The 112,299-nt window shown below is 74.6% G+C and carries 105 protein-coding genes and 1 tRNA gene (1 of these 106 cut by a window edge); 45 read left to right on the top strand and 61 right to left on the bottom strand.

Annotated features, from left to right (window positions below):
- Positions 1-485 precede the first annotated feature (485 nt).
- Both FJQ57_RS11310 and FJQ57_RS11305 read left to right on the top strand, forming a co-directional pair.
- Positions 486-1,445, top strand: a complete 960-nt coding sequence (locus FJQ57_RS11310; RefSeq protein ID WP_139980216.1) for a hypothetical protein — start codon at positions 486-488, stop codon at positions 1,443-1,445.
- Positions 1,442-2,938 carry a hypothetical protein gene (locus tag FJQ57_RS11305; protein ID WP_139980214.1) on the top strand — a complete coding sequence of 499 codons (1,497 nt, stop codon included), beginning with the start codon at positions 1,442-1,444 and terminating at the stop codon, positions 2,936-2,938. The genes FJQ57_RS11310 and FJQ57_RS11305 overlap by 4 nt, the downstream gene beginning before the upstream one ends.
- Before the next feature lie 147 nt (positions 2,939-3,085).
- Here the strand turns inward: FJQ57_RS11305 and FJQ57_RS11300 are convergent.
- Positions 3,086-3,161: transfer RNA gene (locus tag FJQ57_RS11300), tRNA-Thr, on the bottom strand.
- Positions 3,162-3,337: 176 nt separating this feature from the next.
- On the opposite strand from FJQ57_RS11300, the gene FJQ57_RS11295 reads away from it, so the two are divergent.
- Together FJQ57_RS11295 and FJQ57_RS11290 are read left to right on the top strand one after the other, a co-directional pair.
- A complete protein-coding gene (locus FJQ57_RS11295) occupies positions 3,338-5,194 on the top strand; it encodes a DUF1800 domain-containing protein (RefSeq protein ID WP_139980212.1) in 1,857 nt (618 codons plus the stop codon).
- Positions 5,195-5,205: 11 nt separating this feature from the next.
- Positions 5,206-6,486, top strand: a complete 1,281-nt coding sequence (locus FJQ57_RS11290; RefSeq protein WP_139980210.1) for a DUF1501 domain-containing protein — start codon at positions 5,206-5,208, stop codon at positions 6,484-6,486.
- 112 nt (positions 6,487-6,598) lie between these two features.
- On the opposite strand, the gene FJQ57_RS11285 is transcribed toward FJQ57_RS11290, so the two are convergent.
- A complete protein-coding gene (locus FJQ57_RS11285; protein ID WP_139980208.1) occupies positions 6,599-6,787 on the bottom strand; it encodes a hypothetical protein in 189 nt (62 codons plus the stop codon).
- An 81-nt stretch (positions 6,788-6,868) separates the two neighbouring features.
- Between FJQ57_RS11285 and FJQ57_RS11280 the strand changes: the two genes are divergently transcribed.
- From FJQ57_RS11280 to FJQ57_RS11260, 5 genes are all read left to right on the top strand, one after another.
- Positions 6,869-7,789: a LysR family transcriptional regulator gene (locus FJQ57_RS11280; protein WP_139980206.1), complete on the top strand. Its 921-nt coding sequence runs from the start codon at positions 6,869-6,871 to the stop codon at positions 7,787-7,789.
- A gap of 107 nt (positions 7,790-7,896) precedes the next feature.
- A complete protein-coding gene (locus FJQ57_RS11275; RefSeq protein ID WP_246081748.1) occupies positions 7,897-8,757 on the top strand; it encodes a glycosyltransferase in 861 nt (286 codons plus the stop codon).
- A 13-nt stretch (positions 8,758-8,770) separates the two neighbouring features.
- On the top strand, positions 8,771-9,808 hold the full coding sequence (locus FJQ57_RS11270) for an AAA family ATPase (RefSeq protein WP_139980204.1): 1,038 nt from the start codon (positions 8,771-8,773) through the stop codon (positions 9,806-9,808).
- Positions 9,809-9,824: 16 nt separating this feature from the next.
- Positions 9,825-10,793, top strand: coding sequence for a DUF58 domain-containing protein (locus tag FJQ57_RS11265; RefSeq protein WP_139980202.1), 969 nt, complete (start codon positions 9,825-9,827; stop codon positions 10,791-10,793).
- Entirely contained in the window at positions 10,790-11,797 is a 1,008-nt protein-coding gene (locus FJQ57_RS11260) for a VWA domain-containing protein (RefSeq protein ID WP_139980200.1), read from the top strand. The genes FJQ57_RS11265 and FJQ57_RS11260 overlap by 4 nt, the downstream gene beginning before the upstream one ends.
- 148 nt (positions 11,798-11,945) lie before the next feature.
- Here FJQ57_RS11260 and FJQ57_RS11255 read toward each other — a convergent pair whose 3' ends face one another.
- From FJQ57_RS11255 to tmk, 3 genes are read right to left on the bottom strand one after another with little or no spacing between them, the layout of a single operon-like run.
- Complete coding sequence (locus tag FJQ57_RS11255) at positions 11,946-13,541, bottom strand: alpha/beta hydrolase (protein ID WP_139980198.1); 1,596 nt, start codon at positions 13,539-13,541, stop codon at positions 11,946-11,948.
- Positions 13,538-14,701, bottom strand: a complete 1,164-nt coding sequence (locus FJQ57_RS11250) for a DNA polymerase III subunit delta' (protein ID WP_246081747.1) — start codon at positions 14,699-14,701, stop codon at positions 13,538-13,540. Before FJQ57_RS11250 ends, FJQ57_RS11255 begins: the two co-directional genes overlap by 4 nt.
- A complete protein-coding gene (gene tmk, locus FJQ57_RS11245; protein WP_139980196.1) occupies positions 14,698-15,360 on the bottom strand; it encodes a dTMP kinase in 663 nt (220 codons plus the stop codon). Before tmk ends, FJQ57_RS11250 begins: the two co-directional genes overlap by 4 nt.
- Positions 15,361-15,483: 123 nt before the next feature.
- Here tmk and FJQ57_RS11240 point away from each other — a divergent pair, with 123 nt between their 5' ends.
- Complete coding sequence (locus tag FJQ57_RS11240; protein WP_139980194.1) at positions 15,484-16,116, top strand: DUF805 domain-containing protein; 633 nt, start codon at positions 15,484-15,486, stop codon at positions 16,114-16,116.
- Positions 16,117-16,149: 33 nt separating this feature from the next.
- Here the strand turns inward: FJQ57_RS11240 and topA are convergent, their stop codons facing one another.
- From topA to FJQ57_RS11220, 4 genes are all read right to left on the bottom strand, one after another.
- Positions 16,150-18,861, bottom strand: coding sequence for a type I DNA topoisomerase (topA, locus tag FJQ57_RS11235; protein ID WP_139980192.1), 2,712 nt, complete (start codon positions 18,859-18,861; stop codon positions 16,150-16,152).
- A 119-nt stretch (positions 18,862-18,980) separates the two neighbouring features.
- Positions 18,981-19,421 carry a DUF2510 domain-containing protein gene (locus tag FJQ57_RS11230; RefSeq protein ID WP_139980190.1) on the bottom strand — a complete coding sequence of 147 codons (441 nt, stop codon included), beginning with the start codon at positions 19,419-19,421 and terminating at the stop codon, positions 18,981-18,983.
- 135 nt (positions 19,422-19,556) lie between these two features.
- Positions 19,557-20,306: a cyclase family protein gene (locus tag FJQ57_RS11225; protein WP_139980188.1), complete on the bottom strand. Its 750-nt coding sequence runs from the start codon at positions 20,304-20,306 to the stop codon at positions 19,557-19,559.
- A gap of 116 nt (positions 20,307-20,422) precedes the next feature.
- Entirely contained in the window at positions 20,423-21,889 is a 1,467-nt protein-coding gene (locus FJQ57_RS11220) for a N5-glutamine methyltransferase family protein (protein ID WP_139980185.1), read from the bottom strand.
- A gap of 57 nt (positions 21,890-21,946) precedes the next feature.
- Here FJQ57_RS11220 and FJQ57_RS11215 point away from each other — a divergent pair, with 57 nt between their 5' ends.
- Positions 21,947-22,957 carry an Ig-like domain repeat protein gene (locus FJQ57_RS11215; protein WP_139980182.1) on the top strand — a complete coding sequence of 337 codons (1,011 nt, stop codon included), beginning with the start codon at positions 21,947-21,949 and terminating at the stop codon, positions 22,955-22,957.
- Positions 22,958-23,027: 70 nt separating this feature from the next.
- Here FJQ57_RS11215 and FJQ57_RS11210 read toward each other — a convergent pair whose 3' ends face one another.
- Positions 23,028-25,343, bottom strand: coding sequence for a sodium-translocating pyrophosphatase (locus FJQ57_RS11210; RefSeq protein WP_139980180.1), 2,316 nt, complete (start codon positions 25,341-25,343; stop codon positions 23,028-23,030).
- Positions 25,344-25,549: 206 nt separating this feature from the next.
- Positions 25,550-25,888, bottom strand: a complete 339-nt coding sequence (locus tag FJQ57_RS11205; RefSeq protein ID WP_139980178.1) for an anti-sigma factor antagonist — start codon at positions 25,886-25,888, stop codon at positions 25,550-25,552.
- Positions 25,889-26,069: 181 nt separating this feature from the next.
- Between FJQ57_RS11205 and FJQ57_RS11200 the strand changes: the two genes are divergently transcribed.
- On the top strand, positions 26,070-28,565 hold the full coding sequence (locus FJQ57_RS11200) for a DEAD/DEAH box helicase (protein WP_139980176.1): 2,496 nt from the start codon (positions 26,070-26,072) through the stop codon (positions 28,563-28,565).
- A 2-nt stretch (positions 28,566-28,567) separates the two neighbouring features.
- Here the strand turns inward: FJQ57_RS11200 and FJQ57_RS11195 are convergent, their stop codons facing one another.
- Positions 28,568-29,296: a TetR/AcrR family transcriptional regulator gene (locus tag FJQ57_RS11195; RefSeq protein WP_211348854.1), complete on the bottom strand. Its 729-nt coding sequence runs from the start codon at positions 29,294-29,296 to the stop codon at positions 28,568-28,570.
- 82 nt (positions 29,297-29,378) lie between these two features.
- Between FJQ57_RS11195 and FJQ57_RS11190 the strand changes: the two genes are divergently transcribed.
- Positions 29,379-30,221, top strand: coding sequence for an NmrA family NAD(P)-binding protein (locus FJQ57_RS11190; protein ID WP_139980172.1), 843 nt, complete (start codon positions 29,379-29,381; stop codon positions 30,219-30,221).
- Positions 30,222-30,236: 15 nt separating this feature from the next.
- Here FJQ57_RS11190 and FJQ57_RS11185 read toward each other — a convergent pair whose 3' ends face one another.
- From FJQ57_RS11185 to ssd, 7 genes are all read right to left on the bottom strand, one after another.
- Entirely contained in the window at positions 30,237-30,596 is a 360-nt protein-coding gene (locus FJQ57_RS11185; protein ID WP_246081746.1) for an Rv3654c family TadE-like protein, read from the bottom strand.
- Positions 30,593-30,982, bottom strand: a complete 390-nt coding sequence (locus FJQ57_RS11180; RefSeq protein WP_139980170.1) for a TadE family type IV pilus minor pilin — start codon at positions 30,980-30,982, stop codon at positions 30,593-30,595. The genes FJQ57_RS11185 and FJQ57_RS11180 overlap by 4 nt, the downstream gene beginning before the upstream one ends.
- Positions 30,979-31,170: a DUF4244 domain-containing protein gene (locus FJQ57_RS11175; RefSeq protein WP_139980168.1), complete on the bottom strand. Its 192-nt coding sequence runs from the start codon at positions 31,168-31,170 to the stop codon at positions 30,979-30,981. The genes FJQ57_RS11180 and FJQ57_RS11175 overlap by 4 nt, the downstream gene beginning before the upstream one ends.
- A 141-nt stretch (positions 31,171-31,311) precedes the next feature.
- Positions 31,312-32,043 (bottom strand): type II secretion system F family protein, encoded by a 732-nt coding sequence (locus tag FJQ57_RS11170; RefSeq protein ID WP_246081745.1) that lies wholly within the window; start codon positions 32,041-32,043, stop codon positions 31,312-31,314.
- Entirely contained in the window at positions 32,043-32,819 is a 777-nt protein-coding gene (locus FJQ57_RS11165; RefSeq protein ID WP_139980164.1) for a type II secretion system F family protein, read from the bottom strand. The genes FJQ57_RS11170 and FJQ57_RS11165 overlap by 1 nt, the downstream gene beginning before the upstream one ends.
- A gap of 8 nt (positions 32,820-32,827) precedes the next feature.
- A complete protein-coding gene (locus tag FJQ57_RS11160) occupies positions 32,828-34,000 on the bottom strand; it encodes a TadA family conjugal transfer-associated ATPase (protein WP_211348853.1) in 1,173 nt (390 codons plus the stop codon).
- Positions 33,997-35,139 carry a septum site-determining protein Ssd gene (gene ssd / locus FJQ57_RS11155; protein ID WP_139980160.1) on the bottom strand — a complete coding sequence of 381 codons (1,143 nt, stop codon included), beginning with the start codon at positions 35,137-35,139 and terminating at the stop codon, positions 33,997-33,999. Before ssd ends, FJQ57_RS11160 begins: the two co-directional genes overlap by 4 nt.
- Positions 35,140-35,337: 198 nt before the next feature.
- Here ssd and FJQ57_RS11150 point away from each other — a divergent pair, with 198 nt between their 5' ends.
- Positions 35,338-36,129, top strand: a complete 792-nt coding sequence (locus FJQ57_RS11150) for an HAD family hydrolase (protein ID WP_139980158.1) — start codon at positions 35,338-35,340, stop codon at positions 36,127-36,129.
- Between the two features lie 18 nt (positions 36,130-36,147).
- On the opposite strand, the gene FJQ57_RS11145 is transcribed toward FJQ57_RS11150, so the two are convergent.
- On the bottom strand, positions 36,148-36,780 hold the full coding sequence (locus FJQ57_RS11145) for a hypothetical protein (protein WP_139980156.1): 633 nt from the start codon (positions 36,778-36,780) through the stop codon (positions 36,148-36,150).
- 75 nt (positions 36,781-36,855) lie between these two features.
- On the opposite strand from FJQ57_RS11145, the gene FJQ57_RS11140 reads away from it, so the two are divergent.
- Both FJQ57_RS11140 and FJQ57_RS11135 read left to right on the top strand, forming a co-directional pair.
- The gene (locus tag FJQ57_RS11140; protein WP_139980154.1) at positions 36,856-37,389 is read left to right on the top strand and encodes a hypothetical protein; all 534 of its coding nucleotides are present in this window, start codon (positions 36,856-36,858) and stop codon (positions 37,387-37,389) included.
- Positions 37,386-38,789 (top strand): PGAP1-like alpha/beta domain-containing protein, encoded by a 1,404-nt coding sequence (locus FJQ57_RS11135; RefSeq protein ID WP_139980152.1) that lies wholly within the window; start codon positions 37,386-37,388, stop codon positions 38,787-38,789. Before FJQ57_RS11140 ends, FJQ57_RS11135 begins: the two co-directional genes overlap by 4 nt.
- A gap of 269 nt (positions 38,790-39,058) precedes the next feature.
- Here FJQ57_RS11135 and FJQ57_RS11130 read toward each other — a convergent pair whose 3' ends face one another.
- Positions 39,059-39,820 (bottom strand): Fic family protein, encoded by a 762-nt coding sequence (locus FJQ57_RS11130; protein WP_246081744.1) that lies wholly within the window; start codon positions 39,818-39,820, stop codon positions 39,059-39,061.
- Between the two features lie 66 nt (positions 39,821-39,886).
- Here FJQ57_RS11130 and FJQ57_RS11125 point away from each other — a divergent pair, with 66 nt between their 5' ends.
- Genes FJQ57_RS11125 through FJQ57_RS11100 form a run of 6 tightly spaced genes read left to right on the top strand, consistent with a single transcriptional unit; the run spans position 39,887 to position 45,205 of the window.
- Positions 39,887-40,819 (top strand): class I SAM-dependent methyltransferase, encoded by a 933-nt coding sequence (locus FJQ57_RS11125; RefSeq protein WP_139980150.1) that lies wholly within the window; start codon positions 39,887-39,889, stop codon positions 40,817-40,819.
- A 10-nt stretch (positions 40,820-40,829) separates the two neighbouring features.
- On the top strand, positions 40,830-41,957 hold the full coding sequence (locus FJQ57_RS11120) for a sensor histidine kinase (RefSeq protein WP_139980148.1): 1,128 nt from the start codon (positions 40,830-40,832) through the stop codon (positions 41,955-41,957).
- Positions 41,954-42,697 carry a LytR/AlgR family response regulator transcription factor gene (locus tag FJQ57_RS11115; protein ID WP_246081743.1) on the top strand — a complete coding sequence of 248 codons (744 nt, stop codon included), beginning with the start codon at positions 41,954-41,956 and terminating at the stop codon, positions 42,695-42,697. The genes FJQ57_RS11120 and FJQ57_RS11115 overlap by 4 nt, the downstream gene beginning before the upstream one ends.
- Before the next feature lie 31 nt (positions 42,698-42,728).
- A complete protein-coding gene (locus FJQ57_RS23315) occupies positions 42,729-43,295 on the top strand; it encodes a type II toxin-antitoxin system PemK/MazF family toxin (RefSeq protein WP_139980147.1) in 567 nt (188 codons plus the stop codon).
- A gap of 28 nt (positions 43,296-43,323) precedes the next feature.
- Positions 43,324-43,710 carry a hypothetical protein gene (locus tag FJQ57_RS11105; RefSeq protein ID WP_139980145.1) on the top strand — a complete coding sequence of 129 codons (387 nt, stop codon included), beginning with the start codon at positions 43,324-43,326 and terminating at the stop codon, positions 43,708-43,710.
- 4 nt (positions 43,711-43,714) lie between these two features.
- On the top strand, positions 43,715-45,205 hold the full coding sequence (locus tag FJQ57_RS11100; RefSeq protein ID WP_139980143.1) for a sodium/solute symporter: 1,491 nt from the start codon (positions 43,715-43,717) through the stop codon (positions 45,203-45,205).
- Here the strand turns inward: FJQ57_RS11100 and FJQ57_RS11095 are convergent.
- The 3 genes from FJQ57_RS11095 to FJQ57_RS11085 form a co-directional block, all read right to left on the bottom strand.
- A complete protein-coding gene (locus tag FJQ57_RS11095; protein ID WP_170219385.1) occupies positions 45,202-45,894 on the bottom strand; it encodes a sirohydrochlorin chelatase in 693 nt (230 codons plus the stop codon). The genes FJQ57_RS11100 and FJQ57_RS11095 overlap by 4 nt on opposite strands.
- Complete coding sequence (locus FJQ57_RS11090) at positions 45,891-46,745, bottom strand: uroporphyrinogen-III synthase (protein ID WP_281284256.1); 855 nt, start codon at positions 46,743-46,745, stop codon at positions 45,891-45,893. The genes FJQ57_RS11095 and FJQ57_RS11090 overlap by 4 nt, the downstream gene beginning before the upstream one ends.
- Positions 46,746-46,851: 106 nt before the next feature.
- Positions 46,852-47,739 (bottom strand): PDDEXK family nuclease, encoded by an 888-nt coding sequence (locus FJQ57_RS11085; RefSeq protein WP_139980137.1) that lies wholly within the window; start codon positions 47,737-47,739, stop codon positions 46,852-46,854.
- A 109-nt stretch (positions 47,740-47,848) separates the two neighbouring features.
- Here FJQ57_RS11085 and FJQ57_RS11080 point away from each other — a divergent pair, with 109 nt between their 5' ends.
- Positions 47,849-48,823 carry a Rossmann-fold NAD(P)-binding domain-containing protein gene (locus tag FJQ57_RS11080; protein WP_139980135.1) on the top strand — a complete coding sequence of 325 codons (975 nt, stop codon included), beginning with the start codon at positions 47,849-47,851 and terminating at the stop codon, positions 48,821-48,823.
- Positions 48,824-48,825: 2 nt separating this feature from the next.
- Here FJQ57_RS11080 and FJQ57_RS11075 read toward each other — a convergent pair whose 3' ends face one another.
- Positions 48,826-49,296, bottom strand: coding sequence for an OsmC family protein (locus FJQ57_RS11075; RefSeq protein WP_211348852.1), 471 nt, complete (start codon positions 49,294-49,296; stop codon positions 48,826-48,828).
- Between the two features lie 102 nt (positions 49,297-49,398).
- Here FJQ57_RS11075 and FJQ57_RS11070 point away from each other — a divergent pair, with 102 nt between their 5' ends.
- Both FJQ57_RS11070 and FJQ57_RS11065 read left to right on the top strand, forming a co-directional pair.
- Complete coding sequence (locus FJQ57_RS11070) at positions 49,399-49,782, top strand: hypothetical protein (RefSeq protein ID WP_139980132.1); 384 nt, start codon at positions 49,399-49,401, stop codon at positions 49,780-49,782.
- Positions 49,783-49,811: 29 nt separating this feature from the next.
- Complete coding sequence (locus FJQ57_RS11065) at positions 49,812-51,284, top strand: carboxyl transferase domain-containing protein (RefSeq protein WP_139980130.1); 1,473 nt, start codon at positions 49,812-49,814, stop codon at positions 51,282-51,284.
- A 46-nt stretch (positions 51,285-51,330) separates the two neighbouring features.
- Here FJQ57_RS11065 and FJQ57_RS11060 read toward each other — a convergent pair whose 3' ends face one another.
- From FJQ57_RS11060 to pdhA, 4 genes are all read right to left on the bottom strand, one after another.
- Positions 51,331-52,893: a serine/threonine-protein kinase gene (locus tag FJQ57_RS11060; RefSeq protein ID WP_139980128.1), complete on the bottom strand. Its 1,563-nt coding sequence runs from the start codon at positions 52,891-52,893 to the stop codon at positions 51,331-51,333.
- Between the two features lie 126 nt (positions 52,894-53,019).
- Complete coding sequence (locus tag FJQ57_RS11055; protein WP_139980126.1) at positions 53,020-54,486, bottom strand: dihydrolipoamide acetyltransferase family protein; 1,467 nt, start codon at positions 54,484-54,486, stop codon at positions 53,020-53,022.
- Positions 54,487-54,498: 12 nt separating this feature from the next.
- Positions 54,499-55,512 carry an alpha-ketoacid dehydrogenase subunit beta gene (locus FJQ57_RS11050; RefSeq protein WP_139980124.1) on the bottom strand — a complete coding sequence of 338 codons (1,014 nt, stop codon included), beginning with the start codon at positions 55,510-55,512 and terminating at the stop codon, positions 54,499-54,501.
- A complete protein-coding gene (gene pdhA / locus FJQ57_RS11045) occupies positions 55,512-56,684 on the bottom strand; it encodes a pyruvate dehydrogenase (acetyl-transferring) E1 component subunit alpha (RefSeq protein WP_139980123.1) in 1,173 nt (390 codons plus the stop codon). Before pdhA ends, FJQ57_RS11050 begins: the two co-directional genes overlap by 1 nt.
- A gap of 176 nt (positions 56,685-56,860) precedes the next feature.
- On the opposite strand from pdhA, the gene FJQ57_RS11040 reads away from it, so the two are divergent.
- A complete protein-coding gene (locus tag FJQ57_RS11040) occupies positions 56,861-57,322 on the top strand; it encodes an SRPBCC family protein (protein WP_139980121.1) in 462 nt (153 codons plus the stop codon).
- Between the two features lie 186 nt (positions 57,323-57,508).
- Here the strand turns inward: FJQ57_RS11040 and FJQ57_RS11035 are convergent, their stop codons facing one another.
- The 12 genes from FJQ57_RS11035 to FJQ57_RS10980 all read right to left on the bottom strand — a co-directional run bounded on the left by FJQ57_RS11035 (position 57,509) and on the right by FJQ57_RS10980 (position 69,904).
- Complete coding sequence (locus FJQ57_RS11035; RefSeq protein ID WP_139980119.1) at positions 57,509-58,429, bottom strand: cation diffusion facilitator family transporter; 921 nt, start codon at positions 58,427-58,429, stop codon at positions 57,509-57,511.
- A 23-nt stretch (positions 58,430-58,452) separates the two neighbouring features.
- Positions 58,453-59,406 (bottom strand): glutathione S-transferase C-terminal domain-containing protein, encoded by a 954-nt coding sequence (locus FJQ57_RS11030; protein ID WP_139980117.1) that lies wholly within the window; start codon positions 59,404-59,406, stop codon positions 58,453-58,455.
- A gap of 35 nt (positions 59,407-59,441) precedes the next feature.
- Positions 59,442-60,425 carry an Rv0361 family membrane protein gene (locus FJQ57_RS11025; RefSeq protein ID WP_170219384.1) on the bottom strand — a complete coding sequence of 328 codons (984 nt, stop codon included), beginning with the start codon at positions 60,423-60,425 and terminating at the stop codon, positions 59,442-59,444.
- Positions 60,426-60,510: 85 nt separating this feature from the next.
- Positions 60,511-61,503 (bottom strand): zinc-binding metallopeptidase family protein, encoded by a 993-nt coding sequence (locus FJQ57_RS11020; protein ID WP_139980114.1) that lies wholly within the window; start codon positions 61,501-61,503, stop codon positions 60,511-60,513.
- A complete protein-coding gene (locus FJQ57_RS11015) occupies positions 61,504-62,529 on the bottom strand; it encodes an Rv0361 family membrane protein (protein WP_139980112.1) in 1,026 nt (341 codons plus the stop codon).
- Between the two features lie 88 nt (positions 62,530-62,617).
- Positions 62,618-63,211, bottom strand: a complete 594-nt coding sequence (locus tag FJQ57_RS11010) for a hypothetical protein (protein ID WP_139980110.1) — start codon at positions 63,209-63,211, stop codon at positions 62,618-62,620.
- Positions 63,212-63,219: 8 nt separating this feature from the next.
- The gene (locus FJQ57_RS11005) at positions 63,220-64,113 is read right to left on the bottom strand and encodes a transglutaminase family protein (protein ID WP_139980109.1); all 894 of its coding nucleotides are present in this window, start codon (positions 64,111-64,113) and stop codon (positions 63,220-63,222) included.
- Positions 64,110-66,617, bottom strand: a complete 2,508-nt coding sequence (locus FJQ57_RS11000) for a circularly permuted type 2 ATP-grasp protein (RefSeq protein ID WP_139980107.1) — start codon at positions 66,615-66,617, stop codon at positions 64,110-64,112. The genes FJQ57_RS11005 and FJQ57_RS11000 overlap by 4 nt, the downstream gene beginning before the upstream one ends.
- Before the next feature lie 118 nt (positions 66,618-66,735).
- Entirely contained in the window at positions 66,736-67,815 is a 1,080-nt protein-coding gene (gene hisC, locus FJQ57_RS10995; RefSeq protein WP_139980105.1) for a histidinol-phosphate transaminase, read from the bottom strand.
- Between the two features lie 10 nt (positions 67,816-67,825).
- Positions 67,826-68,386, bottom strand: coding sequence for a dihydrofolate reductase family protein (locus tag FJQ57_RS10990; RefSeq protein WP_139980103.1), 561 nt, complete (start codon positions 68,384-68,386; stop codon positions 67,826-67,828).
- The gene (locus FJQ57_RS10985) at positions 68,383-68,916 is read right to left on the bottom strand and encodes a VanZ family protein (RefSeq protein WP_139980101.1); all 534 of its coding nucleotides are present in this window, start codon (positions 68,914-68,916) and stop codon (positions 68,383-68,385) included. The genes FJQ57_RS10990 and FJQ57_RS10985 overlap by 4 nt, the downstream gene beginning before the upstream one ends.
- 94 nt (positions 68,917-69,010) lie before the next feature.
- Entirely contained in the window at positions 69,011-69,904 is an 894-nt protein-coding gene (locus FJQ57_RS10980; RefSeq protein ID WP_246081741.1) for a dimethylarginine dimethylaminohydrolase family protein, read from the bottom strand.
- Positions 69,905-70,042: 138 nt separating this feature from the next.
- Here FJQ57_RS10980 and FJQ57_RS10975 point away from each other — a divergent pair, with 138 nt between their 5' ends.
- The 7 genes from FJQ57_RS10975 (at position 70,043) to FJQ57_RS10945 (ending at position 75,482) form a co-directional block, all read left to right on the top strand.
- Entirely contained in the window at positions 70,043-70,741 is a 699-nt protein-coding gene (locus FJQ57_RS10975; RefSeq protein ID WP_170219383.1) for a GntR family transcriptional regulator, read from the top strand.
- 168 nt (positions 70,742-70,909) lie between these two features.
- Positions 70,910-71,311 carry a phage holin family protein gene (locus FJQ57_RS10970; protein ID WP_139980097.1) on the top strand — a complete coding sequence of 134 codons (402 nt, stop codon included), beginning with the start codon at positions 70,910-70,912 and terminating at the stop codon, positions 71,309-71,311.
- Positions 71,308-71,817, top strand: a complete 510-nt coding sequence (locus FJQ57_RS10965) for a low molecular weight protein-tyrosine-phosphatase (protein WP_139980095.1) — start codon at positions 71,308-71,310, stop codon at positions 71,815-71,817. The genes FJQ57_RS10970 and FJQ57_RS10965 overlap by 4 nt, the downstream gene beginning before the upstream one ends.
- A gap of 3 nt (positions 71,818-71,820) precedes the next feature.
- Positions 71,821-72,708, top strand: a complete 888-nt coding sequence (locus FJQ57_RS10960) for a fructosamine kinase family protein (protein WP_139980093.1) — start codon at positions 71,821-71,823, stop codon at positions 72,706-72,708.
- Positions 72,709-72,767: 59 nt separating this feature from the next.
- Positions 72,768-73,466 carry a response regulator transcription factor gene (locus FJQ57_RS10955; protein ID WP_170219382.1) on the top strand — a complete coding sequence of 233 codons (699 nt, stop codon included), beginning with the start codon at positions 72,768-72,770 and terminating at the stop codon, positions 73,464-73,466.
- Positions 73,463-74,872, top strand: coding sequence for a HAMP domain-containing sensor histidine kinase (locus FJQ57_RS10950; protein ID WP_139980092.1), 1,410 nt, complete (start codon positions 73,463-73,465; stop codon positions 74,870-74,872). Before FJQ57_RS10955 ends, FJQ57_RS10950 begins: the two co-directional genes overlap by 4 nt.
- Entirely contained in the window at positions 74,865-75,482 is a 618-nt protein-coding gene (locus FJQ57_RS10945) for a hypothetical protein (protein ID WP_139980090.1), read from the top strand. Before FJQ57_RS10950 ends, FJQ57_RS10945 begins: the two co-directional genes overlap by 8 nt.
- A gap of 11 nt (positions 75,483-75,493) precedes the next feature.
- On the opposite strand, the gene pabB is transcribed toward FJQ57_RS10945, so the two are convergent.
- From pabB to FJQ57_RS10930, 3 genes are read right to left on the bottom strand one after another with little or no spacing between them, the layout of a single operon-like run.
- A complete protein-coding gene (pabB, locus tag FJQ57_RS10940; RefSeq protein WP_139980088.1) occupies positions 75,494-76,765 on the bottom strand; it encodes an aminodeoxychorismate synthase component I in 1,272 nt (423 codons plus the stop codon).
- On the bottom strand, positions 76,762-77,340 hold the full coding sequence (locus tag FJQ57_RS10935; protein ID WP_139980086.1) for an anthranilate synthase component II: 579 nt from the start codon (positions 77,338-77,340) through the stop codon (positions 76,762-76,764). Before FJQ57_RS10935 ends, pabB begins: the two co-directional genes overlap by 4 nt.
- Positions 77,337-79,277: an anthranilate synthase family protein gene (locus tag FJQ57_RS10930; RefSeq protein WP_139980084.1), complete on the bottom strand. Its 1,941-nt coding sequence runs from the start codon at positions 79,275-79,277 to the stop codon at positions 77,337-77,339. The genes FJQ57_RS10935 and FJQ57_RS10930 overlap by 4 nt, the downstream gene beginning before the upstream one ends.
- 160 nt (positions 79,278-79,437) lie before the next feature.
- Between FJQ57_RS10930 and FJQ57_RS10925 the strand changes: the two genes are divergently transcribed.
- Together FJQ57_RS10925 and FJQ57_RS10920 are read left to right on the top strand one after the other, a co-directional pair.
- Complete coding sequence (locus tag FJQ57_RS10925) at positions 79,438-79,938, top strand: hypothetical protein (protein ID WP_139980082.1); 501 nt, start codon at positions 79,438-79,440, stop codon at positions 79,936-79,938.
- 66 nt (positions 79,939-80,004) lie between these two features.
- The gene (locus tag FJQ57_RS10920; RefSeq protein ID WP_139980080.1) at positions 80,005-81,504 is read left to right on the top strand and encodes a flotillin family protein; all 1,500 of its coding nucleotides are present in this window, start codon (positions 80,005-80,007) and stop codon (positions 81,502-81,504) included.
- A 14-nt stretch (positions 81,505-81,518) separates the two neighbouring features.
- Here FJQ57_RS10920 and FJQ57_RS10915 read toward each other — a convergent pair whose 3' ends face one another.
- From FJQ57_RS10915 to FJQ57_RS10905, 3 genes are all read right to left on the bottom strand, one after another.
- The gene (locus FJQ57_RS10915; RefSeq protein ID WP_139980078.1) at positions 81,519-82,181 is read right to left on the bottom strand and encodes a PepSY domain-containing protein; all 663 of its coding nucleotides are present in this window, start codon (positions 82,179-82,181) and stop codon (positions 81,519-81,521) included.
- Between the two features lie 164 nt (positions 82,182-82,345).
- On the bottom strand, positions 82,346-84,553 hold the full coding sequence (locus FJQ57_RS10910; RefSeq protein ID WP_139980077.1) for a HelD family protein: 2,208 nt from the start codon (positions 84,551-84,553) through the stop codon (positions 82,346-82,348).
- A gap of 127 nt (positions 84,554-84,680) precedes the next feature.
- Positions 84,681-85,484, bottom strand: coding sequence for an enoyl-CoA hydratase family protein (locus FJQ57_RS10905; protein WP_139980075.1), 804 nt, complete (start codon positions 85,482-85,484; stop codon positions 84,681-84,683).
- A 54-nt stretch (positions 85,485-85,538) separates the two neighbouring features.
- On the opposite strand from FJQ57_RS10905, the gene FJQ57_RS10900 reads away from it, so the two are divergent.
- The 9 genes from FJQ57_RS10900 to FJQ57_RS10860 all read left to right on the top strand — a co-directional run bounded on the left by FJQ57_RS10900 (position 85,539) and on the right by FJQ57_RS10860 (position 95,527).
- Positions 85,539-87,236 carry a molybdopterin-dependent oxidoreductase gene (locus tag FJQ57_RS10900; RefSeq protein WP_139980073.1) on the top strand — a complete coding sequence of 566 codons (1,698 nt, stop codon included), beginning with the start codon at positions 85,539-85,541 and terminating at the stop codon, positions 87,234-87,236.
- A 94-nt stretch (positions 87,237-87,330) separates the two neighbouring features.
- On the top strand, positions 87,331-88,035 hold the full coding sequence (locus FJQ57_RS10895; RefSeq protein WP_139980071.1) for a fasciclin domain-containing protein: 705 nt from the start codon (positions 87,331-87,333) through the stop codon (positions 88,033-88,035).
- Between the two features lie 40 nt (positions 88,036-88,075).
- Positions 88,076-88,681 carry an ECF RNA polymerase sigma factor SigK gene (sigK, locus tag FJQ57_RS10890; protein WP_139980069.1) on the top strand — a complete coding sequence of 202 codons (606 nt, stop codon included), beginning with the start codon at positions 88,076-88,078 and terminating at the stop codon, positions 88,679-88,681.
- Entirely contained in the window at positions 88,678-89,391 is a 714-nt protein-coding gene (locus FJQ57_RS10885; protein ID WP_139980067.1) for an anti-sigma factor, read from the top strand. Before sigK ends, FJQ57_RS10885 begins: the two co-directional genes overlap by 4 nt.
- Positions 89,391-91,397 (top strand): FAD-dependent oxidoreductase, encoded by a 2,007-nt coding sequence (locus FJQ57_RS10880; protein ID WP_139980065.1) that lies wholly within the window; start codon positions 89,391-89,393, stop codon positions 91,395-91,397. The genes FJQ57_RS10885 and FJQ57_RS10880 overlap by 1 nt, the downstream gene beginning before the upstream one ends.
- A complete protein-coding gene (locus FJQ57_RS10875; RefSeq protein WP_139980063.1) occupies positions 91,394-92,656 on the top strand; it encodes an SAM-dependent methyltransferase in 1,263 nt (420 codons plus the stop codon). Before FJQ57_RS10880 ends, FJQ57_RS10875 begins: the two co-directional genes overlap by 4 nt.
- Positions 92,653-93,963, top strand: coding sequence for an SAM-dependent methyltransferase (locus FJQ57_RS10870; RefSeq protein WP_139980061.1), 1,311 nt, complete (start codon positions 92,653-92,655; stop codon positions 93,961-93,963). The genes FJQ57_RS10875 and FJQ57_RS10870 overlap by 4 nt, the downstream gene beginning before the upstream one ends.
- Before the next feature lie 39 nt (positions 93,964-94,002).
- The gene (locus tag FJQ57_RS10865) at positions 94,003-94,818 is read left to right on the top strand and encodes a DUF1295 domain-containing protein (RefSeq protein ID WP_139980059.1); all 816 of its coding nucleotides are present in this window, start codon (positions 94,003-94,005) and stop codon (positions 94,816-94,818) included.
- Complete coding sequence (locus FJQ57_RS10860; RefSeq protein WP_170219381.1) at positions 94,811-95,527, top strand: serine hydrolase; 717 nt, start codon at positions 94,811-94,813, stop codon at positions 95,525-95,527. The genes FJQ57_RS10865 and FJQ57_RS10860 overlap by 8 nt, the downstream gene beginning before the upstream one ends.
- Positions 95,528-95,745: 218 nt before the next feature.
- Here the strand turns inward: FJQ57_RS10860 and FJQ57_RS10855 are convergent, their stop codons facing one another.
- The 13 genes from FJQ57_RS10855 to FJQ57_RS10795 form a co-directional block, all read right to left on the bottom strand.
- Positions 95,746-96,789 (bottom strand): YihY/virulence factor BrkB family protein, encoded by a 1,044-nt coding sequence (locus FJQ57_RS10855; RefSeq protein ID WP_139980056.1) that lies wholly within the window; start codon positions 96,787-96,789, stop codon positions 95,746-95,748.
- Positions 96,790-96,986: 197 nt separating this feature from the next.
- Positions 96,987-98,150 carry an acyl-CoA dehydrogenase family protein gene (locus FJQ57_RS10850; protein WP_139980054.1) on the bottom strand — a complete coding sequence of 388 codons (1,164 nt, stop codon included), beginning with the start codon at positions 98,148-98,150 and terminating at the stop codon, positions 96,987-96,989.
- The gene (locus FJQ57_RS10845; protein WP_139980052.1) at positions 98,147-100,057 is read right to left on the bottom strand and encodes an ATP-binding protein; all 1,911 of its coding nucleotides are present in this window, start codon (positions 100,055-100,057) and stop codon (positions 98,147-98,149) included. Before FJQ57_RS10845 ends, FJQ57_RS10850 begins: the two co-directional genes overlap by 4 nt.
- On the bottom strand, positions 100,054-101,655 hold the full coding sequence (locus FJQ57_RS10840) for an acyl-CoA carboxylase subunit beta (protein WP_139980050.1): 1,602 nt from the start codon (positions 101,653-101,655) through the stop codon (positions 100,054-100,056). The genes FJQ57_RS10845 and FJQ57_RS10840 overlap by 4 nt, the downstream gene beginning before the upstream one ends.
- On the bottom strand, positions 101,652-102,125 hold the full coding sequence (locus tag FJQ57_RS10835; protein ID WP_139980048.1) for an SRPBCC family protein: 474 nt from the start codon (positions 102,123-102,125) through the stop codon (positions 101,652-101,654). Before FJQ57_RS10835 ends, FJQ57_RS10840 begins: the two co-directional genes overlap by 4 nt.
- A gap of 142 nt (positions 102,126-102,267) precedes the next feature.
- Positions 102,268-103,404 carry an acyl-CoA dehydrogenase family protein gene (locus FJQ57_RS10830; RefSeq protein WP_139980046.1) on the bottom strand — a complete coding sequence of 379 codons (1,137 nt, stop codon included), beginning with the start codon at positions 103,402-103,404 and terminating at the stop codon, positions 102,268-102,270.
- Positions 103,401-105,122, bottom strand: coding sequence for an acyclic terpene utilization AtuA family protein (locus FJQ57_RS10825; protein WP_211348850.1), 1,722 nt, complete (start codon positions 105,120-105,122; stop codon positions 103,401-103,403). Before FJQ57_RS10825 ends, FJQ57_RS10830 begins: the two co-directional genes overlap by 4 nt.
- Entirely contained in the window at positions 105,119-105,925 is an 807-nt protein-coding gene (locus tag FJQ57_RS10820) for a TIGR03084 family metal-binding protein (protein ID WP_139980044.1), read from the bottom strand. The genes FJQ57_RS10825 and FJQ57_RS10820 overlap by 4 nt, the downstream gene beginning before the upstream one ends.
- Positions 105,922-106,551: a TetR/AcrR family transcriptional regulator gene (locus FJQ57_RS10815; RefSeq protein WP_342775385.1), complete on the bottom strand. Its 630-nt coding sequence runs from the start codon at positions 106,549-106,551 to the stop codon at positions 105,922-105,924. Before FJQ57_RS10815 ends, FJQ57_RS10820 begins: the two co-directional genes overlap by 4 nt.
- Positions 106,552-106,643: 92 nt before the next feature.
- Positions 106,644-106,883 carry a hypothetical protein gene (locus tag FJQ57_RS10810; RefSeq protein ID WP_139980042.1) on the bottom strand — a complete coding sequence of 80 codons (240 nt, stop codon included), beginning with the start codon at positions 106,881-106,883 and terminating at the stop codon, positions 106,644-106,646.
- Positions 106,884-107,088: 205 nt separating this feature from the next.
- Positions 107,089-107,763: a histidine phosphatase family protein gene (locus FJQ57_RS10805; RefSeq protein ID WP_139980040.1), complete on the bottom strand. Its 675-nt coding sequence runs from the start codon at positions 107,761-107,763 to the stop codon at positions 107,089-107,091.
- Complete coding sequence (locus FJQ57_RS10800; RefSeq protein ID WP_139980038.1) at positions 107,763-108,827, bottom strand: phosphotransferase family protein; 1,065 nt, start codon at positions 108,825-108,827, stop codon at positions 107,763-107,765. Before FJQ57_RS10800 ends, FJQ57_RS10805 begins: the two co-directional genes overlap by 1 nt.
- A complete protein-coding gene (locus FJQ57_RS10795) occupies positions 108,824-110,068 on the bottom strand; it encodes an acyl-CoA dehydrogenase family protein (RefSeq protein ID WP_139980036.1) in 1,245 nt (414 codons plus the stop codon). Before FJQ57_RS10795 ends, FJQ57_RS10800 begins: the two co-directional genes overlap by 4 nt.
- Before the next feature lie 36 nt (positions 110,069-110,104).
- On the opposite strand from FJQ57_RS10795, the gene FJQ57_RS10790 reads away from it, so the two are divergent.
- Positions 110,105-110,653, top strand: coding sequence for a hypothetical protein (locus tag FJQ57_RS10790; protein ID WP_139980034.1), 549 nt, complete (start codon positions 110,105-110,107; stop codon positions 110,651-110,653).
- A gap of 149 nt (positions 110,654-110,802) precedes the next feature.
- On the opposite strand, the gene FJQ57_RS10785 is transcribed toward FJQ57_RS10790, so the two are convergent.
- Positions 110,803-112,299, bottom strand: the 3' portion of a protein-coding gene (locus FJQ57_RS10785; RefSeq protein WP_139980033.1) for a 3-hydroxyacyl-CoA dehydrogenase NAD-binding domain-containing protein. 708 nt of this gene lie beyond the right edge of the window; 1,497 of the gene's 2,205 nt are visible here — the last part of the coding sequence; its start codon lies beyond the right edge, outside the window; its stop codon occupies positions 110,803-110,805.

Raw genomic sequence — 112,299 nt, 5'->3', positions numbered from 1 at the left:
CAGTTACGAGACGCGTGGCGGGCTCGGAGCTTGTCAACCCGCTCGAAGATCGCCGTCAGCGCGTCGCTTTAGAGCACCTCGGCGGCTGCTCTCGCGACTTCCTCAGGGGGCAGGAGATCTCTCGAAAGGCGCTCACGGACCGCGGCAGCGGCGTCGGGTCGACGAAGTCCGCTGTCCTGGAGCTCTGCCTGGAGCCGACTCGAAGCGAGTGAAGGGGCAGGGCGATAAGTTGGACAGCTGGCCTGCCGGCAACCTGGATGCTCGACCCGTGTTTGGTGTTCGTCGCCCTGCGGACCGCGGCTGCCGTCTGTGATCGGGCCCGGACGCGTCGCTGCAAGCGCCGCACTATCGACGTGCGTCATTCCACCGCAAATGGGACCGCGGCCGACCCCCTCCCCCGGTTTGCTCGAACGGTCCTCAACCCTCGGCCGTCCTCCTTACCCTCATTCGACGGGATGCCCCGGGCGAGGGCGAGGAGGCAGGTCATGGAGTGGCGGACGACAGCTCGGGAATCAACCAACCGCGCTTTGCCGCTGGTCGAGGCCCGTCAGCTAGCCAGGCGGAACGAGTCGAATCATCAGCAACTGGAGCGCAACCGGGTCAAGGCGCAGGGCTTGTTTCAATCGGCTCGGGACGATCTTGACCAGTCGTTCGGGAGCGCCTTCGACGACTTCCTCGCACCGTTTGCATCGCAGTTCGCGAAGCTGAAGAACGTTGACCTGGGAGAGCTCCGAGTGTTGGAGGAGGTCCCGGAGCTGGCCGAGCTGGACGTCGCGATGCGGCAGGTCGCCGTCAGCGCGGTGCGGGGGCTGACGAGCCTGGCCGGCGGGACGGCAGCCGGGGCGTCGGCGGGCGCGCTGACCTTCTCAGCGGTGGGTGCGTTCGCCGCCGCGTCGACCGGCACGGCAATCAGCTCACTAAGCGGCGCCGCGGCGACCAGCGCCACCCTGGCGTGGCTGGGCGGCGGATCGTTGGCCGCCGGCGGCGGAGGCGTGGCGGTTGGGACGACGGTGCTGGCCGGCGTGGTGGCCGCGCCGGTCCTGCTGGCCGCGGGCGGGTTCTTGTACTGGCAGGGGCGCAAGTCGCTGCAGGCTCAGCGCGAGCTGGCGCTCGAGCTCGAGCGGGCGGAAGCGCAGTTGACGGTGGACTGCATGCGGGTGCGGCTGGCGTCGACGCGATACGTGGACGCGGCGCGGGTCCTGCGTGAGCTGGTCCGGGTCGGGTCTTCCCGGTTGCCCGCCCTCGGCGCGCTGGTCGACCGCAGCACCGACTTCGCCACCTACTCGCGCGACGAGCGTGCCGCGGTCGCTGAGCTGGCCGGGCTGGCGCAGGCGGCCGCCGCCGTCGTCGCCTGTCCTCTGGTCGACGAGCACGGCACAGTGACCGAGGTCGGGCACACCACGCTCGCGGCGGCCGAAGCCGCCGCTGTCGCTCAAGCACGATGACGACCGAGCGCGACGAGCGGCCAGGCGCGGGTGCCGCCGAGGCCGTCGGGTGGGCGGCGGGGCGTGCTGCGGCCAGGTCCGGACGCGACCAGGTCGCCTACCTCCTCGACCAACGGGACACTCTCGCCAAGCTGCAGCAGCGCTTCGGCAACCTCGGGCCGGGCCAGCGCCAGGGTCACTGGTTCGAATGGATGCACGAGCTGAGCTTCAACCTCGACGCCATCCGTCAGCGCAACGACCAGCGGCTGCTCGTCACCACGTGGCTGGGGCGCCCGCACGACCCGGCTGACCTCGAGCTGCGCGACGCAGCCGGTGACCTGCTGCGGGGTGTCCAGGCGAAGGTCGTCACTGGCGGCGCCGCACGGTTGTCGCAGCGTGACGGCCTCGCCGCACCGAAGTACGACGGTCTCGACCTGCTGGTCCCCAGCGACCACCTCGACCCGACCGGCTCGCTACTCGACCGTCGTCTCGCGATGCCCGACGGGCCGCTGCACGAGCGGTACGCCGACGTACGGGCACGGCTCCGCGACCACATCGAGGCCGACGGGGTCACATCCACCGCCGTCACCACCGACCAGCTCCGACAGATCGACGTCGACCCGGACGGGTTCCTCGACGGGCTCGTGCGCGACAAGACCCTCTCCGCGGCCGCACACGCCGCGATCAGCGCCGGCGGCGCTGCCGCCGTCACGTCGCTGGCCGGATCGGTCGCCGCCGACGTCATCCGCCACCGCGGCCTCGGCCAGGTCGCCTGGACCGACGCAGCCGTCCAAGCGGCCCGTGTCGGCGCGACCGCGACGGCCGTGGCTGCCGCCTCGACGTACGCCACCCTCACCGCGCAGGCCGCCGTAGCAGCCGGGTCGACCGGTGCGCTGGCCAACGCGCTGGGTGGCGCGGCGGGTGCGGACCTCGCCACCGTGATGGCACGCAGCGTGCTGACGGTTGCCGGAGCCGCCCACGGGGTGGCCACCGGGCTTCTCACCGCGACCGAGGCCGCGGCCGTCACCGCCGAGGGAGTCGGCCGCACCGCGGCCGTCTGGGCGTGCAGCGCTGTCGGCCAGGCCGTCATCCCGGTGCCGGCCGTCGGTGCGCTCATCGGCGGAGTGGTCGGCCAGTACGGCGCCGCCATGGTCGTCCAGGGGATCCAGCTGGCGATCCTGGCTCGCGACACCTCGTCGGCCTGGGACCGGGCCTACGACGAGCTCCTGGCCCAGACCGACCTCGTGGTCGCTCGGTGCGAGGCCGAGAGGGAGCATCTCGACCGCCTCGCCGCCGAGTACGACACCGGCTTCACCCGCCACGTCGTCCCTGCGCTCGACCGCGTCAGCGAGCAGTTCTGGACCGGCGACCCGGACAGCGTGCTCGCCAACCTGGCGGGCCTCGTCCGACGGTTCGACGGCACGCCTCAGTTCGCCTCGCTGGCCGAGTTCGAGACCTTCATGAACGACCCGCTCGCCGTCCTCGTCCTCGACCTCGGCGGCTCCGTCCGGTAGCTCGCCGAGGCCCCGGACGCGACCGGAGATGACCGGCCACGACCGGTCACGGCTGGGAGTTTCACCGGACTTTCACCGGACTTCGGCCCATGTGGGCCCCCGACGGCGAAGCCCCCAACCGCGTTTCCGCAGGTCAGGGGCTTGTGGTGGAGCCGCCTGTCGGAATCGAACCGACGACCTATTCATTACGAGTGAATCGCTCTACCGACTGAGCTAAGGCGGCCTGTCGCCCGCAGGCGACCGCACGAGTGTAGGGGGTAGTCAGTCCGGGCGGGCAATCGGTGTCCGAGGGGACGAGGGTCGCCCTCAACCCCGGGGGTACGACGACCGAAGAAGGGATCAGCAGCACCGTTCCCTCTCTCCCCCCACTCCCCCCACACTCCCCCCACAGGAGCCGACGTGACCCTCACGCCTGCCCCGCGCCTCGCGGACGACACCGGGGCGCTCACTCGTCGACGACTGGGACGCGGCCTGCTCGGCGGGCTCGCGGTCACCGCCGTCGCGCCCGCGCTCGCGGCCCCGGAGGCCGAGGCCGCGAGCCGGGCGCACCGTCGTACCTGCCGGCACTTCCACCGCTGCCCGCGGCACCCGCAGCACACCTGCCGTCGCCTGCACCGGTGCAAGCACCGCTTCCACCGCGCCCGGCCCGGCCAGGGCGGCCAGGGCGGCCAGGGCGGCGGTTCCACCGGCCCGGCCCCCGAGCAGCCGGCCCCCACCGAGCCGACGCCGACCGGCCCCACCCCGGAGCAGCCGACCCCGACCGAGCCGACCACGCCGAGCGAGCCCCCGGCCCCGCCCGCGCCCGACCCCGACTTCGTCTCCTCCGCGCTGCCCACGGCGGCCTCGCTGCACCTGGCCAGCCGCTTCACCTACGGCTTCACGCCGGCCCTGCACGAGCAGATGAAGGCGGCGGGCAGCCCGGCGGCGTGGTTCGAGCAGCAGCTCGACCCGGCCCAGGTGCCCGACTCGTTCGCCGACGGGCTCGCGAGCTGGTGGACCTCGATGGGCCTGGGGCCGGCGCAGATCTGGCAGCGCCAGCAGGACGGGACCGAGGGCGGGTGGGTCGCCATGGCCAACTACGCCCGCTGGTGCCTGCTGCGACGCATCTACTCCGAGCGCCAGGTATTGGAGGTGATGGCCGAGTTCTGGGAGAACCACCTGCACATCCCGCTCGACGACGACGGCGTCTACACCTACCGCGCCGACTACGGCCGCGCGCTGCGCGCCCACACCCTCGGCCGGTACGACGACCTGCTGGTCACCGCGATCACCCACCCGGCGATGCTCATCTCGCTCGACCAGGCCCGCTCGACCAAGCGCGCCCCCAACGAGAACCTCGGCCGCGAGCTCCTCGAGCTGCACACGGTCGGCAAGGGCAACCACACCGAGGACGACGTCAAGACCTCCGCCCGGCTCCTCACCGGCTACCGCGTCGACACCTGGAGCGCGACCTGGCGCGCCTGGTACGACCCGGCCAGCCACTGGACCGGCACCGTCGACTTCCTCGACTTCAAGCACGACAACGCCGACCCCGACGGCCGAGCCGCGACCGAGGCCTACCTGCGCCACCTCGCCCACCACCCGCGCACCGCCGAGCGCATCGCCCGCAAGCTGTGCCTGCGCTTCGTCTCCGACACCCCCTCGGCGGCGCTGGTGGCCCAGCTGGCGCAGGTCTTCCTCGACAGCAAGACCGCGATCAAGCCGGTGCTGCGGGCCCTGGTCGCCTCGGCGGAGTTCCAGGCCGCCGCCGGCCTGAAGGTCCGCACCCCCACCGACGACGTCGTCGCCTGCCACCGGGCGCTGCGCACCCGGATCGCCCGTCCCACCAACAACGACTCCTCGGCCGCCAACTCGATCCTGTGGCAGTGCACGGGCATCGGCCACGCGCCGTTCGGCTGGCCCCGCCCCGACGGCCCGCCCCAGGACAACGCGTCCTGGTCGTCGGTCTCGCGGCTGCTGGCGTCGTTCGAGATCCACCAGGGCATGGCCGGTCGCTGGTGGCCCAAGGTCGACATGACGTACCGCGAGCCGCAGGAGTGGATGCCGGCGACGAGCATGGTGTTCAGCGACCTCGTCGAGCACCTGAGCCGCCAGCTCCTCGGCAAGACCGCCTCGGCCCGCCTGCAACAGGCCTGCCGCGAGGTCGTCGGCGTGCGCGCCGACACGGTCATCAACGCCAACCACCCGGTGGTGCGCTGGCAGTTCTACCTCGTGCTGCTCACCATCCTCGACAGCCCCGACCACCTCCACCGGTGAGGACCGACGCCATGAGCCCGACCCAGACCCGCCAGCCGTCGTCCTGCTGCGACGACTACGCCCGTACGTCGCGCCGCGGCTTCCTGCGCGGCGCCGCCGTCGTCGGGGGCGCCGCCGCGGTGACCGCCGTGCACGGCACCGCCTTCACCGAGACGTCGTACGCCGCCGACGGCTCGGCCCCCCAGGTGCTCGTCGTGGTGTCGCTGCGCGGTGCCTGCGACGGCCTGAGCCTCGTCGTGCCGCACGCCGACCCCGTCTACTACCAGGCCCGGCCGCGCATCGCCGTCCCCCGCGACCAGCTGCTGGCGCGGGACGCGATGTTCGGCCTGCACCCGGCCCTCGCGCCCCTCAAGCCGCTGTGGGACGCGGGCAAGATGGCCGCCGTCCACGCCACCGGCCTGCCCTCGCCCAACCGCTCGCACTTCTCGGCCATGGAGGAGCTCGAGGACGCCGACCCGGGCTCCCCCGCCCGCGTCGGCTGGCTCAACCGGCTCGTCGGCCGCGACGGCGGAGCGGGCTCGCCCGTCGAGGCCATCCAGTACGGCGGCACGCCGGCCACCTCGATGTCCGGCCCGCAGCCGGTGCTGGTGGCCCCGGGGATCGACGGGGTGCGGCTGGCCGGTCCCGACGACGCGACCGGGTCGGCCAACCGACGCCGCTCGCTGCAGACCCTGTGGGCCGGCAGCGGGAGCACCCTGGGCACCGGGTTCGCCTCGACGCTCGAGGTCGTCGACGAGTTCGCGCCGGTGCGGGCAGCGGCGCAGGGCCCCGCCAACGGCGCGGTCTACCCCGACAGCGACCTCGCGCGGGCCCTGAAGGACACCGCGCGCACGATCCGGGCCGACGTGGGCGCGGAGATCATCACCGTCGACCACGGCTCGTGGGACCACCACACCTGGATCGGCACCACCGCCGACGGCAACCTGAAACGCCGCGCCGACGAGCTCGCGGGCTCGCTCGCCGCCTTCTTCACCGACCTCGGGCCGCTGGCCTCGAAGGTCACCCTCGTCACGGTCAGCGAGTTCGGCCGGCGGGTCGCGGAGAACGCCGAGCAGGGTCTCGACCACGGCTACGGCAACGTGATGTTCCTGATCGGTGCAGGCGTGAAGGGCGGCAGGTACTACGGCCGCTGGCCCGGCCTGACCGGCACCTCCGACGCCGACCTGCTGGTCACCACCGACTACCGCAGCGTGCTGTCGGAGGTCGTGACCAAGCGGTTCGGGGCGTCCTCGGCGCAGGTCTTCCCGGGCTTCCAGCCCGACACCTCGCTCAACGCGATCGCCGCCGTCTGAGGCACACGGTGGTCGAGGGAGGCGCCCTGGCGCCTGTCTCGAGACCCACCTGAGGTGAGTGGTCTCGGGACAGGACTCCGTCCTCGCTCGACCACCGTGGGTCGAGCGCAGCTCAGGCGGCGTGGGCGGCCGCGGCCTCGCGGCGGGCGCCGGCGCGCTTGCCGGTGACGAGGACCTGCTCGGCGTCGCACCAGCAGGTGAAGGCGACCACGATGCCGTCGTCGGTGTTGGTCATCGAGGTGATCTGGCTGGGGAAGACCAGCTTCCGCTGGCGGCAGGAGGTGCAGGTGTGCGCGAACATGTCTCCATCATCCGAGGACGCCAGCCGCAGGGGTAGCCTTGCTTTCCGTCAGCAGCCCCAGGCGAGTCCTATGGTGTGACGGTGCTCTCCCTCCATCAGCTCCGTTGCTTCCTCGCCACCTACGAGCACGGCTCGCTGACCGCGGCCGCCGACGAGCTCGGCTACGCCCAGCCGTCGGTCTCCGAGCAGGTCCGGGCCCTGGAGAAGACCCTCGGCGTGCAGCTGTTCCGCCGGGTCGGGCGCGGCGTCGTGCCGACGACGGTGGCCGACACGCTGCGCCCGCACGCCGAGAAGGTGCTGGCCGCCGTCGACGAGGCCCGGGAGGCGGTGGCGAGCGTCAAGGCGTTCGAGACCGGCACCATCCGGTTCGGCATGTTCGGCGTCGCGCGGCTCTACGCCAGCGCCGGCCTCATCGCCGACGTGCTCGAGCGCTACCCCGGCGTCCGGGTCGAGCTGGTCGGGCAGAACTCCACCGAGGTCGCCGAGGACCTCCGCCGCGGCCGCCTCGAGGCCGCGATGCTCGCCGTCGCGGGCGTGCAGAGCGAGGGCATCGACATCACGCCGGTGGCCCGCGAGGAGCTCGTCTACGTCAGCGCCGACCCCGAGCGCGTCGCCACGCCCGTCACCGCCCACCGGCTCGCGCAGGCCTCGCTCGTCATGCCCGAGACCACCTGGCGCGCCGAGGACTCCACCCGCCAGCTGCTGCGCCAGCTGCTGCACGAGACCGGCCGCAACCCGCAGACCCGCATCGAGGTCGAGGACGTCGAGACCGCGGTCGAGCTCGTCGGCCTCGGCCTGGCCGACACCGTCATCCCCCGGGGCGCCGCCGAGCAGCTCATCCCGCGCCTGGCGCCACGGGCCGGGTTCGTCTCGCTGCGGCCCAAGGTCTGGGACACCTTCGCCATCGTGCACCGCACCGGCGCCGTCCTCTCCCCCGCCGCCCGGCTGATGATCGACCTGGCCACCGCGCGCATCCGGGAGATCGCGGAACCGTTGGGCTGAGTCCACCGCGCGCCTCCCGCGCGTTCACGCCCGTCCCGCAGCCTGGGCCGGATGCAGGGCACGCGGATGGCCCAGGTCGCCAACGTCGTGGCGCCGCCTCCCGTGGCATGCGGGTCGCCGTCGAGGCCCTCGGTCGCGGGTACGTCGCCGCGGGGGCCCGCCGGCTGCTCGTCGTCCCCGGGGCGACCGATGCCGTGCACGAGACCGAGCACGGCGAGGTCGTCGAGGTGCGGGCGCCCCGAGTCGGGAGTGCCGGCTACCGGCTCATCGTCGAGCCGTGGCGGGTGACCGAGGCCCTGGAGCGGTTCGCCCCGACCGCCCTCGAGCTCAGCGACAAGACGACCCTGCTGCCGGTCGCGCTCTGGGCGCGACGCCGCGCGGTCACGACCACGCTGCTCTCCCACGAGCGCATGGACGACATGCTCGCGATGCGCACCGGCCACGACTCCGCCTCCCGGGTCTCCATCGGGCTGCTCAACCGGCTCGCCGTGCGCAGCGTCGACCGGGTCGTCGTGACGTCGCGGTACGCCGCCGCCGAGCTCGACCGGGTCCCGGCGGGCGCGGGCCGCGAGGTGGTGCGGGTGCCGCTGGGCGTCGACCTCGCCACCTTCCGCCCCGGCCCGTGGCGGACCTCCTCGACCCTGCGCCTGGTGCTGGTCAGCCGGCTCTCGCGGGAGAAGTCGCCCCACCTCGCGGTGGCCACCGCGATCGCGCTGCACCGCCGCGGGGTCCCGGTCCGGCTCGACGTGCACGGCGACGGCCCCCACCGCAGCGAGCTCGAGGACCTCGCCGGCGACTGCACTCCACCGCGCCGCTGCGTGCGGCCTCCCGACCCCGGTCCCCGGGCGAGCACCCGCCGGACACCGGGCCGCCCCGGCGACCGCCGTACGACGACGACCTGGCCGCCCGGCGAACGCCTGCCCGGGTCGCGTGCGGCGGACGCACAGCCCGCTCCTAGGACCGTCTGAGAACCTGGGACGCATGTCGGTGGAACAGGAGCGCGAGGTCGCCGAGGCCTCGCACACGCTCGAGCGGGCCCTCATCGAGGTCAAGAAGGTCGTCGTCGGCCAGGACGCCATGGTCGAGCGGATGATGATCGGCCTGCTCGCCCGCGGGCACCTGCTGCTCGAGGGCGTGCCGGGCGTGGCCAAGACCTTGGCCGTGCGCACGCTGGCCGACGTGGTCGGCGGCAGCTTCGCGCGGCTGCAATTCACCCCCGACCTGATGCCCGGCGACATCACCGGCACCCGCGTGTGGCGGGCCAGCGCGGAGCGGTTCGACGTCGAGCGCGGCCCGATCTTCGCCAACCTCGTCCTCGCCGACGAGATCAACCGCGCCCCGGCCAAGGTGCAGAGCGCGCTGCTGGAGGCCATGGCCGAGAAGCAGGTCTCGATCGCCGGCACCAGCCACCGGCTGCCCGACCCGTTCCTCGTGCTCGCCACCCAGAACCCGGTCGAGTCCGAGGGCGTCTACCGCCTGCCCGAGGCCCAGCGCGACCGGTTCCTGCTCAAGGTCGACGTCCCCTACCCGACCGGGCAGGAGGAGTTCACCATCGTGCACCGGATGTCGGTCGACCCGCCCACCGCCGAGCAGGTGCTCACCCCCGACGACCTCGTGCGTCTCCAGCGCACGGCCGACGGCCTGTTCGTGCACCACTCCGTGGCGTCGTACCTCGTCAACCTGACCGTGGCCACCCGCTCCCCGGAGCGGTACGGCCTGGGCCACCTGCAGGAGGTCATCGAGCTCGGTGTCAGCCCGCGCGCCTCCCTCGGCATGCTCGCCGCGGGCCGGGCGCTGGCCCTGCTGCGCGGTCGCTCCTACGTGCTGCCGGCCGACATCGCCGAGGTCGCCTCCGACGTGATGAGCCACCGGCTGCTGCTGTCGTTCGACGCGGTCGCCGACGGCGCCGACCCGCGGGCCATCGTGCGCGAGGTCGTCGCCGCCGTCCCGCAGCCCAGCGTCGCCACCCGCGAGGACCCCGACGGCAGCCTGCACACCCAGCCGCTGCCGGTCTCCTGACCTGCCGACGACTGCGATGACCCAGCACCCCGACCACCTGCCGCCGCTCGGCGGCACGACCTCGCCCGAGGCCGCCTTCGCCTCCCTCGAGCTCGCCGTGCGCCGGCGGCTGCCCGGCCGCCTCCACGGCGACAAGCGCGGCCTGCGCCTCGGGTCGGGCTCGGAGCCGGAGGAGGTCGTGCGCTACCGCCCCGGCGAGGACGACGTGCGCCGCATCGACTGGAACGTCACCGCGCGCTCCGCCGGCGAGCCCTACGTCTGGCGCCCGCTGGCCGAGCACGAGCTCGAGAGCTGGGTGCTGGTCGACGACTCCCCGAGCATGGCCTTCGGCACCGTCGAGCTGGAGAAGCGGCAGGTCGCCGCCGGCGTCGTCGCCGCGATCGCACTGCTCACCCAGGGCCCCGGCAACCGCCTCGGCACGGCCCACCTCACCGGCGACGGCCTCGCCTGGTCGGCCCCGGTGCCGTCGCGCGCGGCCGCTCACCGGGCCCTGCGCCGCCCGCCGAGCGCCGCCCGCACCGGCACCGGCACAGGCACCGGCACCGGCACCGACCTGGCCACGGCCCTGCGCGCCTTCGCCCGCCGGCACCCCCGGCCCGGCGTGCGCGTCGTGGTCACCGACCTCGTCGAGCCCGACGGCCGCGCCGAGCGGCCCTTCGCCTGGGAGCAGCCGCTGCGCCGCCTCGCCGCCACCCACGAGACCCTGCTCGTCGAGGTCGTCGACCCCCGCGAGCTCGCGCTGCCCGACGTCGGCACCGTGACCTTCGAGGACCCCGAGACCGGGCGCCGCCAGGAGGTGTGGACCGGCGACCGCCGGCTGCGCGAGCGGTACGCCGACCTCACCGCCGCCCACCGCGCCGCCACCGCCGAGGCCGTCCGGTCGTGCCGGGCCGGCCACGTCGTGCTCCGCACCGACCGCGACTGGGTGCGCGACCTCGCCCGCCACGTGCACGGCGCCCCGATGCGACGGGTGGTGCCCGCATGAGCGCCCCGCTGCCCCTCCCGCTGGCAGTCCCGCTGGCCGGGCTGGCCTCGCCGGCCTGGCTGTGGCTGCTCGTCCCGGTGGCCGCGCTCGTCGTGCTCTACCTCCTCGCGCAGCGCCGCCGATCGGCGTACGCCGTCCGCTTCGCGACCCTGCCCATGCTCGAGCGCCTCGCGCCCAAGCGACCCGCGTGGCGCCGGCACGTGCCGGCCGCGCTGCTGCTGGCCGCGTTCGTGGTGCTCTGCTTCGCCGCCGCACGGCCCGAGGTCGACCGCGAGGTGCCCCGGGAGCGGGCCACGGTCATCGTGACCGTCGACGTCTCGCTGTCGATGCAGGCCACCGACGTCGCGCCCGACCGGCTGACCGCGGCCCGCGAGGCGGCCGCGACCTTCATCGCGGGCCTGCCCGACGGGTTCAACGTCGGCGTGGTCCAGTTCGCCGGGTCCGCCTCGGTGCTCGCCGAGCCCAGCCCCGACAAGGCCGAGGCCGTCGCCGCGCTCGACCGGCTCGAGCTGGCCGAGGGCACCGCGATCGGCGACGGCGTGCTCACCTCGCTCGCCCAGGTCGAGGCGCTCGGCGACCAGTCGACCACCGACCCCGACGGCGGCGAGAGCGAGCCCGTCCCCGCGACGATCGTGCTGCTCTCCGACGGCACCAACACCGTCGGCAGCAGCGTCGACCAGGCAGCGGCCGCGGCCACCGAGGCCGACGTCCCGGTCTCGACCATCGCCTACGGCACCCCCACCGGCACCGTCGAGGTCGACGGCCAGATCGTGCCCGTCCCGGTCGACCAGCCCTCCCTCGACGCCCTCGCCGAGGCCACCGGCGGCAACGGCTACTCCGCCGAGACCGCCGAGCAGCTCGACCAGGTCTACGACGACATCCAGTCCTCGATCGGCTACCGCACCGAGCCGCAGGACGTCACGCCGTACGTCGTCGCGCTGGCCCTGCTCCTCGGCCTCGTCGCCGCCGGGTTCAGCCTGCGCTGGTTCTCGCGCCTGCCCTGACATCGCTGTGGACCAGGACCGGGCCCCACGGTGGTCGAGGAAGGCGCGCTAGCGCCTGTCTCGAGACCCCCCACCGGCTGCGGTCGGGTGGTCTCGAGACGGTTCCTAGCGGAACCTCTTCGACCACCGTGGGGCCTCTTCCCGACCGTCAGCAGCGCTGGCCGTCGGAGGGGACGGTGCCGTCGACGAGGTAGCCCTCGACGGCCTCGTCGATGCACGAGTTGCCCTTGTTGTAGGCGGTGTGGCCGTCACCGTCACGGGTCAACAGCACACCGCTGGCCAGCTGCTCGGCGAGCGCGACGGCCTCCTCATAGGGCGTGGCGGGGTCGCGGGTGGTGCCGATGACCACGATCGGGGCCGCGCCCTCGGCGCGGATCTCGGGGGCGGGCTCGGCGGCCTCGACCTGGATGCCGTGGCAGCCGACGAGCCCCCAGGCGAAGACCCGGCCGAAGGTCGGCGAGGCGGCCTCGAACGCCGGGAACTCCGCCGGCACCTCATCGGGTTCGATGAAGGAGGGGTCGTCGAGGCAGTTGATGGCCAGGATGGCCTCAAGGCTGTTGTCGGTGTAGGTGCCGCCCTCGCGGGAGCCGTACAGGTCGGAGAGCAGGAGCAGGGTGCTGCCGTCGCCGTCGAGGGCCTGCTGCAACGCCTCGTCGAGGAAGGACCAGTTGTCGCGGCTGTAGAGCGGTGTGATCAGGCCGTAGAAGGCGTTGCCGATCTGCAGGTCGCGGGTGGAGTCGTCGGTCGGCAGCGGCGACGCCTCGATGGAGTCGAGCAGCGAGGTGATGGTCGCCAGCCCGGCCTCGCGGTCGGCGCCGAGGAAGCAGTCGCCGCCGGCCACGCAGTCGTCGACGTAGGAGTTGAGCGCGGTCTGGAACCCGGCCGCCTGGCTCAGGGCGTTCTCGCGGAAGTCGAGCGTGGGGTCGGTCGCACCGTCGAGGACGAAGCGGCCGACGTTGGCCGGGAAGAGCGAGGCGTACGTCGAGCCGAGCGTGGTGCCGTAGGAGAAGCCGAGGTAGCTCAGCTGCTCCTCGCCGAGCGCGGCCCGCAGCACGTCCATGTCGCGGGCGGCCTCGACGGTCGAGACGTGGCCGACGAGGTCGTCGGAGCTGGCGACGCACCCGGCGAAGAAGGCGTCCTGCTCCTCGGTCAGCGCCTCGCCCTCGGCGGCGTCGTCGGGAGCGGGATCCTGGGCGACGAACGCGTCGAGGTCGGCGTCGGAGAGGCAGTCGACCGGGTCGGAGGCGCCGGTGCCGCGGGGGTCGAAGGCGACGATGTCGACGCGCTCGAGCAGCTGGGGGCGGAAGTAGCCGCTGGAGTTCTCGGCCATCGTCGTGCCCGGCGCACCGGGGCCACCGGGGTTGACCACGACGGAGCCGACGCGGCCGGCCTGGTCGGCGGCGGGCACGCGCTGCAGCTTGAGCTTGAGGGGGTCGCCGTCGCCGGGGGCCTCGTAGTCGACGGGCACCGTGAGCGTCGCGCACTCGGTGCCGCCGCCGCAGTCGCTCCAGTCGAGCTGCTGGCCGTAGTACTCCTCGAGCCCCTCGGGCACCGGTCCGGCGACCGAGGGGTCACCCGACGGGTCGGGCTCGGGGTCCTGCGTGTCGGTCTCGTCACCGTCGGTGGGCGCCGAGGTGGTGGGCTCGTCACCGTCGTCGGCGACGAGCGCCGCCGTGAGGCCGCCGCCGACGCCGAGCACCAGCACGGTCACCACGGCCACGACCCACAGGACCGTCTTGTTCATCGATGAGCCCCTTCCGGCACCTTGAGCGCCACCATCATCGCCTCCAGGGCCAAGGCCACCGGCACGTTGAACTCCACCATCTGCTCGCGCGCCTCGAAGACCCAGTCGATGCGGCGCAGGTTGAGCTCGGGGGTGGAGGCGCGCACCAGCTCGGCGACGTCGTCACGCATCTCGGTGTTGACCAGCTCGCCCGGCGCCCCCAGGGCCACCGCGATGGCGTCGCGGTAGACCGAGACGAGGTCCATCAGGCCGCGGTCCACGACGTCGATGACCCGGCGCCGGGCCCGGCGCTTCTGGTCGTCGGTGAGCGCCTTGAGCTCGGCGGCGTACTCGCGGGGGCGCCGGCCGCGCTCCTCCACGCCGTAGGCCGCGTCGAGGGCCGCCTTCTCCCGCGCGTCGAGCTCGCCGGTGATCGCCTCGGCCTCGGCCTTGGCGCCCTCGGCCAGCTCGGTGGCGGCCCGCATGCAGGCGCCCAGGGTGGTCAGCCGGGTCGGCCAGGCCACCACGGCGTTGCGCCGGCTGCGGGTGGCCTCGTCGGTGGCCAGCGCCCGGGCGCGACCGATGTGGCCCTGGCTCGCCCGCGCGGCGTACGCCGCCACGGACGGCTCGACGCCGGCGGTGCGCTCGAGGAACGCGGCCACCTCGGCCGGCGGGGGCGTGACGAGGTTGACCTGGCGGCAGCGCGAGCGGATCGTCGGCAGCACGTCCTCGAGGGTGGGCGCGCACAGCAGCCAGGTGGTGCGGGGGTGCGGCTCCTCGATGGCCTTGAGCATCGCGTTGCCCGAGCTGTCGTTGAAGCGGTCGGCGTCCTCGACGACCAGCACCTGGCGGTGTCCGACCGGTGAGAGCGCGGCCTTCTTGATCAGGGCCTTGGCCTCGCGGATCGGCAGCTGGACGCTGTCGGTGCGGTGGATGGTGACGTCGGCGTGGGAGCCTGCCAGCACCGTGCGGCAGTCGTGGCACTGCCCGCACCCGCCGCGGGGGCACTGCAGCGCGGCCGCGAAGGCGACGGCCGCGTTGGAGCGGCCCGACCCGGGCGGTCCGGTGAACAGCCAGGCGTGGGTCATGCCGTCGCCGGCGACCGCCCGCCGCAGCGCGGTGACCGCGGTGCGCTGGCCGACCAGGTCGTCCCAGACGGTGCGCTCGCCCTCCTCGATCACCGGGCCGCCCCCGTCCGGTCGAGGAGCGGCTCGACGGCCGCGCGCACGGATCGCTCGATCGCGTCGACGTCGTCGCGGGCGTCGAGCACGAGGTAGTGGTCGGGGTCGGCGCCCGCCATCGCGACGAACGCCTGCCGCACCCGCTGGTGGAACTCCAGCGACTCGCCCTCGATGCGGTCGCGCCCGGCGAACCGACCCAGGCCTGCCTCCGGCTCGAGGTCGAGGACCACCGTCAGGTGCGGTCGGAGCCCACCCGTGGCCCAGCGGGCCACCGCCTCGACCTCGCCGACGTCGAGGGTGCGCCCGGCCCCCTGGTAGGCCAGCGTGGAGTCGACGTAGCGGTCGGTGACGACCACCGCGCCCCGCGCCAGCGCGGGCTGGACGACGGTCTCGACGTGCTCGGCCTTGTCGGCGGCGTACAGCAGGGCCTCGGTGCGGTCGGCCAGGGCGCCCGTCTCGGGGCTGAGCAGGATGCGGCGGACCTGCTGGCCGACCGGGGTGTCGCCCGGCTCGTGGGTCAGCACGACGTCGTGGCCGCGCTCCTCCAACCAGGCGCGCAGCCGTCCGGACTGGGTCGACTTGCCCGACCCCTCGCCACCCTCGAAGCACACGAAGACGCCGCGCTCGGCGTACGTCGGGGGCGGGGGCGTCGGGGGCACAGGGAGAACCTACGAGGTCGCACCGACAACCCTCGCCCGCACCCGGCGCCGGCCCGACCGAGGTGGTCCAGCCCAGGTGGAGGCCAGGTGTAGGAGCACGGCCGACGGGGCACGACGGGCCGCATGACGTTCAAGGACTCCATCCGCACCGTGCTCGGCAAGTACGTCGACTTCTCGGGGCGGGCGCGCCGCTCGGAGTACTGGTGGTGGGCACTCGCCGTGGCGATCGTCTACGTGCCGCTCTACATCCTCAGCATCGCGCTGACCGCGAGCGGCTCCGACGTCGCCGGCGGCGCCGTCGGCGTGGTCTTCCTGCTGGTCGCCCTCGGCCTGTTCCTGCCGACGCTGGCCGCGGCCGTGCGCCGCCTGCACGACACCGGGCGCAGCGGGTGGTGGTACCTGATCTCGTTCGTCCCGTGCGTCGGCGGCTTCATCCTGCTGTACTTCCTGGTCCTCGACAGCACCCCCGACAACCAGTGGGGCCCCAACCCCAAGGGCTCCACGGGCGGGTGGGGCGGCGGCTACGGCCAGCCCGGCCAGCCCTACGGCCAGCCCGGCCAGCCCTACGGCCAGCCCCAGCAGTACGGCCAGCAGTACGGCCAGCCCCAGCAGCACGGCGGCCAGTACGGCCAGCAGGGCGGGTCGCCCTACGGCCAGCCGCCGCAGCAGGGCTACGGCCAGCCGGGCTACGGCCAGCAGCCCCCGCAGCAGCCGCCCTACGGCCAGCAGCCCCCGCCGCCGCCGTACGGCCAGTAGTCCCCGCAGTCCCCGGCACGGCGACCGGGGCGGTCAGGACTTCTTGGCCGCCTTGGTCGCCGTCTTCTTGGCGGCGGTCTTCTTCGCCGGCGCCTTCTTGGCCGCGGTCTTCTTGGCCGGGGCCTTCTTGGTGGTCTTCTTGGCCGCCTTCTTCGCCGGGCCGCGCTCGCGGCGGTCAGCGAGCAGCTCGGCGGCGCGCTCGGTGGTGATCGACTCGACCGAGTCGTCCTTGCGCAGGGTGGCGTTGTACTCACCGTCGGTGACGTACTCGCCGAAGCGGCCCGACTTGACCACGATGGGGTTGCCGGAGACCGGGTCGTTGCCGAGCTCCTTGAGCGGCGGCGCGGCCGCGGCGCGACCACGCTGCTTGGGCTGGCTGTAGATCTTCAGCGCCTCGTCGAGGTCGACGGTGAACAGCTGCTCCTCCGAGGTCAGCGACCGGGAGTCGGTGCCCTTCTTCAGGTAGGGCCCGTAGCGACCGTTCTGGGCCGTGATCTCCTCGCCCGACTCGGGGTCGGCGCCGACCACGCGGGGCAGCGAGAGCAGCTTGACGGCGTCGTCGAGGGTGACGGTGTCGAGCGACATCGACTTGAAGAGCGAGCCGGTGCGCGGCTTGTCCTTCTTCGGAGCGTCCTCGGGCAGGAGCTCGGTGACGTAGGGGCCGTAGCGGCCGTTCTTGGCCACGACCTCCAGGCCGGTCTCGGGGTGGCGACCGAGCTGGATCTCCTCGCCGGCGGGATTGGCGAAGAGCTCCTTGGCCTTCTCCAGCGTCAGCTCGTCGGGGGGCAGGTCGTCGGGCACGTTGGCCCGCTTGCCGGTCGGGTTGCCCTCGTCGTCGGGCCCCTCGAGGTAGGGCCCGTAGCGACCCACGCGCAGGTGGATGCCGGAGTCGGGCCCGCCGACGGGGAAGGTCGCCAGCTCGCGGGCGTCGATGTCGCCGAGCCCGGTGACCAGGTCGCGCAGCCCCTGCACGGAGTCGGAGCCGTAGTAGAACTCGGTGAGCTCGCTGACCCGGTCCTTGCGGCCGCCGGCGATCTCGTCGAGCACGTCCTCCATCGCGGCGGTGAACTCGTAGGACACGTGCCGCGGGAAGTGCTCCTCCATCAGCCGGATCACCGAGAAGGCCAGCCACGCCGGCACCAGCGCGGTGCCCTTCTTGTAGACGTAGCCGCGGTTGAGGATGGTCCCGATGATTGAGGCGTACGTCGAGGGCCGACCGATCTCGCGGTCCTCGAGCTCCTTGATCAAGGTGGCCTCGGTGTAGCGGGCCGGGGGCTTGGTCTCGTGGCCGTTGGCCGAGAGCGAGGCCGCGGAGACCGCGTCGCCCTGCTCGAGCGCCGGCAGCCGGGTCTCCTGGTCGTCCTTGGCGCCGCCGTCGTCGGTGCCCTCGACGTAGGCCTTGAGGAAGCCGTGGAAGGTGATGACGCGGCCCGAGGCGGAGAACACGACGTCCTCGCCGGTCGTGGCCGGACCGCCGAGGCGGATCGAGACGCTCTGCCCGGTCGCGTCCTTCATCTGCGAGGCGACGGTGCGCATCCAGATCAGCTCGTAGAGCCGGAACTGGTCACCGGTCAGCCCGGTCTGGGCCGGGGTGCGGAACGACTCGCCGGCGGGCCGGATGGCCTCGTGCGCCTCCTGGGCGTTCTTGACCTTGCTCGTGTAGGTGCGCGGCTTGTCCGGGACGTACTCGGCGCCGTACAGGTCGCGGGCCTGGGTGCGGGCCGCGTTGATCGCCCCGTCCGACAACGTGGTCGAGTCGGTGCGCATGTAGGTGATGTAGCCGTTCTCGTACAGCCGCTGCGCCACCGACATCGTCACCGACGCGCTCATCCCGAGCTTGCGCCCGGCCTCCTGCTGCAGGGTCGTGGTGCGGAACGGGGCGTACGGCGAGCGCCGGTAGGGCTTGGACTCCACCGACCGCACGTCGTACGACGTGTCGGCCAGCGCCGAGACCAGCGACTCGGCCCGGGTGCGGTCGAGGTGCACGACGTCGGCGCCGGCCTTGAGCTGCCCGTCGGGGCCGAAGCTGCCGCCGGAGGCGACCCGCTTGCCGTCGAGGGAGTGGAGCTTGGCCGGGAACATCCGCTGGTCGTGCTTGCTGCCGGCGTCGAAGGTGCCCTCGAGGTCCCAGTAGGAGGCGACTCTGAACGCGATGCGCTGCCGCTCGCGGTCGACGACCAGCCGGGTCGCGACCGACTGCACGCGGCCCGCGGACAGGCCCGACATGACCTTCTTCCACAGCACCGGGCTGACCTCGTAGCCGTAGAGGCGGTCGAGGATGCGGCGGGTCTCCTGGGCCTCGACGAGGTCCATGGCCAGGTCGCGCGGGTTGGCCGCGGCGTCGAGGATCGCCTGCTTGGTGATCTCGTGGAACACCATCCGCTTGACGGTGACGTCCTTCTTCGGCTTCAGCTCGTCGAGCAGGTGCCACGCGATGGCCTCGCCCTCGCGGTCCTCGTCGGTGGCGAGGTAGAGCTCGTCGGCGTCCTTGAGCAGGCTCTTGAGCTTGGAGATGTGCGACTTCTTGTCGCGCGGCACGACGTAGTAGGGCGTGAACTCGTTGTCCACGTCGACCGCGAGGCGGCCCCACGGCTTGTCCTTGATCTTGGCCGGGGTGTCGGCGGCGTTGTTGGGCAGGTCGCGGATGTGCCCGATCGACGACTCGACGACGTAGTCCTTGCCGAGGTACCCACCGATGGTGCGGGCCTTGGCCGGGGACTCGACGATCACCAGCTTGTGTGCCACTGCTTGTTCTTGCTCCTCTGCGGCGCCCGCTGCCGGGTCCCGCGTGGTTGCGTCCCCGCTCCGGGGCTCGTCGGGGCTGACGGTAGCGCGTGGTGTCCAGCGGCCCGCCCGCCGACGGGTCAGCCGAGCGCGGCGCGGGCGAGGAGGAAGGTGACCAGCCCGACGACGAGCGAGGCAGCCAGGACCGCGCCGACGACCGCGCCCGCCCGGGCCGGGGTGAGCGTCACGGTGCCCGGCCGCGCGCTCGTCCCGGGGTGCCGGCCGGGCTGGACGCCGGACGGCGGGGGCGGCGGAGGCGGACCCGCGGGGCGGTGGCCGGGCGCGGGCTGCGCGGGCGACCACAGCGGCGCCGGCTCACCCGCGGCGGTCCGGGGCTGCGAACCCGGGGCCACGGTGGCGTCGTCGAGCCCCGAGCCACCCGGGTCACCGGGCCGCGCCGAGCCCGCCGGCGGGGCGGCGTACGGCGTGGGCGAGGTGGCCTCGCTCCAGGTGCCGCCGTCCCAGTACCGGTAGGAACCGGGGGTGCCTGCGGGGTCGGGGTACCAGCCGGGCGTCGCCACGGGGCGACTGTAGTGAGGGGCCGTCGTACGGGGACAGGCGAACCGTGGCCGGACCCGAGGCGGCACCGGCGTGTCGCCGGCGTGTCGCGGTCCCCGGCCGCCGATGTGCCCGTCGCCGCACGGCGGCGGGGCCGGTCAGCGCGGGTGGATGGCGAAGGCGCGCGCCGGGAACCCGGAGCCGCCCTGCGGCTTGGGCCACGACGCCACCAGCAGGGCGCCGGCCTCGGGCACCTCGTCGAGGTGGGCCATCAGCTCGAGCTGCCACCGGTCGTGCTCGAGCACGAGCAGCTCGAGGCCGTACTCGCCGCGGGAGGTCGAGGAGCCCGGGTCGGTGTCGGTCTGCTCGTGCCCGACGCCGACGACCCCGACCTCGGTGAGCAGGTGCTCGAGCACCTCGCGCGACCAGCCGGGGTAGTGCGCGTCGCCGGCCTCGTCCTTGTTCTCCATGGCGGCCCGGTCGGGCCAGCGCTTCCACCAGTCGGTGCGCAGGGCCACGAAGCACCCCTGCGGCATCGGGCCGTGCCGCTCCTCCCACGCCCGCACGTCGTCGAGGGTCGGCGTGGCGTCGGGGTCGGCGGCGACCCGGTCGGAGATGTCGAGCACGACGAGCGGGAGCACCATCTGGTCGACGGGGATCTGGTCGACCGTGCGCGCCCCGAGCACGAAGTGCGACGGCGGGTCGACGTGGGTGCCCCACTGCCCGACGATCGAGTAGCGGTGGACCTCGAACCCCGCCCCCTGCTCCATGTCGAAGACCTGCGCGCGCTCCTCGTCGGGGAAGGCCGGGAAGTGCGGCTGCCCGGGGAAGAACGCGTGGGTCAGGTCGGTGTAGACGTGCTCGGCCCGCAGCCGGCGCTGGAGGTCCCACAGGGGGTGGTCGGTCATGCCGCCCACCCTGCCACGCCGCCGACCGGGGTAGTCCCTGACGAAATGGTCGTCGATCGTGCGGTTCGACGACGATTTCGTCAGGGACTACCCCCCGTCCGGGGTCGGACCGGGGGTCAGGAGGGCGACAAGAAGCCCTCCGCGACGAGGTCGCGCGCGACCGGGAGGTACGTCGCCCGCGTCTGCTCCGGGTCGGCGTCGAGGAGCTGGGCGACGGCGTCCAGGATCGCCCCGAGGGGCAGGTCGCCGTCGCAGGCGCCGACCAGCGCCGCCTCGACCGTGTCGGCGGTGCGGGCGCGGCGGAACCCCCGCTGCTGGCGCAGCACGATCGTCTCCGGGTCGGCGACCCCCACCGGCCCGTGCGTCTCCTGGACCACGTCGGGCCGCACGACGAGGTGGTCGCCGGGCCCGACCCCGTCGGCCACCCGCGCCGCCCGCCCCCACTGGCCGACGGCCTCGGCGATCGGTTGCTCGACGTCGTACGGCCAGGAGAGGAGGTCGTGCCGCACGGCGGCCTCGCCGGTGTGGTGGAGGTTGACCCAGCCGAACCCCACGGCCTCGATGCCCTGGTCGTCGAACCACGACAGCCAGGTGTCGTAGCGCTCGAGGTAGTCGGGGGCGCCGTGGCGGCCCGCGTCCTTGAGCCACAGCTCGACGTACGCCGCGGGGTCGAGCACCTCGCGCTGGACGACGAGCGCGTCGTGCTCGGCGGGCAGCCACCCGGCCAGCCGGTCGTCCCAGGAGCGCCCACGCTCGACGACCCAGTTGGCCAGCACCTGGCACCAGCCGCCGGGGGCGAGGTGGTCGGGCGCCCGGCGCACGACGTGCTCGACGACCTCGTCGCCGGGCAGCCCGGAGTCGCGGTAGACCAGCCGCTCGTCGCGGCCGAACCGGCCCGGCGAGATGACGAACGGCGGGTTGGTCGCGACGAGGTCGAACCGCTCACCGCGCACCGGGGCGAAGAACGACCCGTCGCGTACGTCGACCTCGACCTCGTTGAGAGCGGCGTTGAAGCGGGCCACGGCGAGGGCGCGGGCGTTGACGTCGGTGGCCACGACCCGGCCCGCGTGCCGGGCCAGGTGGAGGGCCTGCACGCCGCAGCCCGTGCCGAGGTCGAGGGCCGAGCCGACCTCCTCGCGCAGGGTCAGCTGGGCCAGCGACGTCGAGGCGGGGCTGATGCCGAGCACGTGGTCGGGCCCGACCCGCTGGGGACCGCCGTCGAGACCCGGGGTGAGGTCGCTGACGACCCAGAGGTCCTCCTCCTCGGTGGCGTAGGGCCGGCAGTCGAGGCGGGCCACGACCTCGCCGACCGACTGGTCCAGCAGGCCCGCGACCGCGAGCCGGTCGACCAGACCCGGCAGCGCGCGCTCGGCGTCGGCCAGCGGGACTGAGGTCTGCAGGAGGAACAGCCGCACCAGCACCTCCACCGGGCTGCCGCCGCGGGTGCGGGCGAGGCCGGGGGCCGTCTCGTTGCGCAGCAGCGCGTCGTGGGCCCGGGGGCCGAGCACCTCGGCGACGCCGTCGACGGTGAAGCCGGCCGCCACGAGGGCGGCGCGCAGGGAGGGAGCCAGGGCTGCGTCCATGGAGGCATCCTGCTCGATCGCCTGCCGCCCGGGGTCGCGCGGTCCTACCCTCCCCCCATGCCTCCCTCCCCCCGCTCCCCCCGCCTGCGGCCGGCCCTGGTCGCCGGCGCGCTCGTCTCCGGGCTCCTCGTGGCCCCCGTGACCGTGGCGGCGCCCGCCTCCGCGGCCCCCTGCCTCGACGTCCTCGGGGTCCCGGTCTGCCTCCTGCCACCTGAGCCCACCGCCCAGAGCGCCCTCACCATCGGCGGCGACAAGCGCATCGGCGGCACCGTCTCCGCCGACGGCCTGACCTGGGACCAGCCCAACGTGGACACCACCTACCAGTGGTACGTCGACGACCAGGTGATCGCGGGCGCCACCGGGCGCACCTTCACCCTCACCTCCGCCCAGTTCGACGAGGGCGTGGTCACCGTGCGCGCCCAGGGCCAGGGCCGGGGGACCCCGGGCACCGCGGCGTGGCCAGGGTTCGAGCCCGCCCGGGGCGCGCCGATCCGCGCCACGGCCCCGCCCACCGTGGAGGGCACGCCCAGGGTGGGCTCGGAGCTGCGGGTCGACCCGGGCACCTGGAGCCAGCCGTCGCCCGACTTCACCTACCAGTGGTACCGCCTCCGGACCGACGGCACGCCGGAGGGCATCGCCGGAGCCGGGTCGGCGACGTACACCGTCCGACCGGCCGACGCCGGCCGCCGGCTGGTGGCCGGCGTGGCCGCCGACGCGGTCGGGTTCGAGAAGGGCCTGGCCTCGACGCCGATCCTCCAGGTCGGCCGGGCCGCGAGCCTGACCCGGCTCTCCCTGCCGCGGGTGCGCGTGAAGCGCACGCAGGTCCCCAAGATGACCGTCGTGCTCTCGAGCCTGGTGCAGGGCCTGCCCACCGGCGTCATCACCGTCTTCGACGGCGGTCGGCGCGTGCGGTCGCTGCAGGTCGGGGCCGGCGCCCGTGGCCTCGTGAGGTTCTCGATCCCCCGCCAGAAGGTGGGCCGACACCCGTTGTCGGTGCGCTACAGCGGCGACACCACCCACCTCCCCAGCACCTCCTCGACGGTGGTGCTCACGGTGACCCGCCGCTGATCCCGCCGCCCCCCTGACGCGACTGACCCGCCGCCCCTGGGGGCGGCGGGTCAGTGCGTTCGTCGGGCTCTCAGGCGGTCGCGCCGGGCGGGGCCTGCGCCGGCACGTCGTCACCGATGGCGCTGTCGCGCTGCTTGGAGATGTAGACGACCACGACGATGATCGCGGCCGCGACCAGGGCGATGAGGATGCGCACCGTGTCGTTGGAGTCCTCCCCGACGCTGAGCGAGACGACCGCGCTGGCGATGAGCAGCGAGACCAGGTTCATCACCTTGATGAGCGGGTTGATGGCCGGGCCGGCGGTGTCCTTGAACGGGTCGCCGACGGTGTCGCCGATGACGGTGGCCGCGTGGGCCTCGGAGCCCTTGCCGCCGTGGTGACCGTCCTCGACCAGCTTCTTGGCGTTGTCCCACGCACCACCGGCGTTGGCCAGGAAGACCGCCATCAGGGTGCCGGTGCCGATGGCGCCGGCCAGGAAGCCGGCCAGCGCGGTGAACCCGAGGCCGAACCCGACCGCGATCGGGGCCATCACCGCGAGCACGCCGGGCGTGATCAGCTCGCGCAGGGAGTCGCGGGTGACGATGTCGACGACCTTGCCGTACTCCGGGCGTCCGGTGCCCTCCATGATGCCGGGGATCTCGCGGAACTGGCGGCGGACCTCGTAGACCACCGCGCCCGCCGCGCGGGCCACCGCGTTGATGGCCAGGCCGGAGAAGAGGAACACCACGGCCGAGCCGAGCAGCACGCCGACCAGGACCGAGGGGTCGAAGACGAACAGGCTGAACAGCTCGCTGCCGTCGGCGTTGGCCGCGGCCAGCTCGTCGAGGACCGTGGTGGCGTAGGAGCCGAACAGCGCCGTCGCCGCGAGGACCGCGGTGGCGATGGCGATGCCCTTGGTGATGGCCTTGGTGGTGTTGCCGACGGCGTCGAGGTCGGTGAGGATCTGCGCGCCCTCCTCGCTCACGTCGCCGGACATCTCGGCCACGCCCTGGGCGTTGTCGGAGACCGGCCCGAAGGTGTCCATGGCCACGATCGAGCCGACCGTGGTGAGCAGTCCGCAGCCTGCGAGGGCCACGGCGAACAGGGAGATGGCCAGCGACCCGGTGCCGAGCAGGAACGCCCCGAACACCGCCGCCCCGAGGACGATCGTGGTGTAGACGGCCGACTCGAAGCCGACCGACAGGCCGGAGAGGATGACCGTCGCGGCGCCGGTGAGCGAGGTCCGGCCGACGTCCTTGACCGGCTTGTACTCGGTGCCGGTGAAGTAGCCGGTCAGGGCCAGGATCGCCGCGGCCAGCACGATGCCGATGACGACGGCGAGGGAGGCGATCAGGGCCGGGTTTCCGTCGGGGGCGTCCTTGGAGATGCTGTCGAGCACGGTGCCGGCGAGCTCGAAGTCGTCAAAGCTGGTCGGCAGGTAGACGAAGGAGAGCACGACGCTGGCCACGGCGCCGATGGCGGCGGAGATGTAGAAGCCGCGGTTGATCGTGGACAGGCCGTTGACGCCCGCCTTGGGCGTGGTGATGTAGACGCCGAGCACGGCGGTCAGCGCACCGATGGCGGGGATGAGCAGCGGGAAGACCAGCCCCTTGTCGCCGAAGGCCTGCGCGCCGAGGATGAGCGCGGCGACCAGCGTGACGGCGTAGGACTCGAAGAGGTCGGCGGCCATGCCGGCGCAGTCGCCCACGTTGTCGCCCACGTTGTCGGCGATGGTGGCGGCGTTGCGCGGGTCGTCCTCGGGGATGTTGTTCTCGACCTTGCCGACGAGGTCGGCACCCACGTCGGCGGCCTTGGTGAAGATGCCGCCCCCGACCCGCATGAACATGGCGAGCAGCGCGGCCCCGAAGCCGAAGCCCTCGAGCACGTCGGGCGCCTCGTCCTGGAAGAACAGCACGACGAGGCTCGCCCCGAGCAGGCCGAGCCCGACGGTGAGCATGCCGACCGTGGCGCCGGTGCGCAGGCCGATGGTCATGGCGGGCTCGCGGCCGACGGTGTTGGCCGCGGCCGCGACGCGGAGGTTGGCCCGGACGGCCAGGCTCATGCCGAAGTAGCCCACCGCGGCCGAGAAGCCGGCCCCGACCAGGAAGAACACCGACCGGAAGATGCGGACGACCGTGTCGTCGGCCGGCAGCGCCAGCAGGGCGAAGAAGGCGATCGCGGCGAAGATCGCAAGGGTGCGGAACTGCCGCTGGAGGTAGGCGTCGGCGCCCTCCTGGACCGCTTGCGCGATCGCCTTCATGTTGTCGGTGCCTTCACCGGCGGCGAGCACTTCCTGGCGGAACACGTACGCCATCGCCAACGCGCCGAGCGCGATGACGGCGACGACGATGACCAGGACGAGGTTGCCGCCGGAGACTTCCACAGCTGCGGGGACGAACCCGGCCATGTTTCCTCCTGCATGGGGTCACGGCTGGGCCGGTGTGACCCAGGTCTCGTGGGAGACGGGTCGGATCCTACGCACGCCGGGACGCACGTCGGCACCAGGGTGTGACCCGCGCCACGTCGCGTGTCGCACGACTGCGGACGCACACGACCGCCCGACCGCAGGGCGGACGGGCAGTGGTCAGGCGGTGGTGGTCAGGCGGGCGGGCCTCAGGCCTGGGCGAGCGCCGACTCGGCGGACTCGTGGATCACGAACACCTTGGCCAGGCCCGTGATGCGGAAGATCTTGAGCAGCCGGTCCTGGTTGCAGACCAGGCTCAGCGAGCCGTCGTGGGCACGGACCTTCTTCAGGCCACCGACCAGCACGCCCAGGCCGGTCGAGTCGAGGAACTCCACCGCCTCCATGTCGATCACGAGGTGGTAGGTGCCGGCCGCGACGAGCTCGGTGATCTTGTCCCTCAGCTTGGGGGCCGTGTAGACGTCGATCTCGCCGCCGACGGCGACGATGGTGCGTCCGTCGACGTCGCGCGTCTCAAGACTCAGGTCCACGTGATCTCCCGGGAGGGCGGTTGAGAGGGTGCGGCACACGCAGCGCCGCGCCATATCAAACCACGCGCGGTGGGGCGGGCCTAAGCAAAGGACCTTACCGGCTGGTCACCTCGGCGCGACCGGCTCCGGCCGGGCGTCCGCCGGGCGAGGGCTGTCCCCGCCCTGTGCCACCATCGCCGGCATGGCCGTCCCCCCTCCGCCGCCCCTCGCGGCGGCTCCCGCTGCGGGTGGCGCGGCCGGTGGCGCGGCGGGCGGCGCGGCGGGCGGACGGCGGCCCGACCGGCTCCCGCGACAGGAGGTGGCCCAGCTCGTCGCACGCCTGGCCGCGGCGCCCGGCCGCGGCGACCGCCTGACCCACCTCGAGGTGCGGCCCCGGCGCGCCGCCGAGCCGGTCGACTGGCCCACGTGGGCCGACACCGCCCTCGTCGCCGCGCTGCGCGCCCGCGGCATCGAGCGGCCCTGGTCGCACCAGGTCGCCACCGCCGAGGCGGCCTGGCGCGGCGAGCACGTGGTGCTGGCCACCGGCACCGCGTCGGGCAAGTCGCTGGGCTACCAGCTGCCGGCCCTGTCCGCCGCCGCGGCCCGGCGCGGCGCGCGGGGCCAGCGTGGCGCCGGCACCCTCTACCTCGCGCCGACCAAGGCCCTGGCCCACGACCAGCTGACCTCGCTGCTCGACCTGCGGCTGCCGGCCCGCATCGCCACCTGCGACGGCGACAGCTCCCGCGACGAGCGTGACTGGGCCCGCGCGCACGCCGAGTACCTGTTGACCAACCCCGACATGCTGCACCGCTCGATCCTGCCGGGGCACGAGCGGTGGTCGTCGTTCCTCGGGTCCCTGCAGCTCGTCGTCGTCGACGAGTGCCACCACTACCGTGGCGTGTTCGGTGCCCACGTCGCCCACGTCCTGCGCCGGCTGCGCCGCGTGTGCGCGTCGTACGGCGCGGAGCCGACGTTCGTGCTGGCCTCGGCCACCACGGCCGAGCCGGCCGCCACGGCCGGGGCGCTCACCGGCCTCGACGTGCGCGCGGTGACGCGCGACGGGTCACCGCGGGGCGAGGTCACCTTGGCCCTGTGGGAGCCGCCGCTGACCACGCACACCGGCGAGAACGGCGCGCCCGTGCGCCGCGCCGCCACCTCCGAGACCGCCGACCTGCTGGCCGACCTGGTCGCCGAGGACGTGCAGACCCTGGCCTTCGTGCGCTCCCGGCCCGGGGTGGAGCAGGTCGCGCTGACCGCCTCGTCGCTGCTCGAGGAGGTCGAGCCGGGCCTGGGCGCCCGGGTCGCGGCCTACCGCGGCGGCTACCTGCCGGAGGAACGCCGGACCATCGAGTCCGCCCTGCGGTCCGGCGAGCTCACCGGCCTGGCCGCCACCAACGCCCTCGAGCTCGGCATCGACGTCAGCGGGCTCGACGCCGTGCTGGTCGCCGGCTTCCCCGGCACCCGGGCCGCGCTGTGGCAGCAGGTCGGGCGGGCGGGCCGCGGCGCCCAGGACGCACTCGGCGTGCTGGTCGCCCGCGACGACCCGCTGGACACCTACCTCGTGCACCACCCCGAGGTCCTGCTCGACCAGCCCGTGGAGGCGCAGGTCTTCGACCCCGGCAACCCGCACGTGCTAGGCCCGCACCTGTGCGCCGCCGCGCAGGAGCGCCCCCTGGTCGAGGACGACCTCGCGTGGTTCGGGCCCGGTGCCCGAGCGGTGCTCGACCAGCTCGAGGCCGCAGGGGTGCTGCGCCGGCGCCCGCGCGGGTGGTTCTGGACCGACCGGCGCCGCGCAGCCGACCTCACCGACATCCGCAGCGCGGGCGGCTCGCCGGTGGCGCTCGTGGAGGCCGGCACCGGCCGGGTCGTCGGCACCGTCGACGGCGGCCGGGCGCACGGCACGGCCCACGACGGCGCGGTCTACCTCCACCGCGGCGACGTCTGGGTGGTCGAGCACCTCGACCTGGAGGAGCGGGTGGCCACCCTCGAGCGGCGCGACCCCGGCTGGACCACCAGCGCCCGCGAGGTCACCGACATCACCGTGCGCGGCGAGCGCGAGCACCGCACGTGGGGCCGGTGCCGCCTGAGCCTGGGTGACGTCGAGGTCTCCCAGCAGGTCGTCTCCTACCTCAAGCGGCTGCGCCCCTCCGGCGAGGTCGTCGGCGAGGTGCCGCTCGACCTGCCCGCGACGACCCTGGCCACGACCGCGGTCTGGTGGACCGTCCCCGACGACGTGCTCGCCGAGGCCGGGCTCGGCCGCGACGCCCCGGGCGTCGACCTGCCCGGCGCCGCCCACGCCGCCGAGCACTGCTCCATCGGCCTGCTGCCCCTGGTCGCCACCTGCGACCGCTGGGACATCGGCGGGGTCTCGACGGCCCGTCACGCCGACACGGGCGTGCTGACGGTGTTCGTGCACGACGGCCAGCCGGGCGGGGGCGGCTTCGCCGAGCGCGGCTACCGCTCGGCCCGCCGCTGGTTGAGCGCCACCCGCGAGACCATCGCCGACTGCGAGTGCGAGCACGGCTGCCCCTCGTGCGTGCAGTCCCCCAAGTGCGGCAACCAGAACAACCCGCTCGACAAGGCCGGCGCGCTGCGGCTCCTCGACGTCCTGCTCGACGACGCCGACGACGATCAAGACGCCGGTCCGGACGCCGGTCCCGGCTCGGGACCCAGCGCCGGCCCCGCGGTGGCGGGCTGAGGTCAGGCCCGGTCGCGAACGACGCGGTCGAGCCACTCCGCGAGCAGCCCTCGCTCCGCCGCCGACAGGGCGTCGAGGTCGTCGAGCCCGGCCCGCAGCGCGATGGCGGCGGCGACGGGCCCGCCGGCGCTGTCGGGGTCGGGCTCCGGCGGGTCGAGGAGGATGCGGCCCAGGGCGGCCTCGAGCACGACCTCGGCCAGCGCGGGGTCGCGGTCCTCCGGGGCCGTGGCGAGCAGGAGCTGCACGACGCCGACGCCGGCCGCGCGGATGACCCCGACGGCGACGTCCTCGGAGACCCGCAGCCGGCGGGCGGCAGCCACGCGGCGCACGCGCGCCGCGAGCACGTCGAGCCCGGCCCGCGTGGCCGGGGAGGCCTGGAGGCGGTCGGGCTCGTTGAGCAGCCGGAAGACCCAGGGGTTGGCCAGGCCGAACTCGATCTGACGACGCCAGCTCTGCCGGACCGCCTCGACCGGGTCGTCGCCGGCCGCGGCGGAGGCCGCGGCCGCCTCGGACTTGGCCGAGACGTAGGTGGCCATGACGTGCTCGACCACGGCCTCGAGCAGGCCGTCCTTGTCGCCCAGGAGCCGGTAGATCGTGGGCACCTGCACCCCGGCGCGCTCGGCGACGCCCCGGGTGGTGACCGCGGCCGGTCCGCCCTCGCCCAGGAGCTCGGCCGCAGCCGTGACGATCGCGGTCCGGACGTCGGCCCTGCTGTCGACGGTCTCCGGCACGGACCAACGATAACGCCCCCTTGTCATCGCCGCTAACGCGGCCTACGGTGGCGTTACCAACGATCACAAGAAAGCGATACCAATGATCACCATCACGGGCGCCACCGGCGCCCTCAACGGCGCGACCGTCGACCACCTGCTCGAGCACCACGACCCGGCCGGCCTCGTCGTCGTCGCCCGCGACCCCGCGCGTGCTGCCCGGTTCGCCGACCTCGGCGTCGAGGTCCGGCACGGTGACTACGCCGAGCCCGCCTCGCTGCCGGCGGCCTTCGAGGGGGCCGACCAGCTGCTGCTCGTCTCGTCCAGCGACCCCGCAGCCGACGCCGTCGCGCTGCACCGGGCGGCCATCGACGCCGCGGCGGTCGTGGGTGTGGGGCGCGTGCTCTACACCAGCCACCAGGGAGCGTCGCCGACCAACCCCTTCGGCCCGTGCGCCGACCACGCCGCGACCGAGCGGCTCCTCGAGGAGTCCGGCCTGCTCTGGACGTCGCTGCGCAACGGGTTCTACGCCCACAGCCTGGCCTTCATGGCCGGGCCGTGGCGCGAGACCGGCGTCATCTCCGTCCCGGGCGACGGACCGGTGTCGTGGACCGCGCGGGCGGACGCGGCAGAGGCGGCGGCCGTCGTGCTCACCTCCGGCGCGACGTACGACGGCCCGGTCACCCTGACCGCGACCGCTGCCCCGACCTTCGCCGAGCTGGCGGCGCCGGCGTCGAGGGTGGTCGGTCGCGAGATCGGGTTCGAGGTGGTCGAGGAGGAGGACTGGACGGCCGCGCAGCTCGCGGCCGGACGGCCCGAGCCCATGGTCGGGTTCCTCCTGGGCTTCTTCCGGGCGGCTCGGGAGGGCTACTTCGCCGGGACCGACCCGCTGCTGGGCGAGCTGCTGGGGCGGGAGCCGAGGCGGGCCGAGGACGTGCTGGCCTGACCTCACCCCCCCCGGTCATCGGGCGGGTCCGGCACGCGCCTCGGCGTCGAGGTCGGCCCGCAGCCCGAGCCACCGGGGACCGGTGACGCGCACCGTCACCCGGACGTCGCGACCGTCGGTCGTGCAGCCGGTGAGCGTCGCCCCGTTGGCCCGGGCCAGCCCCGCCGCGGCCGCGCAGGCGTCGTCCCCGTCGGCCACCGAACGGGCGCCGGCCACGGCCGCGAGGTCGGCCGCGGCCTGGGCCTGCCGGTGGGCGGCCAGCACGGCCCCGACCACCCCCAGGGCGGCCCCGACGAGGAGCAGCACCCCGGCCATGGCCAGGGTCAGCAGCGCCGCGGCACCGCGCTCGGACCGGACCGGTCGCCGTCGGGTCACGGGGCCCCCTCGGCGAGGGCGACGGCCTGGGCCCGGACGGTGACGCCGGGCAGGAACCCGAACATCCCGCCCGGGCCGTCGACCCGCGCCGACGCCGTGGCCACCACCCGGTCGCCCTCGTGGCGGACGGTGACCGACCCGCCCGCGGGGGCCACGCGCTCCCCCGCCGCGACCGCCGCACCCTGGTCGTCGCCGCGGGCCAGGGCCCGCGCCGTCTCGCGGGCGGCGTCGACGGCCCGCACCTGGGCCGCACCGACGGCGAGCAGCCAGACCAGGCCGACGGTCACCGCCAGCAGCAGCGGCAGCGCCATCGCCAGCTCGGCCGTGACCGCGCCCCGCTCGCCCGGACGCCGGGGCCGGGAGCGGGCCCGGGTCCACGGCCTCACCCGATGCCGAGGAGGCCGAGGACGTGTTCGAAGAGGGTCTTGAGCATCGTGTTGCCGAAGCCGCCGGTGAGCAGCTGGTAGAGCAGCCCGGCCAGGCCGGCGCCGGCGGCCGTGCCCACGGCGTACTCGGCGGTCGTGATGCCGCGCTCGTCACGGGAGCGGCGGGTCGGGCGGGTGGGGAGGGGCATGGCGTCTCCTGTCGTCGCGGGCCGCCCGGTGCGGCCCGTCGCAGGGAGCCTGCGCGAGACCGGGGACGGTCGGCGACCGGCCGGTGCGCGCCTGTGGAGAGGGACCGGCGGACGGGATCCGGTGGACGACTCCTGGACTGCTCACCCGGTCACGGTGGCCAGCAGGCCGGCCACGACGGGCACCACGCCGACCAGCACGAAGGCCGGCAGCAGGCAGAGCCCGAGCGGCACGGCCGCCTTGACGCCGACCTGCCGTGCGCGGTCCTCGGCGTGCCCGCGGGCCCGGCCGGCGAGCTCGTCGGCCAGTCGCGCCACCGCCTCGACGACGGGCGCTCCGGTCTCGTGGGCCCGGGCGAGGGTCCGCCCGAGCGGGGCCAGCTCGGGATCGGTGGCGAGGTCGGCCCAGACCTGGGCCGGGGACACGCCGAGGGCGAGCCGGGCCCCCACCGCGACGAGCCGGTCGGCGGCCGCTCCCGGCAGGGCGTGGGCGACCAGGCCCACGCCGTCGGCCGGACCCGATCCGGACCGGAGCGCGGCACCCAGCAGCGCCACCACCGCCGGCAGGTCGCGCCGCACCTCGGCCCGGCGACGGCGCTCCGCCGGCGGCTCCGAGCGCCCCACCACCACCCAGACCATCCCCGCCGCCCCGGCTCCAGCGACCACCCCGGCGGTCCCGTGCACGAAGGTCGCCCCGGCGACGCCCGCGAGGGCGGTCCACAGCAGCCGGTGGCGGCGCAGCCAGCCGTCGTCGGGACCGGCCGCGGCGGGGCCGGGGTCCGGCCGGCGAGGGGGAGCGCGGTGCGGCAGCAGCAGGGAGGCGGCGGCCGCGGCCGCCGCGGCGGCGAGGCAGGCCAGCCAGGCGGGCCCGGTCATCACCGGTCGACCTCACGTGCGAGGGCCTCGATCCACGCCAGTCCGGCCAGGCCGAGACCGAGACCGGCGGCCAGGCAGGCCAGGCCGACGGGGTGACCGAGGAGGAAGCCCCACGGGTCACCGCCGGCCCCGTTGCCCATGGTGAGCGCGAGCAGCGGCAGTGCGGCCACGAGCCGGGCCGTGGCGCGGGCGCTGGCGAGCTCCCCACTGACGACGCGCCGAGTGGCGGCGTCGGCGCGGAGGCCGTCGGCGACCCGGCGCAGGGTGTCGGCCAGCCCCTCGCCGGTGCGGTGGGCCACCTGCCAGGCGGCGCCGACCACCCGCAGGTCACCCGCCCCGGGCGTGGTGGCCAGCGCGCGCCAGGCGGCCGGCACGTCGGCGCCCACCCGGTGGGCCTCGGCCACCGGGGCCAGCGCCGGCCAGTCGGCCGTCACCCGGTCGAGGGCGGCGCCGGCCGACCGTCCGGACCCGAGCTCGGCGGCGAGGGCCGCACAGGTCTCGAGCACCCGGTCGGCCGTCGCCGCGGCGGTCCGGCGTGCCCGGGCCGCGCGCCACAGCCGCCGGCCGCCGAGCGCCGTGACGGCGAGCACGGCGGCGAGGGCCATGACCGTCGGCGTACGGGAGACCCAGCCGGTGACGAGGACGGCCGCCCCCGCGACGAGCCCCACCCGCAGCGCCGGAGCAGATCCGGTCCGAGCGTCGGCCATACGTCCGGACGACGCCGGGAGCAGGGCGGCGCAGCCGGCCGCGGCGAGCACGGCGACTGCCACGCCCACGGCGGTCGTCACTCGTCCGTCCCGGCGAGGTCGAGCCGGTCGAGGAGCCGGTCGAGGCCCGGGCCCTCGCGCAGCCCGGTGGCGGGTGTCGACGCGACGGCCACCTCCATCGACACCAGTCCGTCGGGGCGCTGCACCGGGACGGCGACCTGCGCCACGTGGCGCCGCCCGGAACGGTCGCGGGCGAGGTGGACGACCGCGTCGACGGCCGAGGCGAGCTGGCTGTGCGCGGCCTCGCGGCCCAGGCCGGCCGCCAGGGCGAGGGCCTCGACCCGGGCGGGGACGTCGCGGGCAGAGTTGGCGTGCAGGGTGCCGCAGCCGCCCTCGTGCCCGGTGTTGAGCGCGGCGAGCAGGTCGACGACCTCGGCGCCGCGGACCTCCCCCACCACCAGCCGGTCGGGCCGCATGCGCAGGGCCTGCCGCACGAGCGTGCGCAGGTCGACGGCTCCGGCCCCCTCGGCGTTGGCCGGGCGGGCCTCCAGCCCGACGACGTGGGGGTGGTCGGGGCGCAGCTCGGAGGCGTCCTCGACCACCACGAGCCGCTGGTCGGTGGGCAGGCGCGCGAGGAGGGCGGCCAGGAGCGTCGTCTTGCCGGTGCCCGTGCCGCCGCTGACCAGGAACGCCAGGCGGGCGGCGAGGACCCGGTCGAGCAGCTGCGCCACGGCGGGGTCGAGGGCCCCGGCGGCCACGAGCGCGTCGAGGTCGAACCCGCCGCGCCGCGGCACCCGCAGCGAGATCGCCGTGCCGGGCCGGGCCAGCGGGGCGAGCACGGCGTGGAACCGGGTGCCGTCGGAGAGCCGGAGGTCGACGTAGGGCGAGGCGTCGTCGAGCCGTCGGCCGCCGAGGGAGGCCAGCCGCTGCGCCAGGCGGCGTACGGCGGCGTCGTCGGCGAACCGGACGTCGCTGCGCTCCAGGCCGCGACCGCGGTCGAGGTGGACCTGGTCGGGACCGTTGACGACGACGTCGGTGACGCCCGGCAGCGCGAGCAACGGCTCGAGCGGGCCTGCGCCGACCACGTCGCGCCGCAGGACCTCGTGCACGGCGAGCACCGTGGCGTCGCCGACCGGCCGGCCCGTGTCGCGCAGCGCCCGCGCCACCCGGTGCGGGGTGAGGTCGCCGGGCTCGCGGGCGAGGTGCTCGCGCACCTGCTCGACGAGACCGAGCGGCAGGTCGGCGCTCACGCCGCCCGGCCCGGGTCGCCGGCAGGCTGGCTGACCGGGAGGGCCGGCACGACCGCCGGGTCGCGCAGCCGCTCGAGCAGCTCGGCGCACCACCGCGACAGCGGGCTGCGCGGCGAGCGCACCGGACCGAGCCCGAGGTCGACGGCCTCGCCCAACCCCCGCTGGTGGGGCACCACGGCCAGCACGGGCGCCCCGGCCGAGGCCGCCACCTCGCGGGGGTCGACCGCGCGGCCGTGCAGGACGAGGGTGACCGGCGCCCGGCCGCGGTGGCGGGCGCAGACCCGCGCCGCCGCGGCGACCCCCGCCACCGTGGGCACGGCCACGACCAGCACGACGTCGCAGCGCGCGACCACCTCGGCGACCACCGGGTCGTCGGTGCGGGGCAGGTCGACGAGGACGGTGTCGTGGCCGCGCCGGCAGGCCGAGAGCGCCTCGCGGACCGCGAAGGGCTGCAGCGAGGCCGGGGTGCCGGCGTACCAGCTGAGCACGCCGACGCCCCGACGGCGCGGCAGGGCCTCGCGCAGCGCCCGGGCGCTCAGCCGGCCGGTCGTCTGGCACAACGCGTCCCAGCGGAAGCCCGCCGTGCGGTCGAGCCCGAGCACCCGGTCGACCCCGGGGCCGAGCGGGTCGCAGTCGACGACCACGGCGTCGCCCGTGCGACCGGCCACCTGGCCGAGCGCACAGGCCAGCGTGGTGGCGCCCGCGCCACCGGAGCCGCCCACGACGCCGACGACCAGGCCGCGCGGCCGGCCGGCCTCGCCGATGTCGGTGAGGGCCTCCACGACCCAGCCCTCCGAGCGGGGCAGCTCGGAGACGTCCTCGGCGCCGAGCGCGACGGCGGCGCGGAACAGCTCGTGGTCGGCCGTGCCCCACGCCAGCACGTGGACACCGTCGCGCCGCTCGGGGGCGAGGTCGGCCAGCGGGGCGGCGAGGTCGCCGCCGACCAGCACGAGGGCGGCGCGGGTCCAGGAGCGCAGGGCGGTCAGCGGGTCGGCGGCGACCTGGGGCGTGACGCCGGCGGCGGCCGCCAGGCGCTGCAGCTCCTCGCGCAGCGCCGGGTCGGCGGTGACGAGGAGCGGGGGCCGCGGGGCGCGGCGGTCGGTGGGGTGGGCACGGGTCGGGGTCCTGTCGAGGGTCATGGGCAACCGGCTGCCCGGACGCTACGGACGACCACCCCCGCTCCCCGGCGGCCTGTGGACGACCGCGTCGGCGGGGTGGCCTGTGGACGACTCCTGGACGACTTCTGGACGTCTCGGGACCGCTCCTCCCCACGCCCCGCTGCACGCCCCACCCCTCGGGGCACCCCCACCGCCCCACCGCGACCTACGATGACCGGCATGGCGCGCGCCGCGGCCTTCTTCGACCTCGACAAGACGATCATCGCCAAGTCGAGCACCCTGGCCTTCTCGAAGCCGTTCCAGGCCGGCGGCCTGATCTCGCGGCGCGCCGTGCTGCGCTCGGCGTACGCCCAGTTCGTCTACCTCGTGGGTGGCGCCGACCACGACCAGATGGAGAAGCTGCGCCAGTTCATGTCGTCGCTGGTCGGCGGCTGGGACGTCGCCACCGTGCGCGAGATCGTGGCCGAGACCCTGCGTGAGGTCGTCGACCCGATCGTGTACGACGAGGCCGTCGGCCTGATCGCCGAGCACAGCCTGGCGGGCCGCGACGTCGTGATCGTCTCGGCCTCCGGCACCGAGGTCGTCGAGCCGATCGGCGACCTGCTGGGCGCCGACCACGTGGTGGCCTCCCGGCTCGAGGTGGTCGACGGCAAGTACACCGGCGAGATCGACTACTACGCCTACGGCAAGGAGAAGGCCCGCGCGATCGAGCGGCTGGCCGCCGAGCGGGGCTACGACCTCGCCCGGTGCTACGCCTACAGCGACTCGGTGACCGACGTGCCGATGCTCGCGGCGGTCGGGTTCCCGCACGCGGTCAACCCCGACCGCGACCTGCGCAAGGAGGCCGCCTCGCGCGGCTGGCCCGTGCTGGTCTTCACCAAGCCGGTCGCGCTGCGCACCCGCGTGCCGCTCCCCCCGGCCGGGCCGACGCTGGCCGCGCTCGCCGTCGGCGGCGTCGTGGCCGTGGGTGGCGTGCTGTGGGCCGGCGCCCGGAGGAAGCGCGACGCCTGAGCCACCGCCCAGCGGTGGTCAGGAGGTGAGGTCGCCGACGAGCTCCTGCGCGACCTCCTCGAGGTCGCCGTCGTCGAGGCCGTCGACGGCGTCCCCGAAGACCAGCAGGGCCGCGTCACCGTCACCGTCGTCGGTCGGCACGTCGGCCAGCACGACGCCGTCGGGGAGCACGACCACCGCCCCCTCCTCGTCGACGTCGTCGGCGGTGCGCTGGGCGCCCTCGGTGTCGCCGCCGCTCTCCTTGATCGTCTGCGGCAGCATCGCGAGCGCGGCCGAGGCCTCCGGACCGCGCGAGACGAAGACGTCCACCTCGAGCTCGCCGTCGCCGCCCACCTCGAACGTGCACTGCAGGTAGGCGCCGGCCGTCACGTCGAGGACCGTGGCGCCGTCCTGCTGGGCGGTCAGCGGGTCCCCGGCGGGCTCGTCGGTCTGCGAGACCTCCCGACTGGCCGCGACCGCGGTGACCTCCGAGGACCGCCCCACCTCGTCGAGCGCGTCGCCCGGGTCGAGGTCGACGGGGCAGTCCTCGGCCTCCTCGTCGGCCTCGGCGATGGTCGCGCGGAGGTCCTCGGCGTCGGCCGTCGCCGCCGAGCAGCCGGCCAGGACGAGCGCAGCGGCGGGCAGGAGCAGGGGCAGGCGGGCGGGGCGCACGCAGAGACCCTAGGCCCGCCCAAGCCCGGAACCTTCCACTGACGCTCGGCCCCACGACGTACCTAGCGTGCGCCCATGGGCCCCGACGACCTCGGCTACAGCGCGCACAAACGCACCTCACCCCCGGCACCGTCCACCACGGCCGAGGAGCCGCTCGTCGCCCTCCGCCTCGCCACGACGTACGCCGACCGCACCCGTCACGTCGACGTCGGGCTGCGGGGCCGGGAGTCGGTGGTGGCGGTCGACGGCGAGGCCACGACGTTCCCGACCGAGCGGCTGTGGCCGGTGCTGCGCGACCTCCTGCCGCCGCTGGCGCAGCTGCGGGCCGACCCCCGCACGCGGCCGGCGCCGCCCGACGAGGAGCGCACACCCGGGCCGGGGTTCGTCGACGACTGCCGGGCCCTGGTCGCGGTGGCCACGGTCGCCGGCGACGAGGTCACGGTCCGCACCTGGCTGGCCACCGACGACGAGCTGTGGTCGGTGGAGCCGCGACCCGACGGGACGACGCGCACGACCGAGGCGCCCGCGGGGGCCCTGGCCGACCTGCTCGTCTGGGACGTCACCGCCGCCCTCGAGGCGCTCGTGCTCGCCGACCGGAGCGCGTCGTGACCACGCTCGGGATGGACACCGCCGCGGGGCTCGCGGCCAGCGGCTCGCTCGACGAGGGCTCGCAGCGCATCGCCGAGCTCGCCACCCTCATCGACGGGGCGCTGCGGTCGTTCGAGTGGACCGGCACCGACGCCGAGCGCACCCTCGAGACCTGGCAGGCCAGCGGCCGGCCCTCGCTCGACCGCACCGTCGACCAGCTGGGCGCGATCGCCCTGCTGATCCGGCAGGAGGCGCAGGCCCAGGACACCGCGTCGGGCACGACCGCGGGCACCACGGCAGGCACCGCGGCGAGCACCGCGGCGGCGACCCCGGCCGTGGCGCCCGGCGGTCCCGCTCCCGGCACCCCCACCCCCACCGGCACCCGCGGACTCCTCGACGGCCGGCTCGCCGACGCCTTCGCCGGGGCGGCCCGCACCGCCGGCCACGCGGGCGACCTGCTGGGCAAGATCGGCGACGTCCTCACCGGTCGCGAGCCCCACTCGATCGCCGAGATCGCGGGCGCCGCCATCGGCACGGTCGGCTCGGGCGTGGGCACCGTGCTCGACGCGTTCGACGACGACGCCGTCGACCGGCGGTGGTTCGCCGAGGGGGCGGGCGCGGTCGGCGCACCGACCCCGGTGCCGCTGACCCGCGAGCCGGGGTCGGCGACCCCGCCGCTGACCCGGCCCGACAGCCTCTCGGCGCTGATGCACGGGGTCACCGACGCCTACGCGGTCGGCAAGGACCCCTCCGTCGAGGGCGGCGACATCCGCATCACCCGCGTCGACAACGGCGGCGGCTCGACGCCCGGGTACGTCGTCCAGATCCCCGGCACCGAGTCGTGGGGACCCGGCGCCGGCACCGAGCCGCGCGACCTGTCGGCCAACGTCGCGCTCGTCGCCGGCCAGCCGACCGCGGCGGCCGAGACCGTGCGCCGCGCCCTCGATGCCGCCGGCATCCCGCCCGGGTCACCGGTCATGCTCGTCGGCCACAGCCAGGGCGGCATCATCGCCGCCACGCTGGCCTCCGACCCCGCCTTCGTCGAGCGGTACGGCGTCACGCACGTGCTCACCTACGGCAGTCCCGTCGACCACCTGCAGCTCGCACCCGGGGTCGACGCGCTCGCCGTCCAGCACCGCTTCGACGTCGTCCCGCGCCTCGACCTCGGGGGCGTCGACGGGTCGGGCACCAACCCCAACACCCCCGTCCCGACCGTCACCCTCGACAGCCCCGGCGGGGTGCTCGGCCCGGTGCGCAACCACGACCACACGCTCTACAGCGGATCCGTCGCCACCGCCATGGGCGGCGACTCCGAGGCCGGCCGCACGCTGCGCGACTACCAGTCGCGGCTCGGCGCGTTCATCGTCACGCCCACCGGCTCGGTGTCTGGCGTCGACGTGCCGGTCTCGCGCCGGCCCTGACGGCGTCCCCCTCCACAGGCCCGAAGTCAAGTCTTGTGTCGCCGGTCACACCGGCGTACACATGGACGCAGCGGGACAACTCAAGAGCAGCACGTGAGCCGGGTACCCACGCGGCGATCCACCCTTCCGACAGGGCGCCTGTCTCCGGGACACTCCCGGGTCAGCAAGCAGAGAGTGCACGCTTGGTAGCCCAGGTCTCACGTGTCAGCGGTGGCGCTCGGGTCCTCGTGACCCGGGCGCCACCTGCATGTCCGGCCCCCGTCGACCGGCTACTCGGCCGACCGCCGCAGCGGGCTCGCCTCCGCGGCCGCGGCGTAGGCCTCCGCGGCATAGAGCGTCCAGGCGTGCACGCCGGCGGCACCGCCCTCGGCGTACCCCCGCAGGTTGGACTCGTACGCCGGCCGCAGGGCCAGGTGCCCGGCCTCGGGGACGACGAGCGACTTGGCGTCGACGCCGCGGGCGACGACGACGAGCCGCTCGACGGCGCGCGCCACGAGCCCGTTGTGGGAGGGGAACGGCGCCGCGGTGACCAGCTCGGCGTGCACCAGGGCGGCCACGAGCAGCGCCGGGGCCTCGGTGCGCGAGGTGAGCACGGAGGCGATGTCGCGCAGCCGGGCGGCCGACTCGGCGTCGCGCGGGCGGCCCAGCCGCTCGGCCTCGACCGAGCCGGCGCCGGCGAGGGCGTGGATGCGGGCCAGGGCCTGCAGCGGGGACCGGCCGAGCGTGGGCGCGAGCGAGAGCAGCTCGGTGGAGACCCGGACGCTGGCGACGGCGACCTCGTCGGCATCGCCCGCGCGCACCTGGGCCAGCGACGACGTCGACCCCTCGAGCACCGCGCTGGCGTGCGCGCCGCGCAGCAGCGACTCGGCGGTGGTCTCGGGCGAGGTGCGGCGCAGGCCCCGGTCGCGCAGCACGACGTCGATGCCGTCGCGCGCGGCGGCGTACGCCGACGGCACGCCCTCCAGCGTCACCAACCAGGCCAGCGGGTCGGACGGCCGGTCGGACGGCCGGTCGGGCGGGGTGGCGCTCACCGGGCGAGGCTACCGAGCCGCGCGTCGGCCACGGCGACACGGCCCGGCGCCGTACGATCGGGGCCGATGAGCGAGGACCTGCAGCGCCACGCCCGCTCGTTCGGCGGCGTGGCCGACGCCTACGACCGCGGCCGGCCGTCCTACCCCGACGACGCCGTGGCCTGGCTGGTGGGCGACCTCCCGGCGGGCGCGCAGGTCCTCGAGCTCGGCGCCGGCACGGGCAAGCTCACCGAGCGCCTCGTCGCCCTCGGCCACGACGTGCACGCCAGCGAGCCCGACGAGGCGATGCTGGCCGTGCTCCGCCGCCGGCTCCCCGACGTCGCGACGTCGCTGACCGGCGCGGAGGAGATCCCGCTGCCCGACGCCTCGGTCGACGTCGTCGTGGCCGCGCAGTGCCTGCACTGGTTCGACCCCGAGCGCGCGTACGCCGAGATCGCGCGGGTGCTGCGCCCCGGCGGCCACCTGGCCGCGGTGTGGAACGTCCGCGACGAACGCATCCCGTGGGTCCGCAAGCTCGGCCGCATCATCGGCACCCAGGACAACGTCGACCCGGCGGCCTCGACCGTGGCCGGGTCGGGCGAGTTCCACGCCGCCGAGCACGCGTCGTACAAGCACTGGCAGGTCGTCGACCGTCGCTCCATCCAGGACCTCGCCCGCTCGCGCAGCAACCTCGCCGTGCTCGACGAGGCCGCGCGGGAGCGGGTCGTCGACGACCTCCTCGCCCTCTACGACGACTACGGCCGCGGCATGGACGGCATGCAGCTGCCCTACCACGCCCGCTGCCTGCGGGCCCGGGTCGTCGACCGCCCGGCGCCGGCCGTGGTCGAGCCCGAGCCCGAGGCCGCCGCCGAGGGTCCGCCGACCTTCGAGCCGACGGTCCCGATCTCGCTCGTCAGCAGCGACGACCGGCGCGACCCGATGCACGACTCCGCCGACACCATCCCGCGGGTCGCGGCCGGGCTCGACGACACCGGCACCCTGCTCATCGACTTCCGCTGAGCGCCGGTCCGTGGCCCGCTGGCGCTGGCGCCGCCCCCACCTCGGCTCGGAGGCCGACCGGGCGACGTTCCGCACCCTGCACCGCGCGTCCCTGGCCTCGCCCGCGCTGCGCGAGGGCCTGACCGCCGACAGCGCCGAGCGCGCGTCGCGGCACCTGCGGGCGCTCCTGGGCGTGCCGGCCCTGGCCGTCACCGACACCGCCGGCTGCCTGGCCTGGGACGGCGCGGGCAGCCACCACGCCCCCCGGTTGCCGCTGCTGGTGCGGGCGACCCTCGAGCGTGGCCGCACCCGCAGCTTCGACCGCGGCGACCTGCCCTGCGACACCGGCGGCTGCGAGGTGCGCACCGCCGTGGTCAGCCCCCTCGTGGTCGAGGACCGCATCGTGGGCACCCTGGTCGCCTGCGCGCCGTACCAGACCGCCGGCCTGGCCCGGGCCGCCGAGGAGGTGGCCACCTGGGTCTCCGGGCAGCTCGCGCTGGCCGAGCTCGAGCTCTCGCGCACCCGGCTGGCCGAGGCCGAGGTGCGCGCGCTGCGGGCCCAGATCAGCCCGCACTTCATCTACAACTCCCTCGGCGCGATCGCCAGCTTCGTGCGCACCGACCCCGACCGCGCCCGCGAGCTGCTGCTGGAGTTCGCCGACTTCACCCGCTACTCCTTCCGCCGCCACGGCGACTACACGACCCTGGCCGAGGAGCTGCGCTCGATCGAGCGCTACCTGCTGCTCGAGCAGGCCCGCTTCGGCGACCGCCTGCAGGTGACGCTGAGCGTGGCGCCGGAGGTGCTGCCCGTGGCGGTGCCGTTCCTGTGCGTCCAGCCGCTCGTCGAGAACGCCGTGCGGCACGGCCTCGAGGGCGTCGCCGGCGCCTCCGGCGTCGGCCACGTGACCATCACCGCCCGCGACCGCGGCCAGGACTGCGTCATCGAGGTCGAGGACGACGGCGCCGGCGAGGACCCCGAGGTCGTCCGCCGGGCCCTGGCCGGCGACGCGGCCCTCGACTCGGTGGGCCTGGGCAACGTCGACGCGCGGCTGCGGGCGACGTACGGCGACGAGTACGGTCTCGTCGTCGAGACCGCCCCCGGGGCCGGGACGAAGGTGGTGGTGCGCGTGCCGAAGTTCGCCGCCGGGGTGTCGGCGTGACCGGCCCGACCGGCCTGACCAGTGGGCTGCGGGTGCTCGTCGTCGACGACGAGCGACCGGCCCTCGACGAGCTGGAGTGGCTGCTCTCCCACGACGAGCGGGTGGCCACGGTGCGCACCTGCGACTCCGCAACCGAGGGACTGCGGGTGCTGCGCGAGGACGCCGTCGACTGCGTGTTCCTCGACATCCAGATGCCGGGGCTGACCGGGCTCGAGCTGGCCGAGGTGCTGGGGCGCTTCCGCGAGCCGCCGCCGATCGTCTTCGTCACCGCCCACGAGGCGCACGCGGTCGAGGCCTTCGACCTGCGCGCCGTCGACTACGTGCTCAAGCCGGTGCGGGCCGAGCGGCTGGCCGAGGCCGTGCGGAGGGTCGTCGAGGGCGGCGACCGGACGCCGACCGCACCGGCCGACCTGCAGATCCCGGTCGAGCGGGGCGGCGTCACCCGCTTCGTGCCGCGCTCGGCGGTCACCCACGTCGAGGCGCAGGGCGACTACGCCCGGCTGCACACCTCGGCCGGCAGCCACCTGGTGCGGGTGCCGCTGTCGACGCTGGAGGAGGAGTGGGCCGCGGCCGGTTTCGTGCGCATCCACCGCTCGGTGCTGGTCGCGCTGGCCCACGTCAGCGAGGTCCGCACCGCCGCCGGCCGCACCTCGGTCGTCGTCGGCACCGGCCCCGCCGCCGTCGACCTGCCCGTGAGCCGCCGCAGCACCCGCGACCTGCGCGAGCGCCTGGCGCGCTGAGCCGACCGCGGCCGTGACCTAGGTTGGGCCGGTGGCCCGCTCCCGCACCGTCCAGCGGCTCGCCCGCGTCGTGGGCCTCGCCGCCCGCGCGCTGCGCGAGTCCGACCGCGCCCCCGGTACGCCGCCCCGTCGGCGCCCCAGGCCGGTCCCACCCTCGGCGCGCGGGCAGGCGCGCCCGGCGGCACCCGCCCCCGGCGGCGACTACCCGGGCGACTTCGACGGCGTGCCCGACCTGGTCTACGCCGCCGACCCCGACGGCCGGCCCGACCCGGGGGAGGTCGTGTGGACCTGGGTGCCCTACGAGGAGGACCACCGCCAGGGCAAGGACCGGCCCGTGCTCCTCGTGGGCCGCGACGGTCCGTGGCTGCTGGCCCTGGGGCTGACCAGCCAGGACCACGACCGCGACCAGGCGCAGGAGGCCCGCGCCGGACGCCACTGGTTCGACATCGGCGCCGGGGCGTGGGACCGGACCGGCCGGCCGAGCGAGGTGCGCCTGGACCGGGTCGTGCGCGTCGACCCCGCCGCCGTACGACGGGAGGGAGCGGCGCTCGACCGCGCACGGTTCGACGCCGTCGCGGCCGCCGTACGCGCTCTCTGACCGCACCGGGTGTGGTCGGATGACCGGCATGAGCACGACGCCCGAGGGGCCGCAGCGTCGGGTGCGGGTGACCGGGCCCGACCGGCGGGCCCAGCCGCGGCCGCGGCCGCGCACGGGCGACATCGACGAGGAGACACCGCTGGGCCGGGTCTACCTCGGCAGCCTGCTCCGCGCCCAGCTCGCCCTGGCGGCCCGCATCCTGGGCCTGCTGGCCCTGACCGTCGGCAGCCTGCCGCTGGTCTTCCACCTCGCGCCCGGGCTCGACGACGTCCGCGTGGCCGGGCTGCCGCTGGTGTGGCTGGTGCTCGGGGTGCTGGTCTACCCGTGGCTGGTGCTGCTCGGGTGGCGCTACGTGCGGCAGGCCGAGCGGCACGAGCACGACTTCGCCGAGCTCGTGGGCGAGCTCGACCGGTGAGCCCGTGAGCACCCTGCCCGGCTTCGTCGCCGTCGTCCTGGTCACCCTGGCCACGCTGGCGATCGGCACCTACGGCCTGCGCCTCTCGCGCACGACGAGCGACTTCTTCGTGGCCAGCCGCACGGTCCGGCCGGGTCTCAACGCGAGCGCGATCGGCGGGGAGTACCTCTCCGCCGCCTCCTTCCTCGGCGTCGCCGGCCTGCTGCTGACCTTCGGCGCCGAGATGCTCTGGTACCCCGTCGGCTGGACGGCCGGCTACCTCGTCCTGCTCGTGCTCGTCGCCGCGCCGCTGCGCCGCAGCGGCGCCTACACGCTGCCCGACTTCGCCGAGGCCCGCCTCGACTCCCGCCGCGTCCGCAACGTCTGCAGCCTGCTCGTCGTCGCCGTCGGCTGGCTCTACCTGCTGCCGCAGTTCGAGGGCGCCGGCCTGACCCTGGCCGCCGCCATCGACGCGCCGCGCTGGGTCGGTCCGGTCGTCGTCGGCCTCGTGGTGCTCGTCAGCGTCGGCTCCGGCGGCATGCGGAGCATCACCTTCGTGCAGGCCTTCCAGTACTGGCTCAAGCTCTCCGCCCTCCTCGTCCCCGCCGCCGTCCTGCTCGTGGTGTGGGCCGGCGACGACGCGGCCGGGCCCGCCCGCGCGACCGCCGACGGCTGGTCGGTGCCGCTCGCCGCCGGCGGCGCGCAGGGCCTCTACACGACGTACTCGCTGGTGCTGGCGACGTTCCTCGGCACCATGGGCCTGCCCCACGTCGTCGTGCGCTTCTACACCAACCCCGACGGTCGCGCGGCCCGGCGCACGACGCTGGTGGTGCTGGCGCTGCTCGGCGTCTTCTACGTCCTGCCACCGCTGTACGCCGCCCTCGGCCGCGCGTACGGCGCCGACCCGGCCGCCTCCGACAGCCTGGTCCTCGAGCTGCCGCGGCTGGTGGTGCCCGGCCCGCTCGGCGACGTGCTGACGGGCATGGTGACGGCGGGCGCGTTCGCAGCGTTCCTCTCGACGTCGTCGGGCCTGGCGGTGGCCGTCTCGGGCGTGCTGACCCAGGACGTCACCTCGCGGCGGCTGCCACGGCTCGGCGACCTGGCGGCCTTCCGGGTGGCGACGCTGGCCGCGGTCGCGGTGCCGATGACGGCCGCGCTCGTGCTGCCCGACTTCGGGGTCGCGCAGGCGGTCGGGCTGGCCTTCGCCGTGGCGGCGTCGACGTTCTGCCCGCTGCTGGTGCTCGGCATCTGGTGGCGGGGCCTGACACCGGCGGGAGCCGTCTCCGGGCTGCTCGTGGGCGGCGCCGGGTCGGTGCTGGCCGTCGCCTACACGCTGGCCGACGACCGCGGGTCGGGCTGGTTCGACACCCTGGCCGGGCAGCCCGCGGCGTGGTCGGTGCCGCTGGCCTTCGCCACGATGGTGCTGGTCTCGCGCCGCACCACGCCCCCGGCGCACGCGCGCCGTTTCATGGTGCGGCTGCACACCCCGGAGCAGGTCGAGCTCGACCGGTCCTAGGCGTCCTCGCGCCCGGCCAGCTCCAGGGCCCGCCGGCAGACGAGGTCGACGACCAGCTCCTGCGGGCCGATCACGTCGGCCACGAGGACGCCGTCGGGCACCTCCCGGGCGATGCGGTCGTGGAAGAACCCCGGCGAGAGCAGGTACGGCGACACCGCGTCACCCGGCCGCACGACCTCGGCCGGCCGGGTGCCGAGCCCCGACAGGGTGGCGAGCTCGACGGGCCCGTCCCAGGCGCGGGCCAGCAGCCCGACGGCGCCGACCTGGTCGGCGGTGGCCTGCTCGTCGCTCGACCCGGCGGCCACCAGCACCACCCGCTGGCCCGGCTGCGCGCCGGCCTCGCGGAGCCGGACGACCTGGGCCTGGGCCAGCGCCTCGTCGGGCCCGAGCTGCGGGCCGAGGACGACCTCGACCGAGGCGCCCGCGGCCGCCTCGGGCAGGTCGGTGCGCACGTGGAACCCGGTCGAGAGCAGCAGCGGCACGACCACCGTGCGCAGGGTCGCCGCGGCCGCGACGTCGGCGAAGAGGGGCTCCGACAGCTCGACGTACGACGCCACGGTGGGCACCCCGAGCCGGGCCTCGACGGCCTCGGCCAGGTGGCGGGTGACCTCGTTGCCGGCGGCGGTGCGGGTGCCGTGGGCGACGAGCACGACCTGCCAGTCGCCGACGGGGCGGTCGGGGGCGCTCACGCCGCACCGCCCGACCGCACCGTGCGCCGCCGGAGCAGCTCGGTCTCCAGCGCCCGGACCATGGCGACCAGGCGGGAGCGGTCGGGGGCGATCCAGGGCACGCCCCAGGGGGCGAACGCCGCCCCGCACACCGGCCCGACGCAGCAGGCGACGACGCCGTGGCGGGGGTCGCGGAAGGCCGCCGCGACCTCCTCGCCCCGTCCGTCCTCGTCCGCGGTGGCCATCAGGACCGCGACCGCGGGCGCGCTGGTGAAGGTCACCGCGTCGACGGTGCGGTCGGCGACCGCAGCGGCCAGGGCCCGCAGCGGGGCGAGGTCGGCGGCGGGCTCGGTGCGGTAGATCGGCACCGTCACCACCTCGGCCCCGCGTTCGCGCAGCACCTGCGCCGCCGAGGACAGCGACAGCCCGTGCTCCTGGAGGACGACCCGCACGCCGGTGAGGTCGCGACCGTGCAGGTGGGCCAGCACGTCGTCGAGGGCCTCCGACTCCGGCGACCACGCCTCGCGGAGGCCCCGCTGGCGCAGCGCGCCCACGCTCTTGGGGCCGCGCGCGAGCACCTCCGCCGCACCGAGGCGCGCGAGCAGGGCGTCGAGGGTGCCGTCGTCCTCGCAGGCCGCGAACCAGGTGCGCATCCCGACCCCGGTGGTCGCCACGAACACGTCGACGGGCGCGGCCAGCGCCTCGGCGGTCGCCGCCCGCAGCTCGGCCGGGTCGACCGAGGACCCACGCTCCGAGAGCGCGGGCGCGTGCACGGCCTCGGCGCCGCGCCGCTCGAGCAGGACGACCTGCTCCTCGACCTTGCGCCCGGCCGTCACCCCGACGCGGCACCCTGCCAGCGGCTGACCCGACATCATTCCCCCTCGTGTGCCTCCCGACCACCCTGGCACACCGGGCTCGGCCGTCCGCGTCGTACACGGACGTACAGGTTCGGCGGACACCGCCGCGACTGCCGCGCCCCTACGCGGTGGGGCAGCCGCAGGGCTGCCGACCTGTACGTCGCTGTACGACCGCGGAGAGGACGCCCACGCACCAGGCGGGATCGCCGAGCACGTCCTCGTAGGCGAACCGCAGCACCACCCACCCGTCGGCGACCAGCAGGTCGTAGCGCCGGGCGTCGCGGGCCAGCGCCGTCCGGTCACCGTGCCAGGCGAAGGAGTCGGCCTCGCAGACCAGGTCGAGCTCGCGGTCGACCAGGTCGGGTCGGACGGTCTGGCGTGCCGATCGCAGCACGACCTGCGGCACCACCGACAACCCGGGCACGTCGAGGCAGATCTCGCGCAGGGCCGACTCGAACGGCCCCGCCGACCGGTCGTCGGCGTGGGCGGAGACCCAGCGGGCCTGCGGAGCGCCGGGGCCGCTCACCGTGAGAGCGGCGCGTCGCAGGGTGGACGGAGGGACGCCGCGACGCAGCGCCGAGTCGGCGACGGCCAGGGCCTCCCGGCGGGGCAGGCGGGCCAGGCACATCCGCAGCGTGGCCTCGACCCCGGTGACGATGTCGTCGACGACGTCGAGCGGCTCGAGCGGGGTGTGCAGGAGCCGGACCCCGGCGCGTCGGTCCGGACCCACCTTGCGGCCGCGGGGCACCGCGACCTCGGGCACCTCCGGCGGGACCAGGACCTCCCACCCGTGGTGCAGCGCCGCGCTGCGGAGCGCGAGCACGCCGTGCAGTCCGTGGGCGCGCCGCACGGCGTCGCCGACCACCGGCAGGGCGTAGCGACCGCGACCCGCCACGACCACGTCGCCCCGGGCGAGCGCGGCGTCGACCTCCGCCCGCGGGCAGGCGGCGAGGAGCCGGGCCCGCGTCACGAACCCACCGGCCTCGACGACCCGCTGCACCACCGACATCCCGCGGACCCTGCCCGACCCCGCCCGACGACGCACCCGCTCCTCCACAGGCCTGCTGCCCACAGCGGAACCGCTTGCCCCGGCCCCACCGCTCCCGCACCGTGGGGCCATGCGACTCCTGGTGCTGGGCGGCACGGTGTTCCTGTCCGCGGCGGTGACGGCCGACGCGCTGGCCCGCGGCCACGAGGTGGTCTGCGCGTGCCGAGGTGCGTCGGGGTCGGTGCCCGACGGCGCCCGCCACGTGGCGTGGGACCGGGCCGGGCAGCCGCCCCCGGTCGAGGCGGTCGGCCCGGTCGACGCCGTGGTCGACGTGGCCCGCACGCCGTCGTGGGTGCGCGGCGCGGTGGCCGCGTGGCCGGACGCGCACTGGGTCTTCGTCTCCACCATCAACGTGTACGCCGACGACGCGGTCGCCTCCGACGGGCTCGTGGACGCCGAGCCCGCCGACGTCGACCTCGCCGTCTCGCCCGACTCCTACGGCCCGATGAAGGTCGCCTGCGAGCAGGCGGTCACGGCCGGCGCCACGTCGTCGGTGCTCGTGCGGCCCGGGCTGATCGTCGGGCCCGGCGACCCGTCGGGCCGGTTCGCCTACTGGCCCGAGCGCCTGGCCGACGCCGCCGACGGCGCGGAGGTCCTGGCCGGCGGGTCCCCCGACGACCGGGTGCAGGTGGTCGACGTGCGCGACCTCGCCGCCTGGCTGGTCTCCCTGGCCGAGCGCCGCACCACCGGCTCCTACGACGGCACCGGCCGCACCGTCCCCCTCGGCGACCTGCTGGCCGAGGTCGCCGCCGGCGTCGGCTCGCGCGCCCGGCTAACGTGGGTGCCGAGCGAGGAGCTCGAGCGGCACGGCGTCGAGCCGTGGGTCGGGCCGTCGGGCCTGCCGCTGTGGCTCCCCCGCCCGACGTACGACGGCATGATGGGGCGCGACGTCGAGGCGTCGTACGCCGCGGGGCTGGTGACCCGCCCGGTCGCCGAGACGGCCCGCGACACCCTGGCCTGGCTGCGCGCGCACCCCGACGCCACCCGCACCGGGCTGTCGCGCGAGCACGAGGCCCGGGTGCTGGCGGCCGCGGGGCGCGGCTGAGCTCAGACGGCGGCGGGCAGCGAGGATCGCGTCCAGTCGCTGTCGAAGCCCAGCCCGCTCCGCGTGAAGAGCTGGGTCACCGGGCAGCGGCGGGCGGTCTCGTCGGCGAACCGCGCGAACGTCTCCTCGTCGGCGTCGGTCTCGACCCGCACCCGCACGGTGACGCGGTCGAAGTTGGCGTTGCCCTCGGCGCCGCCGGCGATCACCGACGGGTCGAGGTCGCCGACGGCGTCGATGCTCCACGCGCCGAGGGTGATGCCGAGGTCCTTGGCCACCAGCGACCCGGTGACCTGGTGGCAGGAGGTGAGCGCGGCGAGCGCGTAGTACAGCGGGCTGGGCGCGGCGTCCTGGCCGCCGAAGGCGGGCAGCGCGTCGGTCTCGAACCGGTGGCCACCCGCCTCCACCGACTGGGCGACGCCGGTGCCGCTGGCGGTCACGGCGAACGGGACGGTCTGCTTCGGGGTCGTGGTCACGGGTCCTCCTGGGTCGGGCTGATAGGCAACCATCACAGTAGACATACAAGGCAACACACCGGAGGGTTCCGCCTGTCGGTGGCGCGGGCTAGCGTGCGTGGCGTGCAGCGAGCCCCGCACCAGAACGTCGCGACCGTGCTGGTCGACCCGACGATGCTGCGCGAGCTCGAGCTCGACCTGATGCCGCTCGACCTCTGGGTCTGGCCCGTGGCCACGGCGCCGATCTGTGCCGACGGCCCTCGCCAGGCGTTCCAGGTCAGGCGCCGGCTCGTCGAGGCCCGCCGCGGCGCGTGGGACCTGGCCGCGGAGTGGACGCCGGTCTGGATCTCCTTCGGCGACAGCTGGACCACCGGCGCGGAGCCCCTGCCCTGGGCCGCGCACGCCGCCCTGTGGGACAAGCTCGGCGAGCACGCCTCCCACGTGCGCTTCCGCAAGCGCCTGGGCGGCGTGCCGCGCCTGAGCTCGCCGCTGGACCGCGCCGGCTGAGCGCCTCCCGCGCCACTATCTTCGCGGCCATGCCGCGCCCCTCCGCCCGCGACCTCATCCACCTCGTGCTCGACGAGGGGTCCTGGACCACGTGGGACGAGCGCCCGGTGCGCCGCCGCGTCTCCCAGGAGTACGCCGCCGAGCTGGTGGCCGCCGAGGAGCGCTCGGGCGTCGACGAGTCGGTCGTGACCGGCGAGGGCCGGCTGCGGGGCCGGCGGGTGGCCGCGATCGTGGGCGAGTTCGGGTTCCTGGCCGGGTCGATCGGCCGGGCCAGCGCCGACCGGATCGTCGCCGCCGTCGAGCGGGCCACCGAGGCCGGCCTGCCGCTGGTCGCCGCCCCGGTGAGCGGCGGCACCCGCATGCAGGAGGGCACGCCGGCCTTCGTGCAGATGGTCCGCATCTCCCAGGCCGTGGCCGCCCACAAGGCCGCGGGCCTGCCCTACCTGGTCTACCTGCGCCACCCCACCACCGGCGGCGTCATGGCCTCGTGGGGCTCGCTGGGCCACGTCACCGTCGCCGAGCCGGGGGCCCTGGTCGGGTTCCTCGGGCCCCGGGTCTACTCCGCGCTCTACGGCAGGGACTTCCCCGAGGGCGTGCAGACCTCGGAGAACCTCTACGCCCGCGGCATCATCGACGCCGTCGTCGCCGTCGAGGACATCCCCGACATCCTCGACCGCGCCCTCGCGGTCCTCCTCGCGCCGCGCGAGGTGGTCCCCTCCTCGCCCGCACCCACCGACGAGCCGGTGCCCGACGTCGACACCTGGGACGCCGTCACCCGGTCCCGCCGGCCCGACCGGCCCGGCGTACGCCGCCTGCTGCGGTACGCCGCCGGCGACGTCGTCCCGCTCAACGGCACCGGCCAGGGCGAGCAGGACCCGGGGCTGCTCATCGCGCTGGCCCGCTTCGGCCAGGCGCCGTGCGTGTTCCTCGGGCAGGACCGGCGGGGGCAGACCGCCGACCACCCGATGGGGCCGCAGGCCCTGCGGGAGGCCCGGCGCGGGTTCCGGCTGGCCAGCGAGCTCGGGCTGCCGCTGGTCACGGTCATCGACACCCAGGGCGCGGCGCTCTCGCCCGAGGCCGAGAACGGCGGCCTGGCCGGCGAGATCGCCCGCTGCCTGGCCGAGCTGGTCTCCCTGCCGGCGCCCACGCTGTGCCTGATGCTGGGCGAGGGCAACGGCGGGGGCGCGCTGGCCTTCCTGCCCGCCGACCGCGTGGTCGCCGCCCAGCACGCCTGGCTCTCCCCGCTGCCCCCCGAGGGCGCGAGCGCCATCGTGCACCGCGACCTCGACCACGCCCCCGAGATGGCCCGCAAGCAGCAGGTGCGCGCGATCGACCTGCACCGCCTCGGCGTCGTCGACCGGGTGGTCGCCGAGCGGCCCGACGCCGCCGACGAGGCCGAGGCGTTCTGCCAGCGGGTCGGCGCGGTGCTCGAGCACGAGCTGGCCGCGCTGCTCCGCTCCGGTCCCGGTACGCCGGCCGACCGGGCGCGCCGCTACACCTAGGACCCTGCGCTGGACCCGGCGCTGGACCCGGCGCTGGACCCGACGCTCAGCCGGTCGACGGTGACGGCACCGAGCCGCCGACCCGGTCGGTGCAGGTGTCGGTGACGTCGGTCAGGGCCTGGAGCACCTCCAGGCTGTCGGCGACGTCGAAGTCGGGGTTGGGCGTCGAGGAGTCCTCGTTGTACTCGAGGTCGCGGGTCAGCAGGCCCGCGCCGATGAGCTTGTCGACGCCGACCGAGTTGACCAGCTCGTCGGCCAGGCAGCGCGAGCTCTCCTCGGTCGCCCCGGCCTGGGTGAGGAAGTTGTCGACCAGCGCGTCGGCCGCCTGCTGCTCGCGGGCGTCGAAGTCGTACTGCGGCGTGGCCTGGGTCGGGTCCTCGGTGGGGTCGGGGTCCTCCGAGGTGGGGTCGTCGGTGGGCGTCGGGTCGGTCGTGGTGGTGGTGGTGCGCGGGTCGTCGTCGCCGCGGTTGATGAGCACCGCCGCCAGCGCCGCGCCGCCCCCGAGCACGAGCACGAGCAGCACGGCGATGACCCAGCCGAGGCGACCGCCGCGTTGCGGCGGCGTCGGCCCCTCGTAGTGGGAGTGCTGGAAGGAGGCCTGCGGCGGGGCCGGCGGCACGAAGGTCGGCGCCGGCGGGGCCTGCCCGGGCGTCGGGGTGGGCGTCGGGGTGTGGACCGGCGGCGGGAACGACCACTGGTCGGAGACGGGCGCCGCGCCCTCGGCCGGGTGGACCGGCACCTGGTCGTCGGGCATCCGCACGACGCGCTTGAGGTCGTCGCGCATCGCCGCGGCCGTGGGGTAGCGCTGGGCGGGGTTCTTGGCCATCGCGGTGGCCAGCACCCGGTTGATCTCGAGCGCGAGCGGCCCGGTCGGCGCGAGCTGGGGCACCGGCTGCTCCATGTGGGCCATCACGACCTGGTACTGCGTGCCGCCGGCGTACGGCGCCTTGCCGCTGAGCGCGGCCCAGAGCAGGCAGCCGAGGGAGTAGATGTCGGAGGACGTGCCGGAGTCGCCGCCGGTGTGCAGCTCGGGGGCCATGTAGGACGGGGTGCCCACCGTGCCGCCGGCCTGGGTCAGCTGCGACTGGCCGACCTGGCGGGCGATGCCGAAGTCGCCGAGGTAGGCGAACAGCTGCTGGTCGCGGTTGCGCAGCAGCACGTTGGCCGGCTTGATGTCGCGGTGCACGAGGCCGGCCGCGTGGGCGTCGGCGAGGCCGTCGGCGACCTGGGACATGAGGTTGACCGCGATCCGGGCGGGGGGCCGACCGTGCTTGGCCAGCATCTGCCCGAGGTCGCCGTCGGGGATGAGCTGGGAGGCGATGTAGAGACGCCCGTCGGCCTCGCCGAAGCTGTAGACCTGCACCACGTGCGGGGAGTCGAGGGAGGCCTGCGCCTGCGCCTCGCGTCGGAACCGGGCCTGGAAGTCGGGGTCGTCGCCGATCTGCGGCGAGATGACCTTGAGCGCGACCTGCCGGTTGAGGCTGGTGTCGAGGGCCTGGTAGACGATGCCCATGCCGCCGGCCCCGAGCCGGCGTCCGAGGCGGAACGCCCCGAGCTGCGCGCCGGGCTCGTCGGCCCCGCGCGTCTGGTCGCCCCCCTCGCTGCCCATGGTCACGGGAGCCTATCTACCCAGGTCAGCCGCGGACATTCCCCCAACAGGCGGGCCGAGACCACGCTGACCCGTCGTCGGTCGACGACGGGCCAGCGTTGACGAGATGTGCCAGGAGCCGGGTGCTCAGAAGAGCAGTCCGCTGGCGGGGTCCTCGAGGATGCCGGCGACGTCGGCGAGGAAGCGCGAGCCCTTCTCGCCGTCGATGTGGCGGTGGTCGAACGACAGCGCCAGCGTGGTGACGTGGCGGGCCACGATGTCGTCGCCGACGACCCAGGGCTGCTTCTTGATGGCGCCGAAGCAGAGGATCGCGGACTCGCCGGGGTTGATGATCGGCGTGCCGGCGTCGACACCGAAGACACCGACGTTGGTGATGGTGAAGGTCCCGCCGGCCATCTCGGCGGGCTGGGTCCGGCCCTCGCGCGCGGTGGCGGTCAGCTCGCCCAGGGCGCCGGCGAGCTCGAGGAGCGAGAGCCGGTCGGCGTCCTTGACGTTGGGCACCACCAGGCCGCGCGGGGTGGCGGCGGCGATGCCGAGGTTGACGTAGTGCTTGAGGACCACCTCCTGGGAGTCCTCGTCCCACTCGGAGTTGATCTCCGGCGTGCGCCGGACGGCGAGCAGCACGGCCTTGGCCAGCACCAGCAGCGGGCTGACCTTGACGTCGCGGAACTCCCGGCGGGCCTTGAGCCGCTCGACCAGCTCGACGGTCGCGGTGGCGTCGATCGTCACCCACTCGGTGACGTGGGGGGCCGAGAAGGCCGAGCCGACCATGGCCTGGGCCATCATCTTGCGCACCCCCTTGACCGGCTCGCGGGTCTCGCGGACACCTCGGTCCTCGCGGGCCACGGGTCGCTCGGGGTGCGGGTCGTGGCCGCCGGCTGAGGTGACCCCCGCCGACCCGTCTGCCGCCGACGTGACGTCGTCACGGGTGATCGTGCCGCCCGGTCCGGTCGGGGCCAGGGTGGTCAGGTCGACGCCGAGGTCCTTGGCCAGCTTGCGCACCGGCGGCTTGGCCAGCACCCGCACGTCGGCGGCGGTGGGCCGGGCGGCCTGGGCCGGCACGGCGTCCTCGAGGTCCTCGGCCTCGACCATCGGCGAGGCCAGGCCGGTCTCGAACGCGCCCTGGGTCTGGATGTGGGTGGCCAGGGTGCCGGAGGCGACCTTGCGGGGTCGCCGGGTCGGGCCGCGGTCGGCCTTGGTGCGGCCGACCAGGCTCTCGCCCTCCCCGCCGCCCGAGGCGGCCGGGTTGGACAGGTCGATCTCCATCGGGGCCGCGGGCTCGGCCGGGGCCGGCTCGGTCGGGCGCACGTCGGGCGGCGTCGGGTCCTCGGTCGGCGCGGCCGGGCTCGCGGCCGGGCTGTCGGCGCCGATGCGGATGATCGGGGTGCCGACGTCGACGGTCTGGCCCTCCTCGACGAGCAGGGCGGTCACCTCACCGGCGTACGGCGAGGGCAGCTCGACGATGGACTTGGCCGTCTCGATCTCGACGACGATGTCGTTGATGGCGATGGTGTCGCCGACCTTGACCTTCCAGGCGACGATCTCGGCCTCGGTGAGGCCCTCGCCGACGTCGGGCAGGAGGTACTCGGGCATGCGGGGCCTTCCTCAGAACTCGAACGAGCGGTCGACGGCGTCGAGGACCCGGTCGAGGTCGGGGAGGAAGTCCTCCTCGATCCGCGAGGCCGGGTAGGGGGTGTCGAACCCGCCGACGCGCAGCACCGGGGCCTCGAGGGAGTAGAAGCACTCCTCGGTGATCCGGGCCGAGAGCTCCGAGCCGAGGCCGAGGTTGACGTGCGCCTCGTGGACGACGACGGCGCGGCCGGTGCGGCGCACGGAGTCGAGGACGGGGCCCATGTCGAGCGGGGACAGGGTGCGCAGGTCGATGACCTCGACCGAGCGGCCCTCGCCGGCGGCGGCCTCGGCGGCCCGCATGGCGGTCTTCACCGTCGGGCCGTAGGCCAGCAGCGTGAGGTCGGTGCCGGGCCGGACGATGCGCGAGGTGAACAGCGGCTCGGGCGTGGTGCTCTCGTCGAGCTCGGCCTTGTCGGCGTGGTACTGCCGCTTGGGCTCGAGGAAGATCACCGGGTCGTCGCAGGCGATGGCCTGCTGGATCATCCAGTAGCCGTCGACGGGGTTGGAGCAGGCCACGACCTTCAGGCCCGGGGTGTGCGCGAACTGCGCCTCCGGCGACTCGCTGTGGTGCTCCACGGCGCCGATGCCACCGCCGAACGGGATGCGGATGACGATCGGCATCGGGACCCGGCCCTTGGACCGGTAGTGGATCTTGGCGACCTGGCAGACGATCTGGTCGTAGGCGGGGTAGACGAACCCGTCGAACTGGATCTCCACCACCGGGCGGTAGCCGCGCATCGCCATGCCGACCGCGGTGCCGACGATGCCGGACTCGGCCAGCGGGGAGTCGATGACGCGGTCCTCGCCGAAGTCCTTCTGCAGGCCGTCGGTGATGCGGAAGACGCCGCCGAGCTTGCCGACGTCCTCGCCCATGAGCAGGACCTTGGGGTCGTCCTCCATGGCCTTGCGCAGGCCAAGGTTGAGGCCCTTGGCGAGCGTGATCTTCTGGGTCTGGCCCTGGGTCTGCGTCGTGGCTGTCGTGGCCATCAGTGGCTCCCCTCGAACGAGGCGAGGTAGGCCTCGTTGCCCTCGCGCTGCACCCGCAGCTCGTCGGTCTCCTCGGCGTACACGTGGGCGAACATCGCCGACGGCTTCGGGTCGGGCAGCGCCTTGCAGCCCTCGCGCAGGGTGTGGCCGAGCTCGTCGGCCTCGGCGGCGACCTCGGCCAGGAACGCGTCGTCGACCAGGCCGTTGCGGCGCAGGTAGACCTCCACGCGGGCGATCGGGTCCTTGAGCTTCCAGCTCTCGACGTCGTCGGAGAGGCGGTAGCGGGTGGGGTCGTCGGTCGTGGTGTGGGCGCCCATCCGGTAGGTGTAGGCCTCGACGAACGTCGGGCCCTGGCCGTCGCGGGCCCGCTGCAGCGCGGCCTGCGTGACGGCGTACGTCGCCAGGACGTCGTTGCCGTCGACGCGGACGCCGGGGAAGCCGAAGCCCAGCGCGCGCTGGTAGAGCGGGATGCGGCTCTGGCGCTCGATGGGCTCGGAGATGGCCCACTGGTTGTTCTGGCAGAAGAACACGACCGGGGCGTTGTAGGAGGCGGCGAAGATGAAGGCCTCGTTGACGTCACCCTGGCTGCTCGCGCCGTCGCCGAAGTGGGCGACGACCGCGGCGTCGCGGTCGGGGTCGCCGGTGCCGACGACGCCGTCGCGCTGCATCCCCATGGCGTAGCCGGTGGCGTGCAGGGTCTGGGCGCCGATGACGATCGTGTAGAGCCCGAAGTTGTGCTCGGCGGGGTCCCAGTCACCGTGGTCGCAGCCGCGGAAGAGGCCGAGCATCTTGAGCGGGTCGAGCCCGCGGCACCAGGCGACGCCGTGCTCGCGGTAGGTCGGGAAGACGAAGTCCTGGGGGCGCACCGCGCGGCCGCAGCCGATCTGGGCGGCCTCCTGACCGAGCAGCTGGGCCCAGATGCCGAGCTCGCCGTGGCGCTGCAGGGCGGTCGCCTCGACGTCGAGGCGGCGTACGAGCACCATGTCGCGGTAGAACCCGCGCAGCTGCTCGGCGGAGAAGTCGAGGTCGAACTCGGGGTGGTGCACCCGCTCGCCCTCCGGCGTCAGGAGCTGGACCAGCTCAGGGCCGCCGTCGCTGTGCCCGGGGCCGAAGACCTCCGCGAGGTCGGGACCGAAGGCGGTGCGGTCGGGGCTGTCGGGGGGTGCGTTCATCGCGTGCTCCTTGTCCTCGCCCGGGGGTCGCGGGGTCTCCGCTCCGGGGTGCTGCCAGGCCCTCGGCCGCGGGTCTCCGCAGGGGTGGCGCGGCTGTGACCCGTGACACATGGGGTGCGGCACCGAACCTACCGCCGGGTGGGCAACGGTCGCCAACCGAGCCCTACGGTCGGGGCATGGCTGGCTCGAAGACGTCGAAGAACCGCTCCGCCTCGACCGTGGTGGATGCCCCGGCATCGACGGTGTTCGCGATCCTGGCCGACCCACGGCAGCACCCGCGGATCGACGGTTCGGGCACGGTGAAGGCCTCGGCGGTCGACGGTCCCGAGCGCCTCGAGCTGGGCTCGCAGTTCGGCATGTCGATGAAGCAGGGCGCGCCGTACAAGATCAAGAACACCGTCGTCGAGCACGAGCCCGACCGGCTCATCGCCTGGCGGCACGTGGGCCTGCACCGCTGGCGCTACGAGCTGGAGCCGACCAACGGCGGCGGCACCAAGGTCACCGAGACCTGGGACCTCTCGCACTACCCGCTGCCCCTGCGCCTCGCACTGTCCGCCGGCTTCGGGTCGAAGACCCAGAAGGCCATCGAGGGCACGCTGGTCAAGCTCAAGGCCGCCGCCGAGGCCGACGCCGGGTGATGGTGGGCGCGGGAGAAACCGCGCAGAAGTGGGAGATTCTCCGGTTAACCGGAGTTTCTGCCGCCGGCGACTGACTCCTGGCACGGAACTCCCACTCCTGGTCGGTAGTTCCCGCACAGAAGTGGGAGATCCTCCGGTTAACCGGAGATTTTGCCGCCTCGGTACGGACGCAGCGACCCAATCAAGTCAGTGCAGCTCGCCCAGGTCCTCGTGGCTGCGGTGGGAGACGGGCTCGACCTGGAACGTCGCGTGCCGGACGTCGAAGTGCTCGGCCACGCAGGCGCACAGGTCGTCGAGGATCGCGCCGACGCCGCGCGCGGCCAGGGCCTCGTCGGTGACGGTGACGTGGGCCGAGAGGGAGGCCAGGCCGGAGGTGATGGTCCAGGCGTGCAGGTCGTGGACGTCGACGACGCCGGCGACGTGGCGCACGTGGTGCTCGACGGCCGTGAGGTCGAGGTCGTCGGGGGCGACCTCGAGCAGCACGGCGCCGGAGTCGCGGCACAGCACGACCGCGCGCGGGAGGATGAGGGCGGCGATGACGAGGGAGGCCACCGCGTCGGCGCGGTCCCACCCGGTGACCAGGACGACGATGCCGGCGGTCACCGCGAGCACCGAGCCGAGCAGGTCGGCCAGGACCTCGTTGAGCGCCCCGCGCATGTTGAGCGAGTCGCGGTCGCTGCGGGCCAGGACCGTCATGGAGACGCCGTTGGCGAGCAGGCCGACGGCGGCGAAGGCGATCATCGGGCCCGCGTCGACCGGCTCGGGGTCGGCCAGGCGGGTCAGGCCGGCCCAGGCGACGTACGCGCAGACCCCGAGGAGCACGACCGCGTTGAGCAGCGCGGCCAGCACCTCGGCGCGGTGGTAGCCGAAGGTCGAGCGGGGCCCGCCGGGCCGCGAGGCGAGGTACGACGCCCCCAGGGCCAGCACGACCGCGCCGGCGTCGGTGGCCATGTGGCCCGCGTCGGCGAGCAGGGCCAGCGAGCCCGTGGTGATCGCGCCGACGACCTCGACCACCATCACCGAGGCGGTGATCGCGAGCACCCAGCGCAGCCGGCGGCGGTCGGCCGCCCGTGACGCCGCGTGCCCGTGACCGTGCCCGTGTCCCACGGCGCCGAGCCTAGGCCGTGGGGTCAGCCGCGCCCGTGCGGCTCCTGCCAGACGGACGGGTCGGGGCCGACCGGCACCACGCCGGTGGGGTTGATGTCGCGGTGCACCGAGTAGTAGTGCGTCTTGATCTGGTCGAAGTCGATCGTCTCGCCGAAGCCGGGAGCCTGGAACAGGTCGCGGGCGTAGCCCCACAGGGCCGGCATCTCGGTCAGCTTCTGCCGGTTGCACTTGAAGTGGCCGTGGTAGACCGCGTCGAAGCGGGCCAGCGTGGTGAACAGCCGCACGTCGGCCTCGGTGATGGCGTCGCCCATGAGGTAGCGCCGGTCGGCCAGCCGCTCCTCCAACCAGTCCATCGTCACCCACAGCCGCTCGTACGCCGCCTCGTAGGCGTCCTGGGAGCCGGCGAAGCCGCAGCGGTAGACGCCGTTGTTGACCTCGGTGAAGACGCGCTCCATCACCTCCTCCATCTCCTCGCGCTGCGCGTCGGGCCACAGGTCGGGGGCGCCGTCGCGGTGGTGGTCGCGCCACTCGAAGAAGAAGTCGTGGGTGATCCACGGGAAGTCATTGGTGACGAGCTTGCCGGTCGACTCCTCGACCACCGCCGGGACGGTGATGCCGCGCGGGTAGTCGGGGAAGCGCCGGAAGTAGGCCTCCTGCAGCCGCTCCATGCCGAGCACGGGGTCGCGGCCGTCGGGGTCGAGGTCGAAGGTCCACGACCGCTCGTCGTGCGTGGGGCCGCACAGGCCGAGGGAGATGACGTCCTCGAGGCCGAGCAGGCCGCGCACGATGATGGCCCGGTTGGCCCAGGGGCAGGCCTTGGCCGCCACCAGCCGGTAGCGGCCCGGCTCGACCGGCCACAGCTCGCCCTCGACCGGCCCGTGCTCGGGCCGGCGGCCCTCACGCGTGATGCGGTCGGGCACGTAGTTCATGTCGCGGTCGAAGCCCCCGGCCTCGACGTAGGACCCGTTGTCAGCCATGGCGCCAACCTAGGGACGGCCCGGAGGTCCGGGAATCACCCCACCGCGAAGTTGATCCGCCAGTCGCCGTCCTCCTTGACGAGGTCGAACGACGAGCCGCTCTCGTTGGAGTCGGGGTTGTCGCACCCGGTGATCTCGTAGTCGACCGTGGCCGTGTCGCCGTCGACCTGCTCGTCGGTCACCTCGAGGTCACAGCCCTCGCCCTCGGCACTGGTGAAGCTCTCCCCGCTGTCCTCGCACTGCTTCTTGGCCTCGTCGACCGCGTCCTGGCGACCGTCGGCGTCGGTGCCGAGCGACTCGTTGCTGATCAGCTCCACGGTGTCGCAGTCCTGGTCGACCGCCCCGTCGAAGAAGTCCTCGACCGTCGCGGTCGGCGACGAGCCACCCCCGCGCAGGACCAGCACGAGCACCAGCACGAGCACGAGCACCGCGGCGGCCGCGCCGCCGATGATGGCGATCAGCTTGCCCCGGCCCTTGCCGCCGCCCGAGCCGCCGCCCTGGGGCGGGTACGGCGCACCCCAGCCGCTCTGGCCCGGCTGACCGCCCTGGCCCGGCTGGCCCGGCTGGCCCGGCTGGCCCGGGTAGCCCTGCGGGGCGCCGTAGCCCTGCTGGCCCGGCTGGCCCGGCTGGCCCGGCTGGCCCGGCTGCTGGCCCGGCTGTCCCCACGGCGGAGCCTGGCCCGTGCCCGCCGCTCCGCCCTGGGCGTACGACGACAGGTCGGGCCGGCTGCCGGGCGGCGCGATCCGGGTGGCGTCGGGGTCGTCGCTGCGGGGCTTGCCCAGCTGCGGACGGTCGCCACCGCCCGACGCGTCGGAGGGGCCCGCCTGGCCCGGCTGGCCGGAGCCACCGAACTGGGTCGGCTCGGCCGACGAGCCGCCCTGGCCGCCGGGCTGGTCACCCTGGCCGGGCTGGCCGCCGCCGACGGGCCGGGTGTGGTCGGTCCACTGGGAGCCGTCCCACCAGCGCTCGGAGCCCTGGCCGTCGTCGTACCAGCCGGGAGGGGTGCTGCCCTGGGTCATGTCGTCTCCTGTGGCGTCGGGGTCGGCGGCGGTCATCATGGCACCCGCGCGCCACCCCCGGCCTCCCCCGTGGGATCGGGACGGGTCAGCGGCGCGGCGGCAGGAGCCCCGCGACGAACTCGAGCTTGTCGAGCACGGGCGCCGGGATGACGAACGGGTAGAAGTCGTGCTTGCCCATGCTGCGGTTCATCTGGTTGAGCGCGATCGACAAGGGCGCCCACACCTCGGTGACGAGGTCACGGAAGCGGGTGCCGGCCGGCGTCGGCACGCCCACCAGCAGCCCGTAGGACCGGGCGGTCTCGACGCTGTCGGTGATGTGCAGGAAGTGCGCCCAGGTCTCGGCGAAGTCCTCGAACGGGTGCATCGTGGCGTAGGTCGAGATGTAGCGCTCGGCCCAGTCGGCCGGCGGGCCCTCGGCGTAGTGGCGGTCGATCTCGTCCTGGTAGCTCACCGTCTCGTCGCCGAACAGCATCCGGCACCGCGCCATCCGGCTCTCGCCGCGCACGAGCTGCCACTCGGCGTAGTGGCCGACCTCGTGGCGCAGGTGGCCGAGCATGGTGCGGTAGGGCTCGTCGAGGCTGGCCCGCACCTCCTCGCGGTGGGCGTCGTCGCTCTCGGCGAGGTCGATGGTGATGACCCCGTCGGCGTGCCCGATCGTGACGTCGTCGGAGACGCTGGAGAGCATGTCGAACCACAGGCCGCCCTCGGGGTCGCGGACCCGGTCGACCAGCCACCACCCCAGGCCGTCGAGCTCGGCGACGAGGTGCCGCTTGGCCGCTTCGGCGGCCGGGAACTGCTCCAGGCCCACCGCGTCGCCGTCAGCCGGCCGGGTGCGGGTCAGGTCGCAGGCCGAGCACTGCCCGCCGGGCCGCGGGGCCAGCCAGGTGCAGCCCGAGAGCCCGAGGTTGGTGCAGACCCACCACTTGACGCCGGTCGCGTCGGCGTACCGGCCCTGCTCGTCGACCGGCACGATCGCCTGCTCCTCGCGGGAGTAGCCGAGGGAGGTGCCGCAGGAGACGCAGACGGAGTTCTCGGCGTGCAGCGGGTTGCCGCAGACGCGGCAGCGGAACGCCTTCACTCAGCCCGCCGGGGGCGAGAGCGACTCGAGCTCCTCGAGCTGGGACTCCAGGTCCTCGAGGTACTGGTCGGGGTTCTCGGGGTCGAACGACGGCACGTCGCCGGGGTCGAAGCTCGGCAGGTCGCTCGGGTCGAACGACGGCACCTCGCCGGGGTCGACGCTCGGCGCCTCGGCCGACGGCGCCTCGGCGCTCGGGTCGGACCCGGCGGCACCGAAGCCGATGTCGGAGATCTTCCAGGCACCGTCGACCTTCTCCAGCTCGTACTCGGCGGTCGAGGACTGCCCCTGGAAGGTGGTGGTGACCGGGACGGTGGCGGAGTCGCCGTCGACCTCGGCGTCACCGACCTCCTGCTGGACGTCGGAGCTGTCGAAGCCCTCGGGGGCCTCCTGGTCGAGGCCGGTCTCGCAGTCGGCCTCCTCGAAGTCCGAGGCGGCCGCGCCGGTCAGCAGGTCCTTGACCGCGCCGCAGTCCTGGTCCTCCACCGCGGCGACCAGCGCGAGGACGGTGTCGCGGGGGTCGTCCTCCGACGCGCTCTTGTCGCCGCCCCCGCCCAGGGTGACGGCGAGCACGACGCCGATGATGACCAGCGCGAGCACCCCACCGACGATGCCGATGATCAGGCCGGTCTTCTTCTTGGGCGGCTGCTGCCCGTAGCCGTGCGGACCCTGCTGCCCGTACCCCTGCTGGCCATACCCCTGCTGGCCATACCCCTGCTGGCCGTAGCCCGGGCCCCCGTACGGCGACCCCTGCTGTCCGTAGCCCTGCTGTCCGTAGCCCTGCTGTCCGTAGCCCTGCTGCCCGTAGCCGGGGCCGCCGTACGGCGAGCCCTGCTGGCCGCCCTGCTGCTGGCCGTAGCCCTGCTGCCCGTAGCCCTGCTGGGGCTGCTGGGGCAGCGGTTGGGTCGGGGTCGGCCCGCCCTGGCCGGCACCGGGCCCCTGGCCCGGGGGCGCCCACTGGGAGCCGTCCCACCAGCGGCGTCCGCCCTGGCCGTCGTCGTACCAGCCGGGCGGGGTGGTGTTGCTCATCTGGGTTCTCCTGGGTGGGGCGGGTCGTGGGGTACGGGGGTCCAGCCTGCCCAGGCGCACCGGGACGACACCTCGCCCCCGCGGGGGATCAGGACGGGCTGGCCGACGGGCTGGCCGACGGGCTGGCCGAGGGGCTGGCCGAGGGGCTGGTCGTGCCGGCGAGCGCCTCGAGGGCCTGGCGCAGGGCCGGGGCGTCGGCGGTGCGGGCGGCGTGGGCGACGAGGTTGCCGGCGAGCAGCACCGTGGGGTCGCTCGCCCGGGCGGAGGAGGGCAGCACGTCGCGGTCGGCGGCGGCGAAGACAGCGGCCCCGGAGGGGTCGGCGAAGACGAGGACGACGCGGCGGGCGCCGGCGCGGACCACCGAGACCAGCCCGGCGACGGCCTCGGGCGAGAGCGCGAGCTCGTCGTCGGGGACGTCGGTGGCACGGGCGTCGGTGGCGTCGTCGACCCCGGCGTCGCCCAGCGCGGCGACGACGGCGGCCCCGTCGGCGTCGGCCGGGGTGGAGGCGGCGACGACCTCGACGTCGGCCTCGGCGAGTGCCGGGCCCTGGCCGGCGAGCGGCACGGCCTGGGCGCCGTCGTCGAGCGGGGGCGGGGGCTCGTCGTTGCCACAGCCGGTCAGCAGCACGGCCGCGACCACGATCCCGGCCCACCATCGACGCACGCGCACGACCTCCACCACGCCCGCCATCATGCTGCACCGGTCCAGGGCCCGACGGGGGCGACGTCGACCGCGACCTCCAGCGTCGAGCGGCGGGCCTCGGTGACGATGACGCCCTTGAGCGGCGGCACGTCGCCGTAGTCGCGTCCCCAGGCCACCGTCACGTGGCGGTCGCCGACCACCGTGTCGTTGGTCGGGTCGACGGCCAGCCATGTGTCGTCGCCGAGCCAGACCTCGACCCAGGCGTGGCTGGCGTCGGCGCCGACGAGGCGCGGCTGCCCGGGCGGGGGCTCGGTGGCGAGGTAGCCGGAGACGTAGCGTGCAGCCAGCCCGTGCGCGCGCAGGCCGGCGAGCACGAGGTGGGCGAAGTCCTGGCACACCCCGGCCCGCCGGGCGAACGTGTCGACCACCGTGGACGTCACGGTGGTCGCGGTCTTGTCGTAGTCGAGGTCGGCGTGCACGCGGTGCGCGAGGTCGGTGACCACCTCGCCGACGGGCCGGCCGGGCACCAGCGACGCGGCGGCGTACGCCGTCACGCCGGGGTCGTGGTCGACGAGCGGCGAGGGCAGCGCGAGGTCGGTGGCCGCCCAGGCGCCTGGCCGGGCCGGGTCGCGCAGCGGTCGCAGGTCCTCCCAGGGCGTGGCCAGGGCGTCGGGCGGCAGGACGGGCGCGGTCACCTCGACCTCGCCCGCGCCCTCGACGACGAGGGTGTCGTGCGGCTCGGTGACCTGGAAGTAGGTGACGTGGTTGCCGAGGTGGTCGAGGTCGTGGGTCACGTCGCCCGGGCGCGGCGCCACCGTGACGGCGTACGACGCCACCGACTGCCACGGCAGCGAGCGCGGCACGAGGTGGGCCTGGCCGATCGAGTCGGTGACCGGCGCGTCGTAGGTGTAGGTGGTCGTGTGGCGCACGCGGTACCTCACGGCGCCACCGCCTCGAGGTCGGGGCCGGGCGGGGCCAGGGCGCCGAGCGGCTGCGGGGCGGGTCCGCTGGTGAGGTGGACCTCGGCCACGGCCTCGGCGAGGCGGGTGAGCCGGTCGGTGGTCTCGGCGAGGAAGCGGACGAGGTGGGGCCGCGACTCGCCGCCGATGGCCACGAGGCCGGCGACGTCGACCGCCGCGACGTCGGCGCGCAGGTCCTCGGCCAGCCGCTCGGGCCGGCTGGACCCGGTGGAGGCGGGCAGCGCGGCCAGGTGCTCGGCGACGCGGTCGAGGGCGAAGGCGGTCGAGCGCGGGTTGTCGCGGTCGGTGAGGAGGAGCTCGAGCACGCCGCCGGGGCGGACCGACCCGCGGTACCGGCGGCGGTGGGTGACGGCGCTCTCGGCGGCGGCGAGCACGGCGGAGAGGACCTCGCGGTCGACGTCGATGCCGCGCCGCACGGTCGTGGTGGCGGCCAGCAGGTGGCAGACCTGCAGGCTGCGCTCGAGGTGGCGGCCGACGCCGATCATGTGCCAGCCAGGGTCGCGCACCATGTTGGCGGTGACGCCCTGCAGGGCCAGGGTGCCGGTGAGCATCCGGACCGCGGACTCGGCGACCTGGTGGCTGTGGCCGCTGCCCCGCAGCACCTCGGCGGCCCGGTCGGCGCCCCCGAGGGCGCGCCACACGTCGAGGGAGAGCTGGTCGCGCACCCCGTTGGCCGCGCCACGCAGGCCGTCGAGGGCGTGGGCGACCGACCCGGCGCGGTGCGGGTCGAGCAGCACCGAGCGGAACTCCGCGTCGAGGTCGCCCTCGGCCAGCGGCCCCGGTCCGGCCAGCCGGGACACCGCGCCGAGCAGCACCTCGAGCACGGTCGCGCCGGTCGTGCGGGGCCGGTCGCGGAAGTCCTCGGCCAGGGCGTGCGCGGCGAGGACCAGCCGCAGCAGGTCCTCGGCCCGCTCGGCGTACCGGCCGACCCACCAGAGGTCCTCCAGCACGCGCGGGAGCGCGCCGGTGCCGGCCCGGCTCGGGCCGGCGGTCATCGGGAGGACGTCGACGATGCCCTGGTCGGGGTCGCGGGGCTCGGCCTTGAGCACCCACACGTCGCGGCTGCCGACGCTGACGCCGTCCTCGACGGTGCTGGCCAGGCCGCCGGCGAGCGGGCGGTAGGCCGAGCCGTAGCGCAGGGTGAAGGCCCGCAGGGTCAGCGGCCGCGCGACCGCGGCCCCGGCCTCCCACGCGGGCGACTGCGACAGCGCGAGGCGCTCCTGGCCGACGTACTTGTGGGGCTCGGCGAGCAGCCGCTCGACGAGGGTCTCGCGACGCAGGCCGCTGAGGTCGACCGCGGGGCCGTCGAGCCGGCGCACGGCGAGGGCGTCGAGGCGGTCGAGGACGTGCTCGAGCCCGCCGGGCTCGCCGCACCACCAGGTCGCGACCGACGGCAGCCGCAGCGGCTCGCCGAGCAGCGCCTCGCAGACGGCGGGGAGGTAGGCGAGGAGGGCGGGGTTCTCCAGGGCGCCGGCGCCGAGGCCGTTGACCACCCGCACGCGGCCGCGGCGGACGGCCTCGGTCAGGCCGGCGACGCCGAGCCGCGACTCGCCCCGCAGCTCGAGCGGGTCGGCCCACGCGGCGTCCACGCGGCGCAGCACGACGTCGACGCGCTCCAGGCGCCCCGGCACCCGCATCTGCAGCCACCCGTCGCGGACCACCAGGTCGCTGCCCTGCACCAGCGGGAAGCCCAGGGCCGAGGCGAGCGCCGCCTGGTCGTACGCCGTCTCGGAGTGGTGCCCCGGGGAGAGGACGACGACCCGCGGGTCGGCGAGGTCGCCCGGCGCGGACTGCAGCAGCGCGGAGCGGAGCGCGCTGACGAACGGCGCCATCCGGTGCGGCACGGCCTGGCGGTAGAGCTCGGGCTGGACGCGGGAGACGACGCGGCGGTTCTCCATCGCGTAGCCCAGGCCCGACGGCGCCTGCGCCCGGTCCGCCAGCACCCGCCACTCGCCGCGGTGGTCGCGGCCGAGGTCGGTGGCGGCCAGCACGAGCGGGCGGGGGTCGGTGGCCGAGGCGCGGGCGACGACGCGCAGGTAGCCGGGGTGGCCGAGCACCGCGGCCGCCGGGACGACGCGCTCGGCGAGCAGCCGGCGGGGGCCGTAGAGGTCGGCCAGCACGGCGTTGAGCAGCTCGGCGCGCTGGGCCAGCCCGACCTCGAGCGGCGCCCACTGCGCGGCGTCGAGCACCAACGGCACGGGGTCGAGGCGCCACCGGCCGGCGCGCTCGCCGGGGCGGGTGTAGGTGACGCCGTCGTCCTCCAGCGCGCGGGCGATCTCGTCGGCCACCCGCTGCAGGTCGCGCCCGGTCGCCCCGACCGCCGTCTCGGCCAGCGCCTTCCAGCCCGGCCGCAGCGCGCCGTCGGGGCCGACGACCTCGTCGTAGCGCGGGCCGCTGGCTGGTCCCACGCTGCCGTCGAGGGTCGGCTGCGCCACCCCCGCGGCGTACTCGCGCAGGACCGTCACGGGGAGCACCCTGTCACGGCGGGGACTCCTGGCATGCAACTCCCTGTTCGCCGCACTACCCCTGCGGTAGACCGCGGGGGTAGTGCCGCGAACACGGGGTTGCAGCCCCGAGCCGCGCTCAGCCCGCGAACGCGCGAGCGACCCCGAGCAGCCGGTCGTTGCCCTCGATCTCGCCGATGCTGACCCGGGCGCCCTCGCCTGCGAACGGGCGGACGGTGATGCCGGCCTCGTCGGCAGCGGCGGCGAAGTCGGCCGTGCGGTCACCGAGGACGAACCAGACGAAGTTGCCCTGGGGCTCGGGGACGTCCCAGCCGGCCTCGCGCAGGCCGGCCACGACCCGGTCGCGCTCGGCGACGAGGTCGCCGACCCGGGCCAGCAGCTCGTCCTCGGCCTCGAGGGAGGCGATGGCCGCGGCCTGCGCCACCGCCGAGACGCCGAAGGGCAGGGAGACCGCGCGCAGGGCGGAGGCGATGGGCTCCTGGGCGACGGCGTACCCGACCCGGAAGCCGGCGAGGCCGTAGGCCTTGGAGAAGGTGCGGAAGAGCACGACGTTGGGGTGGCGGCGGTAGGTCGCGAGGCCGTCGACGGCGTCGTCCATGCGCACGAACTCGAGGTAGGCCTCGTCGACCACCGCCACCACGTGCGCAGGCACGGCGGCCAGGAACGCGTCGAGCTCGGCCTGGGTGACCGCGGGGCCGGTGGGGTTGTTGGGAGTGCAGACCATGACGATGCGGGTGCGGTCGGTGATCGCGGCCAGCATCGCGTCGAGGTCGTGGCGGCCGTCGGCGGTCACCGGCACCTTGACCGACTCGGCCCCGGCAGCGGTGACGGCGATCGGGTAGGCCTCGAACGAGCGCCAGGCGTAGACGACCTCGTCACCGGGCGCGCAGAAGGCGTTGACGAGCTGGTAGATCAGCGCGACCGAGCCGGTGGCCACGGCGAGGTCGGTCGCCGGCACGCCCAGGCGGGTCGCGAGGGCGTCGTACAGGGCGGTGCTGCCCATGTCGGGGTAGCGGTTCATCACCGCGACGGCGCGGGTGGCGGCGTCGACGACGCCGGGCAAAGGCGGGTAGGGGTTCTCGTTGCTCGACAGCTTGTACGCCGTCATGCCCGGTCGGACCGTCGGCGGCTTGCCGGCGACGTAGGCCGGGATGGCGAGGACGTTGGGGCGCGGCTGCGGCGACGACGGGGTGCCCATGCCCCGCAGGCTAGCGAGCGGCGTAGGTGAGCAGGGCCTGGCCACTGGCGAAGGAGCGGGCCTCGAGCAGCCGCAGGTCGCGTCGGCGGCCGTCGGGGAACAGCCGACGGCCGCGGCCCTGGACGACGGGGTAGACCCAGAGCCGGTACTCGTCGACGAGGTCGGCCTCGATGAGGGTCGGGAGCAACGACAGGGAGCCGGTGCAGACGATGTCGCGACCCTCGGACTCCTTGAGCGCGCGGATCTCCTCGACGACGTCGCCGCGGAGGGCGGTGGCGCCGGCCCAGTCGAGGTCGCCGTCGGCGAGCGTCGAGGTGACGACGTGCTTGCGCACCCGGTCGAGGTGGTCGGAGACGCCCGTGACGTCACCCTCGAGGTCGCGCCAGTAGCCGCGCATGTCGGTGAAGGTCCGGCGACCGACGAGCAGGGCGTCGGAGGCGTCGCGCTGGCGGCGGTGCTCGGCGAGGAACGCCCCGTCGTCGGCCTGGGCCTGGTCGTCGAACCAGTCGTCGAGCATCTCGACGCGCCCGTCGACGGTGGTGTTCTGGGTGATCACGAGCGTGCGGGTCATGCCGGGTACCGACTCCGCCAGGGCCGGAAGATCATCGCCAGCGGGATCCCGACCAGCACGCCCAGGCCCGCGCCGCTGACGTTGTCGATGATGTCGGTGACGTCGCAGGCGCGGTCGATGCGGGCCAGCTCGAGCTGGGTCCACTCGATGCCGACGCTGTACGCCGCCAGCGCGAGCAGGCCCACCGGCACCGTGACGATGGTGGCCGCCCGCCACCGCGCGGCGGCGACGACGAGCAGGGCGCCGGCCGGCACGAAGACGGCGAGGTTGAGCAGCCGCTGGCCGCCGGAGAAGATCCAGAACCCGTCGGGCGCCGGCCCACCGATGTCCCACGAGCACGTCTCGAGCCGGCCCTCGGCCGGCACGATCCCGGGCGCGCCGTTGGCCGGGATCAGCGTGAGGATGCCGATGACCACGACCGTCCAGAGCAGCCCGCCGACGGCGTACGCCGCCACGAGGCCGAGCCGGCGCCGCAGGGCGGCAGCGAGGAGCAGGCACACCAGTCCCGAGAGCACGACTCCGGCGAGCATGACGCCCACCCCACCGACCGGGAACACGTGGACCGAGGGTAGCGAGGGGGTCCGACACCCCGGACGAGGGCCGGTGCGGGGGTCGGCGCGGGGGTCAGGCCGGGGGCAGCAGGACCTCGCCGCCGGCGACGGCGGGCAGGTCGCGGCCGATGGTGACGTCGACCGGGTTGGTCAGGCAGCGGATCGAGCCGCCGCCCTTGTGGAACTCCGAGACGTCGACGACGACGACCTCGAAGCCCCACTCCTCCAGCTGCGCGCGCACCCGGTCGGGGCAGGCGGGCATGACGACGGTGCGGCCGACGACGACCGAGTTGGCGCAGAACGTGGTCAGCGCCTCCTCCTCGGTCAGCACCAGCGGCTCGGGCACGATCGCCAGCAGCGCCTCGGCGGAGGCGTCGTCGAGGGCGGAGGGGCACACCATGGCCCGGCGGTCGTCGAGCGGGCAGAACGCCAGGTCGAGGTGGTACATGCCGGGGTGGGTGATGCGGACACCGCGCACCCGGACGCCGAGGTCGGTGGCGAGGTGCTTGAGCGCGAGCTCCTCGGTGCGCGGGCCGTAGCCGACGACGAGGCCGTCGCCCCAGGCGAAGGCGTCACCAGCCTCGAGGTGGGCGCCGACGCCGTCGCGGCCGACCGTGGAGGTGGTGGAGCCCTGCTCGGCGAACCAGGGCTGGGCGGAGCGGGTCTCCATCCGGCGCTCCGCGTACCGCATGTGCGACATCACGACGTGGCGCTCGCCGGACTCGCGCACGACGCCGAGGCCGAGGTTCATCGCGTAGACCATGTCGGGGGCGTCGGAGCGCTGCGGGAGCACGTCGACGGTGGCGCCGAGGTCGCGCAGCGTGCCGACCATGTCGTGCCACTGCCGCCAGGCCAGCGCGCGGTCGGGCTGGACCGCGGGGTCCATGAACGGGTTGATGACGTACTCCACACGGAAGTGCGTCGGCTCCACGGCGACGTAGTGGCGGCCCCAGCCCAGCTCGGTCAACCCGGTCTCCCCTCGGTGCAGGTCCTGCTCGATTGTCAGACAATCTGACAAGACCATGATGGCGCGCAACCGGCCTCGGGGCAAGTGCGCGGCCCCGTACGCCGTCCGGCGGCCCCGCGGATCGGCATGATGTCCCCCATGACCACGTCCGGGAGCACCGCCGCGGAGACCACCGCGGGCTACCCGACGCTGCGCGTGGAGCACGTCTCGACCGTCGAGCGCGCGGCCGAGGAACTGCGCCGGGCCATCTTCGAGGGCGAGATCGAGAGCGGGACGCCGCTGCGCGAGGTGGCCCTGGCCGACAGCCTCGGCGTCTCCCGGCCGACCATCCGCGAGGCGCTCGGCGTGCTCGTCGCGGAAGGCCTCGCCGTCCGCGAGCCGCACCGGGGCGTCCACGTGGTCCGGCCCGAGCGCGCGCTGGTGCACGACGTCTGCGCCGCACGCTGGGTGCTCGAGGGCGCCGGCGTCGCCCGCTGGCGCGAGGCCACCGAGGAGCAGCGCCAGCACGTGCGCACCTCGCTGCGCACCTACACCGATGCCGTCCGGGCCGAGGGCACCTACCAGGAGCTCAACTCCCTGCACCTCGCCTTCCACGTCTCCCTCGTCGGCCTCGCCGGCAGCCCGCGCCTGGTCGCGATGGCCGAGAACCTCGTCCTCGAGCTCAAGCTGGCCCTCGCCCAGGTCGAGCGGATCGCCCGCAACGCCCACGACCAGGCCGACACCCACGTCGCGCTCGTCCAGCTGCTCGAGGACGGCGACGTCGACGCCGCGACGGCGTTCCTCAAGACCCACCTCGAGGACGCCGAGGCCGAGATCGTCGACGCGCTGGGGCTCTAGCCGGGCTCCCGCCGAACCGCCGCCGGGCCGCCTCCGGGCCACGCGCGGGCGGTCGGGTGGTCGGGCGGCCGTCATACGACCAGGCCGCCAGGACGACCGGCTCGGACGATGCCTGACCGTCGCACCGGCCCGACAGCCCCCTCCCCCGCGACTGCCATGCTCGACGGCATGCGGATCATCCTGCGGCTGCTCACCACGGCGCTCGGCCTCGCGGCGGCGGCGTGGCTGCTCGACGGCATCGCGTTCCCGGGCGGGCCGCGGGAGGGGTGGCCGATGGTGCGCGAGGACCTCGTGCCGCTGCTGCTCGTCGCCGCGATCCTCGGCCTGGTCACCGCAGTGGTGAAGCCGGTGGTGACGCTGCTGTCGTTCCCGCTCGTGATCCTCACGCTGGGGCTGTTCCTGCTCGTCATCAACGCCGCGATGCTGCTGCTGACCGGGGCGGTGGCCGACGCGCTCGACATCCGGTTCCGCGTCGACGGGTTCTGGAGCGCCTTCGGCGGGTCGATCATCATCACGGTCGTGACGTGGGTCGTCGACGGTCTTGTCGGCGACGCGGACGACCGCCGATGACCGCCCACGCCGCCCCCGGCCCCGCGCTGCCCGCGCCCCGCGAGCCCGGCCGCTACCGCGTCGGCATGGTCTGCCTCGGCAACATCTGCCGCTCCCCCGTCGCCGACACGGTCCTGCGGGCCAAGGTCGCCGAGGCCGGGCTCGACGACCGCGTCGAGGTCGACAGCTGCGGCACCGGCGGCTGGCACGTCGGCGACCCGATGGACGAGCGGGCCGCGGCCAGCCTCGCCGCCGCCGGGTACGACGGCAGCCGCCACCGCGCGCAGCAGTGGGCCGAGCGCTGGCTCGACGACCACGACCTGCTGCTGGCCATGGACGCGGCCAACCTGCGCGACGTCGGCGGCCGCACCGACCGGGTGTGGCTGCTGCGCGACCTCGACCCCGCGGGCCCCGGCGACGTGCCCGACCCGTACTACGGTGGCGACGACGGCTTCCGGGAGGTGCTGGCCATGGTCGAGCGGTGCTGCGACGTGCTGGTCGCCGGCCTCGACGAGCTGCTGGCCTGAGCGATGGCCCGCCAGCCCGCCGTCGCCCGCCGCGCCGAGCAGCTGCTCGGCGCCGCGGTCGTGGCCACCGCCCCGGTGGCCGGCGGCGACGTGTGCGTGGCGACCAAGCTGCGGCTGACCGACGGCCGGCAGGCGCTGGTCAAGACGCTGCCCCAGGCGCCGCCCGGGTTCTTCGCCCGCGAGGCCGATGGCCTGCGGTGGCTGGGCGAGGCCACGGCCGACGGGGGCGTGCCGGTGCCCGAGGTGCTGGCCGTCGCCGACGACTGCCTCGTCCTGGCCTGGGTCGAGACCGGCCGCCCCTCGGCCGACGCGGCCGCCGACCTCGGGCGCCGGCTGGCCGCCACCCACGCGGCCGGCGCGGCGTCGTACGGCGGCGTGGGCGGGGCCGACGGGTTCATCGGCCGGCTGCCGCTGCCGGGGTCCCCGACCGACACCTGGGCGGAGTTCCACGCGACGCGGCGGCTGCTGCCCTTCACCAGGCTGGCCGCCGACCGCGGGGCCATCGAGCCCGACGACGCCGCCGCGGTGGCCGCCGTCGCCCGGCGCCTGGGCGACCTCGTGCCCGAGGAGCCGCCCGCGCGGCTGCACGGCGACCTGTGGAGCGGCAACGTCCTGTGGGCCGTCGACGGCGCCGGCATCGACGGCACGACGGCCCTCGTCGACCCCGCCGCGCACGGCGGCCACCGCGAGACCGACCTGGCCATGCTCGCCCTGTTCGGCCTGCCCCACCTGCAGCGCACCCTCGACGCCTACGCCGAGGCGGCGCCGCTCGCCGACGGCTGGGAGGACCGGGTCGGGCTCTTCCAGCTCTTCCCGCTGCTGGTGCACGCCTGCCTGTTCGGCGGCGGGTACGGCGCCCGCGCGGCCGAGGTCGCCCGCCGCTACGCCTGAGGCCCGGGTCACGTCCGCTTCTCAGACGCGGTTCAGGGCTGCGTGCGAGAGTGGAGGCCGTGTCTGCTCCGTCCAAGTCCCGCGTGCTGGTCGTCGACGACGACAAGGCCGTGCGCGAGTCGCTGCGCCGCTCGCTGGAGTTCAACGGGTACGACGTCCACCTGGCCGGCGACGGCGCCGAGGCGCTGGCCGGCATCGGCAGCGTCGCGCCCGACGTGGTCGTGATGGACGTGATGATGCCCCGCCTCGACGGGCTCGAGGCGACCCGTGCGCTGCGCGCGGCCGGGCACGACGTCCCGATCATCGTGCTGACGGCCAAGGACGCCGTGGGCGACCGGGTCGAGGGCCTCGACGCCGGCGCCGACGACTACCTCACCAAGCCCTTCGCGCTCCCCGAGCTGCTCGCCCGGCTGCGCGCGCTGCTGCGCCGCGCGGTCCCGGTCGACGACGACGGCGAGGAGGTGCTGACCTTCGCCGACCTGTCGATGAACGTGAGCACCCGCGACGTCGTCCGGGCCGGGCGCACCATCGAGCTCACCCGCACCGAGTTCACCCTCCTCGAGCTGTTCCTGCGCCGGCCGCGCCGGGTGCTCGACCGGTCGTTCATCCTCGAGGAGGTGTGGGGCTACGACTTCCCCACCACCGCCAACTCCCTCGAGGTCTACGTCGGCTACCTGCGCCGCAAGACCGAGGCCGAGGGGGAGTCGCGCCTGCTGCACACCGTGCGCGGCGTGGGCTACGTGCTGAAGGAAGCATGAGCGCCACCGGCACCGAGACCCCCGCGGCCGCCCCGGCCGGCTGGCACTACCGCCGCTCGCTCGCGAGCCGCGTCACCCTGCTCACCACCATCGCGGTCGGCCTGACGGTCGCGGTGATGGCGCTGAGCACGTTCCTCGTCGCCCGCGACCAGCTGCAGAACCAGCTCGACACCTCGCTGGTCGACCGGGCCCGCGCGGCCGGCCTGGCCTCGCTCGACGCCAAGGACGACCGGCTCTACAACATGTCCTCGGTCGCGGCGGGCGCCGCCGACATCCGCCTCGAGCGCATCGTGGTCAACGACCCCACCCTGGCCGACGTCTCCGACCTGCCCATGGGCGAGCCGGAGTACGACGTCGCGCGCGGCCGCTCCGACGTCAGCGTCCGCACCGTCGGCATCGGCGGCGAGCGCTTCCGGATGGTCGCGGTGCCGATCGAGGGCACCGGCCAGGCCGTGGTGATCGCGCAGTCGCTGCAGGACCAGGAGGAGTTCCTGGCCAAGCTCGGTTGGACCACCCTCACCTTCGGCCTCCTCGGCGTGCTGCTGGCGACGGCGGCCGGCTGGGGCGTGGCCCGCAACGGCCTGCGGCCGGTGCGCCGGCTGACCGCCTCGGTCGAGACCATCGCGCGCACCGAGCGCCTCGACCCGCTGCCCGTCGAGGGAGGTGACGAGCTGGCGCGGCTCTCGACGGCGTTCAACGAGATGCTGGCCGCCCTCTCGGCCTCCCGCGACCGGCAGCGCCGCCTGGTCACCGACGCCGGGCACGAGCTCAGGACGCCGCTGACCTCGCTGCGCACCAACGTCGACCTCCTCGTGCAGGCCGACCACGACAAGGTCGAGATCGACCCCTGCCAGCGCGCCGAGCTGCTCGAGGACATCCGTGCCCAGACCGACGAGCTGACCACGCTCATCGGCGACCTCACCGAGCTGGCCCGCGACGAGCCGCTCGCCCCGGTCGTGGGCGAGGTCGACCTCAGCGAGATCGTCGACGCCTCCGTGCAGCGGGTGCGCCGCCGCGCGCCCGACAAGACCCTCGACGTCGAGACCGTCCCCTGGGAGGTCGTCGGCGAGGCGCCGGCGCTCGAGCGGGCGGTGACCAACCTGCTCGACAACGCCGCCAAGTGGGGTCCGGCCGGCTCCACCATCCGGGTGCGCCTCACGCACGGCGACCAGACGGCGACCCTGACCGTCGACGACGAGGGTCCGGGCATCGCGCCCGAGGACCGCGAGGCCGTCTTCGACCGGTTCTGGCGGGCCGAGGAGTCACGGTCGATGCCCGGCTCGGGCCTCGGCCTGTCGATCGTGCGCCAGGTGGCCGAGCGCCACGCCGGGCGCGTGCGCGCCGAGGAGTCGCCGGAGGGCGGCGCCCGCCTCGTCCTCGAGCTCCCCGGGAGGCCCGGTGCGTGACCTCGTGCGGTCCGTCGCGACCGCGGCCGCCGCGCTCGCCCTCGCCGGCGGCCTCGTGGCCTGCGGGGGCGACGACGACGCGCCCACGACGGGTGAGCGGCCCTCGCTGCCCGCCGACGCCCCCGAGCTGTGGAACCCCTGCGACGGCCTCGACCCCGAGGCGGTCTCGACGTCGTTCGGCGTGCGGTTCACCGTCCGCACCGGCACCGACGCCGAGCCGCAGTGCTCCTTCGCCCCGACCGCCGAGGGCGACCCGGCGGTCGACGTCAGCTACCAGCTGTACGCCGGCACCCTCGACGACCTGCTGCGCACCTTCGGCAACCAGGAAGTCGCCGGGCGGACCCAGGTCGCCTCGCCCGAGGTCCCCGGCGCCGACGACGCCCGCGTCATCTCCGACGTGGCCGACGACGGCACGCTGGCGGTGACCGGGTTCGTGCGCAACGGTCGCCTGGTGCAGGTGGTCAACGCGCTCCAGCCGCCGCCGTTCCAGCGCCCGCGGATCGTCACCGCCGTCACCGCCGTGCTCGGCGGCCTCGCCGAGCACGCCTCGGAGTCCGGCATCACCGACGACGCGCCCGGCGCCTCGCCGACCGACCAGCCGACGCAGTAGGGCCGCGACCGTCAGACCTCGTCGAGCGCGGCCAGCACCCGGCTCGTCTTGGCCTGGGTCTCGGCCCACTCCTCCGCGACGTCGGAGAGCACGGTGAGCCCACCCCCGGTGCCGACCCGGTAGGTGCCGTCGCCGGCGGTCGTCAGCGTCCGGATCACGACCCCGAGGTCGGCCCGGCCGTCGGCCGAGAGCCAGCCGAACGCGCCGGCGTACGCGCCGCGGGGTGTCTGCTCGACTTCGCCGACGACCTCCATCGTGCGCCGCTTGGGCGCCCCGGTCATCGACCCGGCCGGGAACAGCGCCCGCAGCGCCTGCACCGTCGAGACCTCCGGCCGGAGCCGCCCGCGGACCGTCGAGACGAGCTGGTGCACCGCGGCGTAGGACTCGACCGCCATCAGCTCGGGCACCTCGACGCTGCCCACCTCGCAGACCTGGGCCAGGTCGTGACGCAGGAGGTCGACGATCATCAGGTTCTCGGCACGGAACTTGGCGTCGGCGGCCAGGTGGCGCCGCTGCCGCTCGTCGGCCTCCGGCGCCGCGCCGCGCGGCGTCGTGCCCTTGATCGGCTTGGTCTCGATCGTGCGGTCGGCCGTGACCAGGGCGTAGCGCTCCGGGCTCGACCCCAGCAGCCACGCCCGCGCGCCCGGCACGTCGTGCTGCAGGAACCCCGCGTACGGCGCCGGGTTGAGCGCGCGCAGCCGCCGGTAGACGGTGACCGGGTCGAGGTCGCTGCGACGCTCGAGCCGGTGGGTGAGGTTGACCTCGTAGGTGTTGCCCGCGTGGAGGTGCTCCTGGACGCGGGCGAACGCGGCGCGGTAGGCGGGAGGCGGCTGGGCACCACCACTCGAGTGGTGGTCCTCAGGGTCCACCGACGAGACGTCGTCGACGGACCCTGAGGTCGGTGACGCCGGCTCGTGGTCGAACGCCCGCACGTGTGAGGGACGCATCCACACCGCGTCGGGCAGCCAGGGGTCGGGGGCGGCGGGGAGGTCGGGGCGGGCGGCGTACCCGAGGTAGCCGAACCAGGGGCCACCCTCGGCCAGCTCCCGCTCGAGCACCGCGAACACGTCGTCGCCGACGACCGTGCCCCGCCCGCCGGACCACCGCGTCACTTCCCGCGTCGCGGCCGAGTAGCTCAGCGACACGTCGTCGGGGTCGAGCCAGGCCAGGACCGAGCGCCGGCCCGACCAGTCCCGGCCGCCGCCGCCGTCGAGCCACACGCACCGCGGGTGCTCGGCCGCGACGGAGGCGAACAGCGCCTCCACCTCGCTGGCCCCCGTCACCCGGCGCCCCCCAGGAACGACGCCACCATCGCCGCGCCGTGCTCGGAGAGCACCGACTCCGGGTGGAACTGCACGCCCTCCTGCGGGCGCGTGCGGTGCCGGACCCCCATCACCGTGCCGTCGTCGGCGTGCGCGGTGACCTCGAGGTCGTCGGGCACGGCCAGCGCGGCGAGCGAGTGGTAGCGCACCGCGGCGAACCCCTGCGGCAGCCCCGCGAAGACCCCGCGGCCGTCGTGGCCCACCCGCGCCACGACGCCGTGGGCCGGGACGACGCGCCCCACCGTGCCGCCGTACGCCGTCACGAGGCCCTGCAGGCCGAGGCAGACGCCGAGCACGGGCCGACGGCCGTCGCGCAGCACCTCGCGGCCGACCGCGAAGTCGGCGGCGACGTCGGGCGACCCGGGGCCGGGCGAGAGCACCACGTGGGAGTGGCGCAGCACGTCGTCGGGCTCGACCTCGTCGTGCTGCACCACCCGCGGCAGGACGCCGGTGACGGAGGCGACGAGGTGGACCAGGCTCCAGGTGTAGGAGTCGTGGTGGTCGACCACCACGACGTCGGGGGCGGCCGGCGTCACCGCTCCAGCAGCAGGTCGGCCACGAGCTCGTGGAGCAGGTCGTAGCCGCGCTCGGTGAGGATCGACTCGGCGTGGAACTGGATGCCGCGGAAGCCCGGCCCGCGCACGTGGTGGACGTCGCCGGACCCGGCGTCGACGTCGACCGAGACGCCCGCGCGCACGCCGTCGGGCACGGTGCCGTCGGCGGCGACCCGCCCGACGAAGGTGTTGTAGAACCCGACGCGCTCGGTGCGGCCGTCGTAGGGCACGGCGGACTGGGTGCCCTGGAAGACGATGTCCTTGTAGGCCAGGTCGATGCCGAGCCGGTCGCAGAGCACCTGGTGGCCCAGGCACACCGCGAGGAACGTGCGCTCGGCGGCCAGCAGCTCCTCGACCGCGGCGCGCACGGTGGCGATCTTGGGGTCGTCGCCGTCGCGCGGGTCGCCCGGCCCGGGGCCGACGATGACGAGGTCGTGGCCGTCGAGGGCGCCGGGCACCCAGTCCTCGTGGCGCACGGTGGTGACCTCGAGACCGAGCACGCCGAGCACGTGGCCGAGCATGTTGACGAAGTCGTCCTCGTTGTCGAGCACGACCACCGAGCGGCCCGCCAGCCGCGGGTCGGGCGGCGCGCCCGCCTGGTCGGTCAGCCAGAAGCGGCTCAGCCGCCGGTTGCGGGCGTTGAGGGTGAGCAGCACGTCCTCGTCGGCCACCAGCTCGGCCAGGTCGACGTCGGGCACCGGCGCCGGCGGGACCAGCCCGAACGCGGAGAGGATGCCGCCCGCCTTGGCGTGCGTCTCGGCCACTTCGTACGCCGCGTCGCTGTCGCGCACGAGCGTCGCGCCGGCGGTCACGGTGAGCCGGCCGTCGGGCTTGACGTCGGCGGTGCGGATGACGATCGGGCTGTCGACGACCGCGCCCCCGTCGGCGTCGCGGCCGAGGATGGCCAGCGCGGCGCCGTAGTAGCCGCGGCCCTCGGTCTCGTACTGCTTGATGAGGCGGCAGGCGTTCTCGACCGGGCTGCCGGTCACCGTGGCGGCGTACATCGTGTCGCGCAGGACCTCGCGCGGGTCGCGGTCGGTGCGGCCGGCCAGGAGGTACTCGGTGTGGACGAGGCGGCTCATCGGCTTGAGGAACGGCCCGAGCACCTGGCCGCCCTCGTGGCAGATGTCGCACATCATCTTGAGCTCCTCGTCGACGACCATGAAGAGCTCGTAGATCTCCTTCTCGTCGCGCAGGAAGTCGAGCAGCTGGGTGCGCGCGCCGCCCTTCTCGTCGTCGGCGGCGGGGATGCGGAAGGTGCCGGAGATGGGGTTCATCCGGACGTCGCCGCCGTGGACGCTGACGTGGCGCTCGGGGCTGGCCCCGATGAGGTAGCGGTCGCCGGTGAAGAAGACGTAGGTCCAGTAGGCGCCGCGCTCGCGCTCGAGCAGCCGCCGGAAGACGGTCAGCGCGACCTGGGGGCCCCAGTCGGCGACGGTGGCGCGGTAGGGGCGGCCGACGACGAGATTGGCGCCCTCGCCCTGGCCGATCTCGTCGTCGATGATGGTGCGGACCAGCTCGGCGTACTCCTCGTCGCTGGTCTCGAAGCCGCCCACGTCGGCGAGCTCGACCGGCACCGGGTCGATGGCCTCGACCACCTCGGCGACGGAGAACTCCAGCTCGGTCTCGATGTCGACCACGACCAGCGGGGTGCCGTCGTCGTGGGCCTCGAACCCGCGTTCGGCGACCTGGCGGAACGGGATGGCGACCAGCCGGTCGGCGAGGTGGCCGTCGGCGGGCGGCCCCTCCTCGAGCGGCACGTCGAGGATGGAGGCCACCTCGCTGCGCCGACCGCCCACCAGGCCGACCGTGTCGCGGTCGCCGGCCCGGGTCGAGCGGCGGATGATCGCCCACGCCTCGTGCCCCTGGAGCGCGGCGATGGCGTCCCGGGCGGCCCGTGCGGGCGAGGCGTCGGTCATGCCCGGATCCTAGGGGCGCCCTCCCCCGGGCCTCGGCCCGTGGTCTCGGGACAGGCGCCAGGGGTGGGTTCGAGGGGCGCCGTCCTCGACCACCGTCGGCCTCGGCCTCGGCCTCGACAGCGGTCACGCCGGGCCGGCGGTGACCGGAGTAACATGGGTCATGGCCCTCTTCCTCGTCATCGGCGTCGTCGGACTCGCCGTCATCGCCGTCTCGCTGGTCCTCGGCGACCTCGCCGAGGGCGTCCTGCCGGGCCTCGACGCCGACTGGTTCTCCACCGAGGTGCTCGGCGCGTTCGTCTCCGCGCTCGGCTTCGGCGGCGCGATCGCCCTGCAGGCCGGCCTGGCCGAGGGCCCGGCGGCGCTGGTCGGCGTGGCCGCGGGCGTCGTCTTCGGCGCCGGGGCGGCCGGCCTGACCCGCCTGGTGCGCGGCGGGGCGACCGACGACGTGCCCGCGGCCGACGACGTCGTGGGCCGCGAGGGCCGGGTGCTCTCGGCCGTGCCCGACGCGGGGTTCGGGGCGGTCGAGGTCTGGGTAGGAGGACACACGCTGCGGTTCAACGCACGGGCTGACCTCCCGCTCGAGTCCGGCACCCGCGTCCACGTCACCGGCGTCCTGTCCCCGACCGCCGTGACCGTCTCGCCCCTGTGGGCCGGCCCCTAGGCCGACCCCGCAGGGCCACCGACCCCTCTCGGGACCCCGCAACCCCCAACAAGAAGGAGCCAACCCATGTTCGACTCCGTCCTCGGCCCCGTGATCGGGCTCGTCGTCCTGGTCCTGCTGGTCGTCCTGCTGGTCACCAGTCGCTACAAGGTCGCCGGCCCCAACCAGGCGTTCATCATCACCGGCCGCAAGGGCAAGGCCGTGCTCAACCCGGAGACGGGCCAGCTGAGCACCGACCTGTCCGGCCAGAAGGTCGTCCTCGGCGGCGGCGTCTTCGTCATCCCGTTCGTGCAGAAGCAGGCGACGATGGACCTCTCGTCGCGGCGCATCTCGGTGCAGATCCGCGGCGCGGTCTCCGGCCAGGGCATCAAGCTGAACGTCGAGGGCGTGGCCATCGTCAAGGTGGGCGGCAACGCCGACCAGATCCGGCTGGCCGCCCAGCGGTTCCTCAGCCAGCAGCAGGACGTCGAGCCGTTCACCCAGGAGGTGCTGGCCGGCGCGCTCCGCTCCATCGTGGGCGGCCTGACGGTCGAGCAGATCATCCGCGACCGGGCGGCGTTCGCGCAGCGGGTGGCCGACGAGTCGGAGAACTCCCTCACCGGGCAGGGCCTGATCCTCGACACCTTCCAGATCCAGGACGTCACCGACGACGGCAGCTACCTGGCCGACCTCGGTCGTCCGGAGGCCGCGCGGGTCAGCCAGACGGCCAAGATCGCCGAGGCCGAGGCGCTGCGCGCGGCCGAGCAGGCCCGGATCGCGGCCGAGCAGGAGATCGCGGTCGCCCAGCGCACGCTGGCGCTCAAGCAGGCCGAGATCAAGGCCGAGACCGACGCCGCGTCGGCCCAGGCCGCTGCCTCCGGTCCGCTGGCCCAGGCCGACCGCGACCAGGCGATCCTCACCGAGCAGGAGAAGGTCGCCGTGCGCCAGGCCGCGCTGACCGAGCGCAAGCTCGAGACCGAGGTCCGCAAGCCGGCCGACGCCGAGCGCTACCGCGTCGAGCAGGAGGCCGAGGCCAAGCGGTCGGCCGAGATCGCGGCCGCCGACGCCCGCAAGGCCTCGACCATCGCCGCCGCGCAGGCCAAGGCCGAGGAGGCCCGGCTCACCGGTGAGGCGGAGAAGTCCCGCCGCGCCGCGCTCGCCGAGGCCGAGGCCATCGAGGGCGCCCGCCGCGGTGAGGCCGAGAAGGCCCGCCGCACGGCGGAGGCCGACGCGACCCGCGCGGAGGGCGAGGCCCAGGCGGCCGCGACGTTGGCGGTCGGCTCGGCCGAGGCGGAGGCCATGGACAAGCGGGCCGAGGCGTTCGCCAACTACAACGACGCCGCGGTGCTGCAGATGCTCATCGAGGTGCTCCCGCAGGTCGCCCGCGAGGTGGCGGCCCCGATGGGCGCCATCGACCAGCTGACCGTCGTGTCCACCGACGGCGCCGGCGCACTGCCCCGCCAGGTCAACGACAACGTCGTCCAGACCCTGTCGATGCTCAAGACCACGACCGGCATCGACCTGGAGTCGCTGCTCAAGCGGGGCGCCGACGGCGCCGCCAAGCGGCTGGAGCCCGCCGAGGGCTGAGCCCTCGGGCCTCCTCAGTCGTCCTGGTCGACGCCCACGACCTCACCGGTCACGGCGTCGACCAGGACGGTCTGCTCGGTCGCCGTGTCGTCGCCGAACCCGACCTGCCACACGGCCTGCCCGCGCTCCAGGTCGAGGTCGAGGTCGGTCAGCTCCGAGCCCGCACCGGCCTCGGCCGCCGCGGTCCGCACGGCTGCCTCGTGGTCGACGGTCGCGTCGGCCAGCAGCTGCTGCCGCTCGGCCAGGTCGTCGGCGTCGTCGGCGTCGTCGCGGTCGACGCGGGGACCTCCGACGACGGTCGTGCCGGCCTCGTCGACGTCGACGTCGTTCTCGGTGCCGTCCTCGGTCACCACGGTGACCTCCCAGGTCCCCGCGTCTTCACGGTCGACGGAGAACAGCGTCGACCCCGGTACGGCGGCCACGGCCGTCGAGGCCGCCGCGAGCACCGCGCCGTCGGCCGTGGCGGCAGACCCGTCGGTCTGGTCGGTCTGGTCGGACCCGTCGGCCGGGGCCGGGGCGGAGGAGCCCTGGCTCGGCGCGCTCGAGGGGGCGGTGTCGCTGGTCGGGGCGGCGGCGACCGGGGCCGCGTCGCCGTCGCCGTCAGAGCCGCAGGCGGTGAGGACGAGCGCGGCGACGGCGGTGGCGGCGAGGGACGAGGTGCGCAGGACGCGGGACATGGTGGGCTCCAGACGAGGTGGGGTGCGATGACACCTCGGAGGTTGCCGCGCCGCACGCTGTGGCCGCGCCAAGCCGGGGTTAAGCCTCTGCTAAACCGGCCGGTCGACCCCTCGGCCCCCGGGCCGCCCGACCGCCCGCCCGTCCCGACCGACGCAGCGCGGGCTCAGGAGACGGTGGTCAGCAGCTGGGTGGCGCGGGTGAGCACGACGTACAGGGTGGCGCGGCCGGTGGCCGACTCGTCCTCGATCTCCTGCGGGCGGACGACGACGATGGCGTCGAACTCGAGGCCCTTGGTGTCGAGGCCGGTCAGCACGACCACCCGGTCGTCGCCCGAGGGCGTGACCGAGGAGTCGACAGCGGCCCGGGCGCCGGTGGCGTCGTCGGCCAGCTCGGGCCAGGAGGCCAGCCAGGCGTTGACCTCGGAGCGGCGGGCCACGGGCACCACGATGCCGACGGTGCCGCCGACCCGGCCCGCCACCTCGACCACGGCCTCGCGGGTCGCGGCCTCGAGGTCGGGCACCGGGCCGACGACCCTCGGCTCGACCCCGGTCGAGCGGACCGCCGTGGGCAGGTCGGCGTCGAGGCCGACCCGCTCGGCGTACGCCGCGGCGAAGGCGTAGATCTCGCTGGAGTTGCGGTAGTTGGTCGAGAGGTGGAAGGCGTGCACGGGCTTGCCGGCGAGCGCCTCGGCGCGGGCGGCCTCGGACTCCGCGGGCACGGGCCACGACGACTGCGCGGGGTCGCCGACGATGGTCCACGAGGCGGTGCGGCCACGACGGCCGACCATGCGCCACTGCATCGGCGTCAGGTCCTGGGCCTCGTCGACCAGCACGTGGGCGTAGCCGTCGTCCTCGATCGAGCCGGTCGGCGGCGCCCACGCTCGGCCGGCGGGGGCGTACTCCCGGTCGGAGGCGGTGACCAGCTCCTGCAGGTCGACCCCGCCCACGATGGCGCCCAGTGGGTCGTCGCGCTCGTCGTCGGCGCGGGCGGGCACGTCGCCGAGGGCGTAGCGCAGCTCGTCGACCAGCGGCACGTCCTGGATGCTGAGGTCGGGCTCCCGGCGACCATGGCCGCCCTCGGCCGGGGCGGGCCACGACTTCAGCAGCAGCCGCTGCTCCTCGGCGCCGACGACGCCCTCGCCGACCCGGGCCAGCAGCTCGGGGTCGCGCAGCCAGCCGAGCACCTCGACCGCGGTCAGCGGTGGCCACCAGGCGGCGGCGAAGTCGACGAAGTCGTCGTTGCCGAGCAGGTCGTCGTCGAACAGCTCCCGGCCGCGGTCGCGGCCGCGCTCGCTGCGCACCTGGCGCCACAGCGCGTCGAGCAGCGCCCGGGCCACCCGCGGGAGCACCTGGTTGCGCCGGCCCTGCGACATCAGCTGGCGGCGCAGCTGACCGAGGCGGCCGCGGTCGAGCACGAGCGTGTTGTCGTACCAGAAGACGCGGAACTCGCGCGGGCTGCCGGGCGCCTGCTGCCGCGCCACCCGGCGCAGCAGCTCGGCCATCCGCGCCGACCCCTTGACGTCGGCCACCGCGGGCTCGTCGTGCCGGGTGCCCCGCAGCCCGTCGACGACCTCGCCCAGCGACCGCAGGGCCACCGCGGTCTCGCCGAGGGAGGGCAGGACGCGCTCGATGTAGCGCATGAAGACGCCGCTGGGGCCGATGACCAGCACGCCGCCGGCCTCGTAGCGACGGCGATCGGTGTAGAGCAGGTAGGCCGCGCGGTGCAGCGCGACCACGGTCTTGCCGACGCCGGGCCCGCCGCTGATGACCGTCACGCCCTTGCCGGGCGCCCGGATCGCCTTGTCCTGCTCGGCCTGGATCGTGGCCACGATCGAGTGCATCGTGCGGTCACGGGCCCGCGAGAGCTGGGCCATCAGCGCGCCCTCGCCGAGGATCGGCAGGTCGTCGACGTTGGCCTCGGCGTCGAGCAGCTCGTCCTCGACCCCGGTCACGGTCGTGCCGTGCGAGCGCAGCACCCGCCGGCGTACGACGTCGTGGGGCTCGGCCGCGGTGGCCTGGTAGAACACCGCGGCGGCCGGGGCGCGCCAGTCGATGAGCAGGGAGTCGCGGTTCTCGTCGCGCAGCCCGATGCGGCCGACGTAGCGGGGCTCGGGGTCGCGCTCGGGCCGCAGGTCGAGGCGGCCGAAGACCAGGCCTTCGTGGGCGGCGTCGAGCTGGGCGAGGCGCTTGGCGGCCTGGAACACCATCGCGTCGCGCTCGACGAGGCCACCCTCGTGGCCCAGGCGCCCGCGGTCGTGGCCCTCGCGGGCGAGCTGCTGGGCCGCGCGGCCGGCGTCCACGAGCTGCCGGTGCACGCGGTCGACGAACGCCTGCTCGCGCGCGATCTCCTGCTCGACGAGCTTGTCACTCACTGCTGGGTCCTCCAACGCGGACGGCGCCCCCTCGGCGCCGAAGGCAAGAGGAAGACTCTACAAAGGTCCGGCCCTCCGGCGTACGTCGACGGCGAAGTCCGCGGTGAGAGACCCGTCTCAGCGAGGGTCACCGGCCACGGGAGAGGAAGGCGGTCATCGCCTGGCGGGCCTCGTCGGAGGCGAAGAGCCGGGCCGAGAGCGCGGCGACCTCGTCGGCGCGGGCGTCGATGCGGTCGAGCAGGTCGCGGGACAGCAGCGCCTTGGTCTCCCGCAGGCCCTGCGGGGCGCCGGTGGCGAGCTCGGCGCACACCTCGCGGGCCACCTCGTCGAGCCGGTCGGCCGGCACGGCCCGGGTGACCAGGCCCATCTCGACGGCCTCGGCCCCGCGGAACGTCGCGCCGCCGAGGCAGGCCCAGGCCGCCGCCCGCGAGGTCAGCCGGGGCAGCACGGTCAGCGAGATCACGGCCGGCGCGAGCCCGAGCTTGACCTCGGTCAGCGCGAACGACGCCTCCTCGGCCGCGACCACGACGTCGCAGGCCGCGACGATGCCGGTGCCGCCGGCCCGCACCGGGCCGCGGACGACGGCGACGACGGGCTTGCCCATGGCCACGATCGAGCGCTGCAGGGCCACGATCGCGCGGGTACCGGCCTCCATGCCGTCGGTCGAGGCCTCCGACAGGTCGGCGCCGGAGCAGAAGACCCGGTCGGCCGAGGTGACGACGACGACGCGGACGGCGTCGTCGGCCGCGGCCCGGTCGAGCCGGTCGGCGAGCTCGGTGACGAGCTGGCGGGACAGGGCGTTGCGGTTGTGGGGCGAGTCGAGCGTGATGGTGGCGACCGCCTCGTCGACGGCGAGGTGCACGAGCTCGTCGGCCGCTCCGGCGGCCGGAGCCGTCTTCGCTGGGGTGTGGTAAGTCACGTCGTCGGCCATGGACTCATCCTGCCGCACCCCATCCGCCGAGGCCCTCCGCGACGAACACCACCCATGGCTTCACCCTCGCGCGCCCGCCGCGCCGCGCCCACCCGCCCCCGCTGGCTCTACGCACTGATCGGGCTCGTCTCCACGCTCTTCGGCGTCGGACTGGCCCAGCTCCTCGCCTCGCTCTTCAAGCCCAGCACCTCCCCGGTCTCGGCGCTGGGCACGTGGGTCGTCGGCGTCGGCACCGAGGGGTTCATGGCCCCGGTCAAGGACTGGGCCATCGAGCAGTTCGGCGAGAACGACAAGCTGTTCCTGCAGGCCAACGTGGCCGTGGGCGTGCTCGTCCTCGCCCTGGTGGCCGGCCTCGTCGCCCGCCGCAGCTGGCAGGCCGGCGCGGTCGTGCTGGTGCTGATGATCGCCGCGCCCGTCCTGGTGCTCATCACCGGACCGGTCTTCGGCGTCCTCGACCTCGTGCCCTCCCTCGTGGCCCTGGTGGCCGCGGTGGCGGCGCTGTGGTGGCTCGACGGCCTGGCCCGCGGCACGGCGCCCGCGATGAGCGTCCCCGGCCGCACGGGCGGGTCGGAGAAGCCCCGCGCGGTCCTCTCCGACACCCCCGGCAAGGACGCCCGCGACACCGTCAGCTCCGACGACCCCGCCACCCGGCCCGAGCGCGAGCCGGACGCGGCCCGAGGCCCGAGCCGCCGCGGCGTCCTGGTCGCCTCCGCCGTGCTGACCGCCGTGGCCGTGGTCGCCGGCGGCGCGGGCCGCTTCATCACGGCCGCGAAGTCCAAGGCCCAGAAGATCGCGCTGCCCCAGGCGGCCTCCGGCGAGGTGCCGGCCGCCCTGCCCGCCGACCTGAGCAAGACCTACCCCGGCATCTCGCCGCTGCAGGTGCCCAACGCCGACTTCTACCGCGTCGACACCCGGCTCGACGTGCCCGTCGTCGACGCCGACACCTGGACGCTGACCATCGACGGCGACGTGGAGAACGAGTTCTCCATCACCTTCGACGAGCTGCTCGAGATGGAGTTCGTCGAGCGCGACATCACGCTGACCTGCGTCTCCAACACCGTCGGCGGCAAGTACGTCGGCGCCGCCCGCTGGCTCGGCGTGCCACTCCAGACCCTCATCGACCGGGCCAAGCCGCGCGACGGCGTCGACCAGATGCTGGCGACCGACTTCGACGGCATGACCATCGGGACGCCGTACGACCTGCTGACCGACGGCCGCGAGGCCCTGCTGTGCGTCGGCATGAACGGCGAGCAGCTGCCGCGCGAGCACGGGTTCCCGGTGCGGGTGGTCATCCCCGGCCTCTACGGCTTCATCAGCGCCACCAAGTGGGTCACCCGCCTGACGTTCACGACGTACAAGGATCGGGAGTCCTACTGGACCGAGCGCGACTGGGACACCCGGGCGCCGATCAAGCCCTCGGCCCGCATCGACACCCCGCGCAGCGCCCAGCCCATCGACGGCAAGGAGCTCCTGGTCGGCGGCGTCGCCTGGGCGCAGTTCGACGGCGGCGTGAACAAGGTCCAGGTGCAGCTCGACGGCGGCCCGTGGACCGAGGCCACGCTCGGCGGCGACGTCAACGCCGTCTACTGGCGCCAGTGGTACTTCCAGGTCCCCGACGCGCTCGAGCCCGGCAGCCACTCCGTCTCCGCGCGCGTGGTCGACGGCAACGGCAAGGTCCAGACCGACGTGCGCGCCCAGCCGTACCCCGGTGGTGCCAGCGGCATCCACACGCTCCTCTTCCGCGTCGAGTGACCCGGATCACCCCAAAACCTCGATCTGGCCCCATCCGCTCGGCCCGTCACGCCGAACAACCCCTGTAAGTCCCCAATCGGAAGGTCTCACCTCCATGAACACCAAGCTCATCCGCCGCGGCACCGCCGCTGCTGCCGTCCTCACCCTGTCCCTCGGTCTCGCCGCCTGCGGCGAGGAGGACGAGCCCACCACCGGCTCCGGCACCAGCGAGGGCACCTCCGAGTCGGCCGCGCCGGCCCCCTCGGAGTCCGAGTCCAGCGAGGAGGGTGGCACCTCTGACGCCGCCTTCGGCCCGGCCTGTGGCGACCTGCCCCAGGGCGACGCCGCCGGTGGTCTGACCGCCATGACCGACCAGCCGGTCGGCGAGGCCGCCAGCACCAACCCGCTGCTCAAGACCCTCGTCGCCGCCGTCTCCGCGGTGCCCGGCCTGGTCGACACCCTCAACGACGAGTCCGCGTCGTACACCGTCTTCGCGCCGGCCGACTCGGCCTTCGAGAAGATCCCCGCCGCTGACCTGCAGGGCCTGCTCGACGGCGCCGCCGAGGCCAACAGCCCGCTGGCCACCGTCCTGCAGCACCACGTGCTCGGCGAGCGGGTCCAGCCCGACTCCATCGAGGGCGAGCAGACCCCGCTGGCCGGCGACCCGCTGACCGTCGAGGGCGACCCGGCCTCCGACCCGGACAACGTCACCGTCACCGACGGTGCCGCCACCGCCAACATCGTGTGCGGCGGCATCCAGACGGCCAACGCGACCGTCTACGTCATCGACACCGTGCTCACCGGCCCCCTCGCCGGCTGACGTCCACCACACGTCACACGGATACGACACCATCAGTCGCGTGAGCAGACTGACGCCCGAGCCCGCCGGCACCCCTCGCGGGGTGCCGGCGGCGCCGGGTGACCTCCTGGCCAACCTCCTCAAGGAGGCCGCCAAGGGGCACCAGGAATCCTTCGCCCAGCTGTACGACGCCACGTCGTCGCGGCTGTTCGGGCTGGCGCTGCGGGTCGTGCGCGACCCGGCCCAGGCCGAGGAGGTCGTGCAGGAGGCCTACCTCGAGGTCTGGAAGACCTCCACCCGCTTCGACCCCGATCGCGGCAGCGCGTTGTCGTGGCTGATGACCATCTGCCACCGCAAGGCCGTCGACCGGGTCCGTTCCGCCGAGGCCTCGACCCGGCGCGACACCAGCTACCACCAGCACAACCACGCGGTCGAGCACGACACGACCGCTGACGCCGCCCAGGCCTCGCTCGAGGCACAGCGTGTGCGCTCCGCGCTCGCCGGACTCACCCCGGTGCAGCGCGAGGCCATCGAGCTGGCCTACTTCGGCGGCTACACGCACACCGAGGTCGCCGGGATCCTCGACCTCCCGGTCGGCACCGCCAAGACCAGGATCCGTGACGGACTCATTCGACTGCGAGACAAGATGGGAGTAGGGGGCTCATGAGCATCGACATCCACGCCCTCTCCGGCGCGTACGCCGTCGACGCCCTCGACGACATCGAGCGCGCCCAGTTCGAGCGCCACATCGCCGACTGCGCCAGCTGCCGCGCCGAGGTCGACTCGCTGCGCGAGGCGGCGGCGCTGCTCCCGGAGACCGCCGACCTCACCCCGCCCGACGCGCTGCGCGAGCTGGTGCTCGCCGGCATCCAGACCGTCCGTCCCGTCCCCCCGGTGGTGCTCGCCGCCGGCGACCGGGGCCGGTCGACCCGTCGTCGATTTCCACGCCTGGTGGCAGCAGCTGTCGCGCTGATCGCCCTCGGCGGCGTGGGGGGTGCCGTCGTCTGGCAGTCCGATGACGACCGCTCCGGCGTCGTCGAGGCCCAGCGCGTGCAGGACGCCCCCGACGCCCGCACCTACACCCAGGAGATGGGTGACGGCGGCTCGGTGACGATCGTGCGCTCGGAGAAGCTCAACCAAGCCGTGGTCACCACCGCCGGCCTCGAGCCCCTCGCGGACGACGAGACCTACGAGCTCTGGCTGATCCACGACGGCGTCATGGTGCCGGCGGGCATCACCGACGGCGACGTGTCCAACCTGCTCCTCGAGGGCGACCCGCGCACCGCCAGCGGAGCCGGCATCACCATCGAGCCCGAGGGCGGCAGCGAGGAGCCCAGCCTCCCGCCGATCGCCCAGCTCGACTTCAAGCAGGCCTGATGTCCGCTCGCACCATCGCGGTCGTCGGATCCGGCGTCGCGGGGCTCACCGCTGCCTACGTCGCGTCCCGCACCGCCCACGTCACGGTCTACGAGGCCGACGACCGGCTCGGCGGCCACGCCGACACCCACGACGTCCTCGAGCGCCGGGCCGACGGCTCCCAGCGCACGCTGCGCATCGACACCGGCTTCATCGTGCACAACCCACGCACCTACCCGGTGCTGCTGCGCCTGTTCGCCGAGCTCGGCGTGGCCACGCAGCCCTCGGAGATGTCGATGTCGATCGCCGACGACGACTCCGACCTCGAGTGGGCGGGCGCGCTGGGCCGCACCGGGCTGTTCCCCACCGCGGCCAACGTCCGCAACCCGCGCTACCTGGCCATGCTAGCCGAGATCCCGCGCTTCCACCGCCGCGCCAAGGCGCTGCTGGAGGTCGAGCACGACGAGCGCACGCTGCGGGAGTTCCTGGCCGACGGGCACTTCTCGCGCTACTTCGTGCGGCACTTCATGGAGCCCGTCGTGGCCTGCGTCTGGTCGTGCGACCCCGAGGTCTCCCTCGACTACCCCGCGCGCTACCTGTTCCGCTTCCTCGAGCACCACGGCATGCTCGGCATCTTCGGCTCCCCCCAGTGGCGCACGGTCACCGGCGGTTCCCGGTCCTACGTCGAGAAGGTCGGCGCCGCCGTGCAGGAGGTGCGCCTCGGCGCCAAGGTGACCTCCGTGCTCGAGACGGCCGACGGGGTCGAGGTCACCGACAGCAACGGCGCCACCGCGACGTACGACGCCGTCGTGGTCGCCACGCACCCGAGCCAGGCCCTCTCGATGCTGGCCGAGCCCACGCCGCTGCAGCGCGAGCTGCTGACCGCGATGCCCTACGCGCCCAACACCGCCACGCTGCACACCGACACCTCGCTGATGCCCTCCGCGTCGGACGCCTGGGCGTCGTGGAACTTCCGGCGCGTGGGGGCCGACGTCGAGCGGCCGACCGACGACGGCGTGGTCGTCACCTACGACCTGACCCGGCTGCAGCGGCTCGACACCGACACGCACTACCTCGTCACCCTCGGCGGCACCGACCTCGTCGACCCGGCCACGGTCATCGACCGGATGGCCTACGAGCACCCGCTCTACAACCCCGTCTCCGTGGCCGCGCAGGCGCGGCTCGGCGAGATCGACTCCGAGCGCCTCGTCTTCGCCGGCGCCTACCACGGGTGGGGCTTCCACGAGGACGGCGCGCGCTCCGGCCTGGCCGCCGTCACCAAGCTCGGCCTCGACTGGCCGCTGGTGGTGCACGCCGAGACCCCGCAGGTGCCGACGGGCGTCTACGACACCGAGGTCAGCCACACCCGACGTGAGCCGTTCGGCCACCGCTTCCGGCTGCGGTCGCACACCTGGGTCGTCGACCTCGACGACCTGCCCGACCACGGGCAGCTGGCCCGCTTCGAGGCGCGCGACCACCTCGGCGACCCCGACACCTCGATCCGCGCCAACGTGGTGGCCTTCCTGCGCCAGCACGACGTGGAGATCGGCACCGGCAAGGTCTTCATGGCCGCGCAGGCCCGCGCGTTCGGCTACTGCTTCAACCCCATCTCGGTGTTCTGGTGCCACGACGAGCGTGGCCGGCTCGCCGCGACGGTCGTCGAGGTCCACAACACCTACGGCGACCGGCACGCCTACCTCGTCCACGCCGACGAGCAGGGGCGGGCCCGCACCGAGAAGGCCATGTACGTCTCGCCGTTCCACGGCACCGACGGCCACTACGACCTCGTCGTGCCCGTCCCCACCGACGCCGACGGCCTGCGGCTGGTGGTCGAGCTGACCAGCGACGGCGGCCAGCGGTTCAGCGCGACGCTCGCGGGCCGGCGTACCGGCACGACGCCGCGACGCGCCGCCCCCGCCGCCCTGCGCGGCTCCCTGCTCATCCGCGCCCACGGCATCCGGCTGTGGTCGCGCCGTCTCCCGGTGCGGCCGCGGCCCACCCACACCCAGGAAGGGGTGCAGTCATGACCGTCGCGACCGAGCGCCTCAGCGCCAACCACTGGCCCGGGCTCGACGTGGTGCCCTCCGGCCCCCGGTCCCGCTTCTCCGCCCGCATCGCGCGCCGCCTGTTCATCGGCGCCGTCGGCCGTCTCGACGTCACCGTCGTGTGCGGTGACGACACGTGGGGCCGCGGCGGCCCCGTCATGGTCATCCACCGGCCCGAGGAGTTCTTCCTCCGCATCGGGCGCCACCAGCTGATCGGGTTCGGCGAGGCCTACCTGACCGGCGCCTGGGACGCCGAGGACCTGGGCGGGTTCCTGCAGGTGCTCGCGGCCGAGATGGCCGACCTGGTGCCGGCGTCGCTGCAGAAGTTCCGCGCCGTGGTGGCCAAGCGGCCCCCGCGCACCCAGCGCAGCAGCACCAAGAACTCCCGCAGCAACATCGCCCACCACTACGACCTGTCCAACGACCTCTTCCGGCTGTTCCTCGACCCGACGCTGACCTACTCCTCGGCGCTCTTCGAGGGCGACCCGCACGCGGCGCCGGCCGCGGCGCTCGAGGAGGCCCAGGGCCGCAAGATCGAGCGGCTGCTCGACGAGGCCGGCGTCGGCCCCGGTTCACGCGTGCTCGAGATCGGGTCGGGATGGGGGGAGCTGTGCATCCGGGCCGCCCGCCGCGGGGCCACCACCACCTCGCTGACCCTCTCGGTGGAGCAGAAGGCCCTGGCCGACGAGCGCATCGCCGAGGCGGCCGAGCGGGAGGGCTGGGACCCCCGCGCCTGCTCGATCGAGATCTGCGACTACCGCGACGTCGTCGGCCGTTTCGACGCCGTCGTCTCGGTCGAGATGATCGAGGCCGTGGGCTGGCAGTACTGGCCGGCCTACTTCGAGACCATCGACCGCGTGCTCGCCCCCGGCGGCCGGGTCGCCATCCAGGCCATCACGATGCCGCACGACCGGATGCTGGCCACCCGCAACACCTACACCTGGATCAACAAGTACATCTTCCCCGGCGGCTTCCTGCCCTCGGTGCAGGTCGTCGACGAGATCACCCGCGAGCACACCGCGCTGCGCATGCGGCCGGCGTACTCGATGGGGCAGCACTACGCCCGCACGCTCCAGCTGTGGAACGAGGCGTTCCTCGCCGCGTCGTCGCGGGTGCTCGAGCTCGGCTTCGACGAGACGTTCCTGCGGATGTGGCACTTCTACCTGGAGTACAGCCGCGCCGGCTTCGCCTCCGGCTACATCGACGTCAACCAGCTGACCTTCACGAGGGACCCCGCATGACCAGCACCCAGCACTCCACCACCACGCGCGGGCACTCCGGCGGCGTCGCGGCGCAGCTCGCCGAGGCCCTCGAGCCGTTCGTCGGCGGCGAGCTGCCGGTGCGGCTGCGGGCCTGGGACGGCTCGGAGGCCGGTTCCGCCGACGGCCCGCTCGTCGTGCTCCGCTCGGTCGACGCCGTACGCCGGCTGCTGTGGCACCCGGGCGAGCTCGGCGCCGCCCAGGCCTACGTCACCGGCGAGCTCGACGTGCCCGAGGTCGACGGCTGGGACCTCGACAAGGCGCTGACCTACGCCTTCGCCGTGGCCCGGGAGCGCGGGCTCTCCGGCACGCCGCGGCCCACGCCCGCCGCGCTGGTCAAGGCCGTGCGCGCCGCGGTCGACCTCGGCGCGATCAGCCGCCCGCCAGCCCCGCCCGCCTCGCAGGCCCGCATCCGCGGCCGGCTGCACTCCGCGCTGCGCGACCGCCGCGCGATCAGCCACCACTACGACCTCTCCAACGAGTTCTACTCGCTGATCCTCGAGCCGAACATGGCCTACTCCAGCGGCTACCACTCCTCGCCGGAGCAGCCGCTGCAGGAGGCCCAGGAGGCCAAGCTCGACCTCGTCTGCACCAAGCTCGGCCTGCGCGAGGGCTCCACGCTCCTCGACGTCGGCTGCGGCTGGGGCTCGATGTCGCTGCGCGCGGCGGAGAGGTTCGGCGCCCGCGTCGTCGGGGTCACCATCGCGGCGGAGCAGAAGAAGTTCATCGACGACCGCATCGCCGAGCGTGGCCTGCAGGACCGCGTCGAGATCCGGCTGCAGGACTACCGCGAGGTCCCCGAGCGCGACCACTTCGACGCCGTGTCCTCGATCGAGATGGGTGAGCACGTCGGGCAGAAGAACTACCCGACGTACGCCGAGGTCCTGCGCCGCTCGGTCAAGCCCGGCGGCCGGGTGCTGGTGCAGCAGATGTCGCGCACCGGCAAGTGGCCCGGCGGCGGCCCGTTCATCGAGTCCTTCATCGCCCCCGACATGTACATGCGCCCGGTCGGCGAGACCGTGGCCATGCTCGAGGAGGGCGGGCTCGAGGTGCGCGACGTGCACGCGCTGCGCGAGCACTACGTGCTCACCGTCGCCGGCTGGCTGGACAACTTCCGGGCCAACCGCGACCGTCTCGTCGAGCTGCTCGGCGAGGAGGTCTACCGGGTCTGGGAGCTCTACCTCGTCGGTGGCTCCATGGCCTTCCGCGACGGTCGGATGGGTGTCGACCAGATCCTGATGGTCCGCCCCGGCGGGCCCCACGACCTGCCGCTGCAGCGGGCCTTCTGACCCCGCAGGGGTGAGAGCGCCTGGGGGAGACTCGAGACCATGGACTACTGGTTCCTCGCGCTCGTCGTCTCGCTGCTGACGGTGGTCGCCGGCATGGCGATCACCGCGGTCCGCATCCAGCAGCTCGACAAGGCCGCGGTCGTCGACATCACCTGGGGTGCGGGGTTCGTCGCGGTCGCCGTCATCACCGGCGCGGTGTCGCTCTCGGTCGGGGCGGGCGACGCCTGGCGCACGGTGCTCCTCGTCGTGCTCGTCGCGGTGTGGGGCGGCCGGCTGGCCTGGCACGTCCGCAGCCGTGCGTCCGGGGAGCACCAGGGCAAGGAGGACCCGCGGTACGCCGAGATGCTCGGCGGCCCGGTCTCCGAGGTCGGCATCGGCACCGTCGCGCGCCGGGTCCTGGTCAACCAGGGGGTGGCGCAGTGGTTCGTGGCCCTGCCGGTGGCCCTCGGTGTCTTCCAGGACGTCGAGCTGTGGCCGTTCGTCGTGCTCGGCCTGGTCGTCTTCGGCATCGGGTTCTTCTTCGAGACCGTCGGCGACCGGCAGCTGAAGGAGTACAAGGCGAAGCCGAAGGAGCAGCGGCCGCCGGTCATGGACCAGGGCCTGTGGGCCTGGACCCGCCACCCCAACTACTTCGGCGACGCCACGGTCTGGTGGGGCCTGTGGCTGGTCGGCGGCCTCGCCTCGGGCTGGCTGGTCGGCCTGGTCACCGTGCTCTGCCCGGTGGCCATGACGTTCTTCATCCGCAACGTCACCGGCGCCAAGCTGCTGGAGAAGACGATGTCGCAGCGTGACGGCTGGGACGAGTACGCCGCCCGCGTGCCGCTGTTCTTCCCGCGGCCGCCGCGCCGTGCCTGAGGTCTCCCTCCACGTCGTCGACGCCGGGACCGGCGAGGTCCTGGCCACCGCCGACGCCGACCGGGAGCAGCCGACGGCCAGCGTCGGCAAGGTGCTGCTGCTGGGGTCGGTCGCCGTCGCGCTCGAGTCGGGGGCGTTGGCCCCCTCCGACCTGCTCGACCGGCGCGCCGTGGCCCCGGTGGCCGACTCGGGACTGTGGCACTTGATGGCGGTCGACGCGCTGCCGGTCGCCGACGTCGCCCTGCTCGTGGCCGCGGTCAGCGACAACCTGGCCACCAACGTGCTCCTCGACCGGCTCGGCCTCCCCGACCCGGTCGGCGACCTCGCGCTGCACGACGTGGTGCGCGACGCCCGAGGGCCGGTCGACCCGCCGACCCTCAGCACCGGCACGGCGCGCGGCTGGGCCGAGCTGCTCTCCGCCGTGCACCGGCGGGAGTGGCCGTCGGCCGCCGCGGCCGACCGGCTGCTGGGGTGGCTCGCCGCCGGGGTCGACCACTCCCTGGTCCTGGCGCCGCTGGGCCGCGACCCGCTCGTCGTCGACGCCGCGGCGCGGGGCAAGACCGGGGCGGACGAGGACGTGCGCTGCGACGTCGGGCTCGTGACCGGTCCGACCCGCACGGCGGCGTACGCGGTGCTGGGGCGGGGTGACCCGGCCGAGCTCGTGCCGCGGCTGCGCGAGGTGGGCGCGGAGGTCGCCGCCCTCGTCTGAGCGGGGCGGCGACGTCGGACGGCCGGCCCGAGCCGGCGTCCATCCCAGGCCGGCTAGGTCCGGACCGGGCTGCGGGGTGCCGCGCGAACGCGGTACTCCCTCCCTTGTGACGACTCTCCCCAGGGCCGTCGGGAAGACACTAGAGGCCGCTCCTGCCCCGGCGGTACGGCCCGTTCGGGCTGGTCCGGTGTGACTAGGACGGGCTAGGGCGCGCCCGGTCACCCCTCGCGGAACGGCTCCAGCTCGGCGCTCTTCTGGTCGGGCTCGAGGACGATCTCGTGGGTCCCGCCGTCGCGGCCGTCGAACCGGACGGTGACCGTCTCGAACCCCTTGTGCCGCTGCATCTGGGCGTACATCGCGTAGGCCCGCCGGTCGGCCTCGGTGAGGTCGACGGCATCGGTGAACGGCGTGAGCAGGGCGCGCGGCCACAGGCGCCGAGCGAGCACGACGTTGACCTCGACGCCGATGATGGCCATGACCGCGGCGATGTAGATGAGGCCGATGAGCCCGAGGACGAAGGCGAACGTCTGGTTGACCGACTGCGCGCCGGTGATGACGTTGGTGACGTAGAGGGTGCCGATGTACTGCAGCAGCTGCCACAGCAGCGCCACCGTGAACGCCCCCGGTGCGGCGCGGGTGATGCGGTGGCTGCGCGCGGAGGCGAAGCGCATCAGCACCGTCAGCACCAACCCCACCACGAGGACCGTCGTCGCCTGGATGACGAGCCGGATGGTGGTGTTGATGCCGGTGCCGAAGACCTCGGTGTTGGACCCGAGCGCCGAGATCACCGACACCGCGATGACCGACAGGCCGGCGAACATCAGCAGCAGCAGGCTCTTGACCCGCAGGAGGATCGGGTTGGGGCGGCTGTTGCGCGGGATCGCCCAGGCCGTGGCCATCAGGTTCTGGATGGCCTGCCCGAGCCCGAGCGCGCCGTACGTCGCGGCGATGGACCCGGCCACCACCGCGCCCGTCGACCCCTGCAGGCCCTCCGGCCGCCCCAGCTCCTCCCCCACGATGGGGAACTGCCGCAGCGCGGAGTTGAGCACCTGGTCCTGCAGCTCGGAGTTGCCCTGCAGGATGAAGCCGAAGATGGACGAGGCGAGCAGCAGCAGCGGGAAGATCGCGACGAACGCGTAGTAGCTGATGGCCGCCGCGAGGTAGTTGCCCTGGTCGTCGAAGAACTTGTAGATGACCGCCAGCGGGAACCCGATGATCGTCCGCCTGCGTTGGGTGCGGTCGACGACGCTGACGACACCCATGCGGCGAGGCTATCGCCCGGGTGCTCCGGAGACGGACTGGCACAACGGCGGGCGAGGTGCCGCCGTCCCGGCGTGTCGTCGGCGTGTCGCGGGGAGGCGGGCTCGAACTGCCAGGCGATCTACGGTGTCGGCCCGGCCGGGCACCAGCCGCGCTGACCCGTCGTAGACCTACGACGGGCCAGCGCGCGACGCGCCACTCAGTAGGACTTGGGCAGCCCCAGGGAGTGCATCGCCACGAAGTTGAGGATCATCTCGCGGCTGACGGGGGCGATGCGGCCGACGCGGGTGGCGACGAGCAGGCCGGCCATGCCGTACTCCTGGCTGGCGCCGAAGCCGCCGTGGGTCTGCACAGCGCGGTCGACGGCGTCGCAGGCGGCCTCGGCGGCGGCGTACTTGGCCATGTTGGCGGCCTCGCCGGCGGCGGCCTCGTCGCCGGCGTCGTACAGGGCCGCGGCCTTCTGGGTCATCAGCCGGGCCATCTCGATCTCGATGTGGCTCTGGGCCAGCGGGTGGGCGATGGCCTGGTGGGAGCCGATGGGGGCCTTGAAGACCGTGCGCTCCTTCGCGTACGCCGTGGCCTTCTCCAGCGCGTGGCGGGCCAGGCCGAGGGAGAAGGAGGCGGCCATGATGCGCTCGGGGTTGAGGCCGGCGAAGAGCTGGACGAGGCCGCCGTTCTCGTCGCCGACGAGGGCGTCGGCGGGCAGCCGGACGTCGTCGAGGAAGACCTGGAACTGCTTCTCGGGCGAGACCATCTCGACCGGGATGTGGTGGTGTTCGAAGCCCGGGGCGTCGGTCGGCACGACCAGGAGCACCGGCTTGAGCTTGCCGGTCCTGGCGTCCTCGGTGCGGGCGACGACGAGCACGTTGTCGGCCTCGTCGACGCCGGAGATCCAGATCTTCTGGCCGGACAGGACCCACTCGTCGCCGTCCCTGCGGGCGGTCGTGGTGATGTTGTGGGTGTTGGTGCCGGCGTCGGGCTCGGTGATGGCGAAGGCCATCGTGCCGGTGCCGTCGCACAGGCCGGGCAGCCACTTCTGCTTCTGCGCCTCGGTACCGTACTTGGCGATCACGGTGCCGCAGATCGCCGGGCTGACGACCATCAGCAGCAGCGGGCAGCCCTGCGCGGCCAGCTCCTCGCAGACCGCGGCGATGTCGCCGATGCCGCCGCCCCCGCCGCCGTACTCCTCGGGGATGTTGATGCCGAGGTAGCCGTTCTTGCCGATCTCCATCCAGAGGTCGGTCGTCTTCTCGCCGGCGCGCGCCTTGGCGGTGAACCACTCCCGGCCGTACTTGCCAGCCAGCTTGGCGACCTGGCGGCGCAGCTCCTGGCGCTCCTCGGACTCGGTGAACGTGCTGCTCATTGCTTCTCCTCCACGACTGCGAGAACCTCCCCGGCCGCGACCTGCGTGCCGGGCGTGACGTCGATCGAGGTGACCACGCCGTCGGTCGGCGCGCTCACGGTGTGCTGCATCTTCATGGCCTCGAGCACCAGCACGGGTGCGCCGGCCGCGACCTCCTGGCCGGCCGCGACGTCGACGCGGACGACCGTGCCGGGCATGGGCGCGAGCAGGCTGCCGCTCGCGACCGCGTCGGCGGGGTCGACGAACCGGGGCACCCGGCGCAGCGCGACGTGCCCACCCGGCCAGTCGACGTCCGACGAGCCGGTGGCCCCGGCCACCACGTCGTACGACGTCCGCACCCCGTCGGCCTCCAGGGTGACCCGGGTGGGCGACGCGACGACGACGGTGACGGGCTCCTCGGCGACGACGGCGTAGCCGTCGCGGCCGGCGTGCCACTCGACGACCTCGCCGGACTCGAACGCCGTGCGCTGGGGCTGGCTGACCACGTTGCGCCAGGCGACGGGGACGCCGCGCTGGACGGTGCGGGCGGCCCGGGCGGCCTCGGCCGCGGCGAGCGCGGCCGCGACGTGGGGGTGGCCGGCGGCGGCCAGCTCGGGGGTGGTGCCGAGCAGCGGCTGCTCGAGGAACGCCGTGCTCACCTCGCCGGCCAGGAAGCCCGGGTCGCGGAGCACGGCGAGCAGCTGGTCGCGGTTGGTCACGACGCCGTGGATGCGGGCGCGGGACAGGGCGCCGGCGAGCTTGCGGGCGGCCTGCTCGCGGGTCGGCGCGTGCGCGACGACCTTGGCCAGCATGGCGTCGTAGTGCGTCGAGACGACGCTGCCCGAGGTGAACCCGGCGTCGACGCGCACGCCGTCACCGGCAGGCACCTCGAACGTGGTCAGCCGGCCCGATTGGGGCTGGTAGTCCTGGGCCGGGTCCTCGGCGTACAGGCGGACCTCGATGGCGTGCCCCGACGGCTGGGAGTCGTCGACGACGACCCGGCCCTCGGCCACGGCGAGCTGCAGCTCGACGAGGTCGACGCCGCGGACCTCCTCGGTGACGGGGTGCTCGACCTGGAGCCGGGTGTTCATCTCGAGGAAGAAGAACGCGTCGCGGTCGGCGTCGTAGAGGAACTCGACCGTGCCCGCACCCAGGTAGTCGATGGCCGAGGCGGCCCGGCGGCCCGCCTCGTGCAGCGCGTCGCGGGTGGGGAGGGACAGGCCCGGGGCGGGCGACTCCTCGACGACCTTCTGGTGGCGGCGCTGCAGCGAGCAGTCGCGCTCGCCGAGCACGATGACGCCGTCGTCGGTGCCGAGCACCTGCACCTCGACGTGGCGGCCGCGCTCGACGTACGGCTCGACGAACACGGTGCCGTCGCCGAACGCCGACGCCGCCTCGGCCCGGGCCTGCTCGACCTCGGCGGGCAGGGCGGCGAGGGTGCGGACGATGCGCATGCCGCGTCCACCGCCGCCCGCCGACGCCTTGACCAGCAGCGGCAGGTCGGCCTCGGTGGCGGTCTCCACGGTCAGGCTCGGCAGCACGGGCACGCCGGCGGCCTCCATCAGCCGCTTGGACTCGATCTTGGAGCCCATCTGCTCCATCGCGTCGGGGTGCGGCCCGACCCAGGTCAGGCCGACGGCGAGGACGGCGCGGGCGAAGTCGGCGTTCTCGGAGAGGAACCCGTAGCCCGGGTGCACCGCGTCGGCGCCCGCCCGCAGCGCCGCCTGCACCACGAGGTCGGCACGCAGGTAGGTCTCGGCGGGCGCGCTGCCCGGGAGGCGCACGGCGTGGTCGGCCTCGGCGACGTAGGGCAGGTCGGCGTCGGCGTCGGAGTGCAGAGCGACCGTCTCGATGCCGAGCGCCCGGCAGGTGCGGAAGACGCGGCTGGCGATCTCGGCGCGGTTGGCCACGAGGAGGCGGCGGATCACGGTCGGAACACCCCGAAGCGGTCGGTGCCGGCGTACGGCGCGTTGTCGATGACGGAGAGGCAGATGCCGAGCACGGTGCGGGTGTCGCGGGGGTCGATGACCCCGTCGTCGTACAACATGCCGGACAGGAAGTGCGGCAGCGACTGCTCCTCGACCTGGGCCTCGACGACCTGCTTGATCGCAGCGAAGCCCTCGGCGTCGAACGGCTCGCCCTTCGACGCGGCCGACTGCTCGGCGACGATCTCGAGCACGCCGGCCAGCTGCGCGGGCCCCATCACGGCCGACTTGGCGCTGGGCCAGGTGAAGAGGAAGCGCGGGTCGTAGGCGCGGCCGTTCATGCCGTAGTTGCCGGCGCCGTACGACGCCCCCAGGATCACCGTGAGGTGCGGGACGGTGGAGTTGGAGATGGCGTTGATCATCATCGCGCCGTGCTTGATGATGCCGCCCTGCTCGTAGTCCTTGCCGACCATGTAGCCAGTGGTGTTGTGCAGGAACAGCAGCGGGGTGTCGGACTGGTTGGCCAGCTGCACGAACTGCGTGGCCTTCTGCGCGTCCTCGCTGAACAGCACGCCCTGGGCGTTGGCCAGGATGCCGACCGGGTGGCCGTGGATGCGGGCCCAGCCGGTGACGAGGGAGGTGCCGTAGAGCGGCTTGAACTCGTCGAAGACCGTGCCGTTGGCTCCGCCGCCCGAGGGCGAGACGCCGTCGACGAGGTGGGCGATGACCTCGCGGGGGTCGAAGGGCACCTTGAGGTCGGACGGGATCAGGTCGAGCAGGCCCTCGGGGTCGCGCTCCGGCTCGGCGTACGACGACGGCGCGGGCTCGGGACGGGCCTTGCGCCAGTTGAGGCGGGCGACGATGCGGCGGCCGATGCGGAGGGCGTCGAGCTCGTCCTCGGCGAGGTAGTCGGCCAGGCCGGACGTGCGGGCGTGCATCTCGGCACCGCCGAGGGACTCGTCGTCGGACTCCTCGCCGGTGGCCATCTTGACCAGCGGCGGGCCGCCGAGGAACACCTTGGCCTGCTCCTTGACCATCACGGTGTAGTCGCTCATGCCGGGCACGTAGGCGCCGCCGGCGGTGGAGTTGCCGAAGACCAGCGCGATGGTCGGCCGCTTGTCGGCGCTGGAGCGGGTGATGTCACGGAACAGCTTGCCGCCCGGGATGAAGATCTCCTTCTGGGTCGGCAGGTCGGCACCGCCGGACTCGACGAGGGAGACGGTGGGCAGGCCGTTCTCCTCGGCGATCTGCGAGGCCCGGAAGATCTTCTTGACCGTCCACGGGTTGCTCGCGCCGCCCTTGACCGACGGGTCGTTGGCCGTGATGACGCACTCGACGCCCTCGATGACGCCGATGCCGGTCACCACCGAGGCGCCGACCGTGAAGTCGGACCCCCACCCCGCGAGGGGGCTGAGCTCGAGGAACGCCGACCCCTCGTCGACGAGCAGCTCGATCCGCTCGCGCGGCATGAGCTTGCCGCGGGCGTGGTGGCGGGCGACGCTGCGCTCGCCGCCGCCCGCCACGGCCCGGGCGTGCTCGGCGTCGAGAGCGGCGATCTTGTCGAGGAGCGCTGCTCTGTTGTCGCTCACGGTCTCGGTCACCGCTCCAGCACCGCCTTCATCCGATCCAGCGTCGTGCGCATGCCCTTCTCGTTGGTGCGGCCACGCAGCCGGCCGAGGACCAGCCAGTACAGCCGCACCGGCAGGGCGGGCTCGAGCCGGAAGTACTCGGTGACCTCGGTGGTGGTCGCTCCGACCTCGCGCAGCCGGTAGCCCCAGTTGTTGACGTGCACCTTCTCGGTGCCGACCGACCACTCGAAGTGGCGCGGCTCGTCGGCCACGGTGACCCGGCACGGCGACCAGTACGTCGGCCCGACGCCGTTGCGCTTGACGTGCCCGCTGAACGTCGCGCCCACCTCGGGCCCGGTCGACCCGCGGGTCCACCTCGCCTCGAAGGTCTCGGGCGAGAACTCGCCGATGCGGGTCACGTCGCTGACCAGCGCCCAGACCTTGTCGACCGGCGCCTCGATGGTGAGGGTGACCTCGCCGCCCAGCGGCTTGACGAGGGCCATGGTCAGACCTCCCGGCTGCGGTGGTGTGGTCTCGAGACGGTTGCTTGCGCAACCTCCTCGACCACCGTTGCCTGACGGCACCACACGGTGGTCGAGCAAGGCGCGCTAGCGCCTGTCTCGAGACCACTCATCGCACGGGCGGTCACGACGCGTACCCCAGCAGCTTGGCCGCGAGGTCGGTGAGGACCTCGGTGGCGCCGCCGCCGATGGGCAGGATCCGGGCGTCGCGGTAGTGCCGCTCGACCTCGGTGCCGTGCATGTAGCCGGTGCCGCCGTGCAGCTGGACGGCCTGGTCGACGACGTACGTCGCGGTGTCGCAGGCGGTCTGCTTGGCCAGGCAGGCCTCGGCGATGACGGGCTCGCCGGCGACGTGGCGGCGGGCGACGTCACGGGCGTAGACCCGCGCGACCTCGACCTGGCGGCGCATCTCGACCAGCTTGTGGCGCACGACCTGGTTGGCCACGAGCGGCTTGCCGAAGGTCTCGCGGTCGCGGCAGTACTGCGCGGTGAGCTCGAGCGCGCGGCCGGCGATGCCGTAGGCGTGGGTGGCCAGGCCGAGGCGCTCGACCACGAACTGCTCGGCGATGTAGTAGAAGCCGTGGTCGGCCTGGCCGACGAGGTTGGCGGCCGGGACGCGCACGTCGACGTACGAGAGCTCGGCGGTGTCGGAGCAGTGCCAGCCCATCTTGCGCAGGCTGCGGTCGACGGTGAAGCCGGGCGTGCCGCGCTCGACCACGACGAGGCTGAGGCCGGCGTGGCCGGGCTCGCCGGTGCGGACCGCGGTGGTGACGTAGTCGGCGCGGGTGCCGGAGGTGATGAACGTCTTCTGGCCGTTGATGACGTAGTGGTCGCCGTCGCGGACCGCGGTGGTGCGCAGCCGGGCGACGTCGGAGCCACCGCCGGGCTCGGTGACGGCGAGCGAGCCGACCATGTCGCCGGCCAGCGTGGGGCGGACGAACCGGTCGACGAGGTCGTGGTCGCCGGACTTCACCGCGGCGGAGACGATGTGGGGCAGCGCGATGCCGTGGGTGAACAGGCCCGCCATCAGCCCGGACGACGCGCCGGCGGCGAACATGCCCTCCTGCAGGTCGGTGGTGTCGAGGAGGTCGCCGCCCCCGCCGCCGACCTCCTCGGGGAACCCGACGCCGAGCAGGCCCTGCTTGGCGGCGGCGAGGTGGAGCTCGCGCGGCAGGGTGCCGTCGTCCTCCCACCGGTCGAGGTGGGGGGTGATCTCGCGGCGGGTGAACTCCGCGCCGAGGTCGAACAGGTCGTTGCTCACAAGAGACCTTCCTGGATGTGGACGTGGCGGGAGCGGACCCACTCCCCCAGGCCCTTGGCCTGCGGGTCGAAGCGGGTGGAGGCGGCGACGCCCTCGCCGAGCAGGCCGCGCAGGAGCACGTTGACCGCGCCGAGGTGGGGCAGCACGTAGACGTCGATGGCGTCGTCGGGCAGCGCGGCGGCCTCGGGCAGCAGCTCGCGGACCCGCTGCGGGGTGACGAGCTTGGTCAGCCAGGTGACCCGGTCGGCGTACTTCTCCGAGCCGTCGTGGGCGACCCAGAGGCCGAGGTTGGCGTCGCCGCCCTTGTCGCCGGAGCGGGCGTGCACGAACGTGCCGAGCGGGGCGCGGCGGGTGCGGGTGTCCGCCGGCGCGGGGTACGGCGAGGGCCGGCGCCCCACGTCGTCGCCGGGCACCTCGGGGGCGGTCGGCGGGTCGGGCACGACCTCGCGGCGCCCGTCGGCGTGCACGACGGTGTGGGTGACGGCCGACCGGTCGACGAACGCCGGCCGGTAGACGCCGTACGGCGTGGGGGCGCCGGGCGGGGCGGTCATGGTGAAGCCGGGGTAGGACGCCAGGGCGAGCTCGACGAGCGGGCCGGTGAACGCCTTGCCGACCGGGCCGGCCTCGGGGTCCTTGGCCGTGACCCGCAGCAGGCAGGAGGCGCCCTCCTCGGTGTCGGCGTCGACGTCGGGCTGCGCGGTGCGGGTCCAGGTGACGTCGCGGGCGGTGAGGCGACCCTCGACCTGTGCGCGGACCCAGTCGGCCTTGGCGTCGACGTCGAGGCCGGTGAGCACCAGCTCCATCGTGTTGCGGAACCCGCCGAGGGTGTTGACGCAGACCTTGAGCCGCTCGGGCGGCGCCTCGCCGCGCACGCCGGTGACCGCGACCCGGTCGGGACCGGCCTGCTCGAGCCGCACGGTGTCGAGGTGGGTGGTGACGTCGGGTCCGAGGTAGCGCGTCGACTGCACCTCGTAGACCAGCTGGGCGGTGACGGTGTCGACGGTGACCGCGCCACCGGTGCCGTCGTGCTTGGTCACGACGAACGACCCGTCGGCGGCGAGCTCGGCGAGCGGGAACCCCAGCGGCCGCGCCAGCGCCTCCGGCGGCAGCGAGGTGAACCCGGAGAAGTTGCCGCCGGTCGCCTGCGTGCCGCACTCGAGCACGTGGCCCGCGACCACGGCGCCGGCCAGCTCGTCGTACGACGTCTCGGTCCAGCCGTGGTGCGCGACCGCGGGCCCGACGACCAGGGAGGCGTCGGTGACCCGACCGGTGACGACGACGTCGGCGCCGGCGCGCAGGGCGGCGGCGATGCCGAAGCCGCCGAGGTAGGCGTTGGCGGTCAGCGCCCCGTCGAAGCCGACGGCGCGGACATCGTCGCCCTCGACGTGGGCGACGGCCGGGTCGAGGCCGAGTCCGCGGGCGACCTCGCGGACCCGGTCGGCCAGGCCGGCGGGGTTGAGGCCGCCGGCGTTGGCGACGATGCGGACGCCGCGCTCGAGCGCGAGGCCGAGGGTGTCCTCGAGCTGGCGGACGAAGGTGCGGGCGTAGCCGAGGGTCGGGTCCTTGAGCTGGTCCTTGCCGAGGATGAGCATGGTGAGCTCGGCGAGGTAGTCACCGGTGAGGACGTCGAGAGGTCCCCCCTCGACCATCTCGCGCATCGCCGAGAGGCGGTCGCCGTAGAAGCCGGAGCAGTTGCCGATGCGCAGCGGACCGGTCACGACGCCGCACCCTGCTGCTCGCGGCCGGGTCCGGGCGGGCCGGCGAAGCACTGGGCGACGTCGAGCCAGGCGTCGGCGCCGGGCCCGGTGGCGACGAGACCCGTGTCGGCGCGGTGGACGCGTTGGGTGACGAGGCGGCAGAAGTCGAGGGCGTCGCCGGTGACGCTCTCCTCGGCCCCGTCGGGCCCCCAGGTCCACGTAACGCCGCCGGGGGCGCGCAGCTCGACGCGCGGCTCGGCGGCGGGCACGTCGAGCCCACGGGTGACGAAGCTGAACCCCCGCGTGCGCACCCCGATGTGGGCGACGTGCCGGATCTCGTCGCCGTGCTCGGGGGTCAGCCCGAGGGCCTCGTGCACGTCGAGCGAGTGCGCCCAGGTCTCCATGAACCGGGCCGTGACCATCGACGTCGGCGACATGGGCGGCCCGAACCACGGCATCCTCACCCCGTCCGGTACGCCGCGCAGCGCGGCCTGCAGGGCGGTGCGGCTCGCGTCCCAGCGGGCCAGGAGGTCGGCCGGGGCGAGCGCGGCCGCGAGGTCGACGGCGCCGTCGTCGACGAACTTCTCGGGGTCGACCATCGCGACCGTCACGAGCGCGTCCCACTGCTCCTGGTCGGCGTGGGCGCGGGCGGCCAGGGTGGCGGCCTCGTCGGTCCAGGCCAGGTGGGCGACCTGGGTGGCGACGGTCCAGCCCTCAGCCGGGGTGGTGGTCTGCCAGCCGGTGTCGTCGAGGTCGGCGACGACGGCGCGGAGGCGGTCGGTGACCGTGTCGAGGTCGGCGAGCAGGTCGTCGAGGAGGGTCATCGGCGGGGCTCCTGGGAGTCGTCGTCGAGCCGGTCGTCGAGGACGGCCGCCCACTCGTCGAGGATGCGGCGGCGGCGAGCGGCGTCGTCGCCGACGGTGGTCGCGAGGCCGAGCCCGCGCACCAGGTCGAGGGTGGCCTGCACGAGCTCGCGGGTGCCGGGCCGCGACTCGTCGGCGCCGAGCACCTCCACGGTCAGCCGGTGCGCCTCGCGGCCGACGCGCTGCTCCAGCGGCACGACGGCGGCCTGCAGGGTCGGGTCGGTGCGGGCGGCCACCCACAGCTCGAGGGCGGCGAAGAAGACCGGCGAGGTGAAGTGGTCAGCCAGCATCTCCAGCACGGCGCGGGTGCGCCTCGTGCCCCCGGGCAGCCCGCCCGCGGCCGCCTCGAGCTCGGCGCCCCGGATGCGGGTGAGGTGCTCGACCGCGGCGACGACCAGGTCGTTCTTGCTCGGGAAGTGGTGCAGCTGGGCACCCCGGCTGACGCCGGCCCGCTCGGAGACCAGCGTGGTCGTCGTCCCGGCGAACCCGCGCTCGACCAGGCACTCGACCGTCGCCTCGAGCAGCCGCGCCCGCATCACACGGGTGCGCTCCTCCTGCGGCACGCGGGCCGTCGCGGCGGTGGTCACGGGGAGGACCCTGCCGGGCAATCAACAAACAGTCAAGCCTGACTTTATCTGAGTGGCCGCGCGCGGACGCCGGGTGGGACGTGCTGACCCGCTCAGGCGAAGCGCCGGGCACCCCGGCGCGTGAACGCCACCCGGACCGACTCACCCTCGCGCTCGACCACGCAGAGCCCGGCCGCCTCCAGCTCTGCGAGGGCGGCGAGTGGCGGCTCCTCCTCGAACCACTCGATGCCCGAGGCCAGCGGGTCGCCCTCGTCGTGGGCGATGTCGACGAGCTGGTCGACGACCGCGGTCGCCTCGGGCGAGAGCTGGGGGTCGCGGTTCCACAGGGCCATCGCCCGACCCTAGGGCCCGTCAGCGGGACCGGGGCAGCCCGAGCCGCGGGGTGCCGATGGGCCAGGACCACTCCTCGGCGACGGGTCGCGGGGACCGTCGGGCAGTCCGATGACCTCGCTGTCGGGCGGGTGCTGGACGGCAGGTGCTGGTCGTCATGGGTCTCGACGAGGACGACCAGCACCAGCGCGCCGGGCCAGCAGCGGGTCAGCGGTAGGTCAGGTGCTCGCCCTCGAGGTGCGGGTGCTCGTTGAGGGTCAGCAGGCGCAGGCCGGTGGGGCCGACGAGGACCCGGGTGATCGAGCTGTTGACCATGACGGCGTTGGTGCGCGCCCACCGGCGGGCCAGGGACGCGGGGTGGTCGTCGTCGGGATCGACCAGGTGGGAGGCCAGCGCGCCGATCACGCCGCCGGAGGTGACCACGACGACGGTGCGGCCCGACCCGGCCTGCGCGACCACCCGGTCGAGCGCCGCGCGCGTGCGGTCGACGAAGGCGGCCCACGGCTCGTCGTACGTGCCCTCGCCGGCGGTCCAGCGCGCGGTGGCCTCCTCGAAGAGCCGCTGGAAGGCGCGGCGGTCGAGCCCGTCGGTCACCGCGCCGGCGACCTCGGGGTGGGAGGCGACGACCGCGAGGTGGTCGAACTCGTCCCAGCCGGGGTCGACCTCCACCTCCCCGGCCCACCCGGCGGCCTCGGTCATCGCCTCGAGCGTCTCGCGGTGGCGGCGCATGCCGCCGCGCACCAGCGAGGTGGGGACGACGTCGCGGTCGGCCAGCCAGCGTCCGAGCAGCCGGACCTGCTCCCAGCCGGTCGGCGAGAGCACGTCGTAGTCGTCGGCGCCGAACGACGCCTGGCCGTGGCGGACCATCAGGACGAGCCCCATCAGGCGCTCCCCCGTCCGGCGAGGAGCCGCCGGCAGCGGGTCTCGAGGTAGCCGACGGCGGGCCCGAGGACGGCGAAGGCCTCGTTGGTGGTCTGGCCGTGGACGTAGCGGTACCAGATCTGCTGGGCGATCACCGCCAGCCGGAACAGCCCGAAGACCTCGTAGAACAGCCAGCCGGGCGCGGGCAGCGCGAGGCCGGAGCGCTCGAGGTAGGCGGCGACGACCTCGTCGCGGGTCCACGTGCCGGGCGTGGTGGTCGGCTGGCGCCGGAAGAGCTGGAAGACCTCGTCGTCGTCGGCCTGCACCCAGTAGGCCAGCGCACCGCCGAGGTCCATCAGGGGGTCGCCGACGGTGGCCATCTCCCAGTCGAGCACGGCGCGGACGGCGAGGGTGCCGGGGTCGAGGACGAGGTTGTCGAGCCGGAAGTCGTTGTGCACCATGCCGCGGCGTACGTCGCCGGGCTGGTGCTCGGCCAGCCAGCCGAGCACGTCGGACCAGTCGCCGGTGTCGTCGGTGCGGGCGTCGGCGAAGCGGCGGGTCCAGCCGGCGACCTGGCGGGCGACGTACCCGTCGCCGCGGTCGAGGGCGGCCAGCGCGGGCACGGCCTGCACGTCGACGGCGTGCAGCGCGACGAGGGTGTCGACGGCGGTGTCGCACAGCGCCGAGGCCTGCTCGGGGCTGACGGGGACCGGGAAGTCCTGGCGCGGGACCAGGCCCTCGACCTCCTCCATGACGTAGAACTCGCTGCCGATGACCGACTCGTCGGTGCAGTGGCCGACCATCGCCGGCACGTGCGGGAAGACGGGTGCGAGCGCCGCCTGCACGTCGTGCTCGCGGCCCATGTCGTGGGCGCCGCGGGCCTTGGTGCCGGCGGGCGGCAGCCGCAGCACGAGGGCCGGCTGGTCGGCGTACTGCAGGCGGTAGGTGAGGTTGGACGCCCCGCCGGCGAACTGGCGCACCTCGGCGATCGGGCCGCGGCCGATCCAGGCCGCGACGGCCTCGACGTCGAAGGCGTCCTCGTCGCGGACCGTCCGCGCGGGGTTGTGGGGGTCGGGCGTGGTCACCGGGAGGCGCCGTGCTTCATCAGCTCCAGGCGGGCCACGACCCCGCGGTGGACCTCGTCGGGACCGTCGGCGAGGCGCAGGGCGCGGGCGGTGGTCCAGGCGCCGGCGAGCGGGTGGTCGTCGGACAGTCCGCCGCCGCCGTGGAGCTGGATGGCCATGTCGATGACCTGCTGGGCGACGTTGGGGGCGGCGACCTTGATCTGGGCGACCTCCGAGAGGGCGTTGAGCGGCCCACCCTGGTCGAGCTTCCAGGCGGCGTGCAGCACCAGCAGGCGGAGGGAGTCGATGGCGATGCGGGCCTCGGCGATGCGCTCGCGGTTGCCGCCGAGGTTGGCCAGCGGCTTGCCGAACGCGGTGCGCTCGAGCGAGCGCCGGCAGGCCAGCTCGAGGGCCATCTCGGCCAGGCCGACCAGGCGCATGCAGTGGTGGACGCGACCGGGGCCGAGACGGCCCTGGGCGATGGCGAAGGCCTCCCCGGGGCCGCCGATGACGTTGGCCAGCGGCACCCGCACGTCGGTGAAGGAGACCTCGCCGTGCCCGAGCGGCTCGTCCTGGAACCCCATGGTCGAGAGCAGCCGCACCACCTCGACGCCTGGGGCGTCGCGGGGCACGAGGACCATCGAGTGCCGGTGGTGGCGGTCGGCGTCGGGGTCGGTGAGCCCCATGAAGATCATCACCGCGCAGTCGGGGTGGCCGATGCCGGAGGTCCACCACTTGCGGCCGTTGACGACGACCTCGTCACCGTCGACGACCGCGGTGGCGGCCATGTTGGTGGCGTCGGAGGAGGCCACGTCGGGCTCGGTCATGGCGAACGCGCTGCGGATGCGACCCTCCAGCAGCGGCACCAGCCACTCGTCCTGCTGCTGCTCGGTGCCGTACTTGAGCAGCACCTCCATGTTGCCGGTGTCGGGCGCGTTGCAGTTCATCACCAGCGGCGCCAGGCCCGAGCGGCCGGTGAGCTCGGCGATGGGGGCGTACTCCACGTTGGTCAGGCCCTCGCCGTACGCCGCGGCGAAGCGGCCCATGTGGCCGGCGGGCGCGAAGAGGTTCCACACGCCGCGCTCGCGCGCCTTCGCCTTGAGCTCCTCGACCACCGGCAGCACCTGCCAGGCGGTGCCCGCGCGGCGCGCACCGGCGAGGTCGCGGTGGTAGCCGCGCTCGACCGGCGTCACCTCCTCGTCGATGAAGGCGCGCACGCGCTCGGTCAGCTCGGCGGATCGGGGTGACGGTGCGAAGTCCACCTCGCCGACGGTAGTGGCCGTGCGAGGATCGCGGTCGTGCGCCTGTCCCACGCGGTCCCGCTGGCCGCCCTGCTCGGGGCGCTCCTGCTCGGCGCGTGCGACGCCGACATCGAGCAGGACGACGACGTCGAGCCCGACCGCGCCACGGTCCGCACCGGCCTCGCGGCGCTGTACGCCGGCGCCGACGCCGGGCCCGAGGAGGGCGCGGCCGCCGACTGCTTCGCCGACGCGCTGCTCGACCGGCTGTCGGTCGACCAGCTCGTCGAGGCCGAGCTCGTGCAGGACGACGGCACCGTGCCGCCCTCCGCGCCCCAGCTCGACGTCGACACCGCCGGCGCGTGGGTCGACGCGTCGGAGTCGTGCACGCCGTACGTCGAGACCTCGGCGCGTGCGCTCGCCGCGCAGTCCAAGGGCAAGGTCGACACCGCGGCCTACACGGCCTGCCTCACCGAGGCCATCACCCCCGAGCGGCTGCGGGAGGCGCTGGTCGCCACGCTCGTCGGCGACTTCTCCAGCGACCCGGCGGTGGCCGAGCTGAGCACCGCCCAGGCCGAGTGCGCGCGGAGTGCGTCGCCGCCGGAGTGACCCTCGGCGGCTGAGGTGCGAGCGCAGCGAGCCTCGAAGCCCCGGCGCGATGCTCGCAGGTCCAGTCGGGTCCGAGGGCTGCCGCACACGACACCGGCCCGGCCCCCACGAGGGGACCGGGCCGGTCGGCGTACGACGTCGGGCAGGCGTCAGGCGGGGAAGGACCCGCCGGACTGGGCGAGCTCGCGCAGCCACGGGGTGGGCTCGAAGCGCTCGCCGTACAGCTTGGCCAGCTCGTCGGCGCGCAGGCAGAAGGCCTGCAGGCCGATCTCGCCGGTCACGGGGTGCTCGTAGCCGGTCATGAACTGCGCGGCGCCGCCGGTCATGGGCGGGAAGCCGATGCCCATGATCGAGCCGATGTTGGCCGCGGCGGCCGACTCGATGACGCCCTCCTCGAAGCACTTGGCGGTCTCGAGGGCCTCGGCGAACAGCATCCGGTCGCGCATGTCCTCGATCGGCATCTGCTCCTCGGCCGTCGGGAACAGCTCGGTGAGGCCGGACCAGAGCGTGGTGCGCTTGCCTTCCTCGTACTCGTAGAAGCCGGCGCCGCGCAGGCGGCCCGGGCGGCCGGCGTCGAGCATCTTCTGCACCACGGCGGTGCCCGGGTGCTCGACGTACGGCGTGCCGTCGCGCTCGGCGGCCTCGCGGGTCGCCTTGGCGATCTTGGCCATCAGCTCCATGTTGAGCTCGTCGGTCAGCTGCAGCACCGCGGCGGGGTAGCCGGCCGAGGTGGTGGCCCGCTCGACGCTCCACGGGGCGGCACCCTCGGCGAGCATGGCCAGGCCCTCGTTGACCATGAACCCGATGACGCGCGAGGTGTAGAAGCCGCGGCTGTCGTTGACGACGATCGGCGTCTTCTTGATCTGCTGGACGACGTCGTAGGCCTTGGCCAGCGCCTCGTCGGAGGTCTGCTTGCCCTTGATGATCTCGACCAGCGGCATCTTGTCGACGGGGCTGAAGAAGTGCAGGCCGATGAAGTCGGCAGGGCGGTCGACGCCCTCGGCGAGCTCGGTGATGGGCAGCGTGCTCGTGTTGGAGCACAGCAGCGCGTCGGGGTCGACGTGCTTGGCGGCCTCGGCGAAGACCTGGTGCTTCAGCGACGGGTCCTCGAAGACGGCCTCGATGACGAGGTCGCAGCCGGCCAGGTCGGCGTAGTCGTCGGTGGCGGTGATGCGGCCGAGCAGCTCCTCGGACTTCTCCGGGGTGAGCTTGCCGCGGCTGACGGCCTTGTCGTTGAGCTTCTCGGAGTAGGCCTTGCCCTTGTCGGCGGCCTCCTGCGAGATGTCCTTGAGCACGACCTCCATGCCGGCGCGGGCGCAGGAGTAGGCGATGCCGGCGCCCATCATGCCGGCGCCGAGGACGCCGACCTTGGTGGCCTTCCACGGCTCGGTGCCCTGCGGGCGGAGCTTGCCGGAGTTGATGGCCTGCAGGTCGAAGAAGAACGCCTGGATCATGTTCTTCGAGCCCTGGTTGACGACCAGGTTGGTCAGGTAGCGGCTCTCGATGCGCGAGGCGGTGTCGAAGTCGCGGCTCGCGCCCTCGACCGCGGCGGAGAGGATCGCGCGGGCGGCGGGGTAGACCGCGCCCTTGGTCTGCTTGCGCAGCAGGGCCGGGAACGCCGGCAGGAAGCCCGCCAGCGCCGGCGA

Source organism: Nocardioides litoris (assembly GCF_006346315.1).
Taxonomy (GTDB): domain Bacteria; phylum Actinomycetota; class Actinomycetes; order Propionibacteriales; family Nocardioidaceae; genus Nocardioides; species Nocardioides litoris.
The sequence above is the reverse complement of the archived record's forward strand: the minus strand, read 5'-3'. Positions and strand labels throughout refer to the sequence as shown.

Bases quoted from the DNA above. Each gene is read 5' to 3' on its own strand.
- FJQ57_RS11310 (WP_139980216.1), top strand. From the start codon at position 486: ATGGAGTGGCGGACGACAGCTCGGGAATCAACCAACCGCGCTTTGCCG.
- FJQ57_RS11305 (WP_139980214.1), top strand. From the start codon at position 1,442: ATGACGACCGAGCGCGACGAGCGGCCAGGCGCGGGTGCCGCCGAGGCC.
- FJQ57_RS11290 (WP_139980210.1), top strand. From the start codon at position 5,206: ATGAGCCCGACCCAGACCCGCCAGCCGTCGTCCTGCTGCGACGACTAC.
- FJQ57_RS11285 (WP_139980208.1), bottom strand. From the start codon at position 6,787: ATGTTCGCGCACACCTGCACCTCCTGCCGCCAGCGGAAGCTGGTCTTC.
- FJQ57_RS11275 (WP_246081748.1), top strand. From the start codon at position 7,897: ATGCGGGTCGCCGTCGAGGCCCTCGGTCGCGGGTACGTCGCCGCGGGG.
- FJQ57_RS11270 (WP_139980204.1), top strand. From the start codon at position 8,771: ATGTCGGTGGAACAGGAGCGCGAGGTCGCCGAGGCCTCGCACACGCTC.
- FJQ57_RS11265 (WP_139980202.1), top strand. From the start codon at position 9,825: ATGACCCAGCACCCCGACCACCTGCCGCCGCTCGGCGGCACGACCTCG.
- FJQ57_RS11260 (WP_139980200.1), top strand. From the start codon at position 10,790: ATGAGCGCCCCGCTGCCCCTCCCGCTGGCAGTCCCGCTGGCCGGGCTG.
- FJQ57_RS11255 (WP_139980198.1), bottom strand. From the start codon at position 13,541: ATGAACAAGACGGTCCTGTGGGTCGTGGCCGTGGTGACCGTGCTGGTG.
- FJQ57_RS11240 (WP_139980194.1), top strand. From the start codon at position 15,484: ATGACGTTCAAGGACTCCATCCGCACCGTGCTCGGCAAGTACGTCGAC.
- FJQ57_RS11225 (WP_139980188.1), bottom strand. From the start codon at position 20,306: ATGACCGACCACCCCCTGTGGGACCTCCAGCGCCGGCTGCGGGCCGAG.
- FJQ57_RS11220 (WP_139980185.1), bottom strand. From the start codon at position 21,889: ATGGACGCAGCCCTGGCTCCCTCCCTGCGCGCCGCCCTCGTGGCGGCC.
- FJQ57_RS11215 (WP_139980182.1), top strand. From the start codon at position 21,947: ATGCCTCCCTCCCCCCGCTCCCCCCGCCTGCGGCCGGCCCTGGTCGCC.
- FJQ57_RS11210 (WP_139980180.1), bottom strand. From the start codon at position 25,343: ATGGCCGGGTTCGTCCCCGCAGCTGTGGAAGTCTCCGGCGGCAACCTC.
- FJQ57_RS11200 (WP_139980176.1), top strand. From the start codon at position 26,070: ATGGCCGTCCCCCCTCCGCCGCCCCTCGCGGCGGCTCCCGCTGCGGGT.
- FJQ57_RS11190 (WP_139980172.1), top strand. From the start codon at position 29,379: ATGATCACCATCACGGGCGCCACCGGCGCCCTCAACGGCGCGACCGTC.
- FJQ57_RS11175 (WP_139980168.1), bottom strand. From the start codon at position 31,170: ATGCCCCTCCCCACCCGCCCGACCCGCCGCTCCCGTGACGAGCGCGGC.
- FJQ57_RS11170 (WP_246081745.1), bottom strand. From the start codon at position 32,043: ATGACCGGGCCCGCCTGGCTGGCCTGCCTCGCCGCCGCGGCGGCCGCG.
- ssd (WP_139980160.1), bottom strand. From the start codon at position 35,139: ATGACCCTCGACAGGACCCCGACCCGTGCCCACCCCACCGACCGCCGC.
- FJQ57_RS11150 (WP_139980158.1), top strand. From the start codon at position 35,338: ATGGCGCGCGCCGCGGCCTTCTTCGACCTCGACAAGACGATCATCGCC.
- FJQ57_RS11140 (WP_139980154.1), top strand. From the start codon at position 36,856: ATGGGCCCCGACGACCTCGGCTACAGCGCGCACAAACGCACCTCACCC.
- FJQ57_RS11125 (WP_139980150.1), top strand. From the start codon at position 39,887: ATGAGCGAGGACCTGCAGCGCCACGCCCGCTCGTTCGGCGGCGTGGCC.
- FJQ57_RS11105 (WP_139980145.1), top strand. From the start codon at position 43,324: ATGAGCACGACGCCCGAGGGGCCGCAGCGTCGGGTGCGGGTGACCGGG.
- FJQ57_RS11090 (WP_281284256.1), bottom strand. From the start codon at position 46,745: ATGTCGGGTCAGCCGCTGGCAGGGTGCCGCGTCGGGGTGACGGCCGGG.
- FJQ57_RS11085 (WP_139980137.1), bottom strand. From the start codon at position 47,739: ATGTCGGTGGTGCAGCGGGTCGTCGAGGCCGGTGGGTTCGTGACGCGG.
- FJQ57_RS11080 (WP_139980135.1), top strand. From the start codon at position 47,849: ATGCGACTCCTGGTGCTGGGCGGCACGGTGTTCCTGTCCGCGGCGGTG.
- FJQ57_RS11065 (WP_139980130.1), top strand. From the start codon at position 49,812: ATGCCGCGCCCCTCCGCCCGCGACCTCATCCACCTCGTGCTCGACGAG.
- FJQ57_RS11060 (WP_139980128.1), bottom strand. From the start codon at position 52,893: ATGGGCAGCGAGGGGGGCGACCAGACGCGCGGGGCCGACGAGCCCGGC.
- FJQ57_RS11055 (WP_139980126.1), bottom strand. From the start codon at position 54,486: ATGCCCGAGTACCTCCTGCCCGACGTCGGCGAGGGCCTCACCGAGGCC.
- FJQ57_RS11050 (WP_139980124.1), bottom strand. From the start codon at position 55,512: ATGGCCACGACAGCCACGACGCAGACCCAGGGCCAGACCCAGAAGATC.
- pdhA (WP_139980123.1), bottom strand. From the start codon at position 56,684: ATGAACGCACCCCCCGACAGCCCCGACCGCACCGCCTTCGGTCCCGAC.
- FJQ57_RS11040 (WP_139980121.1), top strand. From the start codon at position 56,861: ATGGCTGGCTCGAAGACGTCGAAGAACCGCTCCGCCTCGACCGTGGTG.
- FJQ57_RS11030 (WP_139980117.1), bottom strand. From the start codon at position 59,406: ATGGCTGACAACGGGTCCTACGTCGAGGCCGGGGGCTTCGACCGCGAC.
- FJQ57_RS11025 (WP_170219384.1), bottom strand. From the start codon at position 60,425: ATGACCCAGGGCAGCACCCCTCCCGGCTGGTACGACGACGGCCAGGGC.
- FJQ57_RS11015 (WP_139980112.1), bottom strand. From the start codon at position 62,529: ATGAGCAACACCACCCCGCCCGGCTGGTACGACGACGGCCAGGGCGGA.
- hisC (WP_139980105.1), bottom strand. From the start codon at position 67,815: ATGGGCACCCCGTCGTCGCCGCAGCCGCGCCCCAACGTCCTCGCCATC.
- FJQ57_RS10990 (WP_139980103.1), bottom strand. From the start codon at position 68,386: ATGACCCGCACGCTCGTGATCACCCAGAACACCACCGTCGACGGGCGC.
- FJQ57_RS10985 (WP_139980101.1), bottom strand. From the start codon at position 68,916: ATGCTCGCCGGAGTCGTGCTCTCGGGACTGGTGTGCCTGCTCCTCGCT.
- FJQ57_RS10975 (WP_170219383.1), top strand. From the start codon at position 70,043: ATGACCACGTCCGGGAGCACCGCCGCGGAGACCACCGCGGGCTACCCG.
- FJQ57_RS10970 (WP_139980097.1), top strand. From the start codon at position 70,910: ATGCGGATCATCCTGCGGCTGCTCACCACGGCGCTCGGCCTCGCGGCG.
- FJQ57_RS10965 (WP_139980095.1), top strand. From the start codon at position 71,308: ATGACCGCCCACGCCGCCCCCGGCCCCGCGCTGCCCGCGCCCCGCGAG.
- FJQ57_RS10960 (WP_139980093.1), top strand. From the start codon at position 71,821: ATGGCCCGCCAGCCCGCCGTCGCCCGCCGCGCCGAGCAGCTGCTCGGC.
- FJQ57_RS10950 (WP_139980092.1), top strand. From the start codon at position 73,463: ATGAGCGCCACCGGCACCGAGACCCCCGCGGCCGCCCCGGCCGGCTGG.
- FJQ57_RS10930 (WP_139980084.1), bottom strand. From the start codon at position 79,277: ATGACCGACGCCTCGCCCGCACGGGCCGCCCGGGACGCCATCGCCGCG.
- FJQ57_RS10925 (WP_139980082.1), top strand. From the start codon at position 79,438: ATGGCCCTCTTCCTCGTCATCGGCGTCGTCGGACTCGCCGTCATCGCC.
- FJQ57_RS10920 (WP_139980080.1), top strand. From the start codon at position 80,005: ATGTTCGACTCCGTCCTCGGCCCCGTGATCGGGCTCGTCGTCCTGGTC.
- FJQ57_RS10915 (WP_139980078.1), bottom strand. From the start codon at position 82,181: ATGTCCCGCGTCCTGCGCACCTCGTCCCTCGCCGCCACCGCCGTCGCC.
- FJQ57_RS10905 (WP_139980075.1), bottom strand. From the start codon at position 85,484: ATGGCCGACGACGTGACTTACCACACCCCAGCGAAGACGGCTCCGGCC.
- FJQ57_RS10900 (WP_139980073.1), top strand. From the start codon at position 85,539: ATGGCTTCACCCTCGCGCGCCCGCCGCGCCGCGCCCACCCGCCCCCGC.
- FJQ57_RS10895 (WP_139980071.1), top strand. From the start codon at position 87,331: ATGAACACCAAGCTCATCCGCCGCGGCACCGCCGCTGCTGCCGTCCTC.
- FJQ57_RS10885 (WP_139980067.1), top strand. From the start codon at position 88,678: ATGAGCATCGACATCCACGCCCTCTCCGGCGCGTACGCCGTCGACGCC.
- FJQ57_RS10880 (WP_139980065.1), top strand. From the start codon at position 89,391: ATGTCCGCTCGCACCATCGCGGTCGTCGGATCCGGCGTCGCGGGGCTC.
- FJQ57_RS10875 (WP_139980063.1), top strand. From the start codon at position 91,394: ATGACCGTCGCGACCGAGCGCCTCAGCGCCAACCACTGGCCCGGGCTC.
- FJQ57_RS10870 (WP_139980061.1), top strand. From the start codon at position 92,653: ATGACCAGCACCCAGCACTCCACCACCACGCGCGGGCACTCCGGCGGC.
- FJQ57_RS10865 (WP_139980059.1), top strand. From the start codon at position 94,003: ATGGACTACTGGTTCCTCGCGCTCGTCGTCTCGCTGCTGACGGTGGTC.
- FJQ57_RS10855 (WP_139980056.1), bottom strand. From the start codon at position 96,789: ATGGGTGTCGTCAGCGTCGTCGACCGCACCCAACGCAGGCGGACGATC.
- FJQ57_RS10850 (WP_139980054.1), bottom strand. From the start codon at position 98,150: ATGAGCAGCACGTTCACCGAGTCCGAGGAGCGCCAGGAGCTGCGCCGC.
- FJQ57_RS10835 (WP_139980048.1), bottom strand. From the start codon at position 102,125: ATGGCCCTCGTCAAGCCGCTGGGCGGCGAGGTCACCCTCACCATCGAG.
- FJQ57_RS10820 (WP_139980044.1), bottom strand. From the start codon at position 105,925: ATGACCCTCCTCGACGACCTGCTCGCCGACCTCGACACGGTCACCGAC.
- FJQ57_RS10810 (WP_139980042.1), bottom strand. From the start codon at position 106,883: ATGGCCCTGTGGAACCGCGACCCCCAGCTCTCGCCCGAGGCGACCGCG.
- FJQ57_RS10805 (WP_139980040.1), bottom strand. From the start codon at position 107,763: ATGGGGCTCGTCCTGATGGTCCGCCACGGCCAGGCGTCGTTCGGCGCC.